The sequence below is a fragment of the Dyadobacter sp. HNCC25DJ185 genome, from assembly GCF_056895195.1.
Map to the genome: position 1 here is coordinate 57,310 of NZ_JBXHAR010000013.1, position 99,080 is coordinate 156,389.

Here is a 99,080-nt window from a genome sequence, read left to right on the forward strand (position 1 = left end):
AAATCATTTAAGGCCGGTCAAAGACGGCTTCGTTTATGGGATCGTGAAACCTGTCCATATCGGACGTACCACACATATCTGGGATATTAGAATTACCAATGAACAAGACAAACTTGTTTGCATCAGCAGGTTAACTGTCGCTATTGTGAATGCAAACCGGCAAAACTAATTTGCGGGGAAAATGACCTGCTTTCATCATACTATTTAATCATGCTGTCAGTACAAACCGATTATAAGTTCTCCATTTTCGAGGGCCTGCGGATTCAGGAATTGTGGGAAGCATCCAGGCAACTTGGATTTCCCTCTGCAGTTTGGCGCCTTCCCCATACCAGTGAAATCAGGCTTCTTATCTCAGTTCGCGAGGGCATCCGCAAATGTCAGCCCGACCTTGAAAAACTGTCCCCCGGTTTTGTAATCAGCCCTTTTAATTGGGAAAACGATCAGGATATCTTTTTTCTTGAAGGAGATATTATCCTGACGTTTACCGACGACGAAGCGCTAAGCCATGTTCACAATGCTCCCGGAGAAGAGCATTCAGAGATTAAAAAGCTTGTTACACTTGCCCAAACGATTGGATCGAGAGTCGGTTCTGTGCCTCAGTTCACTGAGCCACCCTCCATTGCCGCATCCAAGAATCAAGATCCCGCGGCAAGATTTAAACGAACCGTGGAGCTGGCAGTAGCAGCTATCAGGCAGCATCAATTTAAGAAGGTAGTTCTATCAAGGACTAAGGAACTCCCCTATTCCGAAAATTTTCAGCCAGTTGAAGCTTTTCAAAAACTTGCAAAGGTGTATCCTCATGCCTTCATATCTCTTGTCAATCTGCCGGACCGTAATGAACTCTGGCTGGGTGCAAGCCCGGAACTACTGGTTCGACAGGATGCTGTCGGCAGGTTTACAACCATGTCACTGGCCGGAACCCAAAGCGCTCGAAACGGTACAGGCGAAGTGATCCCTAAATACGACATCCGCTGGGGCGAAAAAGAAATCGAGGAGCAGGCACTCGTAAGCCGTTACATTGTCGAGTGTTTTAAAAAAATACGGCTTCGCGAATATATCGAGACAGGCCCGAAAACAGTTTTAGCCGGTAATCTCTATCATTTAAGAACAGATTTTGAAGTAGATACCATTGCTCTGAATTTCCCTGAGCTGGCATCGGTTATGCTGAAGCTGCTTCATCCTACCTCTGCTGTTTGCGGCGTCCCTAAGGTCGAAAGCCTGCAATTTCTAACCGAAATCGAGGGGTACGACAGATCATTTTACAGCGGGTTTCTCGGACCGGTCCAGGTTGTCGGCGATACCAGCCTGTCTGTTAATCTGCGTACGGTAAGGTTTAAGGATGGCAATGCCACTCTTTTTGCAGGGGCTGGTATCACCGCGGATTCAATTCCTGAGCGCGAATGGGAAGAAACTGAATTAAAATGTGATACGCTGCTCAATGTTATCGCACATACATTTTAAAAATATTTTTCATTATTAAACTTTTATAGTACAAAAAAGTCTAATCCGTTTAAGATTAATATATAATTTTGAGAATCACTCTAAACAGAATAGAATGATGTTCAAGCACCTAAACCAATCAGTTCAGGAATTTTGCCAACCTTATGAATTCAATCTATAAGTCTGTTCTTCCAGGCATTTTACAAACTACTACCAAGCCCTTTTTTCATTTTCTCATCTCGGGTACGCTCTTCGTTACGCTCTCATGCGGCGAAAAAAAAGACACTTTTGAAAAAAAGGGCGGCGGCCCCACTACGGTTGACGTCATCATAGCCAGGGAACAAAAAGTCAGCGATAAGGTAGAGGTTAATGGAACGATTGTTGCAAACGAATTTGCTGAACTGCGGCCGGAGGTAAGCGGGTTGCTTACATTTCTGGATGTGCCTGAAGGAAAAGTAGTCCAGAAGGGAACAGTCATTGCAAGAGTCAACAATGCGGACCTCCTGGCCCAACTCAACAGGTCCAAAATACAGCTTGACCTTGCCGAAACGACGGAAAAAAGGCTAAAACAGCTTATCGCAATCAACGGCATCAACCAGGCTGATTATGATGTGGCTGTCAATCAAGTCAATACATATAAGGCTGATATGGTTTATACTCAAGCACTTATTGATAAAACAATCGTGAAAGCGCCTTTTACAGGCGTGATTGGTTTGCGTAACGTGAGTGCTGGTTCCTTTGTTTCGCCTAGCAATATCATTGCTACCATGCAACAGCTTTCTAATCTCAGGATCGATTTTACCATTCCGGAAAATTACCAAAAATACGTGTCAAAGGGCGGAAATGTCGAAGTCGTTCTGGATCAAAGCTCTGGCAAAAGGGAGACGGCCAGGATTATTGCCACAGAACCTCAGGTTAACCAGACTACACGCAATATAACGGTCCGGGCGATCCTTAATTCGGGAACGACGAGTCCAGGCTCATTTGCAAAAGTTTATCTGAATTCAACATCCAATAAAAGCAGCATCATGATCCCCACCAACTGCATTATCCCGGAGGCAATGGGGAAAAAAGCAGTAACAGTAAGAAATGGCAAAGCCGTATTTGTGCCTATCGAAACTGGCGACCGAAAAGAAGATGTGGTGGAGGTCACCCAGGGATTATCCGTCGGTGACACTGTTGTTGTCTCTGGCGTATTGTTTGCCCGCCCTGATGCTCCTGTGAAAGTGAGAAGCGTTAAAACCTTGAATATTGCAAAGTAAGTAACGGAGTTACAACGACTATTTCCTTGAAACCTATTCTATGAATATCTCAGAATTATCATTGAAGCGGCCTGTATTGGCGGTGGTCATGAACCTGCTCATCATATTATTTGGTGTGGTGGGATATAACTTTTTGTCGCTCCGTGATTATCCGGCTATTGATCCGCCTGTGGTCAACGTAAGGACGAGTTATACGGGTGCAAATGCGGACATTATCGAAAGTCAGATCACCGAACCGCTCGAAAAAAGCATCAATGGTATTCCAGGTATCAAAAGTATCAGTTCATCCAGTCAGATTGGATCCAGCAACATCACGGTCGAATTTAACCTTGAAGCGGACCTAGAGGGCGCTGCGAATGATGTCCGTGACAAAGTAAGCCAGGCCCAGCGGAACCTTCCACAGGACGTCGACGCGCCGCCGGTTGTAAGTAAAGCCGACGCAAACAGCGACTTTATACTCCTGTTGGCCGTTCAGAGCCCTTCGAAAGGGTTGCTCGAATTGAGCGAATATGCAGAAAACGTTCTTCAGCAAAGCCTTCAGACCATTGATGGTGTCAGTGCCATTAACATTTTTGGTCAGAAGCGGTATGCGATGCGCATATGGCTGGATCCGGACAAAATGAGCGCGTTCAACATTTCCTTCAATGATATTACCTCGACGCTAAGTTCCGAAAACGTCGAGCTTCCCGCTGGAAAAATATACGGCGACAACACCGAGCTGACGATCCGTACAATGGGCCGCCTTACCACTGAGAAAGAATTCAGTGACCTGGTCATCCGAAATGACAGCAGTGGGATTGTGCGCCTCGCGAATGTGGCCAAAGTTGAGCTGGGCCCCGAGAATGAAGAACAGAGCTGGAAATACAATGGAATGTATGCGGTTGGTCTGGCGGTCATACCGCAGCCCGGCGCCAATTATGTTCAAATTTCGGATGAGTTCAACAGACGTCTCGCCGAAATCCAGAAGTCCAACAAATCGGACATTACTTTTAATGTATTGATAGACAATACCAGATTGGTTCGCCAATCGATAGAGGAAGTAGAGGAAACACTTTTCATCGCATTTTCCCTCGTTGTTATTGTTATCTTATTCTTTTTCAGAAGTTTCCTGGTGGCAGTCCGTCCACTTATCGATATACCCATTTCATTGGTAGCGACATTTTTTGTCATGTACCTTTTTGGCTTCTCGATCAACATCTTAACTCTTTTGGGGATCGTACTGGCAACTGGCCTGGTAGTCGACGATGGTATTGTGGTCACCGAAAATATATTCCGAAAGCTGGAAAGCGGCCTTCCAATCCGACAGGCGGCATTGGAAGGAAGCAGAGAAATTTTCTTTGCTGTTATTTCTACGTCCCTTACGCTCGCAGTCGTCTTTTTGCCGGTGATATTCCTGGAAGGTTTCGTAGGGAGCTTGTTCCGCGAATTCGGAATAGTTGTAGCCTCAGCGGTGCTGATTTCGGCTTTCGTGTCACTCACAATCACACCTGTTCTGAACGTGTTCCTAAACCGTAAAAGTGCCGGGCACGGTTGGTTTTACAACAAAACTGAACCATTTTTCACTGGAATGGAAAACGGGTACAACCGAGGTCTTCGTGGTTTTATGAAGGCCCGCTGGGTGGCATGGGTCCTGGTCGTCGCATGTGGTTTTATCATTTGGTATACTTATTCTAATCTTCAGAGCGAATTGGCGCCAATGGAAGACAGAAATAGTATCCGTTTCAATCTGTCCGCACCAGAGGGTACCAGTTTTGATCAGATGCAACGAATTTCCGATCAGCTGACCAATTTTTTAAATGACTCCATCCCGGAAAGGGCATTTACTTTCTCAGCAACCCCAGGTTTTGGAGGCGGTGGGGTGAACAGTGGCACTGCCCGGATAGGGCTGGTACCTGCCGGAGAAAGGAAGAAAAGTCAGAACGATTTGGCACAAGAGATTAATAAAAAGCTTTCCCGGTTCAATGACGCTCGGATTTTTGCAACTCAAGAACAAACCATTGCAGTCGGCCAGGGTTCGAGGGGCGGCTTGCCTGTTCAGTTTGTACTTCAAAATCTTGATTTTGACAAGATCTTCAATGTTTTGCCTAAGTTCCTTGATGAGGCTCGTCAGGACCCGACATTCCAGAATGTGGATGTTAACCTCAAATTCAATAAACCCGAAATAAGGCTCACGATCGATCGCCTTAAAGCACGCGACCTGGGATTGTCGACTACGGACGTTGCAGGCGCAATACAATCTGCATTTAGCGGAAGAAGACTTGCATACTTCATTATGAACGGCCAGCAATATCAGGTCATAGGACAAGTTGAGCGTGACGAGCGAAATAAGCCAGGGGACATTTCGAAACTCTACGTTAGAAACAGCAGGGGCGAAAATATTCCGCTGACCGCTGTTGTCCAAATGAAGGAAGAAAGCGGCCCGCCAACTATTTACCATTTTAACCGCTATAAGAGTGCAACCGTGTCGGCCTCATTGGTGGAGGGAAAAACCATTGGTGACGGAGTAGCGGCCATGAGAAAAATTGCCGCAAAACTGCTCGACGAGTCATTTCAGACCTCGCTCGTCGGCTCCTCGCGTGACTTTGAAGAGAGTTCATCCAACACGAGCTTTGCATTCGGGCTGGCCCTTATGCTTGTTTATTTGGTTTTGGCAGGGCAGTTTGAAAGTTTCACCGATCCCTTTATCATCATGATCACCGTACCACTTGCGTTAGCGGGGGCTTTGCTAAGCTTGTATCTTTTTGGTTTAACGATCAACATCTTCTCGCAAATCGGGATGATCATGCTTATCGGACTGGTAACTAAAAATGGCATCCTGATTGTGGAATTTGCAAACCAGAAGCGCGAACAGGGTATGAGCAGGATGACGGCTGCGGTAGAATCGGCGACGCAGCGTTTGAGACCCATTTTGATGACCAGCCTGGCCACAGCTTTTGGTGCGCTGCCAATCGCATTAAGTTTGGGTGCCGCTGCAACCAGCCGGGTGCCACTCGGAGTCGTTATTGTGGGAGGTTTGATGTTTTCTTTAATCCTGACGCTCTTTGTTATCCCAGCTATTTACACCTTCATTTCACCTAAAAAACATAGAATTACCGAGGAACAGAAAATGGCAGAAGAAATTACCGCTTAGCCAAATCATCTATTCCATCCCTAGGTAAATTGTTAATCAACATTTGTTTTTGCATGAACCCACTCACGATTTTTAACAACAAAAAAAACCTACTATTCCTTTTTTGGCTTTGTGGCGGTAACGCCTTCTGTTTTCAAAGTCCGGACAGTCTCACATTAACTCTGGATGAAGCCATTGCTACGGCATTAAAGAATAGTTATGAAATAGAGATTGCAAAAAATAATGTCGAGGTCAACACTGTTCTGAACAATTATGGTGTGGCAGGCGGGCTTCCGGTAGTCGCCGCAAATGCTTCTAACAATGAGCAGATTACGCAGGTAAACCAAAAACTGAATGACGGAACTGAAATCAACCGGAATGCTGCTGCCGCCAATAACACCCAGCTGAGCCTTTCGGCGGGCCTGCTTCTTTATAATGGAAAGCGTGTGGTTTCTACCAAAAAGCGTCTTGCCGAATTACAATATCAAAGCGTCGAATTACTCAACTCTCAGGTCCAGAACACCATTGCGCTGGTCATGACGAGCTACTATGACGTAGTTCGCCAGCTGAGCTATCTGAATACCGTGCGTACTTCAATCCAGGCTTCTGAAAAAAGACTCGAGATCTTGAAAGTGAGAAAAGAAGCAGGCATGGCCAACAACGCCGATCTTTTCCAGGCCGAAATCGACCTCAATACATTAAACCAGACATGGCAGGATCAAATGATGGTAGCACAAGTGGCTAAAACAGAATTATTGAGGATACTTACCCTTGATCCTAAGTCAGCAGTTACCATCCGGGATACGATCACTGTCGACAATAACCTGAAACTTGAAGATATTCTGGAAAGACTTACGCTCAATGCCGATGTAAAGGCTGCCGACCATCAGATCCGCATCAATGAGCTTATTGTCAGAGAAACAGCAGCTTCAAGGTATCCTACTGTCAGGCTCAATACTGCCTATAATTATTCCCGTAACCAGGCGGCTGCCGGTTTCACATTGCTGAACAGAACCGTTGGGCCACAGGCAGGGTTAACGCTCTCCATACCAATTTACAACGGGTCAGCATTTAAAAGGCAGCAGCAGGCTGCGGAGATCAATACTTCCAGTGCCAAACTGCAAAGGAGCACGATATTAAGGGACTACAATGCCGGAGTGGTCAAAATGTACCAAACCTACCTAAGCTCTCTTCAGCAGCTCGAAACCCAAAAGCAGAACTATGCATTGAGCAAGCAATTGCTTGATCTCACTCTTCAGCGCTTTCAGCTTATTCAGGCGACGATCATTGATGTGCGGGAAGCCCAAAGAAGCTTTGAGGCAGCAGGTTACCGGATGATCAATCTGAACTATGCAGCCAAGGCGGCAGAGATTGAATTGAAAAGGCTCAGCAATACGCTTCAGTAAGTTCAGAGCCTTCCAGATACTAACGCTGACCTCCACCAGTCAGCGTTTTTCATTTTGAGTCGGGCCAAATTCCACTATGTTAACCAGGAGCGATTCTCCATGTTAAACCATTACCTTTGCAAACAACCATAGTTAGTTTAGCATGCTTTTTATAGGAAAATATAATTACCTGACCATCGAGCGGGTGACCAGTGTGGGAATGTTTTTGAGTGATGTGGAGGGGGAAGAGGTTCTCCTGCCCAACCAATACCTCACCGATGACATGCAGGTTGGCGAGAATATCAAGGTCTTTGTTTACCTCGATTCCGAAGATCGCCCGGTAGCCACTACGGAAACGCCCAAAATTATTCGCAACGAGTTTGCATTCCTGGAAGTAAAAGATGTTTCAGAATATGGTGCTTTTATGGATTGGGGCTTAATCAAAGATCTTTTTGTTCCTTTTCGCGAGCAAACCAAGCCCATGGAAATTGGAGAATGGTATGTTGTGTTCCTGTACCTGGATCAAAAATCATCCCGTTTGCTGGCTTCAACCAAAATCGATAAGTTCCTGGATAACGAGCGCCTGACAGTGAAAGAAGGCGACGAAGTAGATCTTTTGATCTGGCAGAAAACGGATCTCGGGTTCAACGCAATTGTAAACCAATATCACAAGGGTCTTATTTATGCCAATGAAGTTTTCCGCGATCTCAAACCCGGGGATTCGGTAAAAGGTTATATCAAAAAAATCCGCGAGGATAACCGGCTGGATATCAGCTTACAAAAAGCAGGAGTAGATATCATTGAACCGACTGGAAAACAGATCATGGCAGAACTCAAAAAAGGTAACGGATTTTTAAACCTTTCCGACCATAGTTCTCCTGAGGAGATTTATAAGCGACTTCAAATCAGCAAGAAAATATTCAAAAAAGCCATCGGTGGCCTTTACAAGCAGGGGCTTATCAAGATTGCCACCGATGGGATTTATCTGGTTGGGGAGGATTGAACCTTTAAAAAACTCAGAGAAACCGTTGAATAATTTACCAATAGTATACTAAAATAGTTTATTATGCGGTGGAATTAGTCAAACGGCGCAATGAAAGACAAAAAAGTCTTTTTTAATCTTCAGATATGTCGCGGAATAGCGGCTCTAATGGTAGTCCTCGCACATACCAACCTAATTGACAAAAACTTGTTTGCAGGTTTCTTGACTATTGGATGGATTGGTGTAGACTTCTTCTTCGTACTTAGCGGATTTATAATTTACTACGTAAATTATAACTACCTGGGTCAACCCTCAAAATTCCCCAATTATTTATATAAAAGATTAGTCAGGATATTTCCGATCTATTGGCTTTATTCTTTCCTTATCATTGTAATAAATATTATCAAAACCAGATTGACTGGGAACCCTCTCATTACCTGGATTAATTTAGACACAATTGGCATTATTAAGTCCTTTTTCTTGTACCCGACAAACGTCGCGGCAAATGAGATGCCCATTCTTCCAGTTGCGTGGACGCTGAGCTTTGAGCTCTTTTTCTACATACTTTTTGGATTAGGAATACTTACCCAGAAAAAAATCCTCGTCTGTATCGCAGTCATCTGGTTCATCGGAATTACGGTCACCGAATTGATGAATGGAAGATTTTTTGATGACAATCCATTCCTAACCACAGTGTTTCATTCCAAGAACCTTGAGTTTTTATACGGATGCGTAATTGCGGAATTGGCCATCCGCGGTTACTTGATTAAAAATAAAGCATTTGCCCTCGTTCTGCTGTTCCTAGGAATTAGTGCGATCCTTATTTCCTGGATAAATGAAGGATCGGGCCTGGCCTGGTATCCCAAAATGGATAGCCTGAATTTTGGAATACCCTATGCCCTGATTATTTATGCCTTAGTATCTATTGAGACATCCCAGTTGAAAAGTGCATTCAAGGAATTTCTGGTATACCTCGGAGACGCATCTTATTCCATTTATCTTACTCATTACCCCGGAATAGCGCTAACCAAAAATATTGCACATAAGGTTTTCCACAATGGTTATATTGAATTTACCATAATCGCCGTGCTTTTAACTTTTTTTGGTTGCCTAAGCTACACCTTTGTTGAGAAACCCCTTTTCAATTGGATTAATAATAGTCGAAAAACACAACTGGCGGTGAAAGGGGTATAGTGGGACCTATATTTTTAATTCAAGTTACTAAATGAAAAAGTACTTTGTCATTTGCTCATTTGTCATAAATTTCCTTACACTTTGCACTGCACTCTTTTATCTATATCGGAAAAGAGAGCCTCTGATTGAGAAGAAGGTGGATAAGAAAGGTATCGCCACCATCGTGATGCTTGGAGATTCTCATATGCAAAACGGCAAATGGAATTGGCTGCTCGGCAGATATGATGTTAAAACAGTTGCTTATGGTGGCTTCACATCTGAGCAAGTGACCCTGCTTTTGCCGATTGTTTTGAAATATAAACCGAAATGCTGTTTTATACTGTGTGGGGTAAATGATATCGGAAAACGATGTTACCAGGCGGGCAATATCACTCAGAATTTCAAGTTAATGGCCGATACTTTACGAAAACATAACATTATTCCGGTTTTCGAATCGCCATTTTACCAATATAAAAACCCTAAACTGAACCTCAGTATTGATTCGATTAGAAGCAATGTTGAGCTGCTTTGCAAGCAGGAGCATCTGGATCACATTGACTTAAAACCATTGCTTACAAACGGGAAAGAGCTGAGAAAAGAGCTTCAGATAGACAACGTGCATTTAAATGACGATGGTTATCATATCTGGGCGAAAAAACTCAGCTCATTCCTGAAAGAAAAAAATATCTGATACCGGTATTATTGATCTGCCTAAGATATGGAATCTACTTCTTCCCGTACTTCTCCTTATACTTTTCGTAAAGCCGCTTCTGTTTATCGTCGAGATTCACTTTGGACCCTTTGATATACACCATAGAAATCACATTTCCCCTCATATCAAGTATATCGCCGTCGGCCACAAGCAAGGAGGCGTGCTTGCCTTTTTCCAATGTACCCACATGGCGTTCTGCACCGATGATTTCAGCGGCATTTTTAGTAATGAACTGCAATGCGTCCTCCGAACTTATGTCGCCAAAGCCAGAAGATGTGCCAGCCAGAAAGGCCAGATTTCTTGTCCTCCACCATTCGTCTGCATAAGTAACAGCCACTTTAACGCCCGCTTTATGCAACAATCCTGGAAGTTCGTAGGGAAGATATACGTTTTCGTCTACTCTGTCGGGCAAGCGGTGCGTGGGATTGAGGATTACCGGTACCTGGTTTTCTTTCAGGAATGCGGCAACTTTTAAAGATTCGTTACCTCCAACAATGACCAATTTACTAATGCCCAATTCCTTCGTGAGCTTGACAACCTCAACAATATCTTTCGCATACTCGGCCCGGACATACAGATTAGCCGATCCATCGAAAAGTGGCTTCATCGCCTCCATGCGAAGATTCACAGGATTGGGTGCAGCAATTTCAGCATATCCTTTGGCCTCGGAAAATGTAGACCGGATCATGTCAATCGCTTCCTGGCGTTTTTCATTTCGCTTGACGGAAACTGTAAAATCCTCATTGTTGAAACTGCTGGCAAGGAATGGTGGCCAGTTGAGCCATATGCCATCGTCCTTTTTCAAAACCGCATCCTCCCAGTTCCAGCCATCGCTATAAAACACCGAAGAGGATCCCGACACGAGTCCACCCTGCGGGACCGCCTGCGAAACCAAAATGCCGTTACCTCTTAAGGTAGGAATTACCTCTGAATCAGTATTATACGCGACCAATGCCCTGACATGCGGGTTTATGTCACCTATTTCAAAGAAGTCCAGTGTAGCCCGCACAGAAGCTATTTCCTGCAATCCAACGGTTGTGTTCAGGGAAATAATCCCAGGATAAATGTGCTTCCCTTTGACATCCACAGTTTCTGTCCCTGCGGGATTAGTGACTGCCCCGGCAGCGCCGACTTGCGTGATGATTCCTTTGTCGAAAACGATTGTACCGTTTTGGATCACCTGCCCGTTGCCCACGTGGATTGTAGCGCCCGTGAGCATCACGGGCTTGCTTTGCGGCAGAGATGGAGCCGGATTTTGTGCATTGCTTTGCAATGCTAATCCCAATAATAGCGCGGCAGCCAAAGGGCGGAGTATTTTTGTATCGATCATGATTCAAAAGTTAAAATCTGAGAAATGGGTAATTACCTGGACTCACGAAGTTCTTCGTTGATATCGGCAACGTCCTCGCAATGCCACATCTTAGGTTGTGTGGCTTCCGGCTTTTGAGTCGGCTTACCATCTGTCTTTTCACCGATCATTTTCTGGATCAGCCGCTCCCTTTCCACCAGCATGCTTTTTTGCTTCTCCTCATCCTTTTTCCTGTCAAAATACGTGGCCCCGTCAATCATTGTGAAATCGGGGCGCGCATAAACGGAGAGCGGATGCGCATTCCAAAGTACCAGGTCTGCGTCTTTTCCTATTTTGATGCTACCCATTCTGTGATCGAGATGCAATAGCTTAGCAGGGTTTAAGGTGACCATTTTCCAGGCTTCCTCCTCCGGTACTCCTCCGTATTCCACAGTCTTAGCCGCTTCTTGGTTCAATCTCCTGGCCATTTCGGCGTCATCCGAGTTGATCGCCACGGTTACTCCTTCGTGGTACATCAAGGCCGCATTGTAAGGAATTGCTTCTTTTACTTCCATTTTATATGCCCACCAATCTGCGAAAGTAGAACCTCCAATGCCACGCTTGGCCATCCCGTCGGCGAGTTTATATCCTTCGAGGATGTGGGTAAAGGTGTTTATCTTAAATTTCAGCGAATCGGCTACGTGCATCAGCATATTGATCTCTGACTGAACGTAGGAATGACAGGTGATATACCTTTCGTTTGCCAGAATCTCGGCCAGCGCGTCCAGCTCAATATCTCGCCGGGGAGCAGCTATTGATTGCTTTTTAGCATTTGCATTGTAGTTTTTCCAGCCATTTGCATATTCTTTCGCCCGAATGAAATGGTCGAAGTATACCTGCTCCACCCCCATTCTGGTCTGCGGAAAGCGAACTCGGGCTACGTCTCCCCAGTTGGACTGCTTCACATTTTCACCCAGTGCAAATTTGATCGTTTTCACATCTGCCAAAAGCATTTCTGACTGGCCGGCACCCCATTTCAGCTTGATCATAGCACTTTGGCCCCCAATTGAATTGGCCGATCCATGCAACAATTGGGAGGCAGTGACCCCGCCGGCGAGCTGACGGTAAATGTTAATGTCATCAGGGTTGATCACGTCGCTCATCCTTACCTCTGCAGAGCTGGTTTGCCCTCCTTCGTTGATTGTAAAGAGGGCAATATGTGAGTGTTCATCAATAATGCCGCTGGTTAGGTGCTTTCCGGTACCATCAATAGTTTTTGCTCCGGAAGGGGCGGTAAGCGCCTTTCCGACTTTTGAGATCTTCCCATTCTGTACTACGACGTCGGCATTTTGCAGGATACCTTCCTTTTCGTTCGTCCAGACTGTGGCATTTTTGATAAGGACCGTTTCGGTTTTCGGCAGTTCTTCATTTCCAAAACCTACAAATGGATAAACTATAGGGCCTGTTTCTTTTGGTTTCGCTACTGTTGAATCCTTTACGCTGGCTTGCTGGTATTTTTCTGTAAGCGTTGCTGCCCAGGGAATAACGTTTCCGTCGGGCATTACCCCCTCGCCCGCCAGTCCATTGCCGGTTATCCAACCGGTAAGACGGATCATTCCCGGTAGTTTTCGGTCAGGCTGGTAAGTCAGCGTTAATAACTCATTGGAAAGGGTTGTTTTAGGCGTTACCTTAATGCTATCCTGGATCAATATCTTATATTCAGGCTTTTCAGGTGATCCGGTGATCTGCAATTTTCCGGTCGGCTGGCTGTTCAACAACAGTGAATAAGTCCCTCTGATGTCCGGTGCATTCAGCGGTGCAACTATGAATTTTTTGCCTTGTACCCAGTTTTCATAAATGATGTTATCCTTGCCAAACAACTCTCCGGAGGTAATGATAAAATTGGCAAGCAATCCCGGTTTGAGGCTTCCTATCTGTCCGTCCGCTTTGATCAGACTGGCGGGAAGTGTAGTTAATGCTTCAAGTGCTTTTTCTTTTGGTAATCCGTATTCGACGGCTGTTTTGATATTTTTCCAAAAATCAGCTTTGTTTTTTAGCCCTGCCGTTGTAAATGCAAAAGGGATGTTTGCTTTGGCCACCTCAGAGGCATTTTTAGGTGCGAGTTCCCAGTGTTTCAGCTGCGCCATACTCACCACATCCGCGTCCCAGGGATCCGTTACATCATAAGCATCCGGAAATTGGAGTGGCAATATCAGGGCTGCTTTGGTGGCTTTTACTTCTTTGATCCGCTGGTACTCGTCGCCGCCGCCGCGAATAATGTACTGAATGCCAAACTCATCCCCCACCTTATCAGCTCGCAAGATGCTGTATTTATCGTTGGCTTCAAAAAAGGATGGCAATACTTTAATCTGATTAAATGCATCGAGGGACAAATTGGCTTCTCTGGTTTTCTCTTTTGAGTACCAGTCGGCATCGTAATAATTTTGCCTCAGTAAGGCCACAACCCCCATCGTGGAAGAAGGATATGTTTGAGAGGAAGTCCCCTTGCTGAATGAAAAATGCGCGGAAGCCTTTCTGTTTAACAAGGCCTTATTGGCCGATTCGTCGGTTAGCGTTACCAATGCCCCGTTTCCTCTTACAATCCCATCATGGGCGTGAACCAATACGGCACCAAAACCTATTTTCCTTAAATCTCCTGCCTTTTTCGTGTCCGGCGTAAATAACAAGCTGGCGTCCACTTCTGGCTGCACAGCTTGGTTCCAACCAAATGCCCCTTTCTTATTTGATTCAATCTGAGGGGTTTGCCTTCCACCTCCCTGCCTTTCTCGCTTCACCTCCGGCATGCCATAATCGGAGTCCAGGTCAATCAGGGACGGATAAATGAACTTGCCTTTCAAGTCCACAACAATTGTCCCGGCAGGTATCCTGATCTGCTTGCTGACTTCCCTGATGGTTCCGTTTTCAATCAGCATTGACCCATTCACGATCGTTGTTTTTGAATCGACCACAATGGTGGCATTCGTGAAAGCATATCTTCCAGGTCGTTCGTCGTAAGCTCCGTTTCTGGGAAAGGTTTCCTGGGCGTGACAGCATATCCCGAAGGTCAGACCAGCTAGTATGGTTGATAATTGTTTAAACATATATTGTTATTTTAATTATAATTCTACCTTACAATATACAAGTAAAATCAAAAAGTCAAAGTTACCCGGGAAGATTCACAGGAAGTTGCAATTACCTCGCTGAATTTTTATGTCGAAGTGATATTTTAGCAATCCTGTAACCACTTTCGCAATACTAATCATTTACTTAGACCTCTATGACTTACCAACAATTTGAAGAATCTCTCGTCCTTCCATCACCGCCAAACGGCATTTCCGCTTTACTTGAAGCTCTTTGGTATGATGCAAAGGGTAACTGGGAGGCAGCCCACAACATCGCCCAAAGCAGCGAAGGGACACGATCTTATGATCATTTGCACGCTTATCTTCATCGCGTGGAAGGGGACACCTGGAATGCCGGCTATTGGTACAGAAGAGCTGGAAAAGAGGTATTTAAAGGCACTTTGAAAGAAGAATGGGAGAATTTGGTACGTTCATTCCTTTAAAATATATAAGGCTTTTAGCTTATATTAAATTCATATAAGGTAAAAACCTTATATTTACCAACTATAAGGTAAAAAGCTTATATAACTCTTATGAAAAAGTACCCTGCGGTAATCACGGCTGACATGGTCAACTCAACGCAATTTTCAAGAGCAGAAACAGCAAAATGGCTTGAAGAGCTGCTGGTTATGCTTCGTCAGAATTCTTCTTTTCACTGGGCACTGATGCCTGAGATATACCGGGGAGACAGTTTTCAAGGCGTTTTAAAAAATGCATCTGAATCCATGGAAGTAGCTATTCTGGCAAGGGCTGCCATGCGGGCGCATTCACCCAATACTGATTTGCGTATCGCCATTGGAATAGGAAAAACTGAGCTTCTTACCGACCGGGCAGGAACATCCGATGGAGAGGCATTCCGCTTATCGGGTCATTTGGCAGACAATATCCGTAAGCAAAAAGCGCGTATCGGCATTGCTTTGCCCTCTGCCTCAGAGCCTCTGAGTGCCACATTGGACCTTCTGGAAACATTAATTGAAAATTGGACAACAGCGCAAAGTGAGGTAATCGTGGCTTTGCTTCACAACAACAATGTCACCCAGATCGCCGAGAAATTTTCCATTAGCCAGTCAGCAGCCAGCCAGCGGATCGCGGCTTCGAAATGGTGGGCCATTGAAAGATTTCTTGCTACCTTTCCAAAGCATTTAGCCCTATACACAAAACACTAATTCCTTATGACTGAATTCCTGCTCCTCCTGGTGGCACACATACTTGTCGATTTCTACTGGCAACCGACCTCCTGGGTGAATGACAAAAAGCAAAGGTCGTTTAAGTCCAAATACCTGTATTTCCACATCTTTCTCATCATTTTAGCCTCCTATTTAGCCCTTGGAAAATGGGATAACCCCGGGCCTGCTATCGCGCTGGGTGCTATTCATGGCATCACTGATCTCATCAAAATCAGCTTAGATAAAAAAAGCACACTTTCCTGGTTTTTAGCAGATCAGGCAGCGCATCTGGCAACTATTGCCTTAACAGCACTGATCATCACCCACCATTTACCGTTCGGTATTGAATGGTTCAAAACCTGGCTCTATACTCCAAAAACACTAGCAATACTCTCAGGAGCGCTATTAACGCTCTCTCCTACTTCATTTTTTGTAGGTATACTAACTCGCCCGTGGCGGGAAGAACTGGCCAGGCTGGCGCCAGACGCAAACGATAACTTAGCCAATGCCGGACGCTGGATTGGGATGTCCGAAAGGCTCCTCATTTTTGTATTCGTACTTGTCAGCCAATTCTCCGCCATCGGTTTTTTGATAGCCGCCAAATCATTACTGAGATACAATGACAAAACTGCCTCAGGAGACATTTCCCCGGCTTACATCAGCAAAAAATCCGAATATGTGCTGGTAGGAACGCTCATGAGCTATACCTGCGCCATCGCAGTCGCATTGATGGTAAAAATGTTTTATTAAAAGGTAAAACACATTAAACCCTCACGCGATTATCGACTCTAATCCTGGTATCTAAACTTTGTAACCATGAAGAAAACACTGTTTGCCTTCTTATTGGCATTCGCGAGTATAACGGCCTTTGCGCAACGCGGAGATTCCAATATGACACCGGAGGCCAGGGCCGAAAATCAAACAAAACAACTTACCGAAACTTTAAAACTTTCGGATGACCAGCAGAAGCAGGTTTACACATTAAGCCTGGCGCGCGCAAAGAAAATGCAGGAACTTCGGGACTCTCAAACCCAGGACCGTTCTCAAATGAGAGCTTCTATGGAGACTTTTAACACCGACCTCGCAAAAATACTTACCGTCGAACAGCAGGAAAAATACAAAACCATGCTGGAAGACCGTCGCAACAACCGTGGCGGCGGCGGCGGTGGGGCTAGAAATTAAGCCAGCAAAACTTAAATCCATAAAAAAGAGTGGCCGACAATATGATCAGCCACTCCTTTTTATATGCAGCTATCCAATCACTATTTAGATAGCCATTTCAGTTTTAAATTCAGAGGTAAAGTGAAAATGAATAGCGGGGTTATTTTCACGGTTCATCCTGATCATCCATTCAGATTCCGCGAGAAATACCGGATTACGGTCCTTGTCATAAGCGATCTGGTTTCCCTTTAGTCTAATAAACTGGTCCATGGCCGCTTTTTCATCTGACGTAAGCCAGCAGGCACGCGAAATATTCATCGGTACCCAGCGACATTTTGCCCCGTACTCATGCTCCAACCGGTATTGGATTACGTCAAATTGAAGTTCTCCAACCGTTCCAACAACCTTGCGGTTACCCAGGTCCAATGTAAACAACTGGGCAACCCCTTCATCTGTCAACTGCTGGATACCTTTTTCTAATTGCTTGGATTTCATAGGATCCATATTGATGAGTTCTTTGAAAATCTCAGGTGAAAAGCTTGGGATACCTGAAAATTGGAGGTTTTCACCCTCTGTCAACGTATCCCCGATTTTGAAATTACCTGTATCATAAAGACCTACCACATCCCCTGGGAAACCTTCGTCCATCACACTTTTATCGGATGCCATAAAGGTAAAGGGACTTGAAAACCGTAGTTCTTTGCCAAGCCTGACATGCTTGTAAAACTTGCCTCTTTCGAACTTACCCGAACAGATCCTCAGAAAAGCGATCCTGTCCCTGTGCCTGGGATCCAGGTTCGCGTGGATCTTGAATATAAAACCTGTGAACTTAGGCTCTGTTGGCTCCACTTCCCTTACATCCGTAGGCCTTGGTTGCGGAATGGGTGAAATTTCACAAAACGTGTCCAGCAACTCTTTGATGCCGAAGTTATTGATTGCGCTCCCGAAAAATACCGGTGCAAGCTGGCCTTTCTGATAGGCCTCCTCTGAGAAAACGTCGTATACACCTTCAACAAGTTCTACATCCTCGGTAAGCTGCTCCGCGTCTTTCGCACCAACCAGATCGGCCAGTTTTTCATCGTCCAGGCTTACTTTGGCAACGTCATTTTCAATTTTGGTTTTGTTGATTTTAAAGAAATACAGCATTTGCTCATAAAGGCTGTAAACACCTTTAAAATTGGCGCCCATATTGATCGGCCAGGTCAACGGTCGAACTCGAATGTTGAGTTTGTTTTCAAGTTCGTCCAGCAATTCAAAAGGATTCTGCCCCTCTCTGTCAAGTTTATTGATAAAAATAATCACTGGTGTATTGCGCATCCGGCAGACCTCCATCAATCGTTCTGTCTGTTCCTCAACTCCTTTCACACAATCCACCACAAGGATTACACTATCCACAGCGGTAAGGGTTCTATAGGTATCCTCTGCGAAGTCCTTGTGACCAGGCGTATCCAGGATGTTGATTAGCAAGTCTTTATACTCAAAAGTCATAACGGAGGTAGCCACCGAAATTCCCCTTTGCTTTTCAATTTCCATGAAATCGGAGGTAGCGGTCTTTTTGATCTTATTGGATTTTACCGCTCCGGCCGTCTGAATAGCGCCACCAAAAAGCAGCAGCTTTTCAGTCAATGTTGTTTTCCCGGCATCCGGGTGACTGATGATCGCAAATGTGCGGCGCTTTTTTATTTCTTGTATATTACTCATAAACGATTGATGTACAGTATCCGCTTATCATACGACCAAATGCTTAAGATCTTTATATTGAAAGACTTATAACAGCCGCCATTTTAAACACGGAAATTTCAAAATTTGTACAAAGATAAGAATAAACAAAAACCGTCCCTAACCGGGACGGTTCAAAGTTATGTCTGCTGAAAGACTAGCTCTCAATAATAGGAATGCTTATAATCCTCCACAGAAGTAAGGATTACCTCGTGTGCCTCTTCCTTGCCATACACATTGGTAATTTCGATTTTCGCCTTTTCGCCTGGCAAATTCTTGTAAGTCAGAAAGTAATGTTTCAGACGCTCCACGATTCCATCGGGCAGTTCGCTGATGTCGGAGAATCCTCCGTACACTTCGTCCCCTTTCAAAACCGAGATGATCTTATCATCAGCCTCGCCACCGTCCAGCAGACGGATCCCGCCTATGGGTTTCGCCTCGCAGATAATATTGCCATGAGAAATGATTTTTTCACATAAAACGATGATATCCAGTGGATCACCGTCGCCTTCTGTTACTTCGCGCCCGGAACGTTCCCTTGCAAGTTTTGCAATTTTCTCAGCACAATAAGTCTTTGGTATAAATCCGTAAAGGGCAGGGACAATGTTCGAATATTTCTGAGGCCGGTCAATTTTCAGGTAACCGGTAACCTTGTCAATCTCGTATTTAACTGTGTCGGTCGGAACAATCTCAATAAAGGCGGTTACTAGTTCAGGTGCACTGTCTCCCATTGGAATTCCGTGCCAGGGGTGTGCTTTGTGTACGTTTGCGATCATTATTTGTGTAATAGATAATAACTTAATTTTGAATTCCTCTTCAATTTATTTTTGTCTCCTTCTCACCCAACACGTCCTGAAACGGTGTAGTCACCTGTCTTAGAAACAGATTGTTTGACAAACAGTTCCCCTAAAAAACCGGCAAGAAACAATTGTGAGCCGACCATTATCGCAACCAGGGCAAGAAAAAACAATGGATTCTCGGTGACATTCCGGTAAGGCTGCAGGTTGTAAATGTTATAGATCTTTTTTCCAAGAAGCCAAAAAGCAATAATGCTTCCCAGGAAAAACATAAGGGTACCCAGGCTCCCAAACAAATGCATGGGCCTGCGCCCAAACTTATTGACAAAGGCAATCGAAAGCAAATCAAGAAACCCGAAAATGAACCTTTCCAGGCCGAATTTGGTATGCCCGTACTTTCTCGCGCGGTGCTGGACCACCTTTTCCCCAATATTCGCAAAACCGTTCCATTTTGCAATCACCGGAATATAGCGGTGCATTTCACCGTAAATCGTGATGTTTTTTACAACCTCCCGTCGGTAAGCTTTCAACCCGCAATTGAAATCGTGCAGCGTAACCCCCGAAATGCTCCGGGTTGCAGCATTGAATATTTTGGTGGGGATTGTCTTGCTAATCGGATCATACCGCTTCTTTTTCCAGCCGGAAATAAGGTCGAATTTATCCTCCGCGATCATTTTGTAGAGTTCCGGAATTTCGTCGGGGCTATCTTGCAGATCCGCATCCATCGTAATGATCACGTCCCCCATTGCGGCCTGGAAGCCCGTCTGCAGGGCGGCCGTTTTCCCATAATTCCTTACGAACCGAAAACCACGTATATGCGCGTTTTCGAGCGAAAGCCGTGTGATCACATCCCAGGAATTATCCCTGCTGCCGTCATCAATAAACAAAATTTCGTAAGTGAAACCGTTCTCTGCCATTACCCTTGCGATCCATTCACTAAGTTCCGGCAATGACTCGTCCTCATTGTAAAGCGGGATGACTACTGAAATCTGGATAGCTGAATGGGTCATGAATGGTATACTGGCAATGTCCGGAGGAATTACGCCGCAAAGGTCGTGTTTTTCCTGATCAAAATATTAAATAAAAATCCTTCAATAAATCTTTAAACGCAGGGTGATATGTCTTGCCGTCTTCTTTATAAATGTGCAAAATAGTATTTACAGGCTCTTTATCAAACGGTTGTTGCCGGTGGAAGGTCATCAACTGCCTGAAAGCTTTTTTCCCTTCAAGATGATAAAGGGTCAGTTTTCGCAAGAGGTGCCAACCCGATTTTTCCGCTTTTCTCCTGAACTGGTTTCCCTCCTCTACCGGAAAAAGTATATTAAATCTCCCCTCCGGCTTCGATAATCTGCCAATGGCTTTTAATAACTCCTCAAAGTCCAATGAACCGGCATGGCGCGCTATATTCTTCTTATCAATTGGAGATAAAAGATCTGATTGAAAGAATGGCGGATTGGTAATGATGACGTCATATGGATGCTCAGACTCAAATTCCTGCACAGCGGAGTGGTACAAAGTAATCCGATCGTGAAACGGACTGTGTTCAACATTTTCCCCGGCCTGGTAAAAAGCCTCTGCATCAAGTTCGACCGCATCAATCATTCCATACGAATTTCTCTGTGCAACCATCAAAGAAAGCAAGCCGGTACCCGCTCCGATATCCAGGATCCGGTCGGCACTGTCTACGTCGGCCCAGGCACCCAGCACACAGGCATCCGTACACACCTTCATAGCGCATTGATCCTGCTGAACAAGAAATTGTTTAAACTGGAAAGATGAGTTTTTAGCCATCGTATTATTTTCTTCCAAAATCTGCGGGGTTCTCACCCCAGTATTCCGTTTCCCATTTCAATATTTTGTTATTGAAATGGTTGGTTGCCAGCCATCGTTCAGCCCTCTGCAGCATCTCGAAAACTGGCTTGTTTCTGGGCGTCAGTACCAATTTAGTATTTGCATGTTTTTTCTTTATCCAGCCGATTGCTGTCCTGGAATCACTGTAAATGGGCAGGTCGCTTTCTTTTTTTTGTAGATAAGCCAAACCGTGCACAATCGCCAGAAATTCCCCGATGTTATTGGTCGCGTCTTTGAACGGCCCCTGCAGGAAAATCCTTTCGCCTGTTGCATAGTAAACTCCCTGGTATTCCATATCGCCAGAAGCCGTGTTCCAGGCCGCATCTACCGCTATGCTGTTTTTGATCGGCTGTCCTATGTTCACCGGTGCCACCTTAAGTACTGCCGGTTTACTGTCTCTTTTAGCAACGAATTCCCAATAGTCTCTCTGAATGGCAGTCTCAGCCTCTCCAATAGAATCGAAAGACTTATACCGCGCATCCTCAAAACCTTTAATCTGGGCTTCACATTCCTTCCAGTCTGTAAAAATCCCTGTTTTGCGCCCCTGCCAGACAACGTAATATTTTGTTTTTTTGGCCATAGGATCACGAATTTTCTTCCCAAACCTGGCACAAGCTGACAATCACCTCAACCGCCTTTTCCATATCCTGTACCGAAACCCATTCGAGACGGGAGTGAAATGCATGCTCGCCCGCAAAAATGTTAGGGCAGGGCAAGCCCATAAATGAAAGCCTCGAACCGTCAGTTCCGCCACGGATACTTTGCCTGATCGGGTTCAGCCCAACTCTTTCCATCGCAGTGAGCGCATGGGCGATCACCTGCGGATGCAGATCGAGGACCTCTTTCATATTGCGATATTGCTCCTGCACCACGAATTCGGCAGTGGAATGCGGGTATTCTGCCAGCACTTCATGGGTTATTCTTTTAAGGAAATTCTCTTTCTCAACAAGTCCTGCCGAGTCGAAATCACGGATAATGAAGCTTAGGGTCACTTTTTCCTGAATACCTTCTATCTGCACCGGGTGGATAAAGCCTTGTTTCGCCTCCGTTGTTTCAGGTGAAAGAGAATCCTTCGGAAGACGGGACAGGATATCAGCCCCTATTTTCAATGCATTTTCCAACTTTCCAATCGCATAGCCAGGGTGCGTACTCACACCATGAATTGTGATCCTGACACCGTCGGCTGAAAATGTTTCATCTTCCAATGTACCCACAGCCTCACCATCGACCGTGTAGCCATAGTCTGCCCCGAGTTTGGCCAGATCTACGTGTTCCGTGCCGCGTCCAACTTCCTCATCAGGCGTAAAAAGTATCTTGATAACGCCATGCCTGATATCAGGATTTTGCGTCAGGAATTCAACTGCAGCCATAATTTCGGCCACTCCGGCTTTGTTGTCCGCACCGAGTAATGTACTCCCGCTTGCAGTAACGATATCATTTCCAATCTGTTGATCCAGATCATGCAATTCACCGATCCGCAATACCTGTTTTGGATCGTCCGGCAGAACGATGTCCTCCCCATTCCAGTTACGATGAACAATGGGCACAACATTTGCCCCCGTCACGTCCGGAGAAGTGTCAACATGCGAGCAAAAACAGATCACAGGAATTCCAGACTTATCGGAGGTCGCCGGGATGGTAGCATACACATATCCATGTTCGTCCACATGTGCATCGGTGATCCCCAATTCCTGCAACTCGACAGCCAGCAGATTACTCAGGTTTCGCTGTTTTGTGGTACTTGGGAAACTTGGCGAATTCGGGTCCGATTGGGTATCAATCCGGACATACCTCAGAAAACGTTCGAGAACAGATGTCATAGACTTGCAAGAATGGGTTCAGACTTGTCCGATAATGGAAGACAGATCAGCGGGGGAATAATTGATATTTTTCAGGGTTTTGTCATCGGCAGTTCTGTAAACCAGGTATTTGCCGTTATCTTTTTTGAAATAACATTCTGTTCCCTTTGCCTGGTAATGCGCCACCGTAGCTTCCGCCTCATCAATGGTAAGGCAAGCTTTCGACATATTCGAGCGCTGGACTTCATCGAACAGTTCCCGGAATTTTTCGCCCAAACCAAACTCCAGAACCGCGCCGGACAATACATACTGCAAGTCACAGAGGGCATCAGCCACTTCCACAATGTCCTTTTCCAATATGGCAACTTCCAGCTCCTTCAGTTCTTCAGCGAGTAATGCCACACGTAATCTGCTACGCTCTTCAGAAGGGATGGCTGGTGTTTCAAGGATTGGATGCTTAAACGTCTTGTGAAATTCAGCTACCTGATTAAGGCTGTCCAGTTGTTGCATTTTTAACGGAATTATTATTATAAATGAATGAAGAATGTTACAGGTGCAAAGGTTAACGAAAGACCGCCTGGATCCCAGGCTAAATTGACAATCACCTACATAGACAGATTAGTCTTGAATAATTTAATAGCGATTGCGAGCAGGATGATGCCAAAGATCTTTCTCAGAATATCGGTACCTCCTTGGCCCAGTTTCTTTTCAATCCAATCGGAGGATTTTAATACCAGATAAACAAAGAACAGATTCAACAGTATACCAACCAAAATGTTCGGGATCTGATAGGCTGACCTTAGAGAAAGCAATGTGGTCATGGTAGCTGCGCCGGCAATGATGGGGAACGCAATCGGGACGATCGAGGCTACCCCTACATCCAGGTTATCGTGTTTGAAAATATTGCGCCCAAGGATCATTTCCAAGCCTAAAAGAAACAAAATGATCGCGCCGGCAATCGCAAAAGAGGCGACATCCACCCCAAAAAGACTTAGCAGCCGCTCGCCCAAAAAAAGGAACAGCACCATAATACAACCTGCCACCAGCGTCGCTTTCTCGGACTCTATTTTCCCCAGCTTTCGCCTGAAGTCGACAATAACCGGGAGCGAACCCAATACATCGATAACCGAAAAAAGAATGAGGGTAACAGAAACAATTTCCTTGAAATTAAACATAGCGTCGCTCCGGGTCTGTTCCGCAAAGTTGTTCAAAACCCTCTGGTTACGCAACTTTTTAAGTTTTTAGCCCGAAATAAGCTTCTCAGGAAGCGTTTCCTGGCAGAAAATTCAGGAAGTTATTGAAGTGCTTCTTGTACTTCTCCTCGTCGATTTTATAAAAATAGGCTCCCTTCTTGGAATAACCTTTTTGCTTTTCGTCCAGCTTGACCAACAAATTGGTCGACAGAAGCTTCCGGCTGAAGTTGCGCTTGTCTAGTTCTGTCCCGAAAATGGCCTCATACAGCTTCTGCAATTGCGGGATCGTGAATTTTTCAGGAAGTAATTCAAAACCTATCGGATGTTGCGATGCTTTGTATCTCAGGTGCTGAATCGCCATGTCTACCATGGACCCGTGGTCAAAAAGCAGCTTGGGCAGTTCCTGCATGGAAAACCATTGCGCTTCGAAATTCTTGGAAATCTTGTGATCGTAATCCTCCACGTTGATCAAAGCAAAATAAGCAACAGATACGGTCCTCTCTACCGGGTCCCGGTGCGGGCTGCCGAATGTGTGAAGTTGTTCGAGGTAGATATCCGTCAGATTGGTCAGCTCGTAAAGGATGCGGGAGGATGCACCTTCGAGGCTTTCATCGGGCTGAACCCAGCCACCCATCAACGACCAGGTATGGTATTCATCTTCGATGCCTCTTTTGACTAGCAACAATTTTAATTCCTCACCGTCAAAACCGAAAATGATGGAATCCAGGGCAACAAGACATTTGGTCTGGGACTGGTATTGTTCTAATATATCTATGCGCACAATTTGATGGATGCCGGGTTAAAACTCTATTTTAATTATTAAATACAGACCCCCTCATTTACTACTCATTGATCACCTGGGCGACATTCGGACCAGGAATTCCTGCAATACATCGATTTCCCAGTCGTCGATGGCGGGAAAGTTCGCGATCCTAAAACTCGTATCCTTCTCCTTGCCATAGCCATTCCCTATGATAATGCCCTCCTCTTTCGCCCTTTTCTTGATTTCTGCTACCCGCTCCTTAGTATCTCTGACCGCAATTACCGTATCCGAGCGGACTGCCTTATTTTCAACCATCAACCCGTAACCATTTCCCTCAAGAAACGAATACCAGTTTTTGGCGCGTTCCCGGGTCTGGGAATCTACCTCCGAAATAAGCGGCACCTGCAGCATTACCTTCCCCATGAGGTAAATGCCCAATGTGTTGGGTGTGTATGGCGTTTGGAATTTCAGAAAGTTATCCCTCGTGAAAAGCAGGCTGTTATAATGCCTCCGCTCCCCAACCTGCTGCGCCTGTTCTATTGCGCGGGGCGAAACGATCATCACCGCCATTCCTGCGGGCAACCCAAAGCATTTCTGGACGGATGCATACCAGACATCTGCATCTTGCCAGGGTAAAACAACTCCGGCCATGGATGAGGTGGCGTCTACAGCAATGACGTTGTCGAATTTCTGCCGAATGTCTGCAAAAAACTCATTTGGAACCTTGGTACCATTGGAAGTTTCGTTGTGTGTAATGCAGATCACTTCACTTTTACGAACAGCTGAATCATGCAGAAATACATTTTCATTCAGATCAAATGATCCGTCTGTAGTTTTCAAGGATATTTTGTGCGTGTAATCCATCCATTTTTCTCCAAATGCACCATTGTAAACATGAAGGCTGGAATCGATGATCAGGGATTGTGCAATGATTTCCCAGCATTCTGTTGCCGAGGAAACAAAATAAACTTCGTAATGCTGGGGAACGGCCAGTTTGGTTTTCAATTCGTGGATCGTTTCTTCCAGCATCTGCATAAATTCCTGGCTGCGGTGATTGGCGCTGATCTGTCCGCTTTCAAATGCTTCCTGCAAATAGCCCCTGACCTGGGGATAGACTTTTGAGGGGCCGGGATAAAACGTGATCATGGTGTTATGCATTTAACTTTAAACAAAAAGCATCACAGTCCAGGATTTGTATGCCCCATGCTGTGATGCCTTAAAGTATATTTTATTTCTATAAAAACCCTTCGCGAATCATTGCTTTTTCCAGTTTCTCTCCCAGCCCTGCTGACGCCTTCAATAAAGGCAAGCGCACATCCGAACTGCATATCCCTTTAATTTCCAGACATTTTTTGATCCCGACCGGATTGGACTCAACATATAATAAAGTGTCGAATTCCAGAAATGCCAGTTGCAGTTTAGCAGCTTCCTTAAACCTGCCTTCCAGCGCATGCCAGGTGAGTTCACCAAATTCTTTTGGAAATGCATTGGCGATCACCGAAATCACACCGTGACAACCGACGCTGGCCATTGTTGTCACGAGGTTGTCGTCTCCTGAAAGCAACAGAAAATCCTCAGGCGCCCTCGCAGCCAGTTCCATAGTCTGCTCAAGACTTCCGCACGCATCTTTAATCCCAATGATGTTAGGATGGCTGGCGAGCCTTATAATGGTATCCGGCTTCATATTGACCACCGTGCGACCGGGAACATTATAGAGCAGAACAGGTATAGGAGCTGCATCGGCTATGGCCGTGAAATGCGCTATAATTCCTTCCTGCGTGGGCTTATTGTAGTAGGGGCAGACAGAAAGGATTGCATCGACACCGGTCAGATCGGTTTCTTTGATACAGTCAATAACCGACCTGGTATCATTGCCGCCAATTCCGTAAACAATAGGAAGTGATTTGGAATTATTTTTTATTGTAAATGCCAGTATATCAAGCTTTTCTTTCGAAGACACTGTGGGAGATTCGCCGGTGGTCCCCTGAACCACCAAATAGTCCGTTCCGCCTTCCGTTACCAGGTCGATCAATCTTTTCAGGCCCGGGTAGTCAATTTCATTCTGCTCATCAAAGGGCGTAATCAGCGCGGCGCCGACCCCTTTGAAACGTTGGTCCAATGGCATTATTTACTTATATAATGGTTAGATTCTAAAACGCAAAGTTAGCTTTCTGGGCCGTTTTTCTTCACTAATCACCGAGCATTGCCAAAAATTCTTCTTCGGAGAGAATCGTCACACCTAATTTCCGGGCTTTTTCCAATTTTGAAGGCCCCATATTTGCGCCCGCAAGCAAATAATTCAATTTGCCGGAAACACCGCTCAGTATCCTGCCTCCATTGGCTTCAATCTTATCTTTGAGGTCGTCCCGTTCAAAATTTTCAAATACGCCCGAAATCACAAATGTTTTTCCCTCCAAAACATTGCTCTCGATTTCAATGGGCTTCTCGTCACTTTCCATTTGCAGCCCGGCTTTTTCCAGACGGGCCACCAACTGCTGGTTTTCAGGCACACTGAAATAGGACTCAATGCTTAATGCAATGCGTCCGCCAATTTCCGGGACTGCGGTAAGCTGATCGTAAGTTGCCTGCCGCAGGTTTTCTATAGATTTGAAATAAACGGCCAGCTTTTCGGCAACCGTAGCGCCCACAAACCGGATACCCAATGCAAACAGCACATTCTTAAATGGGGCTGTTTTTGACAGCTCTATCCCTTTCAGAATATTCTCAACCGTTTTTTCCCTAAAACTTATTTTTTTAGCTTTTCCGGTCTCCTCATTCACAATGTTCTTTTCCAGGCCCAACAACTTGTCATAAGTCAGGTCATACAAGTCTGCTGGCGTCCGCACAAGACCCAGATCAAACAATAATTCAATTTTCCCCTCGCCGAGACTTTCTATGTTCATCGCTTTCCGATGAATAAAATGCTCAATCCTGCCTTTCAGCTGTGGTGGGCAATGGCTGTCGTTGGGACAGAAGAATGCCACCTCGCCTTCGTTCCGCTGCAACTCCGAGCCGCATTCGGGACAACGGGTCGGGAAAATGATCGGCTCGGTTGGATAAAGTTCACGCTGGGTCAGGTCCACTCCGGTAATCTTGGGAATGATCTCCCCGCTTTTCTCTACAAACACGGTATCCCCGAGCTTTAATCCCAATCTTTCCAATTCATTGGCGTTATGCAGGGTAGCCCGTTTCACCCGTGTTCCGGAGAGATGGACACCCACAATTTTGTTCAGCGGCAATGCCCGTTCCGTCAGGTCACACAGGTTAGCAACTGGGGTGATCGCTCCTGTCCGCCCCACCTGATAAGTCACCAACCTGAGGATTGCCGGCTTATTTTCGGCTTTGTATTTAAATGAAATTGCCCAGCGAGGGCTTTTGGCGGTAAATCCTAGTTCCCGTTGCTGTTCAAATGAATTGACCTTAATGACAATCCCGTCCGTTGCGAGCGGCAAACTCACCCTTTTCTCCTCCCATTCGTGAATGTACTGAATGACCTCATCAATGTTTCCCACTTTTTTCCAGCCTGGGGATACATTGAATCCCCATGATTTCAGTCCCAAAAGACTCTCCTCATGACTTTTAAAAAAATCCTGGTCGGATAAAAATGAGTAGATATAGCAGTCCAATGCACGCCGTGCCGTTTCGGCAGAATCCTGCAATTTGAAAGAGCCGGAAGCTGCATTGCGCGGATTGGCGTACTGGTTTTCGCCCAGGGTTTCCATTTCCTCATTCAACTTTTGAAATGAGCTGAACGGCATGAAACCTTCTCCGCGAATCTCAAATAATGGCGGTAACTCTTTGGACTTTACGCGGAGAGGAAGCGTGCGAATGGTTTTAATGTTAGTGGTGATCTCATCGCCCCGGGTCCCGTCGCCCCTAGTCACGCCTCGTACCAAGACGCCGTTTTCATAGGTAAAGCTCAATGATATCCCATCAAATTTCAGCTCACAGATGTACTCATAGGCTTCCCCGTCCAATCCTTTCCGCACCCTGTCATCAAAATTTCTTAACTCCTGCTCATTGTAAGTATTGTCCAGCGACAGCATGGGATAACGGTGGTAAACCGTGTTAAACGATTTGGTCACGGTCCCTCCCACTCGCTGCGTCGGAGAATCCGGCTGCATGAACTCCGGGTATTCTTCTTCCAGGGCTTTCAGTTTCTTCAACAGCACATCAAATTCATAATCTGAAACCTCAGACACGCTGTCCTGATAGTAGCGGTCATTATAGTAATGTAGTTTTTCGGTTAGCTCCTGGATTTGCTGTTCGGGGTTCATGGTTCTGAAGGCTGTGTTTGATGATCTGCCCAAATTTAAGACTTATTCTAAATTTTGAGAATCCAGAAATAATTAGGTGACTTTTTGGAATTGGTGAAGTCTGAGGAGTATATCTGATCCAAATCCTATACAATGATTCTTTTCATCAATTTATTTAAATTCGTAAAAATAGGCGACGCTTATGGAAATCATCGACGGAACAGTCTTCTACAATCCAGAACGGATTCAAATCATAAACGGGGAGGAAATGATGGCTCCTAGCCCGTTTTTGCCTCATCAGCGCATATCAAGCAAACTATCTCGGCTTCTCTCCAATCATGTTGATCATTTGAACCTCGGAGAGGTTTTTGTCGCGCCGCTGGACGTCATTCTGGAATATGGGCGCAATTCGCTTCAGCCGGATGTGTTTTTTGTATCGAAAGAAAATAGCAGCATCCTGCAGGATTGGGTAAGGGGCGTTCCTGACCTTGTCATTGAAATTGTTTCCAAAAACAGTGTTAAGCTGGACACGGTCGAAAAGAAAGACGTCTACGAGCATTTTGGCATGCCTGAATGCTGGCTTGTCTTTCCTGAAAAAGCCATGATAGAAGTTTTTGAACTAACCGAAGGCAGGTATCAGCTTTCAGGAACTTACCGGGGCGATCAGGAGGTCTGCTCGCCGGTGCTGAAAGGACTTCATTTTAAGGCTTCCGCCATTTTCTAGCATTCAAGAAGTATTTCACTAATTTCGCCAGGATTAACTTACTTACCATTATAGATTTCCATGGCTGAAATTGCCCCTTCGATACTTGCTGCCGACTTCGCAAATCTTCAGCGGGATGTTGAAATGCTGAATGCCAGTTCGGCTGACTACATCCACGTTGACATCATGGACGGCATGTTCGTCCCTAATATCTCTTTCGGGATTCCGGTTTGCGAAGCCGTTTATAAGCATGCCAGGAAACCCCTGGATGTTCATTTAATGATCGAGCAGCCCGACCGGTATCTTGCCGATTTTAAAAAGGCGGGTGCCTACGGGATCACAGTCCACTACGAGGCTTGTCCCCATCTTCACCGCACGGTCCAGCATATTAAGGAGCTGGGCGCTGAACCGGGTGTTGCGCTCAATCCGCATACGCCTGTTGAAAGCCTGTCTGATATCCTGGGCGATTTATCGCTCGTCCTGATTATGTCGGTCAATCCGGGATTCGGAGGGCAAAAATTCATAGAAAACACCTACAAAAAAATAGCCCGGCTAGCGCAGCTGAGAGAAAGATCGGGGTATTCATTCAAGATTGAGGTCGACGGGGGCGTTAATCCGGACAATGCGCCGCTACTGATCGACGAGGGAGTGGATATACTGGTAGCCGGAAGCTTTGTATTCCGCTCGCCAGATCCCGCAAGGGCCATCGAAACGCTAAAAAGCAGTTAACCAAATATTTCACTTTCAATCAATACCATTTCTCCGGACTCATCTAATGAAACTGGCCAGACACTTTTTCTTTAGTTTCTTGATCATTTTCCAATCCCAGGCAAAGCCTGTTCCCCGATTTATTGAACAGGCTGATGCAAAATTCCCGTTGAAAATCAGCCCCAATGGCCGGCATATTACCGATAGCAACGGCGTACCCTTTCTCATGGTTGCGGATGTAGCCTGGCAGTTGCTCCGCAAACTGAGCCCAGCCGAAGCAATCCATTATATGGACACCCGCAGGTCTCAGTCCTTCAATACTTTTCTGGTGCAGGTATTACCAGCCCTGCCCAACCAACGCAATTACGCCAAGGTTTCCCCATTTTCGGAAAACAACGATCTGACAAAACCTAATAAGCCTTATTTCGATTACCTCGAGAAAGTCATAGCCGCAGCGAAAGAGCGTCAGCTCGTGGTAGGCATTGTCGTATCCCGCAAAAGCTGGAACGCGGTTTTCGATGCCCAAAATGAAGGTACCTGGAAAAGCTACGGCGCTTACGTCGGGAAACGGTTTGCGAAGTTTTCGAACATTATCTGGATCGTCAGCGAAGAAGAGTACCAGAACACTTCCCAATTCAGAGCCATTGCAGAAGGGATCAGATCTGAAGCCGACGGGCAGATACTGGCTTCCCTGAGCACCTGCTCGCCTACCAACAACAATGACAACTCACCCAACCGGTCGGACCTGAAATTTATTATCCCCGACTCCACTGTAACGCCATCGGAATATGCAGCCCTCGCAAACTGGCAGAAAAACTCTGCGGAAGCAGCACTAAGACCATTTTTGATCGCCAATTCAGAATTTCCGAAAGAGATCACAGACCAGTCCGTTTTGATCAGAAACCAGGCTTATCAATCCATTTTGAGCTCAGCGGCGGGATTTTGTCACATGAGCACCATCAAAAATTTCAACCCAACCTGGAAAGTGAACATTACCAAGGACGGCGCAGAATATATTCACGAGCTTGTAAAAATCCTGAAAGGAATTCCATGGGAGTATATGCAACCCGATGATCCCGACTTATTACCCGATTCAGTAGACAAAGCAGAGATTGGTGTGGTTTCACTGTCAAACAAAAGGATGTCGATGCTTTACCTGCCCGATTCCCGGCCGTTAAGACTGAATCTCTCCCATCTTAATGGTACAGAATTTGGGGCAGTATGGTACAGTCCCAGGACCGGGCGAAGATGGGACGGAGGGTTGTACAAGGCTACAGAAGAAGCCACCGTTCAGCCTCCGGATTCGCAACCGGGCTGGGATTGGATCCTGCTGATCGGTACCAAGCAGTAGGTTTGACTTTCCGTCGTATTCTTAATAATATTACTATATTGAAATGCTCGACCGAAACTGGTCAGGCTTGCAGCACCGATGAACCCGTTGATAAGAAGTATTGTATTTTGCCTGCTTGCATTGCATTGGAGCAATGGTTACACTCAGGAGATTTTGTGGGCAAATAAAATACTTGGTTACTCCTCCGAATACCGGCCCGGCCAATATGGCTATGCCAACCGCTCCAAACAAATTCTCGGCCGTCCCAGTAAACTGCCCGATTTCGGCAGCAGCCCCTGCGCCTGGTCCCCGGCAGAGGCGGATGGCCGGAATGAAGAATGGATCAAAGTTGGTTTTGAAAAAGCCATCGCAGCGAAGCAAATTGTGATCGCCGAAAATTTTAATCCCGGCGCTATTTCCCGCGTCTATGTGTACGACGAATCGGGCAAGGAATTCCTGGTATCAGAAACTTCTCCTGCCCAGCTTGCGGTCAAGGGCAGGATGTTCCGGGTTTTCCCGAAACAACCAAATCTGATGATCAATGCGGTCAAGATCGTACTGGAACCCGGAAAAGTATCTGGCTTTAATCAGATCGACGCGATCGGAATCTCTGAAACAACTACCCCAATTGAAGCAACCATCAATTTTGCAGCCGATATGCAGCTCAAATCCCAGAAGGAAAATATGGGCAGAGCGATCAATACAAAAGGCCAGGAAGTAGCGCCAATCATTTCTCCGGATGGAAAAACACTTTATTTCACAAGAAGCAATTACGAGGGAAACATTGGTTATCCCGCCAAACAGGACGTATGGGTTTCGACCTTAAATGACAAAGGCCAGTGGACTGATGCGGTGAACATGGGACCGCCGATCAACAATGCGGGCGACAATGCCATCACCAGTATTTCCGCCGACGGAAAAACCATCTATCTGATCAACATTTACCGCCCCGATGGAAGCATGTATTTTGGTTTTTCCAAATCGTTCAAAACCAAAACAGGCTGGAGCTTTCCGAGGGAGTCGAAAATCATCAATCTCCTAGGGAATGCTACCACGATTGAAATCACAGTTTCTCCGTATGAGAATGTACTGATCATGTCGGTACAACGCGCTGATACCGAAGGTGGAAAAGACCTTTACATTTCATTCCTGCAAAAAGACAATACCTGGTCGGAGCCGCGGAACCTGGGCAATGTGATCAATACTGCCGACTATGAAGGAACGCCTTTTCTTGCACTGGACAACAGGACTTTATATTTTTCCTCACAGGGGCACAGCGGATATGGCGAAGGCGATATTTTCCTGACCAGGCGCCTGGATGATACCTGGCTCAACTGGTCGAAACCAGAAAATCTCGGACCTAACATCAATTCCCCCCTTTGGGATGCATTTATTAATATCCCCGCAACCGGTGATTACGCTTATTTCAGTGCCAGCGAAAAGGTGTTAGGACAGGAAGATATCTTCAGGATACGCATGTCGCCCGAAATCAAGCCGGAGCCGGTGGCCGTTGTAACGGGTACCATCTATGAAGCAGAGACTACCAAACCCGTCAAATCAGAGATAGCCGCGGATATTAAAAAGGACAATGCGTCTTTTGCCAAGGCGAGCTTTGATCCTGAAACGGGAGAATACCGACTGATACTTCCTTTAAAAGAGGTTTATAAAGTCTCTGCGACGAGCGACGGCTACTTTCCCGTCTCGGAAGAACTCGATCTGTCGGAAGAAACCGGCTTCCGGACAATCAAGAAAAACCTGTATCTCCAGCCGATTAAGCCCGGACAACAGATCAGACTAACCAATACCATGTTTACCCAAAGCAGCGCCGAAGTGGTTCCTTCTTCCTATTCAGAGCTGGACCGGATCGTAACCACGATGAATGCCTACCCGACCATGGAAATCCTCCTGGAAGGGCATACCGATAACCAGGGTGAAGTGCAGAAGAATGTGCAGCTATCCAAAGACCGGGTAGAACAGGTAAAAAAGTATCTGCTGTCCAAAGGGATCGATTCCAAAAGAATCCAGACCAAAGCCTGGGGGCCAGCACGCCCGATCGCGAGCAACCTCACCGAGCAGACGCGCCAGCGTAACCGCAGAGTCGAGTTTACCATTCTTAAAATCTGAAAAATATCCTATAAGAGGAAATTTGCTTAATTTCGTCGACATATGATCTGTTGGTCCGATTCCGCGTTTTTACGAACCGGCGACAGCGATCATCAGCGAACAACTATCAATAATGTCCCCAAACTATCCAACAGTAACCCTGCGATCCTGGCTTATCCTTTCCGTCATTTTATTGATGGGCGCTGCTTTAAGACTTTATCAGCTAGATCGTTACAGTATCTTCTTTGACGAGAAAAGTACGATGGTAATTAGTCAGGGAATCGTTCTCGAAGGCGCAAATCAGAAGGAGGTTTTCTCTAATTTAAGATTATCCGATTCGGAATTCTGGAAGACCCCGGCACTGAACTACAAACCTCCTATGGTCCTTCGGTCTTTCACATACCAGGAAAATTATAGTCCGCGGGCATTCACCCCTGCCGAATTTTGGTCACCCAAAACCCTCGCCGATTATTTTGAAGCCAATAACCGGAGTGACATCGGAAACAGTCCTTTTTACTATCTTTTGCTGCATTACTGGACAGTTCTGTTCGGGTTAGCAGACTTTTCAGTACGTTTCTTTTCAGTGATTTTCAGTCTTGGGATCATTGTGCTTACTTATCTTTTTGGAAAAAAGTTTTTTAGCGATACCACCGGGCTGATTTCAGCAGCCATTGTCGCGATCGAACCCTTTTTTATTGCTTACAGCCAGCAGGCCAGAAACTATTCGCTTACCTTTTTCCTTACGCTGCTGGCCACTTATTTTTTCCTGCAGATTATTGAAAACAAAGCTGATAAGCGAAAGACTTTCCTGTTATATGTAGGATATGTTCTCACGGCCGGGCTTGGATTGCTCTCCCACTTTCTGGTGATTTCCGTGTTGATGGCGCATGCGATTTATGCATTGCTGTTTTTACGCTCGATCAAAGGCTGGATCCGGATGGCGGTTTCGGCTGTGCTGGCACTTTCCGGCGTGACATTGTGGATGCTCTATGGAGGTGGACAATATACCTTATCAACTTTGAGCTACCAGGCTGATCTCTACAAACGGATGGGCGAAACGCGGCCATATAATAATCCGTTCGGCATCATTCTTCCCGCAACCGTCAAAAACGTATTTCACGAGTCGCTTCCGATCTTCTCCGACCTGGTGATTTTTACCCATGGAATGACGGACGCGCTGGCAGGGAAAAAAAATGTCATCCTTGCTGTCTTGATCGGGGTGTTGCTCATCATCTGGTACCGTTTCAACAAACGGATCAGCCTACCGGCATGGTTTACCAGCTGCTTTCCTTACATCCTCATCGTTTTGGGAATGGCTATTTACACTAATCACAGACTGCAGTTCGGAATCCTGTCTGTAAGCATATTTGCACTTTCTTTTATCCCTGATATCCATCTGAAAGCCAGTGACACACAAAGGAAAAGGCTCTGGATGCTTTACATGATGGCCTTGTTCCCAACTTCATTTCTAATCATTATGGCCTTTAAAGGAGGACATACCCATGGATTAACGCAACGTTACTCTGGGTTCTCGTTCCCCTATGTAATCATTTTACTGAGCCTTCTTCTGCAATATTTCAGAACATTGAAAGTAGAATTCCAGCTGATCCTGTATATTTTTCTGACAGCTCAGCTCTATTTCGTCGCTACAAAGCTAAGAGAGTTCTATCAGGACCGTTCGCCCAAATATGGCTACTATGATCCGGCCCGGGTCCCAAATCCGTATTATGCGGCTGCAAAGAAAATTGAAGCGCAATATCAGCCGGGGGACACCGTCTTCTACCCAACCCCGCGTTACGAGATCCTTTCAGAAATGGACCGCACGTTTTTACCCTATTCTATCCAGGACGCACAGCTCACCAACCTCTATTTACCCAAAAATGCCCAGTATATCCAGGCTATGGATATGGAACAGGCCGACAAGATCTGGCTCAAAAAAGCAGGCACCGGTAAGTCTGTGGAGATCATGAACCTCAGAGGGTTACGGTACGGATCTCAATAAACGGGAACAGGCTTTTCAAAAGCCATGAAATAAGATTTCGTATATTGCGCACTTAAAACCCAAGTTTTGGCCGTTATTTTGTGAGTAATCTTCACATTGATATACACATCTGGCATGACCGCAGAAGAAATATTAAATGATCCGAGGCAGATTAGCGGGGAACTCCGGCTGAAAATCCTCGGCCTCTACAACAAGGCAAATGCGGGGCACATCGGCTGTTCACTTAGCTGCATTGACCTGATGATCGCAGTATTGTTTCTGCACAAATCCGAACAAGACACTTTCATTTTATCCAAAGGCCACGCTGCAGCAGCGCTTTACGCCTGCCTGAACACGCTGGGTGAAATTACAAATGAAGAGCTCGATACCTTTTATCTCGACGGCACCACACTTCCCGCCCACCCAGCTCCCAGACAGTACAAAGGAATTCCATTTGCGACCGGTTCACTAGGTCACGGCCTGCCGATTGCCACAGGCATTGCGCATGCAGCAAAGGTGAGTGGTGAAGAAAGCTTCTCTTTCGCGTTGCTTTCAGACGGCGAGACCAATGAAGGGACAACCTGGGAAGCAGCCCATTATGCCATTCAAAATCAATTGGATAATCTTTTTATGATCATTGATAAGAACGGTTTGCAGGGATTCGGTTTTACAGATAAAGTCCTGGGAGAAACTGCTTCCGTTGAAAAATGGAACGCAATCGGTTTTGAAACCATCGAGCTGGACGGTCATGACATCGGCGCCATCAGCCTCGCAGTGAATGAATTAAAAACCCACAAAAACGGCTTACCGAAAGCAATTATCGCCAATACGGTGAAAGGTAAAGGAGTTTCCTATATGGAAAACAAGCTGGAGTGGCATTACTTGCCTATGAACAAGGATCAATATGAGCAAGCTACCCTGGAAATAAAGGAACGTTACTTTAATGAATTGACGAATGCTTGACCATTTACCGGTTTACCGCGATAAAATTGAAAGTTTAAAAGGACCAGTTTTTGTTTTCGGTGCAAGTGGTTTCATCGGCGCCAATCTTTTCAACGATATCTTCAAAATCCGTAAGGATTGCTATGCTTTGACCCACGATGCAACCAAAGCATGGAGGCTCAAACTGCTGAATGTCCCTTTCGAAAATATCATTCACTGCGACATCCTTTCCAACAACTCCGTGCAGGAGGTTTTTGAAAAATACAAACCGCAGACCATCTTCAACCTGGCTGCTTACGGCGCTTACAGCAAGCAAAACAATGTTAACCTGACCTACGAAACGAACGTTTTGGGTACGGTCAACATTCTCCAGAACTGCACACGCGAAATGGTTTACATCCACGCAGGAAGCAGTTCCGAATACGGTTTCAATTGTACAACGCCCAAAGAAACTGATCGGGTGGAGCCAAACAGCCACTATGCGGTTTCCAAAGTTTCAGCGGCCTATCTGCTCGAATACTACGCCAAAGTTTTCAATCTGAAAACTCTGAATTTAAGGTTGTATTCCATTTACGGCTATTGGGAAGAACCTGACAGACTGATACCTAAGCTGATCGAAAACGCACGAAAAAAACAGCTGCCTTCATTGGTTTCACCGGATATCAGCCGCGACTTTGTTTTTATCGAAGATTGCGTGGAGGCCTTTCTTGATGCAGCATTAAAAATTGACAGCAAGACTTCGGGGAGATCGTACAATATTGCGACCGGCCGGAAAACGACCATGGGAGACTTGGTAGACACGACCCGCAAAACCTTCGGAATCACGCAGGAACCGCAATGGGGAAGCATGTCCAACCGGAAATGGGACCTGGCTGAATGGTATGGAGACCCAGATGCTTTTGAAACAGATTTTGATTGGAAAGCGCGGACATCCCTGGAAACAGGCCTTTCCAGATACAGCCAATGGCAGGAGGACGAAAGATATGAAAGCCGGGTGATCCCGGCTTTCGAAAATCCCAAGCTTAATCCGGTCATCACCGCGATCATTGCTTGCTACAAAGATGCCCAGGCCATTCCTTTTATGTACCAAAGGCTGGTTAAAACCTTCAATGAACTGAAAGTCCGTTACGAAATTATCTTTGTGAATGACAGTTCACCGGACAACCAGGAGGAAGTGATCAATGGCATTTGTGATAAAGACCCTAATGTGGTCGGTATCAGCCACTCGCGCAATTTTGGCTCGCAATCCGCATTTCTAAGCGGAATGGAAATTGCGACCGGCGACTGTGTCGTATTAATGGATGGTGATTTGCAGGACCCGCCAGAAATTATTCCCGCCTTTTACGAAAAATGGATGGAAGGCAACGACGTGGTTTATGGCGTGCGTGTACAAAGAGAGATGAAGCCGCACATCCACTTTTTTTATAAATCTTTTTACAAGATTTTCCAGGGGCTAAGCTATATCCCGATCCCCCGCGACGCAGGCGATTTCTCCATGATAGACCGAAAGGTGGTGAAAGAACTGGTCGATTTGCCCGAGACCGAGCAGTTCCTGCGTGGATTACGTGCCTGGGTAGGTTTCAAACAGATAGGAGTACCCTATGTTCGCCCGGAAAGGATGTTTGGGGTGTCTACCAACAACTGGACAAAAAATATCTGGTGGGCCAAGAAGGCCATATTCTCGTTCAGTTTTGCGCCACTCGAACTGATGAGCTATGCCGGTTTTGCACTCACAGGCCTGTCTATTCTAGGCATTGTCTGGCAAATTCTGGCAAAACTTTTCTTCTATCCCGATACTCCGCAGGGCATCAGCACGGTGATTGTGCTGATCGTATTCTTTGGTGGGTTAACCATTTTAGGAATCTCGTTTTTAGGAGAATACATTACCAAGATTTTCGAGGAAACCAAAAAAAGGCCGAAATACATTCGCACCAGAATTCGCCGGGGATCCAGGTCTTACAAAACCGCCGACGAGATCCGGACTTTGGTGAAGCAATTGCGGAAGTAGACCAAATAGATTTTAAAAACGGGACACTACTTTCTTTGTTAGCTTTAAAGGAAAACGTAATTTCCTGAACCACTACACTTCATAAAATGAGAAAAGAATTTTCAAACGCAATGGAAAGGCTGGCATTGGAAGACGATTCCATTGTTTTCATTACCGGCGATTTAGGATACAATGCTTTGGAAAACCTTCAGGCCAAATTGGGCAAAAGATTTATCAATGCGGGCGTGGCCGAACAAAATATGATCGGCGTGGCTGCCGGATTTGCCCATAAAGGCTACAAAGTTTTTTGTTACAGCATTGCGCCATTCATTGTCTACCGCTGTCTTGAACAGTTTCGCAATGATGTGTGTTTCAACAATTTGCCTGTTTTTCTGGTGGGAAACGGCGGTGGATATGGCTATGGAATCATGGGTAGCAGCCATCATACCATTGAAGATCTGGCATGTTTGAGCGGACAACAAAATGCAAATGTATGGGTGCCTGCTTTTTCAGACGAAGTGGAACCGGTGATTGAGCAGATTGTCAGCGACGCCAGGCCGGCCTATCTCCGGCTGGGCGCCGGAAAAACGGCCCCCGAAAACAGTTACCAGACTGGCTCATTTAAGGTGATCCACCAGTCCGATACTGCGGAAATCACGGTATTTGCACTTGGTCCTATCGCCAATAATGTGATCACCGCACTTTCGCTCGCTCCAGAACTGGAAACCAAGGTAAACGTGATTACCGCATTGCATTTCCCATTGCACATTACCCGGGACTTGGAAGATATGATCAGAAAGGCGCCGTCCATCCTGGTGGCAGAAGAGCATATCAGCATTGGTGGCCTGGCGCAGCAACTTTCCGTTCAATTATTGGAAAAAGGTATCGCTCCCGCTGGATTCAAAAGCCTCAGGGCAGAGGGTTATCCCAACAGCCGCTATGGAAGCCAGGGTTATCATCAGAAAATGTCGGGTCTTGACCCGGATTCAATTCTTTTACATATCAGCCAATTAATGATTCCGGCATGACCAAAAAGGCTTTAACCGTCATTCTGAGCCTGATCCTGTTTCTACCGGTCCTGATTTATTTTACAGTCTGGAATTATTACGCTATCAATATCCCCAAGTGGGACGACCATGCCTTAAAGGCTTTTATTGAGGAATTTGCGAAAGCTGCCGATTGGAAACATAAGATCCAGGCTCTACTCCGGCAACACAATGAGCACCGGATCGCTACCACCCGTTTTTTCGCCTGGCTTGATTTCTCCTTGTTTGGTCATCTCAATTACCGGCACCTGATGACCGTCGGCAATTTGTTGCTGCTTGGCATCATCCCGCTCTGGTATGAACTCCTTAAAAGAAACAAGAAGCCGCTTTTTGCTTTAGTACCTGTCCCATTTTTGCTTCTCACACTGGCTTTTTGGGAGAATATGTACTGGGGAATGGCAGCCATACAGAATTTTGGTGTTGTAACCCTCACCCTCTGGACAATCTATCTTTGTATCAATCCAAAGGTTCTGCCTTTTGCACTATCGCTGGTTATTGGCGGCATTACGGTTTTAACAAGCGGGAACGGACTTTTGGTACTGCCGTTAGGTGCATTGCTGTTGTTTTTGAGCCAGAACCGGAAACGGTTTGCTTTGTGGGTAATTATCGCTGCCGGTGAGGTCTTCTGCTATTTTTACTGGTATTCAAAACCGGAATCAAACCCTGCTTCAAAGGCTTCTTTTTTTCAATTGGTAAAGGGTTACATGGCATTTCTGGGCTCTTTTGCCGAATCCATTCCCATTGCTGACAATTTCAGAGCCTGCTTTTTATTGGGGATTGTCCTGTTTCTGGTGGCGATATCCATTGCATTTGCGACACTTTTCGGCATTCTCAGAAATAAATACAGTAACAAATTTGAGCGGATCACTGATTTATTTTGTCTCGGCGCCATCCTCTTCATCCTTGGCACTGCGTTGATTGTTGTTTACAGCAGGGCCGGATTTGGTTTGGAAGGTTTAATGCACAGCCGTTACAAAATCTACTCCGTTCTTCTCCTGATCGTTACCTATCTGTATATCGTGATACCGATACGAGGTAGTTTTCTCTCCCCTTATATCACCGCCATTGTTTTCCTCGCTATCACTTTCAATGTGTTCAGCTATCATTATCACCTGGTGGAAGCTTACAACTTGCGAAAAGAACTGACAACCTCTCAATTTAACTGGACATTCAACGATAAGTCGCTCACTGCACCTACCGACACCACATTTGCTGCCAACATCGTTGAAAAGACACCAGTCTTTTACGATCAGCTTCTCCGGCTTATCAGGATCGCCGACAAACAAACTTATGCAGGCAGTTCGCGGGGCATGACAGAATTGTTTGACAACACTACATTTATCGCAGATACCACCTCGTTCAGAATAAATAACAGTTCTTTCACCAGCCAGCGGTTGCAGGACAGCGGCATTTATATTTTGCTGAGCTCAAAAGACCGCTATTATATCTTCCCCGCGCTTCGGACACGCAACAAAAGCAGGAAAGAGCTTTTTCTCAAGCAGTACTATTTTGAATCCGGCTTTCATGCCGAAATACCTTACTCTGATCCGTTGGAAAAAGGAATTTACAATGTTGCGCTTATAAGGCAGCAGGGAGACCAAACCGGGATCATTTTCAAAGATCAAAAGCTGACGGTCAGGGAAATCAAGAATAAAACAGTGAAGGTTAACTGGTAATCATGCGTAGTACATCGGAAGGACATATTATACAACTGGATGGGGTCCGGTTCATTGCAGTCGGGCTGGTGTTGGTCGATCACTTGTTTGTTACAGTAAACAAAATTCCTTTCGGGGCGCTGGGCGTTACCATTTTCTTTGTTTTGAGTGGCTTCCTGATTTCCCGGATTCTCTTAAAGAGCAAAGAGAAGACACACGGAACCCCTGGCGGCTTCAAAAAATACCTGCGCAAATTTCTGATCAGGAGAACGATACGGATTTTTCCCGTTTATTATCTCATTATCGTATTGCTACTTGTTTTTAATGTTCCTCCCGTGAGGGAAAAGCTACCCTGGCTGGCTTTATATGGGACCAATATTTATATGTCAATCCACAAAACCTGGCTTGGCTCAGTGGATCATTTATGGTCGCTGGCGGTAGAAGAGCAGGTTTATTTGTTCTTCCCATTCCTGATATTCTTCGTTCCCCGCAGAAGGCTGATCCCGGTGCTGGCTCTCATGGGACTTATTGGTTTCGGGCTCCGGCTTTACCTCTATTTATCAAATCCTGATTTTGGCCCGGCCGATTGGATTGTAACTTACGTCAGCACACCTACCTGTCTCGACTCATTTGCCCTTGGCGGCCTGATGGCCTGGCTCCAGCTGTATAAAAACGATTGGTTCGTCAAAGTTTTTAGCAAATCCTGGCCGGTAATCATGGCATTAGCGATGTGGGTGCTTTTGCAATTTTGGGCTAAATCCTTCGAAAAGCCTCACAATATCGCATTTGTTGTCTTCGACAGAACTGTTTCGTCTATCTTCGGCTTTTTTTTGATTGGGAGAGCGGTAATGGGTTATGGAGGCTTGATGGCCACGTTTTTGGAAAATCCCGTAAGTGTTTATCTCGGCAAAATCAGTTACGGGTTATACCTCTACCACAACTTCGTTTACAACCATTTTCACAGTGGGCCAATGCACCCCACGGTCCGTCTTTTCAGAAAAATTGATCAGCATATTCCCGAATTAAAGGGTTCGGTCGCCTTCGAAGCACTGGTGGTGATGGCCTTGACAATTATGGTAGCGTCGGTTTCCTGGCACTTCTTTGAGAAGCCCATTAACGCCTTGAAAGACAAGTACGCTCACTAAATAATCACATCCGATAGCCCGGTTACAGGCTTTATTTCTTAATTTCGCGCAAACATACCAAATAAGATTTTGATGTACCTTCTTAGTATAGTAATGCCCGCATACAATGAACAGGATTGTATAGAAAAAGTAGTACACAACTGGACTGGTTTCCTAAAGAAAAAATTCCCCAACGACAATACCACACTTATTGTAGTGAATGATGGGTCAAAAGACAATACCAAAGTCCTTTTAGATCAGTTGCAAAAAGAGGTTTCGAATCTTACGGTCATCAATCAGAAAAACGGCGGCCACGGTAATGCAGTGGTAAACGGCTATCGGAAAGCACTGGAACTCGGTTCTGAATATGTTTTTCAGACTGATAGCGATGATCAGTTTGTGAGTGAAGATTTCGACAAATTATGGGACAAAAGAAATCAGTCCCAGTTCATACTTGGTTACCGCGAAGTGAGGCATGACGCCGGTGTGCGTTTGTTCATTACCAAATTTCTTCGCGGAACAATTTCCATGGTTTACGGAACTTACATCATGGACAGTAATATTCCTTTTCGTCTGATCAAAGGAACCTTTCTGCAAAAACTGATGGATCAATTGCCTGATCCTGAACCTTTTGCGCCAAATATTTTTTTATCTGTCATGGCAAAAAAATCAGGGCAGAACTTATTTGATATCCCCATAACCCACAAGGACCGCGAAACTGGAACAGTTTCTATTGTAAAATGGAATCTGTGGAAAGTTTGCATACGAAGCTTCAAAGAACTGCTGCGTTTTCGCCTGGAACTGAATAAACACGTGAGGGCGATACGTGCTTAAAAAATAGGCTTGTGTCGAAAAAAAATGTTCTTATTGTTCTGCTGGTCGTTTTAGTCGGATCCGCCGGGTACTTTTTATTCAGATGGTCACGGGGGTCCATTGCAGCCTGGAAATTCATCCCTTCCAACGCCATTGTTGTCATCACCAGCGAACATTTGCAGGATTCGGCTTATACGGCAACAGAAGCTAACCTGGATATCAAAAGACTGCCTTTACTCGACGTAGCCAGCGATAACCTGACACTCCTTCATTTACTGACGACCGACCGTAAAAAGTTAAATCAGTTTTTAAAAGGGAAAACCCTCTCCTATTCTTACCATCCCCGGACAAGCACGGAATGGGGCGTTATGATGTACATCCCTGTCAATGACGAGGAAGTCAAATGGCTGTCCAGCCCACAGAATGCCAATATCCGGTCGCTCCACCACAATTTTCAGGATCACCGTATTACAGACATCATCGACGGCAATTCCCGCCCACTTTTCTCCTACCTGGTAAAAGACAACTTCCTGATATTAAGCTACTATGGCGATCTCATTGAAGATGCGGTCCGTGCGTCCTCGCTCAACATCGGGCAGTTTAAACTCAGATCGCGATTTGCCAGCATTGATGATTCCGAATTCGGTACCAGTATTTATTTGCGTGTCGATGCATGGAAATCGGTTGTTTCCGCTGAAAGCGCCAGCGGTGTTTTTGGAGAATTTGCAAAAAACTTCCCTGCCTACCAGGATTTTCATATTGAGGACATCAAGAAGAATGGCAATCTCACACTCAGATCCTCTGGGACCGAAGCGCCAGACGCTTATCTCGCGAATATTTTAAAAGATATTCCGGGGATGCGCTTCGCAGGTCACAGACATATTTCTCAGCAAACATCCTATTTATACCGGTCGGCTGTTGCAGATAAGGCTGCTTTCAAAAAGGAGTTTTCAGCCTGGCATAAGAAATACAGCTCAAAGTCCTGGGACAAACTCAAATACTACATAGGTAACGAAGGAGACCTGCTGGTCGATAACCTGGGCTCGGAGTTGATACTTTGTCAGCTGGAAGAAAACAACAGCATCAGTGACGGCAAAATCCTGCTTGCCGAGTTTTCGAATTACGACAAGTTAAGGCCCGTCTTACAAAAGCTGGCCAAGCTCTCCAATCAGGAAACCAATGCTTCGGTAGACCAGTACCAGGGTTACGATATCTACTCCGTTCCGATCCCAGAATTCCCGTCCGGATTGTACGGACCCGTGTTTTCCGGCTTTCCTCGTAGTTATTTGACCTACATTGCGCCTTATCTGGTGATCAGCAACAATTCACAGGTATTACAGAACTACATTGTCGACTACGAAAATCAGATCACCTGGCAGCAGTCGCCGGAATACGACAGCGTACTGACCAATGTCAATTCGGAGGCACAGCTTTCCATGATCGTCAATCTACGCAAAGCGCAATCCCGATCCGGTGAAGGTATCATGAAGTATACTGAACTGGTTTCTAAAATGGAGTCGATTACTTTTCAATGCCGGTATGATGGGGACCATGCCTACCCCGAAATAACACTTCATCCCAAGAAAAGACAGGGTGCCAGCAAGGTGCTGAACCGAACCTTCCTCAACATTGATATTGAGTGGCCCGACATCTACGATTCGGAGCTGGACGCTTTACAAAATCCGATCGACGGCAGCTCAGAAATATTACTCACAGACAAAGAGCATAATCTCCTCAGAACCAACAATTTAAGAGAAGGAAAGACAGAAGTAATCGCCAAACTCGACGGGCCGATCCTTACTGCGGCCTACAAGGTTGACTTCCTGAATATTGGTAGACAGCAACGGATCTTTGCGACGAAAAGCACCGTCTACGCGCTTGACGAAGACGATTCAACCACCGTTACTGCTTTTACGGGCAAGTTACCTTCTGCCGGAGAAATAGCGGCGCTTTATGCGATCGACGGCGGGGACGACGGCAGCAACCGGTTTATCATTAAAAACTCCACCGAGGAATTATTCATTTGGGAAAGCGCCACCAAGCCCATCAGGCGCCTAAACCACTCGGCAAGATTTGAAAACATTCAGAGCCCGGTGGTCGCGCTCAATCAAATAGGGAACAGAGGATTTATCGTCACGCAAAAAAACGGCAAAATCTATGTCCTGAAAGAAAATGGAACGGTAAGGGCCGGCTTTCCCGTGGACATCCTGACACGAGCAGAAAGTGCGTTCACCTGGGCTCAAAATGCGGCAACAGGGCAACCCGAAATAGTTGGAGTAAGCGTTTCCGGTGAACTGATCCGGATAAACCTGGATGGGAAAATCACCTCCCGCAAACAGTTGCTACGCCCCGAACCGGGCGCTCGCTTCCGCATTCTTTTTGACCGGAATTCATTAGACTGGATATTGGTCCGCTCGGTGAATTCTAAAACCGCCATCATTACCAAAGAAGGCAAGGACCTTTTTGAAATCAAGGATATTTTGCCAAACCCTACGATACAATACCATTTTTTTGGCGTCGACAACCGATTTATCAGTATCAAGTCGGGCAGTTATACGACGGTGTTCGATATGAATGGAAAAAGATTGGGGGACAAGGCTATTCCATCCGAAATGCCGGTCCAACTTACTTACCAACCCGGTTATTATAAATTACTTATATTCAGCCGGTCGGAGAAGAAAATTCAGGTTTGGTCGGTTAAGCTGCGATAAGCACCTATGAAGTTCTTGAAATACGTATTCCTCATTTTAGGCAGCGTAGTCTGGGCAATCGGGCTAAGCCCTTATCTGTTTAAAGATATCATGCGCCGGGGCTGGATAGAGGATGGCTATCAGTACGGTGATCTCTACCGCTTGTCCAACTTGTCGGAATTTCGGGACCCACGGAAAAAATGCACAGGGTATGTTCCACCGATGAGAGCCCCGTCGACGAAAAAAATTCATTTATACATTATTGGAGATAGCTTTACAGAAGAGCAACGGGTTGAAAAACGTGACCTCGTTGTGGACAGCTATCATTACGTCAAATGGAGCGACTTCCTGCATATCAAACTGGACACTACAGTAACAAATATTCTTTTGTTGGAATCGGTGGAAAGGCATTTCCGGCAAAAAATGCTTGCGCCGATCAACCAGCTTATCCCGGACTCGGCAACGTTTATCAGCAAATATGAATCACCGAACGCGATGCAAAAGGTCGACGACGCACTGAAGGCCAGCTTCACGCAGGACCGGCTGGACGGTTTGTTATTTCAAAATGATATCTTTCTCGCAGTAAAACAATGGAAGGCCGATTTTAACCGCCATATTTTCAATCGGGTTAACAAATCCGTGACGCTGGTCAACCATGACCAGGATATCGCTTACTATATGGATACGGACACGACAATCACTTCTTCGTTCCATCCACTGGGACAATCCGACCTGGACTCACTGGTAACGAATGTCAACAGAAGCAGCGATTTGGCGCGCGGTATGGGATTCGACCACATTATACTTGCGATTATACCAAATAAAACTTCCGTTTTGGACCCCGGCTACGGCCATTACAATAACCTGATTGAAAGGGTTTATCAGAATCCCGCACTCCAAGTACCGTATGTGGACATTTTGAATGATTACCGCAAAATGGGCAGGAATGCCTACCTAAAAGGTGATTCGCATTGGACCTGCGAAGGACAAACGCTATGGTTAAACAAAGTCAATGCTTTGATCAATAGCTTAGTCGCCAACAACCGTCAAGATTCTTAATTATTTGCGCCTTCCTCATTACTGAACCGGTCTGTTAGCTTTCCGACAGTCAATCCTTGGACGATGATCGAGAACAAAACGACAAAATAGGTAATAGCCAGCAGCACATCTTTGTTCAGGTCCGAGTCAATAGACAATGCGAGTGCGATCGAAACCCCTCCACGCAATCCGCCCCAAACCAATATGGCGATGGATTTTTTTCCGAAACGGGATTTAAAAGGGATCAGTTTTACCGGTATATAAATGGAGATCAGTCTCGCCAGCAACACCACTACAATGGCGATAACGCCCGCAACGCTGTACTGCTTCAAATCCGGAATAAGGAGTAATTCAAAACCAATGATCAAGAACAGGATCGCATTCAGTATCTCGTCTATCAATTCCCAAAACTTATCGATATAGTCGCGCTCCGTATCAGAAACTGCCCCTGGGTTTTTCCCATAATTACCTATCACCAGACCAGCCGAAACCATGGCCAGCGGGCCTGACATATGAAGCGCCTGAGCAGCAAGGTGCCCGCCCATCACGATGGCAAGCGTGATCAGAACGTGCACGTTGTAGCCATCGACTTTGTAGATCATTTTGGAACCAACAAAACCGAGCAACAGGCCCAGCACAATACCCCCCAAAGCCTCTTTGGCAAACAGCATCGCAATACCCCCCGCAGAAGTATTGACTTCTTCCCCTCTTGCTAGTGCCAGCATCATAATAAATACAACCACGGCCATCCCGTCATTGAAAAGTGACTCACCGGCAATTTTTGTCTCCAATGATTTCGGTACCCCGGCTTGTTTCAGGATACCCAGAACTGCAATAGGATCTGTGGGAGAAATCAATGCGCCGAAAACGAAACATTGAATCAATGGAATATGGATACCTGTGAGCGGCAGCAAATGATACATCAAAAAACCAATCACAAATGTGGAAATTACTACGCTGACGGTCGAAAAGACGATCACAGGCAACCGCTGCTCCTTCAAATCTTCGAGATGTAAGTGAATGGCCCCGGCAAAAAGCAGGAAGTTGAGCATCGCCCCCATCAGGATTTCAGTCAGGTCTACACTCGCGATCAGAGTTGATATACGGAAAAATATGCGTGGGAAAACACTGTCTGTCGCTATCAGCCCCAATGAAACCATCAACGCAATCACCATGACTCCGATCGAAGGAGGAAGCTTTAAAAACCTTGAATTGAGGTAAGAAAAGATCGCCGAAAGGACAATCAAAGCGGAAAAAGAATAATACAGCTCCATGAAAATATTTTTTAGACTAACCAAAAATAGATTGACACACGCTCATTTTCAATTCTGAAAGCCAGGTTGAAGAAACTCTAATGTTAATCTAATCCGACAGAAACGACCGGCCCAGGATAACGTTGCCAGGCGCAAGTTGAGAAAACCAAAGATACTTTTCCTATTTTTAGACTCATATCCCATTGGCACATCATCGGACGGTCGGCATTATGAAAAACCTTTTCATGTACATTTACCACTTATGTTTTTCCAAAGCGGGTGGCGTGTTCCTGGCTGTTTGCCTGATCAGCACATGCACTGCGGATGCTCAAAATAGCAAACTAAGAGCCGGGTTCGACAAAACTGAGTATAATGAACTCATGTATATGCATTTCCTGCTTTACGATTCGAGCATGGCAAATCCCAATAAACCAAGATTTGTCCCTCCAAAACCAGCCCATTTCAAATCGATTTACAGATCACCGGTAATCGGGATGGACAACCGCTGGGAATTATGGAAAAACGAGCAATCGGTTGTTGCTATCAATGTCAGGGGTACCACGCAGACGCCCGTTTCGTGGCTTCAAAATTTTTACGCCGCCATGGTACCTGCAAAAGGTGAGCTGAAATTAAGCGATTCTTTCACTTTCAGATACAATCTGGCCGATAATCACAGGGCTGGGGTACACGTCGGCTGGCTGATCGGAACAGCCTTTCTCGCAAAGGATATCCTCCCCAAAATCGATTCTTGCTATCAAGCGGGCATGAGGGAATTTCTGATTATGGGCCATAGCCAGGGGGGTGGAATTGCCTTTTTACTTACTTCTCATCTTTATTCTCTTCAGAGACAAAACCTGCTACCCAAAGACATCCGGTTTAAAACCTATTGCAGCGCAGGCCCCAAGGTTGGCAACACTTACTATGCCTATGAATATGAGCATATGATCGATGGCGGCTGGGGATACAATATCGTCAATTCGGCAGATTGGGTCCCGGAAGTACCTTTTACCAGCCAAACATTGGACGATTTCAATCAGACCAACCCATTCAAAAATATCGATGCTGTTGTTGAGAAACAGAAACTGTTAACCAGGGTCGCATTGCGTCATGCCTATAAAAAAATGAAGAACCCAAGCATCAGGGCGCAGAAGAACTATGAGAAATATCTGGGGGGCTATGCTTCGAAAGCGGTCAAAAAGGTACTGCCCGGTTTTCAGCCGCCTGTCTATATGAAAAGCGGTAATTTTGTCCGTATCGGCCCTACGATTATGTTGCTGGCAGATGACGAATACTACAAGCTGTTTCCCGATTCCAATGCAGATCCCTTCGCGCACCATTTACCACAACAGTACCTGTATTTAATGGAAAAATATCAACCCTAAATTGCCTGGCATACCTCATGAAACTAACTACTACGCTGCTCCTATTCCTATTTACACTCTCAGTACGTGCCCAATACAAGACCCGTTTCGAGATAAGCGGCGGCAAGCAAACCCCGACTTATGAAGAAGGTATTGCTTTTTATCAGTCTCTGACCAAAAATTTCCCACAGATCCAAATGAAGGAAAAAGGCTTAACCGACAGTGGAAAGCCTTTGCACCTGGTTCTGTTCTCAAAAAACAAACAGTTCGATATCAAAAAGTTAAAAGCCCAGGGAAAGGCCTTTTTTCTGATCAACAATGCCATTCACCCTGGTGAACCCGACGGGGTTGACGCTTCGATGATGCTTTTGAGAGATATCGCGACTAATCCTGGCAAATATCCGGAACTGGACAGCGTGGTACTGGCAATCATTCCTTTTTACAATATTGGCGGTACCCTGAACCGCAATAGCACCACAAGGACTAATCAGGAAGGGCCTGAGGAGTACGGTTTTCGCGGCAATGCCCGAAACTACGACCTCAACCGCGATTTTATCAAAAATGACACGCGCAATGCCCGGAGCTTTGCTGCCATCTTTCATGAGCTGGACCCCGATCTTTTTGCGGATACACATGTCAGTAATGGGGCCGATTATCAATATGTGATGACGCTCGACTATGCGCAGAAGGACAAACTGGGAGGCGCGCTGGGTACTTTCAACAATCAGGTCTTCCTTCCCTATATGTACCAATATCTGAAAGACGCAGGCTTCGAAGCCACTCCGTACGTCAACGTATTCAATCAGACGCCGGATAAAGGTTTCACACAGTTTCCGGACTGGCCGCGCTATTCCACTGGTTATGCGGCATTGTTTCATACCATTGGGGTAATGACTGAAACGCATATGCTGAAGCCTTATGATCAGCGGGTTAAGTCTACGTATGCTTATCTGCTAGGGAATATTAAATTCCTCGCCAGCCACCGCAGTGAATTATTAAAATTGAGAGAGGACACCAGGGAAGCGGTTAAATCACAGGAGAAATTTGCCGTTACGTGGCAGGTTAACAAGGAGCTGAATACGCAGATCCAATTCAAGGGTTTTGAATCAGAATACGTTCCAAGCGAAGTAAGTGGTGTGAACAGGCTACGCTACGACCGTTCCAAGCCATTCACTAAAACAGTTCCTTTTTACGACACATATGTGCCTTTGGATGAGGTTACGAAACCGATCGCATATATCATTCCGCAGGGCTGGCACCATATCATCGATCTGCTGAAACTCAATCAGGTGGAGGTGAAACAATTGGAAAAAGACTCCGAAATGGAAGTGGAGACTTACTACATCGACAATTATGAAACACCAAGGCAACCTTTCGAAGGCCACTACTGGCATACAAGCGTGACGCTGAGAACGGAGAAAAAGAAGATTATTTTCAGGAAAGGCGATTGGTATATTCCTGTAAACCAATGGACAAACCGGTACATTGTAGAAACACTGGAACCCAAAGCAGTGGATTCCTTCTTTAAATGGAATTTCTTTGACACAATCCTGCAAGCCAAAGAGCATTATTCCAATTACGTTTTCGAAGATTTGGCCAAGAAACTCTTAGACAAATCGCCGGAACTGAGAAGACAACTGGAAGACAAGAGAAAAGCAGACCCCGAATTTGCTAAGAACGGAAATGCGCAGCTGGATTTTGTTTACGACCATTCTCCATACCGTGAAAAGGAATATCTGAGATACCCCGTTTTCAGGTTAATGAAATAAATGGTGCCGGTCAGAAACGAAAACCCAGGCTGAAATTGAATTCTCCGGTAATGTTAATGCCGCCATTATTGGTTACATTAAATTCGGACTTTTCCCGGTCTATATAACGGGAACCCAGTCCTCCGTTTAATCCTATCTGAAACTTGGGCGTGATCTGAAAGTTAATGTAATTGTTGACCATGACGCCCAATCGGAAATTTGTAACACGGCTCTGCGTACTGGTATATACCCCCGAAGTAGGGTCATAAACCGACGAGTTTTGAAAGGCCTTCCCGAAACCCGCAAAAATATGCGGCCCGACGGCATAGGTCACTTTTCTTTGGCCAAATGGATAGATTTTCAATCCCGGGGAAAAATAGTACATCTCCGTCCGGTTGCCATTGGACTCAAAAAGGTAATTGTAGCGATCAGGAAAAGTCATGGTGAATGGCAATATGACCCCCAGGTATTGATTTTTGTCTACCTGGATTTCGTAACTGATCCCGAATCCAGGCCCGCTGTCCAATGCTTTGAATGGGGAAAAATTGACCTGGCTTCTTCCAAAACCTTCGCCATGGTTAGGAATTTCGGCACGTTGTCTTCCTGAACTGATCGGATCATTCAATAACACCGTCTTGCCGTTTTCGAACTCGATCCTGTTTAACTCGCTTTTTCTTATCACAAAAACGGCAGCGTTAGGTTCATCGCTGATTTTATAAGAAACACGGTCAATCCCCACTTCGATCACCTTACCTTCAATGGTTTTACCGTTTCTTCTGACGATTATATCCTGCGCATGGATACAAATGAAAGCCAGCGATAACAATGTGGACAGGAAAATTTTTCTGATCATAATTGACAGGAAGTTGATGAATAGAACCCAAATTTAAACAATGCGTTGTAACGCGCGAAACATATCGACTGAACGTTTAAAAAGCTTGTTCTGTTATGCCTTCGGTCATAAGGCCATTTTATATATCGGACTGTTTGGATTCCATCTTGAACAGTCATCAAAAAACAAATGATATTTCAGGATTTAAAACTCATCGAGCCTATTACCAGGGCTCTGCAGGAAGAAGGTTACACAACCCCCACGCCGATTCAGGCAAAAGCTATTCCAATTATTCTAGAACAAAGGGATTTACTGGGTTGTGCGCAGACCGGTACAGGCAAAACAGCAGCCTTTGCCATTCCCATGCTGCAACTGCTTTATGGTAACAAAGAAAGTAAACTTGAAAAAAGCCGCATCAGAGCGTTGATATTAACGCCAACAAGAGAACTTGCTATCCAGATCGGTGAGAGCTTTGCCGCATATGGTCGTCATACCAACATCAAACACACGGTGATTTTCGGAGGTGTGGGCCAAAAACCACAAACCGATGCTTTGCAGAGAGGTGTTGATGTACTGATCGCCACGCCCGGCCGTCTGCTTGACTTAATCAATCAAGGCTTTGTCAAACTGAATCAGTTGGAATTTTTCGTTCTGGACGAAGCCGACCGCATGTTGGATATGGGCTTTGTACATGACGTCAAGAAAGTAATCAGGCTTCTGCCCGCGAAAAGGCAGTCACTGTTCTTCTCGGCCACCATGCCGCCCGCTATCGTTACACTGGCAGATACCATTCTCAGGAATCCGGCTAAGGTAGAGGTTACCCCTGTATCTTCAACGGCCGAAACGATTCGGCAATCGCTATTTTACGTCGATAAGTCTGACAAAAATTCATTGCTTTTGCACATTCTGCAAGACCAATCTATTGCGACAGCCTTGGTTTTTACCAGGACAAAACATGGTGCAGACAAGGTAGTGAAGGTACTTAGAAAGGCAGGCGTGAGTTCCGAAGCAATTCATGGGAACAAGTCTCAGAATGCTCGCCAGAATGCACTTAAGAATTTCAAGAGCCAGACTACCAGGGTTTTAGTAGCAACAGATATTGCTGCCAGAGGAATTGACGTGGATGACCTGACACACGTGATCAACTACGAAATTCCCAATATTCCTGAGACTTACGTGCACCGCATTGGCCGTACAGGCAGGGCAGGTGCCAAAGGGATCGCCTATTCGTTTTGTGACAGGGAAGAGAAGGTTTATTTGAAGGACATCCATAAACTGATTGCCAAGAATATCCCGGTCGTGAATGACCATCCCTACACTTTGCGCTAAACCACGCAGTTTACCGAAACTTTCCGTTACCGGCCATTTTAAAAGTGGCCGGTAACGTTTTATAAAAGGTTAATGAAAAATACCTATTCAGATATCGATTTGTTAACTGCCCGGGCTATGGTTCGGGAACCTGGCTCAGTATTGGTGGATGTCAGGGAAGCCTGGGAGTTTGACGAATTCAATGAAGGCGGGATCAATATTCCTCTGGCTGAAATCCGAAATCAGAGAAGTCGGCTGGAACCCTACGAAACCATCATCGTCATTTGTACCAATGGCGTAAGAAGCAAAGTTGCTGCAATGGATTATTGCAGGGTACCTCAATGGATCAGTAAAAAAATCTATCACGTAAAAGGCGGGATTATCGAATCGGAATAGGCTTAGCTTTCACCTGGAATGTCCAAACTTCCCTCAAATACTTTAACAGCCGGGCCAATCAGTGTGATGTCTTCAAATGTTCCTTCACCGGTCTGATTGTATGACACCTCTAAGGTACCACCAATCGTCTCTACTGTAATAGGACTGCCCCAGCCCGCCCTCAGGCTTGCCGATAATGCACAAGCTGTAACACCCGTACCACAGCTGAATGTCTCATCTTCCACGCCGCGCTCATAAGTCCTCACACTCAGGTGATTTTCTTCAATCACTTCTACGAAGTTGACATTGGTACCACCCTGTGGCCCATATACGGACCCATAGCGTATCTCGCTTCCTGTGTTCACTACGTCGACCTCCTCGACATGATCCACATAAGTAACATAGTGAGGTGATCCGGTATTCATAAAATCGTATTCCTCATACCTCTGAATATCCTTTACACCGCTCATTTTCAGCTCGATCACTTCTCCCGAAACCGTAGCCTCATGTTCCCCGTCGACTGCGATGAACTTTGTTTTATCCGTGAACAGCCCCAGATCCTTTGCAAATTGCACGACACAACGGCCGCCATTTCCGCACATGCTGCCTTCGCCACCGTCTGCATTGTAATAGACCATCCTGAAATCGTAACCTGCTGCATTTTGCAAAAGAATGAGCCCGTCCGAGCCAATACCAAACCGGCGATGACAAACAGACGCGATCAGCGCCTTTGAGACAGGAAATTTCTGCTCGCGATCATCGATCATGACAAAGTCATTTCCCGTCCCTTGGTATTTAAAGAATGTAATTTTCATTAGAAATAGAAGCCAAAGTTATTCCAACAACTGTAATGAACATTAATCGCTAGTATCACCAAAAATGACTGTCGCCTTCGAAACAACAAAACCCTGCCAGAAAAAATCTCCTGCAGGGTTTCTAATTTCAGTCCGAAGAAGGGTTTTCTTACTTCGAGACTTTAAGCTCTTTAATACGAGCGGCTTTACCTTGACGTCCACGCAGATAAAACAAACGTGAACGGCGCACTTTACCGCGACGAATCAATTCGATTTTAGCGATACTTGGCGAAAGGATTGGGAAAACGCGTTCAACACCAATACCATTCGATATTTTACGCACTGTGAAAGTTTCTCCGCTTCCGCTCAGATTACGGCGTTGCATAACTGTACCCTGGAATTGCTGGATACGCTCTTTGTTACCTTCGCGGATCTTAACGTGTACGTTGATCGTGTCGCCTGATGTAAAATCAGGATACTCGGATTTACGATTTTCAATCGTAGCTTCTACGAGTTTAATAAGTTCGCTCATGACGAATGCTTTTATGGATTAAAATGATAGCTTGCTTCCAGCGGACGGGGTGACGCCCCTTCATTCAAAACAGCCTTGCAAAAAACGAGTGCAAAGCTATGATTTTTTCCTCTTATCTAAAAGCACGAAAAGCTTAAAAATGCCGAACTTCGACAAGTTTTTTGTTTGAGACCTGCTGTAAGTCAATTAACTGGCATAATGATTGAAAGTATTTTCGATCATCGTGATATTAAAAGCTATTACTAAAATGAAAATATTGAATGTCCGTCAAATCCGTGAACTGGACGCTTTCACCATTAAAAATGAACCCGTTACTTCGCTCGACCTGATGGAACGCGCTTCCAATGCATTTGTAGGCTGGTTTACGAACCACTTCGTGAATACCAGACCAGTACATGTGTTCTGCGGAAAAGGCAACAATGGTGGCGATGGTTTGGCGGTAGCCAGAATTTTGAGCGCGTTAAGTTATTCTGTAAAAGTTACTGTCGTTGACTATACAACCAGTGAAACAGAGGAATTCCGAAGTAATCTGGCGAGATTAACTGACCATTTGCAACCCGATTATTTAAAGTCGACCGAGGATTTCCCGGAAGTTCCGGACAATGTAGTTTGCATTGACGCATTATTAGGCTCCGGTTTATCCAGACCAACAGAAGGCTTGCTCGCAGATGTGATCCGGAAACTGAACGTACTTCCCAATAAGTTAATTGCCATTGACATCGCAAGTGGCCTATACGCCGATCAGCCCAATCAAAAAGAGGATATGATCATTGAACCCGATCACACGGTTTCTTTTCAAATTCCCAAACTTGCATTCATGCTCCCACAGAATGTGAAATTCACAGGTGACTGGCATTTGGTTGATATCGGGCTGAGTCGGGAATTTATGAAGAACATATCGACACCTTACTATTACACAGAGAAAGAAACCGCAGAATCGATCATCAGGCCACGGGAGAAATTCTCACACAAAGGGACTTTCGGGCATGCATTGCTGATCGCCGGAAGTTATGGAAAAATGGGTGCGGCGGTGCTGTCAGGCAAAGCGTGTTTAAGGTCAGGCGTAGGACTGCTGACTATGCATTTCCCCACTTGCGGCTACGACATTGTTCAAATCTCCGTCCCGGAGGCCATGGCATTGCCCGACAGTGACGAAAAGTACCTCAGCGAATTGCCGGAACTGGATGCTTATTCGGCAGTAGGGATCGGCCCGGGGATAGACCAGGATCCTTTGACTGCAAAACTGTTGGAACGGTTACTGGAAACTGTGAAAGTACCATTGATCATCGACGCTGACGCCCTCAATCTGCTGTCCAAAAATAAAGTATTGTATGAAAAGCTACCTGAAAACACGGTTTTGACCCCTCACCCAAAAGAGTTTCAACGTTTGGCGGGAGACAGCAAAAATGAATACGACCGGCTGGAACTGGGCCGCAATTTTGCGCAAAAATATAAAGTCATTATTTGTCTGAAGGGTGCAAATACCGCAGTCATTCTTCCAAACGGAGATGTACATTTTAATTCTACCGGCAACCCGGGAATGGCGACAGGCGGAACAGGCGATGTTTTGACGGGGATCATTACCAGCCTGCTAGCCCAAAAATATAGTCCTGCGGATGCCGCTATTCTGGGTGTATACCAACACGGACTTGCAGGAGACAAAGCCGCTGAAAAGAAGGGCCAAAGCGCTTTAATTGCCTCTGATGTGGTTGATTGTCTGGGATGGTAGTCTAATTATTCAAGAATTTTTGGGGTAAATTTTGACTAACAAAATTAATTGTCACCAATGCAAAATCTAGACAGAATAACAATCGATCCCAATATTTGTCACGGCAAACCATGCGTCCGTGGCTGCGCTGGCCATTCGAGGTAATCATCGATGTGTTAAGCTCGGGCATGTTTGTTTCTGAAATCATTGAGGATCGTCCGGAATTGGAAAGGGAAGGTATCCTCGCAAGTTTAAATTATGCAAAGCTTTTAGTATCTGGTCGCCTCATCAACGAAGCTGCTTAAACGGAGTTTCTTTGCGACGATCACATTGCTATCAAATTAGCGAAGTATCTGCAGAGTCTTGGGCATAAAGCTATCCATGTAAATAGCTTACCTGAAAAATGGCATAGTTCTGACCACGAAGTTTACCTTGTAGCTGATCGCCAGAAACTCATTCTGATTACCAAAGATGACGATTTCGGAAATAAGTTTTTCTGAAAATACCCCGAAGAAGTTGATAAGGATTATGCTCGGAAATGTTTCTGAACAGAAGTTAATCGAGCTCTTTACTAAAAACCTTCCTCTGATCCAAGACCTGAATAATGATAGGCGCTTTTATCTCGAACTTGGAGCTAAGATAGTAGTATATACTCCTAACAAGTAAAATTTCAGCTCAACAACTGATATGCCGCAAAAGCAGATACATAAGCGAGCGTCATCAAATAGGCCAGTTGGATCAATGGCCACTTCCAGCCGTGGGTCTCGCGGTATACGACTGCGATCGTACTCATACACATCATCGCGAAAACATAGAACATCAGAAGTGAGTAACATACGGCCGGCGTGAACATTTGCCCGCCCGTATCCGGATTTCGCTCCTGTACCAATCTTTGCTTCACGGTGGGCACATCTTCCGAATCTCCGCTAATGCTGTAAATGGTCGCCATTGTTCCCACAAAAACCTCCCTTGCCGCAAATGAGGCCAATAAGGCAATCCCAATTTTCCAGTCGTATCCCAAAGGTTTGATCACTGGCTCAATAAAATGCCCGAATTGCCCGGCATACGAATTTTCCAGTCTCACCGACGCAATCGCTGCATCAACTTCTTCCCGAGGCATTGCCTTCATCTCTGCCACAACTTGTTTTTCAGCATTCTCCATGTTATTGCCTGGACCATAGGATGCCAGCACCCAAAGTATTATGGAAATAGCCATAATCACCTTACCCGCTTCCAATACAAAAGATTTGACACTCTCATACATCGAAAAGCCCACATGTCCCCAGCGTGGCAATTTGTAGGACGGCATTTCCAGCATAAAATAGCTCGGCTCTTTTCTTGGAATAAAAAGGGACAGCAACCATGCGGAAGCCAGTGCCCCAATCAGCCCAAGCAAATAGAGACCAAACAGCACAAGGCCCTGCAAGCTGAAAATGCCGAAAACCTGAGTAGAAGGAACTACCAGGGCAATCAGGATGGTATAAATCGGCAGACGGGCGGAACAACTCATTAGAGGCGTGACCAAAATAGTAAGCAGGCGCTCATACCTGCTGCTGATACTCCGGGTTGTCATAATAGCGGGCACCGCACAGGCGACTCCGGAAATAAGCGGCACAACACTACGACCATTTAACCCAAAACGCCGCATCAACTTATCCATAATGACCATCACCCTGGCCATATAACCCGATTCTTCCAAAATCGAAACCAGGGCAAAGAGGATTGCAATCTGAGGCACAAATACGACAATACCTGCAATTCCGGTCAGAACACCATCGGTGACAAGGTCATTCAAAACCCCGGGAGGCAAAACAGACTTCACCCATTCGATCCCCTGGGCAGATATCGCATCGATCCAATCGCTCAGAAACGTGGCCCAGGCAAAAATTGCCTGAAAAACCAACAGCAAAACAAGTGCAAAAATGACATAACCCCATACTCTGTGCAAAAGGATACTGTCGAGCTTTCTTGTCCAATACGGTTGCTCTGTGACTCCGGAAGATTTGATGGCCTTTGATACAATCGGCTTGATTTTTTCGTAACGCGCCACTGTCTCCGAAGCGAGAAAATGATTTTCATCAAAAGAATATTTCTCAATCAGCCGGTCCAGCTTTGTGCGTGCCGGCTGTTCCAGAAATGAGAAATTGTCGTGCTGACAAACATACTGAAGGGCGACGTAGTCATTTTGCAGGTTATAAATTTGCTTTACTTCGCCAATCAGCTCGATTTCGGCCCCTTTTGGTTCATAAAAATAAGTCAGTACGGGCCTTTGTGTTGTTTCGAGTGTTTGCTTTACGGCTTCTTTCAGAATATTCAACCCTTCTCCCGTCCTTGCATTGATCCTCGCAACCGGAGCATGAAGCTGCATCGCCAGTTGTACCGCATTGACAGTCAGGTTCATACTTTCAGCCACGTCAAGCATATTCAGAGCAATGACAGTGGGCAAGCCCAAATCGCTTATTTCAGTAAAAAGAAGAAGATTTCTCTGAAGATTAGAAGCGTCCACAACCACAATCACCACGTCCGGAAAATCAGGGTGTTTCGGGTTGGCTAGAATATCCATCACAACCGTTTCGTCCTTCGACTTTGGATAGATGCTATAAGTACCCGGTAAATCAACTAAAGTAATCGCCGATTCAATTCCGGCGATACGAAACGTTCCTGATTTTTTCTCTACGGTTACCCCCGGGAAATTTCCTGTTTTTTGACGTAAACCGGTTAACGCATTGAATAATGTAGACTTGCCGGCATTCGGGTTTCCTACCAGCGCAACTTTAATATTTCCCTGTTTCAATGGAGAGGCTTGTAAAACGAAACGTATCCTTACTCTAACTCAATAACCGCAGCTTCATTCAGGCGTAGTGACAAGCTGTAACACCCCCCCACATTAATGCAAATCGGGTCACCAAATGGAGCAATCGCGTCGAGACGTACTTTACAACCGGGCAGACATCCCATTTCCAACAATTTGAGCGACATAGCCCTATCTGAAAATGATTTAATCACTCCCGTTTCACCTTTTCGGAGATTGGAAACCGTACGAGCCAACATACACTCTTATTTAGATTCAGTTTATTTAAAGTACAAATAAAGCATTCCCAAGCCGGAAATCAAATATTCATTTTTCGAATTATGTAATTGATGATGACGATCAGTCAAAATCATGCTATTTTATTATTTCCCTCAGCCTTTATGTCGTATTTTTGCGTTTTGAAACGATGTCCTCTAAATCGGAAACTGACCGCCGATCAAAGTATTTTGAACGAGATAAAAACCCTAATCAAAAAAGAGATAACGCTTGAATGGCGTCAGAAATATGCCTTAAGCGGTATGCTGCTTTATGTTGTCAGTACCGTTTTTGTCTGTTACCTGAGCTTTAATCTTCGCAGAAATCAGCTCACTCCTATTGTCTGGAACACGCTTTTCTGGATTATACTGCTCTTCACCGCTGTTACTGCGATCGCCAAAAGCTTTTCCCAGGAACGCCACGGCAGGCTTCTTTACTACTACAATCTCTGCAGCCCGCAGGCGATTATTATTTCCAAGATCATTTACAATTCGTTCATCATGGTCTTGTTATCCGGAATTGGATTTGTTTTTTACGGTTTCGTAATGGGCAATCCGGTCGGTGATATGTCCTTGTTTGTAATCTGTATCCTTCTTGCTTCCCTGGGTTTTGCTTCGGTGCTTACTTTGGTAGCAGGCATTGCTTCCAAGGCCGACAACAGTGCGACTTTAATGGCAGTACTAAGTTTTCCAATCATCCTTCCCATGCTTTTGATGACCATTAAACTATCAAAAAATGCGCTGGACGGCCTGGAATGGTCGGTTAGTTCCGACGAAATCAGCACACTATTAGCTATTGATCTCATAGTAATTACCCTCAGTTACCTGCTTTTCCCTTATTTGTGGAGAAGCTGAAACTGATTATTTTTTAAATACAACTAGTCAAAATGAGAAAGATCTGGTGGAAAATCCTGTGTATCGTCATCATGTTTTACGTGATCGTCATGGGACTGCTGGGACCAGTCCCCCGTCTGGCGATTATTAATGAAAGTATCCGCAACACTTACTACCACGTCGCACTATGGCTTGCGATGACTTTCCTGTTGCTTCTATCCATGATATTCTCGGTAAAATATTTAAACAAAGGCAAAATTGGAGACGATGATATTGCCAGTGAGCTTACCAAGTCGGCTATTTTCTTTGGCATACTCGGATGTATGACTGGCTCGGTGTGGGCCAACTATACCTGGGGCGACCCCTGGCCCAACGATCCTAAATTGAATGGCGCCGCAGTAGGCATATTGATCTATCTGGCCTATCTGCTGCTCCGAACATCATTTGAAGACGAACAGCGTCGCGCAAGGATTTCGTCGGTATATAACATCTTTGCTTTCGCAGTTTTTATCCCCATTATTTACATCCTGCCACGGCTCACGGACTCCCTCCATCCGGGCAGCGGCGGCAACAGCACGTTTGGCTCCTATGATTTTGATAATAACATTCGCAGGGTCTTTTATCCGGCGGTAATTGGCTACATCCTCCTGGGGCTTTGGCTGGCCGAACTGAGGATACGGATAAAGCGTATCAACCGCTTGAGAGAAGAAACGCAAACATTTTAAACCAAAAATTCGTTAAGATTTAGTCTGTCAAAATACAATGAAAAGAATTTCCTCCTTTTTGCCTGCACTTCTTTTATTGAGTGGAAACCTGATGGCCCAAACCGCCGAAAATTCTGTGGAAATGGCAGATAAACTACGTGCTGACGGGAAAATTTGGGTTGTGGTGACGGTCATTGCAGTGGTTTTTGCGGGCATTGCTATCAACATGCTCCGGATCGATTCCAAACTTAAAAAGATTGAAAAAGAACTAAATATCAAGTAATTCACCATGAAGAAGATACAAATTTTCGGGCTTGTCATTATAGCAGTTGCTATCGGGATCATTGTCTCGACAGCCGGCGACGCCAGCACTTATGTGGATTTTACCAAAGCAAAAGAAATGGCACAGGACGGGGATAATGAAAGCATCCACGTGGTAGGCAAGCTCAAAAAGAATAGCACTGGCCAAATTGTAGAAATGCAATATCAGCCCGAGATCGACCCCAATTATTTTGTTTTCACCCTGGTTGACAACAATAACGTGGAGCAAAAAGTGGTTTACAAAAACTCCAAGCCACAGGATTTTGACAAGTCGGAACAGGTGGTTGTGGTAGGCAAGATCAAAGACGGCACTTTTTCAGCCGAGAAAATCCTGATGAAATGCCCCTCTAAATACGAAAACGGGAAAATGGAAACCACTGAACATACTGCCGCAAAATCATGATTCACAGTACGATTGGAAGTGCAGGACACCTGCTGGTCATTATTGCATTTGTTACAGCCCTGGTTGCGACATTTGCTTATTTCAAATCCGGCATTGCAGGCGGGTCCGTTGATGATACGCTGACCTGGAAACGTTTCGCCCGGATTGTATTTTATATCCATGTCGCAGCGGTAATCGGGATTGTGTTTTCATTATACTGGATCATCGGCAACCATTATTTCGAATACCATTATGCCTGGAAGAACTCATCGCTGTCCCTTCCAACAGGGTATACGATTTCCAGCTTCTGGCAGGACCAGGAAGGAAGTTTTCTATTATGGATCTTCTGGAACACCATTTTAGGCTCCGTATTGATTTTCACAAACCGTTCCTGGGAAGCGCCTGTCATGACCGTTTTTGCTTTGGTCCAGGCATTTTTAACCTCAATGATCCTCGGTGTAGTAATACCCGGTCTTGATCTTAAAATCGGTTCCACGCCGTTTTTGCTCCTTAAGGAGGTGATGCCAGACCTGCCAGTCTATAAAATGGACCCGAATTTTATCCCAAAAGACGGCAACGGCCTTAACCCGCTTTTACAGAATTACTGGATGGTAATCCACCCTCCTACCCTGTTCCTGGGTTTTGCCACTACCTTGATCCCCTTTTCCTTTGCCATCGCGGGTTTATGGACAAAAAAAATCCAGGAATGGATTCGCCCTGCGCTACCTTGGGCGTTGTTTTCCTCCATGATTCTGGGGGTGGGCATTTTGATGGGAGCTTATTGGGCTTACGAAACCCTCAACTTTGGCAGCTACTGGAACTGGGACCCGGTCGAAAACTCCTCTATTGTTCCCTGGCTGGTTTTGGTTGCAGCGGTACACACGATGATTATCGGAAGAAGGAATGCCACTGCATTGAAAACTTCTTTCATACTGACGATCGCCACATTTATCCTGATCCTTTATTCCACATTCATGACCAGAAGCGGGGTATTAGGCAATGCGTCGGTGCACTCCTTCACGGATCTTGGCTTATCCGGACAGTTGTTGGTTTACTTACTGACCTTCACCGTTGTAGCTGTCGGCTTGCTGTTCTATCGCTGGAAGACCTTGCCAACCGACGAAGAGGAGGTATCCACTTATTCTCAGGAATTCTGGATTTTTATTGGCGCAACATTGCTTTGCCTGTCTGGCTTCCAAATTCTCGCTACCACCTCGATCCCGGTTTACAACAAAATCGCAGAGGCCTTCGGAGCCGTACTGAACATGGCGCTGCCGGCAGACCAGGTTGCGCATTATAACAAATTTCAGCTTTGGTTCTTCTCGCTGATTATCCTGTTGACAGGTATAGGCCAGTACTTCTGGTGGAAACGGGTAGGGAAAGGCAATTTGCAATCGCTTTATAATCCGTTGCTGATCACATTGCTGGTCAGTGCTGCCGTGATCACCTTCAAAGGCGTGAAGGACATCCAATATATTGTGTTGCTGACAACCGGCATTTTTGCAATTGTGGCCAATGGTACCATCCTGCTCAATATCCTGCGTGGTAATTACAGTTTGTCGGGCGGCGCAATTACGCATATCGGGGTAGCATTGATGTTGATTGGGATCTTGTTCTCGTCGGCGTACACCAGGGTTGTTTCTATTAATAATTCGGGGCTGATGATCTCGCGCAGTGAGGAATTTACGAGCAACGATAATAAGGAAAACAAAGAGAACATTACGCTCTGGCTCAACAAGCCTGAAAAAATGGGCGAATACATGCTAACCTGGCGCGATGTTCGCGTAGAGCCCCGTCACATTCCGGGTTATATACCTAAAAGCTGGATCGACATTGTGGAAGGCGATTTTCACGCGGTTGCGTTGCGTGACATTGTAATCAACAACCAGAAGTACAATTCTAAAGGAGATACCATCGAGATTTTCCCCGAGAACTTTTACTACGAAATTGAGTACCGGGAGCCGTCGGGCAAGATATTCACCTTATTCCCAAGAGTGCAGATCAACCCGAGAATGGGTGGAATTGTATCTTCGCCAGACATTCAGCGTAAAGTGGATAAAGATTTGTACACGTACGTCTCCATGGTTACTAATCCTACTGCAGAACCGGTATGGAGCCAGACAGAAAATTTCACGGTCAATTTACGGGATACCTTTTTTGTAAATGATTATGTGGCTATTCTGGATAACGTGGTAAGAACTGAGGATGTGGAAGGTGTGACACTTGGCGAAGGGGACGCTGCTGTGAAGGCAATTATCCGCGTTCTGGATAAGGACAAAGAGTTCGTAATCACCCCTTCTTTCGTGATCCGCGACCGTATGGTTGCCCGCAAACCCGAAGTAAACAATGATCTCGGTCTTCGCATCCAGTTTCAGGAAATCAATCCGCAGACGGGCCAGTTCAGTTTCGCTGTCAATACGACCCAGCGTGATTTCATTGTGATGAAAGCCACAGAAAAACCGCTGATCAATATTCTTTGGCTAGGTACCTTCGTATTGGTGATAGGATTTATGATGGCCACCGTGAGGCGGTTTAAGGATTTTATAAAAATGAGGAACAAGGAAGCCCAGTCGGCCGGACAAGCTAAACCAAAGCCGAAGGTTCAGGTGGTTTAAAAATATCATTGTCACAAAAAATGTCAGCCCCGAAAAGCTGACATTTTTTGTGACTCTATTATTTAAAACCGGAAACCAACCCTTGTAAAGAAGAAAGCTCCATTGTATCCCATTTGAACAGGGTCCCAGGTTCCTCCCGATTCCGTCAATGCGGGCGATGATTTGTCGGGATATACATTGAAGAGGTTGCTTCCTCCTACCGACAAGGAGAACTGTTTGGTGAAACGGTAATTCAAAGTCAGGTCAGTCTGCACTTTTGCTTTATAAGTATCAATCTCATAATCCCAGTTTGCCAGCTTTACTTCCCCAAAGCGGATCAGCCGCAACATGATACTGAATTTGTCTATTGCGTAGTCCAAGGTCAGGTTGATTTTGGATGGCGGTGCCGAAGCGAGAACGAACCTGCGCTCGCGCTCGTCGAAGTAGATATCTTCTTTACCAGCCAGTTTAGGGCTCGTATTTACGGGGCCAAGTTCCATCCAGTTAAAGTTGGCAGCCAGTGTGGAGCTCAGCCTGCCTATTCCCAATGGAGCAGAGTGGGCCACGATAACATCAAAACCCTTTGTGGTGGTATAAGACAATGCATTGGTAAAAAATTGTGCTTTGCCCACACGTAACGCCTTCAATAAGTTGCCGATCTCCGGATCATCATCGCTGAATTGGCCTGTCAAGACAACACGGTTTTTCACCTTAACATAATAACCGTCCACCGTGACCGACAGCCGTGAGGCAGGTGTGAATGTGAACCCCAGACTGGCATTTTGAGAAGTTTCCTGTTTCAATTCGGGTATGCCCAATGCTTTCGTTACTGCGCTGTTGTTATTAGCCAGCAAAACCTCCACGGCCTGCCCATTTACAAAGTTGGTAAAGGTGGAGTTAAAGTATTTCTGGGCTAGGGAAGGTGCCCGAAAACCGGTGCTTACAGCTCCCCGAAGCGCAAATGCGTCGGTTACTTTGTACCTTAGCCCAACTTTCCCATTCAATGTACTTCCGAAATCGCTGTAATTTTCGAAACGTACCGCGGCATCAACCAGAAATTGTTTCGTGAAGTCTGCCTCTATATCCACATAAGCGCCCACATTGGAGCGGGACTTGTTGGTCGCGTCCGTTGGGCTATATCCCGGAAACCCCTGCGAGCCACCAGGAAATTCCGGGTCATAATTATAATAAGATGCCCTCTCACCGGCGAAAATCTTATAACGCTCTGTCCTGAATTCTCCTCCAAAAGCGACGTTCAGGCCTTGTAAAACGCTTTTATAAAAACGGGTGATATTCAGGTTGGTAACATTCTGCCCGAGCTGAAAACCGCCCGCATCGAACTTTGTCTGGGAAAGTTCGCCAAATGACCTGTTCAAAGAATTCTTTACACCGAAATGAAACTTATTAAATCCATAAGTATTACTCAGGTCAATGTCCCACGATTTCCATACGCCTCTTACGCCGGCGGTAACTGCCCTGTCATCGATTTTGCTCGTGATAATCGGGTCAAAACCATTTGGATAGATAGAAGGAATGTTTCTGTCATCGTCGGGGAACCTCGTCCAGGCATAGGCATCACCTTTCCGGTTATTGAAGCCCCCGAAACTGTAAACCTGAAATTGATTCCCAATGGGGATTTTAGCATTGTAGTAAACCGAGGCGTTATTAATCCTGGGGTCACCAAACTGCCTGCGCGCCAGTTCCGAAACGCTGTCAACCGAATTGGCCCGATTGGTATGATCGCGGTAGTTATAATCGGCGGTAACATTAATAAACCCTCTTTTAGCTATTTTCAGACCATAATTAAGGTTCACGTTGTAATTAAGCCCATCGTACTTTTTATCATCAAAACGGTACTTGGCTTTAAATATTCCCGCATTTACATTTGCGGTTAACTGATTGACGGACTCTTTCAGAACAATGTTGATCACACCGGCAATAGCGTCTGAACCATATTGCGCAGCGGCTCCATCCCGCAAAATTTCTATCCGCTCAATGGCTGCTGCAGGGATTGCATTGAGGTCAGTCCCTGTATTTCCTCTTCCCCGGGTGCCAAACAGGTTGACCAATGAGGACTGATGTCTTCTTTTTCCGTTGATCAGCACCAATGTCTGGTCGGGCCCCAGGCCACGCAACGATGCCGGATCCACATGGTCCGCCCCATCTGAACCTGTCTGTCTGTTGGAGTTAAATGAAGGAGCGGCAAATTGTAACAATTGATTCACATCAAGCTGCCCTTGCTTGGTGGTCACCTCGCGTATATCGATCACATCTACGGGAACCGGTGTATCGGTCGCCGATCGGTTGAGGTTTCGGGAACCCACAACCGTTACCTGGCCTAGTACAGTCGCATCGGTTAGGGAAAAATCTTGTGAAACCCCACCGTTGAGTTCTCTTTCTATCTTGTTGTAACCGACATAGGTTACTACCAAAGTAGCGTTAGAAAAAGTGACCGTCAATGTGTAAGCCCCACTTCCATCTGTGGTAGTTCCATTGTTCGTGCCCTTTTCAATGATGGAAGCGCCAATTAAGGGCTCGCCCTTCTCGTCCGTGACCTTGCCGGATACTTTCAACGACTGTCCGAACGAAACGGAGCCAATAAAGAATAAAACTAAGATAATGTAGGTTTTTACCATGGCGTAAATATTGATTTTGGGAGCAAATTATACAATATTCATTTAGTATTAATAGAGCTGACGAAACAAAATTTTTAAAAACATACCTTTCACAAAATTAAACCCTCCTATCTACTCATTTTCTCTGATATATAATATTTCCATGTAAATCGTTTCGCGACTTACCGCTTAAAAAATTCCTGAATACGTATCTTTACAGGAAAATGTACTCTTCCAACACAGTTATCCCTATGATTTCCGAATTGATTAAATCAACGCTGGGCCGTTTCCGGATTGTCGCTTTTCTTGAGGGTGTTTCATTTCTGGTGCTTTTAGGGATCGCAATGCCATTGAAATACCTTGCCGGACTTCCACAGGCGGTACGGGTTGTAGGCATGGCACATGGCATTTTGTTTGTCCTTTTTGTACTTCTCCTGATCCAGGTTGCAACGGAAAAAAGTTGGTCTTTCAAAAAATCATTACTATCCTTCTTTGCCTCATTGGTCCCGTTTGGTACTTTTTATGCCGACGCCCGCTGGTTTCGGAGCGAACATCCCTGACAACTGATTATCCATTATTCCTATATCCGAACCTGTGCTTCGAATTTTTACCCTGACTCAACTCTTTTTCTGTTTAATAGTTCTAAAAAGTATTGCACAGAAGCCTAATGAAAACTACCAATACCATATCCACTCAGCAGTTTCCCCGCTGACGATCGATGGCGTAGCAGATGATCCGGCCTGGAACGCCGCCGAAACCGCGACAGACTTCTTCATGATCACACCCATGGACACCAGTTTTTCAAAGTCGAAAACGGATGTGAAGCTCTGCTACGACAAAAATAACCTCTACATTCTCGTCGTAAACTATAAGGTAATCAAAGGATCGCTTATTGTTGAATCGCTTAAAAGGGACTTTTCATTTGGAAAAAATGACAATTTTCTCCTATTCATGGATACTTTCGATGATAAAACCAATGGTTTTTCATTCGGTGCCAATGCCGCTGGCGCTCCCTGGGACGGACAGCAAGGCGACGGGGGAACGGTCGATTTAAGCTGGGACAATAAATGGGTGAGCTCAGTTAAAAATGATGGCGATAAATGGGTCTGGGAAGCGGCAATCCCCTTCAAAAGCATACGTTATAAACCTGGCATCACCCGCTGGGGCATTAATTTCAGCCGCCAGGACCTAACCATTTCCGAAAAATCTTCCTGGGCACCCGTGCCGAAGCAATTTCCTTCGGCTTCACTGGCTTATACCGGGGTATTGGTCTGGGATGTTCCGCCACCGAATCCAGGCCCGAATATCTCGGTTATTCCTTACGCAGCTTTGAAGATGACCAAGGACCACCAAAACGATACGCCGGCCAAGTATAAGCCGACTGTTGGCGGCGACGTAAAAATCGGGCTGACGCCCTCATTAAACCTCGACCTGACCGTCAATCCTGACTTTTCGCAGGTCGACGTGGATGTGCAGCAAACCAACCTCAACCGCTTTGAGCTCTTTTTCCCGGAGCGACGGCAGTTCTTTCTGGAAAATGCCGACCTTTTCGCCAATTTCGGGTACGCTACCATTCGCCCTTTTTTCTCGCGGCGCATTGGTTTGGGGGTACCTATCCAGTTTGGCGCGAGGATGAGCGGGAAAATCAACAAGAACTGGCGTATCGGGGTTTTGGATGTCCAAACCGGTTCTGCCGACTCTCTTACTCCAAGGAATAACTATTCGGTTTTTGCATTGCAGAGGCAGTTATTGGCAAGGTCCAATGTACGGTTCATTTTCGTGAACAAGGACGCCACGAATTATTCCCTGGAAAGGCACTCGGCTACCAACCGTTATAATCGCAATATCGGAGCTGAATTCAACCTTGCCAGTGCCAAAAATCTCTGGACAGGAAAAGTGATGGTTTTGAAATCATTTACACCCGGAAAATCTACTGATGATTTCACGCATGCCGCCGATCTTAAATTCAACCACCCCAATTTCTTCTGGCAATGGCAGCATGAGTATGTGGGCAAAAATTACAATGCAGAAGTCGGATATGTCCCCAATGCGGTCCGTCTGGGTTACTACAAGATCAGCCCGAATGTGGGTTATCTGTTTTTTATTAAAAATCCAAAAGTCATCAGCCACGGACCGAAACTGGTTAACAATACCTTTTGGGACAAAAAGTTTGATCTGACAGACCGCGAATTTATCCTTTCCTATAATGTGAACTATATCAACCGAGCCACGGTATCGGTGTGGGGAGCAAGCAATTATGTGCGGCTATTGCGTCCTTTTGACCCGACAAACCTGGGAGGAAGCACATTGCCAACCGGAAGCGAACACAATTGGAAATCGGTTGGGTTTGATATTGTATCCGGCCCTCAAAACAGGCTTACCTTTCTTACCTCCGGTATTTTCGGGGGTTACTATCAAAACGGACATCGAAACAATCTTCGCGCTGAACTGGGCTACCGCGTTCAGCCTTATGTGGCGATTACGATGGCGGGGAATTACAACGATATCCGTTTGCCAGCGCCCTGGAACCGCACGCAACTCTGGCTGGTTGGCCCGCGTGTGGATGTTACCTTCACGAACAAGCTCTTTTTTACCACTTTTATGCAATACAACAATCAGGCTGACAATATCAACCTGAATGCACGTGTGCAATGGCGTTACAAACCGGCTTCGGATTTGTTCATCGTGTATACCGACAACTATTTACCTGAGAATTTCCGGGTCAAGAACCGTGCGATTGTGTTGAAATTCACTTACTGGCTAAATTTGTAGCCGTCAATAAAATACCTCAATATTCTTCTTTTTGAGAAGTCCCAGCTGTTGGCCATATTGTTTCTCAGTGTTTTCCGTCACGAACGGATTACCCCGGAGATACAGTTTCTCCAATTGCGTGATTTTCAAAAGCTGCTCAGGGAATTCCGGGAAGTTATTGGATGACAGGTCGAGTTCCTGCAAGTTGGTAAAGGCGGTCAGCTCGGCCGGGAAATTGGTAAACCAGTTATAACCCAAATCTAAAATCCGAAGGTTCTTCAATTTACCAATCCCATCGGGCAGGTTGCTCAGATGATTGTGATGGGCATAAATCGTGTGTACGTTCTTCAATCTGCTGATCTTTGCAGGTAATGCGGCAATCTGGTTGTGCGAAACTGCCAGATGTGTCAATCGTTTCAACCTGGTAATGGATTTGGGCAGTACTTCCAGCTTATTATAATAAAGGTCCAAAACTTCCAGCCTCCGCATCTTTTTGATCCCTTTGGGTAAAACAGCCAGATCCGACCGGTAAAAGTTCAGGTCACGGACCTGTTTGAGTTTTCTGAAACTTTTGGATGACAAATTGTTAAGTGTGTTTCCGCCAAGCCAGAGGCTCGTCATTTTCTTGCATTTCTTAACGGCATCTGGAATGTCCGTGAATTTATTCTCTCTCAAATTCAGTATCTCCAACGACGAATTTTCAGCCAAAATAAGGCCTGAATTCGTGAGTTGGTTGCCTTGCAAATGCAGCTGTCTCAGCCTGGGAAAGCGTTTCAGATCAATACCAACCTTCTGCAATTCATTGCCACCCAGGTACAATTCTTCCAGATTTTTGAACCTGTAAATTACATTTGGCACCTCTTTCAGTTCCAACTGATTGAGATAAAGGTATTTGACTTTTAGTGTATCAACCGCAGCCAAGGCAGTTTTCACGTCCACAATGGAACTGTCCATTTTCCTTATCTCCCGCCTGACAATCGCCTTCCCTACATTACGAAACGAGGCGAACATAAAAGCTTTCCCGGGAGCATTGACCGTTTTCCAGCCATCGAAACTTCTCAGGAAAGCTTCCGAAGTGTGACGCCCCAATGAATCTATATTATATCGTTCGCTTGTCTGTATATCAAAAATCAGATAATCGACCGCACCGGAGGCATTGACGAAGAATTGTGTGAAAACCGTAATTCCGGGATTTGGGTTGACCGGAAAAGCCGCCGCAACAGCTTTCTCTAACTGATCAAGGATTGGTTTGGCAAATCCTTTCACATCATTATTGTATTGCTGGGCCAGCTTAGTTACATCGAACCCCTCGGCTTCGGCATTCTTTTGCCAGATAACCCTTGTCTGCGCATTCGCGAATTGAAAAATCAGGCTTAGAAAGAGGATGAGAAACAGTTTCATAGCAGTAGAGATAAGTTGATAATAATACAACTAAGACCTTAGTCATATTATTATACTTACTTATATAAAAAAGAATTTGCTATGTATAGTTAAAAACTACTTGCTTCTTTCAATTGTGTATTGAACGAGCTGTTCCAATGATGTTCTATGGGTTGAATCTACAAATCCAGCCAGGAGGCTTCTGGCTTCCTCCACATACTTTTGCATAACTTCCTGCGCATAGCGTAAGCCGCCCGACTCTTTTACGAAAGCAATCACCTCATTGACTTTATGGGGCTTGTGGCTTTCATTGCGGATAATGTTGATGATCCTGCGCTTTTCCAGCCAGGGAGCGTGGTTCAATGCGTAAATCAATGGGAGCGTCATTTTCTTTTCCTTGATATCGATCCCGAGCGGTTTGCCGATTTCGTCTTCGCCATAATCAAAAAGGTCGTCTTTGATCTGAAACGCCATACCCACTTTTTCGCCAAAGGCATGCATCCGCTTCACCATATCCTCGCCGGCGCCAACTGAACTAGCGCCTACTGCACAGCAGGAAGCAATCAATGATGCCGTTTTTTGTCGAATGATCTGGTAGTAAACTTCTTCGTTGATATCCAGCCTTCTGGCCTTTTCAATTTGAAGCAGCTCTCCTTCACTGAGTTCCCTGACAGCCGTGGAGACAATCTTCAGAATGTCGAATTCCTGATGATCAACCGATAAGAGCAATCCTCGGGACAATAGGTAATCCCCCACCAGCACGGCAATCTTGTTCTTCCACAAAGCATTCACAGAAAAGAAGCCGCGACGGTAATTGGAATCGTCCACAACATCGTCGTGGACCAAAGTGGCAGTATGGAGCAGTTCGATCAGCGCCCCTCCCCTGTAAGTCGACTCGGTGATGCTCCCGCAAACTCCCGCGGAAAGAAATACGAACATCGGCCGTAGCTGCTTCCCTTTCCTGCGCACGATGTAATTCATAATCTGATCGAGCAGCATTACATCGCTTTTCATAAACTGACGAAACTTATGCTCAAAAGCCTTCATTTCATCTACAATCGGTGCCTGAATATCCTTTATTGAAAGGGTCATATTAATCTGCGGGGGCAAGTATCCCTCCTGATATTAAAAGGACGCTAGCGGCAGTGCAGGTATGCAGTTCGTATGTCAGCTGCCTCTGAAGTCTAGCCTTCAAATTTGGAATAAAATCTTCTGTTTATATCAATTTTATTTTTAAAATGTTTAGAATTGAGGAAAATGGAATGAAGGATTTATGAAAGCACTTGTCCTCGGAGGGGGATCAATGAAGGGCGCTTTTCAGGTGGGCGTGATCCAGGCTGTACTGGAAAATGGTTTTGAGCCTGAAATGATTTATGGGATTTCGGTAGGAGCATTAAACGCAACATTTCTCGCCAATGAAGCCGGCAGGCAAATGCTGGATAGCAAAGAAATGAAATGGCCTGTGGCTAGCCGCAAATTACTTGAATTCTGGATCAAAAATATCACACAGCCTCAGGACATATCCATGCTCCGCTCCCGGGTGATGCTGGGAATGAATACCTTGCTGAGCAGATTTGATGGCATTGTGGACCCGCTTCCATTACATCAGCTGATCAGGAGACATCTGAACGATGATTATCTGACGAATACGCCTGTCAAGGTCAAAGTGGGGGCGGTTAATATTGCCAGCGGGGAAATCAAATACGTTACTCCTCAGGATCCTCATTACATCGACTTTGTCTACGCCAGCTCCTCCATTCCAATGCTGATGCCCGCCGTTGAAATTGAGGGGCAGCTTTACCTCGATGGGGGGATGCGCGAAGTAGCGCCGATCAGGCAGGCCATAGAAGACGGCGCGACAGAAATTGTCCTGATCGCCTGCCATTCACCCCTGCTTTATCAACCCGAAGACCTCAATGCAAGAAATTTGATCACATTAATCGAGCGGGTCAGAGATATCACGGTGAACCAGATTGCCAACAGCAATATTGTGTGGGCCGAATCTTATGTGGACCGCTCAATATTGCGTGGCCATCCCATGAAAATAACGGTGATCAGGCCGTCAAGCCCCTTGTTCCTCGACTTGCAACATTTCAACTCCGACGATATTTCGAGATTGATCATTGAGGGCTACCGTGCGGGAATGGAATCGGTGATGAAAGCGGAGAAAGTGTAGGAATAACCATTGAAATGATGAAGCGAAAAGTACTTTTTATACTTATGTTAACTGCAATGGTTACCATAAAAGGGTCTGGTCAGAGGCACATCGGTCCTTGTAATTTCAATTCCGCAGGCGCCCTCAAATCTTATCTTAAACCTAAGAAGAGAGATATGCCACTCATTATGGCACATCAGGGGGGTACAGAGGACGGTTTTCCGGGTAACAGCATGGCAACCTTTGAAAGGACCTATCAAAATGTCCCTTGCGTGCTGCTGGAATTTGACGTCAGGGTAACAGCCGATGGCTTGATGGTCATTTCGCACGACGATGAATTGAACATCCGCACCAACGGAAAAGGTTTGTTGAGCAAAACGAACTGGGAAGACGCCGTGCAATTGAAACTCAAAGATGCCAACGGTAAACTGACCGAATACGGCATCCCCACATTTCAGGAACTGCTGGTGTGGAGCAAAAGCAAGAACCTTATTTTGATTGTGGATAAAAAACCGGAGACCAATGTTCGGAAAACCATCGATATGCTACGGACCACAGGCAACCTCAATAAATCCGTGCTCATTTGTTACTCGATCGGAGAAGCGAGAATCGCCCACCAACTGGCTCCCGATCTGATGCTGGCTGTTGGTTTTAATAGCAACAAGCTCATTGGGGATGTGGAAAAATCAGGGCTCCCCATGGATCACCTCGTAGCACTTACGCCGCGGGAATTGCAGGATAAGCCATTTTATGAAAAGATACATCAGTTGAATGTCATCGCTTCGCTGGGTACGAATGGGAACATTGACACTCTTCAATCCTCGGCTTCGCGGCCTTTGTATCGGAGAATTTATGGAAGTGGCGGACCCGATATTATTTGTACGGACAAACCGGTTTTGGTGCAGAGTATATTTCAGAAAAAATAATTAAAAAATAGTCTGTATCCCGCTAATGTATTTACATCTAAATATGGCAAACACTTGCTCTATTTTACCTCCGCTTATTTAATTCAGCGTGCCTCCATTTAAAAGAAATCATTAATCCCCGGGGCTGACGCCCGGGGATGGGCTACCAATGTAAGCGTCACTGATCTGGCAGGCGCCGCAGATGCAACAGCCAGCACAAAAATGTCCCACCAGCATTATACTGAGCCATCTCCAGCCGGATAGAGAAATTTCAGTGTCAAAATCCGGACATCATAGATTGACAGTAGTTGTCAAAATACGCCCGTCCCTTTGCAATTGGCCTTCGAAATCAAAGTTGCCTTCCACCTCAATAGCTGTCCGGGAGCCGCCGATGTAAGGCTTCCATTGCGACCAAACCTCATACCAGAAATCATGTACATTACTAACTCTATTATCATATCTGAGGGGAATGGCGACACCATCCGCATACAACGTGGCATTTGTACTTTTTACCCTTAAATAGGAAGCTGTCTCATTCCGTTCGATATTGTTGTTTGGATATCTTTTGTACAGATCCTCTATTAATTTGACATAAGCAGCATATCCGTTATCGACGTGAGGTGTACCAATTCCGCTTTCGCATCGGCAATCTTCATTGTACGGCTCGTACTCATCATACCATTCATACCAGTACCCAAAGCTTGCGACTTCAACTCCCCCATGAAGTTCAATCTCAAAATTTCTGGAAAAAAAGCCGTCGTTATATAATGGGGCACCCGTACGGATGTAAGCGTTTTGAACATAGAGTTGATTATTTCCTAAGTTATACCTGGCTTCCGGGTTACTTAAACTCTTTACGTTTCGGCTAATTGCATAGGATTTTACCAGAGATTCCAACTCAGATTTCTCCAGCAGCGCCAGTTTCGCGTTCGTAATCCCATTCGTTTTGCTAATTGGAACACTGGAAACTTTATCTGGAGCAAAACGAAATAGACTGCCCCCGATAATTACAAGGCCATCCGAATTTACCAAAGACGCGATGTTTTCCGAAATTAGTTTGTGCCGGAGAATGCCCGTTTTATATTCCACAAGATCATTATCCAGCGCAAATTTTTTGATTTCCGTCTCACTTTGTTTTTGCTTGGACTCAACAACAGAAGTTAAAGATAAATAACCCAATCTTCTCTCCAGATCGAGCCGAGTGCTCACATCGGCAAGCCCGGATCTTTTAGAAAATTCATCAAATTGAGCTGCTGTTCTGAAAACTAAAATTCCATCATTTACGTGGACACTTTTAAACTTGTCGTTGGTTTCGACTGGTTGGTCTGGATCAACATCCTGATTAGTACAAGCAGTTGTAAAAAATAACAGATGGCAGACAAAAACGGTGAGCAATTTTCTCATTCCCATAAGACTAGTGTTTAAATGTTTAACATTGTATCCGAATGTTGAATCAAGTTGCAAAAGAATTACTTCTACTTAAATGATCGAATATTTTACATGAGTATTAACAATAAATTAACATACTGTTAGAAAAGTACTTCTAATATTTGTGCGCGCTTTCACTGGAAATCTTAGTAACAGGTAATATTAACGTTTTAAATTTGGGTGGTTAGATTGCCGCATAAAACCACATTGCAAGAAAAAATATGGCCTAAAAACCTCATTATCAAATGGTTGACATAATATAACCTGTAAGTCACATGAAATGCATTAAAAGAATTAGTCCGAAAAGAACGGTTTTGAAATGAAAGGGAAATCAATACCGAGCTTGACCCCAGGGATAGCCAGCGAGGGTGAGAGCTGGCCCGGCTGGTGCCGACCACCAGACCTAAGCTGAAAAATCGATCTTGCCAATGGAAAGTCTGGTGGCAATAACGCCGCGGGAATTGCAGGATAAATCTTTTTACGACAAAATTCACGCACTGAATGTGATTCATCGCTAACATTTATATATAACAAAAGAGCCCGATCAAAAAAACCGGGCTCTTTCACTTTCTAAACTTCGATCAGATTAGTTGAAGATATATCTTATACCAATTTGCGCCTGCCATACACTACCAACAGAAACGTTAGGTACAAAAGAGTCTCTTAATAAGATAGTTTTGTTTGTACCATTATCATTAATGCTCTGCGTAGCGATCCTGTAAGAAGGAACACCGTCGACTGATACACTTGCAAGAGCCAAAGGGTTAGACACGCCTGTTGCAGAAGATGCTGTCGCTAAATTACCCAAGCCCCATTTGTCATTAATCAGGTTGCCAATGTTAAGAATATCACCGCGCAACTGAATCGTATTTTTCTTGTTTTTCTTGCCAACAGCTACGTAAAACTCCTGAATAACCGTTAAATCGAAACGAGTCAGCCAAGGGTAAGCACCACCGTTACGTTCAGCATACTTACCACGGCGCGATTTCAGATATTCATTACCCTCGATGTATGCATTGAAAGCCGTTTGTTGTTGCTCAGGAGAATAAATTACCGCGGTAGGACCTGATCCAACAGTTAAAGGAGCAAAGGTTAATTCAGAAGCATTCTTTGGCACGTAAATCAAATCATTCGAATTTTGTCCGTCACCATTCAAATCCTGGTTAAGTGTATAAGAGATTTTTCCACCACTGGCAGAAACCGCGCCCAATGTAAACACGGTAGAACCTCCGAACTTGCCACCATAGTTAAGGCGGTAGTTAACCAAGCCCACAACGCGGTGACGCAAATCGTTATCCGAATAAGCCAATGGCAGGTAGTTCTGACCAGTGCTGGTTGGAACATTTGCCTGAACCGTGCTACCTACGAAAGCAACGTCTTTTGCAGCACCATAGGTATAAGAAACAAATCCTCCAAAACCTTTCGAAGCTGGTTTTTCAAGCTTAATCGTTGCAATGTACGAGTTACCTTTTTTAACGTTTTTCAAAACAAACACGTTGGAGATTTTAGGATTGTAAAAACGTGCCACGTTTACTGTGTTTGCTTCGCCTATACCTGAGCTTGCTACACCAGAAGCCGGGAAACGCTCACGGTTGTCAGGCCCAGAGAAAGAACGGTCCGGAGCTTTCAGGTTGGCGTCGATATAACGCAGCCCGTTCAATGTTTTGTTGAAGATAAACTCAACTGTTCCGATAAGACCGCCAGGAAGTTTCTGGTCAACGGCGATGTCTGACTTCCAGATCTGAGGATATTTCAGATTGGCATCCGAAGCATTGATTACGTAAGGAAGCAATTTGGTTATATCAACAGAGTCACGATTTGGAGTAAAGCGACTTGGATCCAACGTAAATGGGTAATTGGTAGTGTTGGTCACGTTGATTACCGCTGTATTCACACCGTTGTTACCCAATTGGTTGGAGATCAACACCTCTGGGATCCTTGAAACAAATATCCCGGTTCCACCACGAATCTGAGTTGTTTTATCACCTTTCACATCCAGGTTAAAACCGACACGAGGAGACAACAATAATCTTGCTTTCGGGAAAGTACCGGTACTTACCTTGTAATCCTTTCCATTCTCATCTGCGAATTTAAGCGCTGCCACAACCGGGTTTTCAAAATCCTTTGCTGTTGAGTTATCATAGGCAAACACGTCACCACGGATACCGGCAGTAATTTTGAAATTAGGCGTAACCTGGAATTCATCCTGTACATAAGCACTATACAAATCTCGTTTTAAGGTCTGCAACGGCTCACCACCACCTGGCAACAATGAATAACGCAAGTTATAGCGGGCAACCGTTACAGGAGATGTTGTAGCACCCGGGTTGTTTTTAGCAGCAAGTGCGGCAGTTTTGAAATCATCGATCGAATTATACACATATACCCCGTTTGACGAAGGGAAGAACACGTTATTAGAAGTAAAGTGCTCATAAACAACACCGAATGTGAAGGTATGCTTTCCTGCAAAGTAGCTCAGGTTATTCGTAACGTTGAATGTCGAATAGTTCAGCTTGTTGTTTGGCGTAAAAGGATCAAACCCGATGGTCGTGTAAGTACTTCCATCTTTCAGGATATCTACTGTTGGGAAAACAGATGTTTTGTAAGTACGGTCTTCAATTTGCTTGTTGTAGGTTACAATGAAGTCATTCGCGAACTTTCCTCCAAAATTAGAGTTCAATTCTGCTGCGATAGACCGGGTATTGTCTGCAATAAGATATCCTGTGTTTTCGCCGGATATGGCAAGCTGGCTGTTTGTCCGGTTTCCGTTACCTGCTGTGTTACTACTGCTACTATTGCTGATGATCTGCCCTGACTCAGAATTGTGGTGAGAATAACGGACGGAAAGCTTATTCTTGTCATTAATGTTGTAATCCAGACGAATAAGTGCTTTTTTACTGGTCACCTCATTGTTAAATCCATCCAGCGCACCCAGTGAATAATTAAAATTGGTGGTCAGGAATTGGTCGAGGTCCTTCAGGTCTGATTCAAGAACGCGAGATACGTTGGTACCGCCAGTTCCACGATCTAAAGACCATGTTAATGCAGGTGTGCTGCTCTTGTATTGTTCTGCGTTGATAAAAAAGAACAATTTATTTTTGATGATCGGACCTCCCAGACGGAAGCCATAAGTATTCTCTTTAACATTGGGTACCGGTGTAATTTTGTTCCCGCCGTTTCCTTTTTTACCGACCAGGTCTGAATTCCGGAAGAGTGTGTAAGCCGAACCCGAAAAATCATTTGTACCTGACCGTGTAACTGCGTTGATACCGGCACCTGTAAAACCGGATTGGCGAACATCGAAAGGAGCTACGTTAACCTGAACCTGATCAATCGCGTCCAATGAAACTGCGGTGGTTCCCGTACGACCACCTGCCTGTGCTGATGACCCAAGACCAAAGCCATTATTGAAAACCGAGCCGTCAATTGTAATGTTGTTGAAACGGGCATCCTGCCCCGCAAAAGACTGGCCATTGCTGTAAGGATTATACTTGCTGATGTCGTTGAGGGTACGGCCGATAGTCGGAGTCGTGTTAATCTGCTCACGGCCAAAAGAAGACGAAGCACCCGTCCTGTCAGAGCTGAAAACGTCACTTCTGGCAGTGGATACAATAACCTCTTTCAAATCCGTCCCGCCGTCAAGCATTTTGAAACTTACGTCGGCGCTGGTACCCAGCTCGGCAAAGACGTTGTCGCGAACCTGGTCCTGAAAACCCACGAATGATACTGTAACTGAGTATGGGCCGCCAACACGGACTGCAGGAATCGTATACAATCCCTTGTCATTGGTAATGGAGCCATACTTTGTGCCTGATGGGACGTGGATCGCCACGACTGTTGCGCCAGGAAGAGCCTCCCCTTTGCCGTCTGTGACACCGCCCGTAATTGCTGATGAAGTAACCTGCGCCTGGGCGTCAGGACCGAAGAATGTTAATAGAAGTGTTGCCAGCGCAAGAAACGCTGCCCTGAAAAGTAAACTTTTCCTGTTCATAAATTTGGTGATTTGGTTTGTAAATATTAGGTAGGATCATCGCTACCGATGAGTAAATATTTGCTGCAAAATAATAGTTTTTTTATTTCAGAAACAAAACCGTAAATCCTACTAAAATACAATACTAGTCTGCGTAACTGCCTGATTTATTGGAATAATATAAAATACTGTACCAATACTTCAATATTTTCATTGTTATCAAATTATTAAAATTCGTTAATTATTGCTTCACGCGTTTTAAACGGAATTTTATAGTAAAAAATAATTTTTGTAGAATTTTTTTGACCCATTTTCCTGCGCATTAACCATGTCGAATTACCAGATTGTTAAATTTTACGAAAGCCGTTTGTTTCTTTGCTGAAAATATGTTCCTCTTATGATGCAACTAAACTTTAAACAGATCGGGGAAAGCGGAAAACCCATGATCATTCTGCATGGCGTTTTTGGCCTTCTGGATAATTGGCTTGGCATTAGTAAAACAATCTCGGAACACGGATACAAGGTGTTCCTTGTCGACCAGAGAAATCATGGAAGGTCGCCCCACGCTGGGCCCATGAATTTTGCCACATTTGCTTCTGACCTGAAAGAATTCATAGACCAGCAGCAATTGGAAAACCCGGTATTGATTGGGCATTCAATGGGAGGAAAAACCATTATGGAATATGCAGTGACTTACCCTGGAACTTATGACGCGCTGGTGGTGGTGGATATCGGGCCGAAAACCTATCCAATACACCATAGCAAAATCTTAAAAGGGTTGAATGCAATCCCTATCGACAGGATTGAAAGCAGAAACGAGGCCGATGAAATCCTCAGCGAATACGAGCCTATTCTGAGTGTAAGGCAGTTCCTGTTAAAAAATCTTTATAGGAAAGAGGAAGGCGGTTTTGGCTGGCGCTTCAATTTGCCACTGCTTACCTCGGATATGGCGAATGTAGGAGCTGAGGTCAAGTCAAAAGACCGGATCGAAACTCCTGTCCTGTTTATCCGGGGAGGAAAATCAAACTACATTCTTGACGAGGACATGGAAGGCATTCAGGACCTGTTCCCGAATGCCAGGCTGGAAACCATTGCAGACGCCGGGCACTGGGTCCAGGCGGAGCAGCCGAAAGCATTCGTGGAAGTCTTATTTAAATTTCTGGATGAGGTTATCTGACATATTTTGCTTTGAGACCTGCGCAGGATGATATAATAAGCAAATCATAGCTCCATGACAATTCCCAGGTAGGGCAATAGGTACAATTGATCGTTGCACATACAGGATTGGACGGAATCGCCACCTGGGGCTTGATATCCATTAACGATCCATTGATAATCAAAGATTTAGGTGCGCAGCATCTGGGGGAACCGTCAGGGTTGAGAATGACGCCGTCGGCACGGAAAACAAGGGTATCTACTTTTGCAGCCGCAACCGGCTCCCAGACGTTCTTATTATCAATGGACGCCCTTTCCAGTTCGCTAAGCTTCCAGGCGCCGGCAATAGACGGGATATCAGTATTATATAAAGCATCCGCACTGTCCTTTTTGCATGCTGCTAATAGGGTGAGAAAGAAGGAAAAATATAAAAGCCTTTTCATTGTTTGTATTTTTGTACAGTTGGTAGGATTCGAAATCCAATAATTTGGTTGGAAGAAACAAGCAATTTATAAAGGCTTATGAATGAACAAAGTATAGTAATATTTATGATTCCCACGATTCTTTCGGAAGGAACTCAGGACCATGTAATCACACCTCAGATCAAGGAAACAATCGCTGCCCTTGAAGTATTTTTTGTGGAGAATATCCGTACCGCCCGACGTTTCATCAGCAGCCTCAAACTAGGAAAAGTCATTGATAACCTGACATTTATTGAATTAAACAAAGACACTCCGAGGTCGGAAACGCTCGAATCCCTTAGAAAGCTGGATCAAAATGCGGGAATTATTTCCGAAGCAGGCAGCCCGGGTATCGCAGATCCGGGCGCTGTTGCCGTCAATATTGCCCATCAGCTTGGGATCAGGGTGGTACCTCTGGTGGGACCTTCATCTATATTACTGGCCCTAATGGCCTCGGGAATGAGCGGACAATCGTTTGCCTTTCACGGTTACCTTCCCATTGACAAGTCCCAGAGAAAAAGAACAATCCAGGCCCTGGAAAGGGATGCTAGACAAAAACAGCAGACGCAAATTTTTATGGAAACGCCGTTCCGTAACAACCAGATGATGGAAGCCGTTCTGGAAGCCTGCCTTCCCGACACCTTGCTCTGTGTCGCAAGCAATGTTACTGCCGAAGATGAATTTGTAAAAACCAAAACCATTAAAAGTTGGAAGGCCGATCTGCCTGATCTTCACAAGAAACCAACCATTTTCCTGATCGGCTGAGCTGCACCCTTCCAACGATGTGCAGATGATTACGATCCTGACTGGTAATTATCAAATTCTTTATTCAATCAACTTTCTAAAAACAATGAAAAAATGGATCATGCTTGCAGTGGTAACGCTTTCGGTGGTAATGACCGCCTGCAACAACGACGGACTGGACGCCATCACGATTGTAGACTCTGATTTTGAAACTGCACTGGACGGATGGAGTGCCGAATTTGCAGAATATTCTGCTGAAACCGATACCGCAACGATGCACCTGAGATCTGGCCTGGCGTTGCTTCCCAAAGGCCTGGACACCACCCAGCATGCATACGCGATGCAGGGTATGAACCGAAGCGACGACCTGTTCATGTACTTAAAGAAAAAAGTCAAGGGCCTCGTTCCCAATGGAACATACACCGTCACTTTCGACATCAGCCTCGGCACCAATTATCCCGAGAGCAGCCTCGGGGCCGGAGGATCGCCGGGAAGTTCGGTTTACCTTAAAGCGGGGGCTTCGGGAACAGAGCCCACAGTAACGCTCCAGAATAAATTTTACGAATTCAACCTCGACAAAGGTCAGCAGTCGCAAGAGGGAAAGGATGTAGCGCTTTTGGGCAACGTAGCAAATGGTCTGGAAACCGATAAGTATGCATTGGTAAATAGGTCAAACGCAGACAGGCCATTTACTGTTAAGGCGAACGCGCAAGGTGAAATCTGGCTTTTTGTGGGATCTGACTCTGGTTATGAAGGTCTGACCGTACTTTACTACAACAGAATCACGGCGACCATTAAGGAGCTGGACGTTAATTGAACAGAAAATTTCAGCAGGGCGCCGTCATTTCCTTCGGGACACGACGGCGCTTGTTTTTTACTTCCGCAACAACCTAAATAACACGGTTTGCAAAGTGTTTCGTAAATTCGCGCCACAGATAGAAATACGCGTCAAATCCCAATGGAATGGTCCAGGTAAAAAGCTTTGTCTTTAACCCGTTTTCTGAAAATACTTATATCCTTTACGACGAAACAGGCGAAACGGTTATTATAGATCCCGGTTGCTATGATCATACTGAAATCAAAGAACTCACAGATTTTATAGCGCTTAATCACCTGAGGCCTGTCCGTATGATCAATACACATGCCCATATTGATCACGTCCTGGGTATAGCTGCGCTCAAAAGCAGGTACAACATCCCGTTTGCGCTCCACCGGCTCGACGAGCCTTTGCTCAAAGCAGTAAAGACTTACGCACCCAATTACGGTTTTCCGCAGTTCAATGAACCGGAAATCGACAGTTACCTTCAGGAAGGAGAAACGGTGCAATTCGGTTCTACTACGCTAAAGGTAATCTTTGTACCCGGTCACGCGCCAGGTCATGTCGCTTTTGTGAATGAAGAACAAAGATTTGTAATTGGGGGCGACGTTCTTTTCCGGATGAGCATCGGCAGAACCGACCTGCCCGGTGGTAATCATCAAACTTTGCTTTCCAGTATCCGTCAACAGCTATTTACGCTGCCTGAGGACTACATCGTTTACGCTGGCCATATGGAGCCGACAACCATTGGATTTGAGAAAAAGAATAATCCGTTTTTCAAATAGCCGCTCACGCAAAAGAATCTGCCCATGATCCGTCGAAACATCCCTAATGCCCTCACGTGCGGAAACCTGCTTTGCGGATGTGTCGGCGTTGTGGAGGCATTTCACAATAACTTACTCTTGTCATGCGCCCTGGTAGGCGTTGCCCTGATTTTCGATTTTCTGGATGGCTTTTTGGCGAGGCTTCTGAAAGTCAGCTCTGCCATTGGCAAAGATCTTGATTCGTTGGCCGACATGGTCACGTTCGGGTTGTTGCCTTCCATCATCCTGTACCAAATGCTCATGCAAAGCATTCCGGATCTTTTTGGAATCTGGAAAGCATATTTTGCCTTTATTGTCGCCATTTTTTCGGCAATCAGGCTCGCTAAATTCAATAATGACCCGCGGCAATCGGACTCATTCATTGGCGTTCCCACACCGGCTAATGCCATGCTGATCGCATCCTTGCCCCTTATCGTACACATTAAAGGCGATTTTTGGGCCGGTATTATTATTGATACAAGCCATTTGCTGATCCTGGCCGTTGTGATGTCCTACCTGATGGTGATGGAAATGCCGCTGATCGCACTGAAATTCAAGAACTTCGGCTGGCATGGGAATGAGGCCCGGTTCATCCTTGTGATCGCGACGGTTGTATTGCTTTTGACCTTACATATCCTGGCGGTACCCGCCATCCTGATTGTCTACATTATTTTGTCGGTGATAGAAAACATCCGGAAAAGGGCCATATAAATTGCAGCTCAGTGTTTTTATTGCAAAATTTGTAGTTTAGCCGGATTAATATTGGATTTTTAGTGCATTTTCTCTTCTTAGTAACTTTATGACATTGTCGCGAATTACAGGCCTTGGTTATTACGTCCCCGAAAATATTATAACCAATCACGACCTGACCCAGTGGATGGAAACCTCAGATGAATGGATACAGGAGAGGACCGGAATCAGGGAACGAAGATACTTTGAGTACGGAAAAGACACCAATTATAGCATGGCGGCTGCGGCTTCGCGCCAGGCGCTCGAACGGGCAGGGCTGACACCCAATGAGGTTGATGTAATTGTGTATGCAACCATTACCCCGGACTACTTTTTTCCCGGGTCTGCCTTTCTGATGCAGCGTGAGCTGGGCATGGACGGCAAGCCGGTGATCGATATCCGCGAACAATGCTCGGGGTTTGTATACGCACTTTCCATTGCCGATCAGTTCATCAAATCCGGCATGTACAAGACCGCACTTGTTGTTGGCTCAGAAATTCAGTCATCATGGATTGATAAGAGCACGATGGGCCGCAATACGGCAGTGATCTTTGGCGACGGTGCCGGAGCAGCCGTTCTTTGCGCAACCGAAGATCCCCAACACTGTATATTATCTACACACCTGCATGCAGACGGACGCTTCGCAGAAGAACTATATGTAAGAGAGCCGGGCAGTAGCCGCGTTGGCCGTGCGGCTACAAAAGAAATGCTTGACGAAGGTGGATTTAATGTTTTTATGAACGGAAATACTGTCTTCAAACATGCGATTGTTCGCTTCGGGGAGGTGATTGGGGAAGCCTTAAAGGCAAACGGCTTAGAGGCAGGGGACCTCGATTTGCTGGTACCGCACCAGGCAAACATCCGTATCAGCGACTATGTAAGGCAACAACTGGGTTTAAGAGAATCGCAAGTTATCAACAACATACAACGTTTTGGCAACACAACCGCAGCGTCCATTCCTATTGCCCTAGCCGAAGCCTGGGAGCAGAGGAAGCTAAAAGAAGGTGATCTGGTTTGTCTTGCGGCTTTTGGAAGTGGGTTTACCTGGGCTTCTGCGCTAATTAAATGGTAATTAATTGCTAATACTCACCAATCGAAAGCATAACAAGCGTACAGGCTTCTATTGGTATGATATTTTTATTAACTAAAATGTTTTTAAATTCAGGGTTTTCAGTACCAGGGTTAAAAATGACGCGTTTAGGGTTCAAAGAAATAATATAATCGTAGTATTCAGGTTGATGGGTTGGGTTAATATAGAGTGTAACCGTATCAACATCTTCCCAATCTGTTTTATCAAGATGAATTTCCTCTCCCAGCGCAAACCCTTTTCTGCGGCCAAGAAGTACAATCGGATGTCCGTGACTCCTGAGCTTTTGTGCGGCCAGATAAGCGTATCTGGATGGATTTGACGATGCCCCAACAATTAATGTACGTTTCATGTTTGTTGATTTTTTTGAAAACTATTAACTCCTTATTCTCACGCTGGTTAACAATGAAAGAATACAAAATCGTTTCCCAGACTGGGATAACGCACTTTGAGAACGTGAACAACAATACAACTTTTTAAGAACCTAATTATATATCCTTATCCAAATGAACGAGTTACATGTAAGTCGGAGTTTCTGGAATGAAAAGTGGGCTAAAATCAAATTCGACGAAATCGAGAATGCTCCTCATTATGAAGTATCCAATTATGGCAGATTAAAAAGTTTTCAGAATAACCCCAAGGAAGGCGTGGTGATCAAGGGTTCAGTGATACAGGGGTACCGGTCATTGAATATCAGGGTAGCGGGCGGTAAAACAATCAACCGTTATGTCCATAAGCTGGTTGCCGAACATTTTGTAAATAAGCCTGACGCAGAGCACAACTTCGTAATCCACATTGATTTTGAAAAACAAAACAATCATTACGAAAACTTGAAATGGGTTACTAAGGCAGAAATGATCGACCACAACCGGGAAAACCCTGCCTTTATCAACCGGGTTATTCCAAGAAGGACGAAAAATTACAAACTCACCGAGAGTAAGGTGCGGATCATTAAGAAGCTATTGAAGAACGACAATAACCGCCTCAAAATGATTGCCAAACAATTTGGAATCACGCATACCCAATTAAATCGGATCAGATCAGGAGAAAACTGGAAGCATGTAACCATTGAGGACTAAAATGCGATTGTCTATTTCGTTTTTTCAGCCATGGATACCGTATAACCGGCTCCGTTCAAACCTTCTTCATAGTCTACCGAGACCCCGATTACGTACATCAGGTGCCGCCTGTCTACAACGACCTTAATACCTTCTATCAGATAAGTTTGGTCGTGTTCTGTTGCAGTATCAAAGCCAAGCAGAAATGTACCGCTGCATGCGCCCCCGCGTAACCCAACCCTGAGACCATAGGTGTCAGGGATTTTATTGGCTTTCAGTGTTGCCTTGATTTCAAGCTTTGCTTTTTCTGTAAGTTGGATCGGGCTTTCCGTCATAAACTTGCAATTACTTTTACTTTATTCACTGGGGAATCTAACAAGATTGCAGTGCCTTCCATTCGCTATTTTGAATAAATATCCGCTTAATTGTGGCAATCCGTTAATTTTGCACTTCATTTTTAAAAAGTTACCTATCAAACACAGATGGAATATAATTTGATTCTGACCGTATTGTTGCTCGGTGCGCTTGTTACGTTTGGAGTATATCTGACCATTACCACGGTTGCCGACAAGATTTTCCAAAAACAGAAATGGGATATCCGGAGCAAAAATATAGAAATCACGCTACCGCTGCGTCTGCAGGCTTACGAACGCATGTGCCTGTTCCTGGAACGGATCACGCCAAGTAGTTTGTTACTCAGGCTGGCACCGTCAGCAATGAGCTCACTCGAACTCCAGCAAATACTGCTTCAGGAAATACGCGACGAGTACAATCATAATGTGGCGCAACAACTTTATCTGAGCATTCACGCCTGGGAGCAAATTACCAGTGCTATGAACGAAACCGTTGCGGTGATCAATCAGTCGGCATCAGAAGTTTTGGCAGAGTCGGCGCCTTCCGATCTGGCAAAAAAAATATTTTCGCACGTAATCGAAAAAGAAGTGCAACCTGCTGCACATGCATTGAAGGTTCTCAAAGAAGAAATCAGAGAGTTGTTTTAACAAGTAAAGAAGGTAACGTTAAAAATCAGAAAGAGCTAAAAGCTAATCGCTGGTAGCCAACAGCTAAAAATGCTATATCCCAACACCATAGAACAAAAATTAGGCTTTGATAAATTAAGGGAACGATTAAAAGAAGCGTGCATTAGTCCCTTGGGACAGCGTTTTGTCGAAAAGATCAAATTTTCCGAGAACTTTGGGCTGGTTGAAAAACTGGTAAGTCAGACCGCCGAAATGCAGCGCATCCTGGAAATCGGAGAAAATTTCCCTTCACAGAATTATATTGACGCCACACCTTACCTGAAAAGAGCAGCCATAGAAGGCATGCTCCTGAACCAGGCAGAATTTTCGGATCTCAAAGTATCACTTCAGACAATCCGTCTCATTTTAAGATTTTTCGAAAGCCAAGAATCTGATTCTTTTCCGATTTTAACGGAGTATTCGAAAACCATTCAAGTAGAAAAACCGATCACCGATGCAATTGAACGCATCATCGATGACCGCGGGCAAATCAGGGATTCCGCTTCTTCCGAATTGTCGAGGATACGTAAAAAGCTGATTTCCGAACAGGCCGGAATTCGAAAAAAACTGGATACCATCTTAAAGTCAGCCAAAAGTAATGGCTGGATCGGTGACGATACTTCTCTGACGGTGCGAAATGGCCGGATGGTCATTCCGGTTGCCGCGGAACACAAGAGGAAATTAAGAGGTTTTATCCACGACGAATCAGCAACCGGGCAAACCGTTTTCATTGAGCCAACCGATGTTTTTGAATCCAATAACGAGATACGAGAACTCGAATACGAAGAAAGGCGTGAGATCAACAGGATACTGCTCGAATTAACCGCTCAACTCAGGCCTTATGTTCCTGATTTACAGAAAGCTTATCAGTTTCTGGGTTTAATGGATTTTTTGCGCGCAAAGTCAAGGCTGGCAGCGGAAATGGGTGCGATTAACCCGCCATTTTTCAATCAACAGTTTATCAACTGGCGTGATGCCAGACATCCTCTTTTACATTTATCTTTCCAGAAGCAAGGCAAAAAGGTTACCCCGCTCAACATAGAACTGAAAGAAAAAAAGCGTATCCTGATTGTCTCAGGGCCTAATGCCGGCGGGAAGTCGGTAGCTCTGAAAACAGTAGGGCTTATACAATACATGTTCCAGTGCGGGTTGCTGGTACCGGTTGCAGAAGGATCGTCCATGGGTTTCTTCCAGAACATTTTCATTGATATCGGTGACGAACAATCGCTTGAAAATGACCTGAGTACATACAGTTCTCACCTTACAAACATGCGCTACTTTCTGACTTTGGCCAACAGACGGACGCTCTTCCTGATCGATGAATTCGGCACAGGCACAGAACCCGGCCTGGGAGGGGCAATTGCAGAGGCAATCCTCGAAGACCTGACCAAATCTGGCGCATATGGGGTGATCAACACACATTATACCAACCTCAAAGTACTGGCCGACAAAACCGACGGCCTGGTTAACGGTGCCATGCGCTTTGATGGCGAACACTTGGAGCCGCTTTACCAACTGGAAATTGGAAGGCCGGGAAGTTCGTTTGCGTTTGAAATTGCTTCAAAAATTGGGTTACCAGTTGCGGTGATTGATCGGGCTAAAGAAAAGCTCGGGACTCAGCAGGTGAGTTTTGAGAAGTTATTGAAGGAACTGGATATTGAGAGAAGGGTTTTCTCCGAGAAGAATATTGAGATCGGGATTAAGGAACGAAAGCTGACCAAGCAATTGGCCGACTATACTTCTTTAAAAGAGAACCTGGAAAACAACGAGAAAAAGATCGTGAATGAGGCCAAGCAAAAGGCCAAAAACCTCATTTCCGATGCGAATCAGCTGATCGAAAATACGATTCGGGAAATCAAGGAAAACAAAGCTGAGAAGGAGAAGACCAAAACGGTAAGGACCGAGCTGGAAACTTTTAACAAGAAAAACCTTGAACTGGAAGAAGTAGCCGAGCCTACCCTTGCCGAAGATGTTTATGAGCCGGAAAGCGGCGACATTGTTCCAGGAAGTTATGTCAGGATTATCGGGCAGACTGCGATCGGGGAAGTGATTTCGCTGAAAGGCAAGGATGTTGAGATCAGGATTGGCGACCTCAAATCCAATGTAAAGCTCAATCGCCTGGAAAAAGTATCTAACAAAACTTACAAAGCGGCAACCGGAGAAAAAAAGGTCAAAAGCGCTGCCAAAGGGATTGATCTGAATGAGCGCATGATGAATTTCAGTTTTAATCTCGATATGAGAGGCAAAAGAGGTGAAGAAGCGCTGGGCATGGTCGATCAGTTTATGGACAACGCTATCATGCTGGGTTACGATGAGCTCCGCATTGTTCATGGGAAAGGAGATGGAATCCTGCGAACCCTGGTCAGAAACCATTTGAGAGGTTATTCGCATGTCAAGGGGATGCAGGACGAGCATCCCGACAGAGGTGGAGCGGGGGTGACGATTGTCAAATTGAAATAAGACTTGTTCCTTCAAGATAATATAAAAAAGGGTCGACGATACTCATCGCCGACCCTTTTTTATTGTTGAAAAACCTTATAACTGAGGTTGTTCAGCTGCTCTGATTTCTTCAATTGCCCCAGGCTTCGGGTTACCTGCCCAAAACCACAAGACTGAAAACGCAACGATCAAAATGATCGGGAAAGTCATCATAGTAGACAATGTTGCCTGACCGGCTGCCAGTTCAAGCTCCGATCCTGAAAGACCTTTTGCTGCATATTCGGTATGAGCCGAGTCGATCCAGCGACCGATGATTGGCTGGAAAATAGAAGTTGAAAACATACCTACTCCACCGATAATGGACATACCCAAGGCCCCACTCAAAGGTACGCGCTGCGCAACAAATCCGATTACAGTAGGCCAGTTGAAACATACGCCCAAACCAAAGATTACCGCTGCCAGATACGCTATCGGGCCGGTAACCGTGCTAAACATGTAAATACCTGCCGCGGCCAAAACAGCCCCGAACAGCAATATACCAGTTTGACCAACAGCATCTACGACCGGGCCTGTGAAAAGCCTTCCTAGTGTCATCACACCAAAAGTTAATGCCAAAACCAGCATAGGGTCAGCTCCGCTACTGTTCAAAACAACGTTTACCCACTGGTTAGGACCAAACTCTGTGATGGCTGTTAATGCCATGCAGCAGAATATAAAAATATATAACGGGGTTAGCATGGCCTGGAAATTTTTCGCCAATGAGGTAACACCTTCTACTTTAGGTTTTGGAAATGTCTGACCACCGAACAGGAATGCATAAACCACGGTAGGTAACATCAACACCCAGATCTGTGTTTGCCAGGAAGAACCGGCGTCGGTCATAAACTTGGAGACTAAGCTACCTATCACGATCCCGCCAGGGAACCACATGTGAAACCGGCCCAGCATTTTATTCAACTTGCTGCTGGAATACATGTCCGCGATCATCGGGTTACACGCGGCCTCAGTACAGCCGTTGCCAAAGCCAATGAAGAATGTGGAGATCAGCAAACCCATATAACCTCCGGCATAGATCGTTAACAGAATCCCAAGCGTGTGGGCAACCAAAGCAACCTGCATGATAATTTTGGGCCCGATCGTATGGTAAACAATACCTCCAATAATCATAGAAATCGGGAACCCGAAAAAGAACATGGAATTAATAAAGCCCAGCTGCTCGGCGGTAAGACCAAATTCATTTCCCAATTGAGGAAGAATACCCGCTCTGATACTAAATGAAAAGGCTGTAGTGATAATGGCAAGACAACTGGCAATGAATAACCTGTTGCTGTTAACGGTTTGGGTCATAAGACGATTAGGGTTTGATATTGAATTAGTTGATTAAAATAGTAAGCAATGTTTAATATAAGAATTTCTCAGAAAAAACAAATCCAGCAATATTCTACTGCTTTTACCTTAATCCGGACGGGGTATTTTAAGTGTTAAAATTATATTTGTAAGAAGTAAGAGTGATGTATACTACTCTTTATAACTGTAAAATCTTTTCGAAACTTTAAACCAACTGGAATGTCACGAAAGATCAGAATGGGTATGGTAGGTGGTTCCCTGGACGCATTTATTGGTGGGGTACATCGCCGTGCAGCGATCATGGATGGAGAAATTGAACTTGTTTGCGGAGCATTCAGCTCCGACCCTGTGAAGTCAAAAGAAACGGGAAAGGCGTTGTACCTGCCGGAAGAACGGGTTTACAACGACTTTGAAGAGATGATTTTGAAAGAAAAGCAATTGCCGGAAGGTGAGAGAATGGATTTTGTTGCCATCGTGACGCCTAATCACGTCCACCACGCGCCAACGAAGCTCGCTCTCGAGAACGGATTCCACGTGGTTTGTGATAAACCGATTACCTTAAATACTGAAGAGGCGGAAGAGATCAATGAATTAGTAAAGACAACTGGGCTTGTGTTTTGTCTTACACACAATTATACAGGCTACCCGATGGTCAAAGAAGCACGAAGCATGATTGCGTCCGGAGCCATTGGGGAAATCAGGAAAGTGATTGTGGAATACCCACAGGGCTGGCTGGCCACGCTGGTGGAGGTAACCGGCAACAAACAGGCTGCATGGCGTACAGACCCTAAAAGATCAGGTGCTGCCGGCGGCCTGGGGGATATCGGTACACATGCCGAAAACCTGGCAGAATACATTACCGGGCTCAAAATCACGCAGGTTTGCGCCGACCTGACCATTTTCGTCGATGGCCGCCTGCTTGACGACGACGCCAATGTGTTGCTTCGTTTCAACAACGGCGCGAAAGGCATCCTGCAAAACAGCCAGATTGCAAACGGCGAAGAAAACGACCTTAATATCCGTATCTATGGAGAGACCGGCGGATTGCAATGGAAACAAATGGAGCCCAATACATTGATCCATAAGACCAATCAGGGCGTACGTGTCATTCGTACAGGCGTTGGTAATTTATCGAAAGCTGCACAAGTCCATACACGCATCCCCGCAGGACACCCCGAAGGATATTTCGAAGCATTTGCCAATCTTTACCGCAATTTCGCGATCCATGTAAGGGCTTATTGGGAGGGCCGCAAAGCCGATCCTGTTTATGACTTTCCGACTGCCGAAGATGGATTGCGTGGCATGAAGTTCATCGATACCGTTATCGCTTCAAACAGCACGGATACCAAGTGGACCGATTTCTAATTTCCATGTTTTTTCACCTATCTCCAATACCCGTTTATGAACAAAATTAAAGTTGGCGTCGTCGGTACAGGTTTCATTGGTCCCGCACACATTGAAGCCCTGAGACGTCTTCCTAATGTAGAAGTCGCCGCACTTTGCGAAGTCACCGCCGAGCTGGCCAGAGAAAAGGCAGACGCTCTTGGAATCGCCCGTTCTTACACTTTCGATGAATTGCTGAAACAGGACGACATCCAGGCGGTACATATCTGTACGCCTAATTTCCTGCACTACTCTCAATCCAAAGCGGCATTGCTGGCCGGCAAACATGTTATTTGCGAAAAACCATTGGCAAAAGACCTCGCAGAAGCCGAGGAGCTGGTTGAACTGGCCGCCAAAACGGGATTAGTAAATGCCGTACATTTCAACTTGCGCTATTATCCTCTGGCGCGCCAAATGAAATCGATGCGTGAGAGAGGCGAATTGGGAGAAATTTATTCTTTCATTGGCTCGTATCTGCAAGACTGGCTTTTCTATGAAACCGACTACAACTGGCGTCTTGAACCGGACAAATCTGGTGATTCACGGGCAATCGCTGATATAGGCTCCCACCTGATGGACATCTTGGAATATATAACCGGCCTCAAAACCGTAGCGGTGATGGCTGACTTCAATACGATTCATAAAACACGGAAAAAACCACTCAAGGCAGTAGAGACCTACTCAGGCAAATTACTTCAGCCGGAAGATTATGCCGACGTACCCATCACAACAGAGGATCATGCCAATGTACTGCTACGTTTCGACAATGGCAGCAAGGGAGTGATTACCGTTTCGCAAGTCTCAGCAGGGCGTAAAAACCGCATGTCACTCGAAATTGCAGGTTCTAAAAAAACTTTCAGCTGGTGCTCAGAATCTCCGAATGAGATGTGGATCGGCAACCGTGACAAGACTAACGAAATCCTGATGCGTGACCCTTCATTGGTGCATGACGATGTCAGGTCGACAATCACTTTCCCGGGCGGACATAACGAAGGTTTTCCTGATACTTCCAAGCAAATGTTCAAAGAAGTATATGCAGCGATTACCGCAGGCAAACAACCCGAAAATCCAACCTTCCCGACTTTTGCAGATGGATATCGCGAGTTATTAATTTGTGAAAAAATATTAGAAAGCAACAAGGCCCAGGCTTGGGTAACTATTTAATTAATAATACATTATGAAAACAATAAAGGGGCCTGGAATTTTTTTGGCGCAATTTCTCGGAGACGAAGCACCTTTTAACACTTTGGATTCCATTGCGGATTACATGGCAAACCTGGGATATAAGGGTTTACAGCTTCCCACCTGGGATCCCAGAGTAATTGATGTAAAACAAGCTGCAGAATCTCAGACTTATGCCGACGAACTGAAAGGCAAGCTTGCAGATAAAGGTCTTGAAATCACGGAGCTGGCCTCACATATCATTGGCCAATTGGTAGCCTCGCATCCGGTTTACGATGAAATGTATGATGGCTTCGCAGCACCGGAAGTACGCAATAACCCCAAAGCCCGCGCCGAATGGGCGACGCAGCATTTGAAGTATGTTGCTCAGGCAAGCCGAAGACTCGGATTAACCGCAAGTGCCACATTCTCAGGAGCATTGGCCTGGCCTTTCCTCTATCCATGGCCTCAGCGCCCCGCAGGATTGATTGAGACGGCATTCAAAGAACTGGCGGCCAGGTGGAAACCCATTCTGGATGTTTATGATGAAAATGGCGTTGATGTAGCTTACGAGTTGCACCCAGGTGAAGACCTTTTCGACGGGTCTACATTCGAAATGTTTGTAGACTATCTGGATGGACATACCCGCGCCAATATCAATTACGATCCAAGCCACTTCGTACTGCAGCAATTGGATTATCTGCAATTCATCGACTTGTACCACGACCGTATCAAAGCATTCCACGTCAAAGATGCCGAGTTCAATGCTACAGGTAAGCAAGGGGTTTACAGTGGTTTTGCAGGCTGGGCTGATCGCGCCGGACGTTTCCGTTCGTTGGGCGACGGCCAGGTAGATTTTGGGGGTATTTTCTCAAAGCTGTCCCAATACGATTATGGTAGCTGGGCGGTCCTGGAATGGGAATGTTGTATCAAGTCCCCCGTTCAGGGGGCTGCCGAAGGTGCGCCTTTCATCGAAGGCCATATCATCGAAGTTACCACAAAAGCTTTCGATGATTTTGCTGGAACAGGCGCTGACGAGGCATTCAATCGCAAAGTTCTAGGCCTGTAATCACGTTTTGACAGTATATTAAAAACCTGTCTTTCTTATGAAGGATAGGTTTTTTAGTTAACCAATCATCATCCTTGTAATGCATAAATTCTCTTTTCTTAAAACCGTGGCCAGCTTTCGGATTACAGCTATTGCTGCTATGATTGGTTGCGGTTTATCAGCCTATTCCCAAATCATCACACCGGAAAAACGGGTTCTGGTTTTTTCTAAAACTGCCGGATTCAGGCATTCTTCCATTCCTGCCGGTAAAAATGCAATAATGAAACTTGGTAAGGAAACCGGCTTCGCAGTGGACACTACGGAGAGTGCCAGTGTTTTTACCGACAAAAATTTGCAGAAATACAGTGCTGTCATTTTCCTGAATACAACCGGAAACGTACTCGACGACAAACAACAAGATGCTTTTGAACATTACATTCAGGCAGGCGGCGGATATGTCGGGGTCCACGCTGCCACAGATACAGAATATGAATGGCCCTGGTACAACAAGTTGTCGGGTGCATACTTCGCGAGCCATCCGGGCAATCCCAATGTTCAGGAAGGTGAAGCTTATGTCGTAAATGACCAGCATCCTTCCATGACTGGATTTCCGAAAAAGTGGAAAATCAAAGATGAATTTTACGATTTCAAAAGCTTCAACCCAAAAGTTACGGTTCTCGTCAAGATAGATGAGAAAACCTACAAGGACGGAAAAATGGGCGATAACCATCCTATGTCCTGGTATCACGAATACGACGGAGGAAAAGCTTTTTACACCAATTTTGGGCACGAGGATGCTACCTATATCAACCCGGCTTTTGTAAAACATCTGACGGGCGGATTAAATTGGGTAATGGCAACCAAGCTGGATTACACCAAATCACGGCCGGAAGAAAACAGGTTTACGAAAAAAGTTTTAGCCAGTAAACTCGATGAACCTACTGAACTCGTTGTTTTGGACGATCAGCGTGTGTTGTTTACAGAGCGTAAAGGAAAGCTCAAGCTCTACAATCCGAAAACCGGGCAGACGAAAGTGGTGGGTGAAGTTCCTGTCTATACCAAACAGGAGTACGGTTTAATGGGATTGAACATCGATCCTAATTTTAAAACCAACAAGCTGGTTTATATGTACTATTCGCCACCGTCCTCGGAGGCTGATACCGCGCAACACCTTTCGCGGTTCAAGTACGATGATGTAAAAGATACGTTATTGCTGGGCACCGAAGAAGTACTGCTCACAGTTCCAGTCAAAAGAACAGATTGCTGCCACACGGGAGGCTCCATCGCGTGGGATAGCAAAGGAAACTTATATCTCTCCACGGGTGATGACGTCAACCCGTTCCAATCGAACGGCTATGGCCCAATCGATGAACGCCCGGGGCGTGAAGGATGGGACGGTCAGCATTCCTCTTCCAACACCAATTCGCTGAGAGGAAAAGTATTGCGCATTAAACCGCGTTATGGAGATCGCAGGGCCAATATGCCAGGGGGCACCAATCTGTATGACATTCCCGAAGGAAACCTCTTCCCTCCCGGCACCGCCAAAACCCGACCGGAAATTTATGTAATGGGGACCCGAAATCCTTACCGGATCTCGGTTGACCAGCACACAGGATATTTGTATTGGGGGGATGTGGGTCCAGATGCCTCCGATGATAATCCTAAGCGTGGCCCGAGAGGCTATGACGAGGTGAACCAGGCCCGGAAAGCCGGGTATTTCGGTTATCCGCTGTTTATAGCAGACAACAGGCCTTATGTCGATTTTAACTTTGCGGACAGCACTTCTGGAAAACCGTTTGATCCGGCTAAACCAATTAACAATTCGCCGCATAACACGGGCTTGCAGGAATTGCCTCCCGCACAGCCTGCTTTCATTTACTACCCTTACGCCGATTCCCCTGAATTTGGGCCGATCGTGGGAAAAGGAGGTCGAAATGCGATGGCAGGGCCGGTTTATTACGCGGCAGATTTCTTAGACAGCAAAGTGAAGTTTCCCCAGTACTACAATGGAAAGTTCTTCGCCTACGATTGGATCAGGGACTATATCAACATTGTGACCATGAATGAAAAGGGCGACCTGGTGAATATTGAGCGTTTCATGCCGGGTACCAAGTTCAGTCACCCCATCGACATGCAGTTTGCAAATGATGGATCACTTTACACGCTGGAATACGGGCCGAACTGGTTTGCTCAGAACGACGAAGCAAGCTTATCGCACATTACCTACAATGCGGGAAACCGGATACCAGTCGCTGTGGCGACTGCCACCAATACAACCGGGGCAGTGCCTTTGAAAGTGAATTTCTCTTCCAAAGGATCGTTGGACTACGACAACGATCCGATCAAGTATGAATGGTCATTTGGAAAAGGATTACCTAAGAGTACATTGGCGAATCCGAATTTCGTTTACACAAAACCTGGCGAATATACTGCTATCTTGAAAGTGACAGACAACGCCGGAAATTCCAATACTTCCGAGGTAGTCGTGAGAGTTGGAAATGCTGTGCCTCAGGTGGATGTCGCAATAAAAGGCAACAAAACCTTCTATTGGAATAATAAGCCAGTGAACTATGAAGTGTCTGTATCGGATAAAGAAGACGGAACTCTAGCCGGCAAGAAAATCCCGGAAGACGAAGTGACGCTTACGATCAACTATCTTGAGGGCTTTGATAAAACACAGCTTGCCCAGGGACACCAGGCCAATACAGGTTTTGAGACCGGCAAGCGGATGATCGAGCTCAGCGATTGCAAGGCTTGCCATTCCAATGATAAAAAGTCAATTGGCCCGGCCTACCGCGAAGTAGCTAAAAAGTATAAAAGCGAAAGAAATTCGCTCAAAACACTCACTGATAAAGTTTTGAAAGGCGGAAGCGGTGTATGGGGAGAACAAGCTATGCCAGGGCACCCTCAACATAAGCCTGAGGAAGTGGAAGAGATGGTAAAATACATTCTCTCTCTCGCCAACGAAAAACCAGTCGACAAAAAACCCCTTAAAAGCAGCTATGTGACGGAAGCGAAAATGAAAGACGGCTCTTACATTTTTACAGCTAGCTATACCGACAAAGGGAATGGAAAGATTGGACCTCTTACCGGCTCCAAGACGATAGCGCTAAGACCTGCCAAGATCAATGCAAATACCTACGACGTCAGTAAGGATATCATGAAATACCAAGTTCCAAACGGGCCCGAATTAATCATAGGTACTAAAAACGGAAGTTACATTGGATTCGATGATATCGATCTGACAGGAATCAGCACAATTGACATTTCAGCAGGTTTCAGGGAAGGACAAACCGCAGGCGGAACACTGGAGGTGTATCTTGATACGCCAACAGGTACCAAAGTGGGTGAAACAAAAGTGACGGCCATGGGAACCATTAGTATTCCAGTCACACCTACGGATAATCACTTGCATAAATTGGTACTTGTATTCAAAAATCCCGATGCCGGAACAAAGCCTCTATTCTCGATCGATTCGATCCGGTTTACGAGTTCAATGCAGTAATAAATGCCAT

The 99,080-nt window shown here is 45.4% G+C and carries 84 protein-coding genes (1 of these 84 running past the window's edge); 55 read left to right on the forward strand and 29 right to left on the reverse strand.

The annotated features are described in order from the left end of the window. The 8 genes from AC1XUF_RS29065 to AC1XUF_RS29100 form a co-directional block, all read left to right on the forward strand. A protein-coding gene (locus AC1XUF_RS29065; protein ID WP_483345378.1) for a hotdog fold thioesterase crosses the window boundary here: on the forward strand, window positions 1-169 show its final stretch. Its footprint begins 260 nt before the window's first position; the window shows 169 of its 429 coding nt (coding positions 261-429); its start codon lies beyond the left edge, outside the window; the stop codon is at window positions 167-169. A 41-nt stretch (window positions 170-210) separates the two neighbouring features. Next, window positions 211-1,461 (forward strand): chorismate-binding protein, encoded by a 1,251-nt coding sequence (locus tag AC1XUF_RS29070; protein ID WP_483345379.1) that lies wholly within the window; start codon window positions 211-213, stop codon window positions 1,459-1,461. A gap of 143 nt (window positions 1,462-1,604) precedes the next feature. Continuing rightward, complete coding sequence (locus AC1XUF_RS29075; protein ID WP_483345380.1) at window positions 1,605-2,702, forward strand: efflux RND transporter periplasmic adaptor subunit; 1,098 nt, start codon at window positions 1,605-1,607, stop codon at window positions 2,700-2,702. Between the two features lie 40 nt (window positions 2,703-2,742). Then, window positions 2,743-5,832 (forward strand): efflux RND transporter permease subunit, encoded by a 3,090-nt coding sequence (locus AC1XUF_RS29080; protein ID WP_483345381.1) that lies wholly within the window; start codon window positions 2,743-2,745, stop codon window positions 5,830-5,832. A 53-nt stretch (window positions 5,833-5,885) separates the two neighbouring features. Then, window positions 5,886-7,217: a TolC family protein gene (locus tag AC1XUF_RS29085; RefSeq protein ID WP_483345382.1), complete on the forward strand. Its 1,332-nt coding sequence runs from the start codon at window positions 5,886-5,888 to the stop codon at window positions 7,215-7,217. A gap of 142 nt (window positions 7,218-7,359) precedes the next feature. Next, complete coding sequence (locus AC1XUF_RS29090; protein ID WP_483345383.1) at window positions 7,360-8,199, forward strand: CvfB family protein; 840 nt, start codon at window positions 7,360-7,362, stop codon at window positions 8,197-8,199. A gap of 90 nt (window positions 8,200-8,289) precedes the next feature. Then, window positions 8,290-9,372 carry an acyltransferase family protein gene (locus AC1XUF_RS29095; RefSeq protein ID WP_483345384.1) on the forward strand — a complete coding sequence of 361 codons (1,083 nt, stop codon included), beginning with the start codon at window positions 8,290-8,292 and terminating at the stop codon, window positions 9,370-9,372. Window positions 9,373-9,403: 31 nt separating this feature from the next. Then, complete coding sequence (locus AC1XUF_RS29100) at window positions 9,404-10,042, forward strand: SGNH/GDSL hydrolase family protein (RefSeq protein WP_483345385.1); 639 nt, start codon at window positions 9,404-9,406, stop codon at window positions 10,040-10,042. Between the two features lie 34 nt (window positions 10,043-10,076). On the opposite strand, the gene AC1XUF_RS29105 is transcribed toward AC1XUF_RS29100, so the two are convergent. Then, window positions 10,077-11,393: an amidohydrolase family protein gene (locus AC1XUF_RS29105; protein ID WP_483345386.1), complete on the reverse strand. Its 1,317-nt coding sequence runs from the start codon at window positions 11,391-11,393 to the stop codon at window positions 10,077-10,079. A gap of 32 nt (window positions 11,394-11,425) precedes the next feature. Next, on the reverse strand, window positions 11,426-14,452 hold the full coding sequence (locus tag AC1XUF_RS29110; protein WP_483345387.1) for an amidohydrolase family protein: 3,027 nt from the start codon (window positions 14,450-14,452) through the stop codon (window positions 11,426-11,428). Between the two features lie 176 nt (window positions 14,453-14,628). Here AC1XUF_RS29110 and AC1XUF_RS29115 point away from each other — a divergent pair, with 176 nt between their 5' ends. The 4 genes from AC1XUF_RS29115 to AC1XUF_RS29130 all read left to right on the forward strand — a co-directional run bounded on the left by AC1XUF_RS29115 (window position 14,629) and on the right by AC1XUF_RS29130 (window position 16,821). Continuing rightward, window positions 14,629-14,916, forward strand: coding sequence for a hypothetical protein (locus AC1XUF_RS29115; RefSeq protein ID WP_483345388.1), 288 nt, complete (start codon window positions 14,629-14,631; stop codon window positions 14,914-14,916). Window positions 14,917-15,006: 90 nt separating this feature from the next. Then, on the forward strand, window positions 15,007-15,639 hold the full coding sequence (locus AC1XUF_RS29120; protein WP_483345389.1) for a SatD family protein: 633 nt from the start codon (window positions 15,007-15,009) through the stop codon (window positions 15,637-15,639). A gap of 6 nt (window positions 15,640-15,645) precedes the next feature. Further along, window positions 15,646-16,389 (forward strand): DUF3307 domain-containing protein, encoded by a 744-nt coding sequence (locus AC1XUF_RS29125; protein ID WP_483345390.1) that lies wholly within the window; start codon window positions 15,646-15,648, stop codon window positions 16,387-16,389. A 66-nt stretch (window positions 16,390-16,455) separates the two neighbouring features. Continuing rightward, window positions 16,456-16,821, forward strand: a complete 366-nt coding sequence (locus AC1XUF_RS29130; RefSeq protein ID WP_483345391.1) for a hypothetical protein — start codon at window positions 16,456-16,458, stop codon at window positions 16,819-16,821. A gap of 84 nt (window positions 16,822-16,905) precedes the next feature. Here the strand turns inward: AC1XUF_RS29130 and AC1XUF_RS29135 are convergent, their stop codons facing one another. From AC1XUF_RS29135 to ligA, 12 genes are all read right to left on the reverse strand, one after another. Next, window positions 16,906-18,501: a peptide chain release factor 3 gene (locus AC1XUF_RS29135; RefSeq protein WP_483345392.1), complete on the reverse strand. Its 1,596-nt coding sequence runs from the start codon at window positions 18,499-18,501 to the stop codon at window positions 16,906-16,908. A gap of 182 nt (window positions 18,502-18,683) precedes the next feature. After that, window positions 18,684-19,295 (reverse strand): inorganic pyrophosphatase, encoded by a 612-nt coding sequence (locus AC1XUF_RS29140; protein ID WP_483345393.1) that lies wholly within the window; start codon window positions 19,293-19,295, stop codon window positions 18,684-18,686. Window positions 19,296-19,357: 62 nt separating this feature from the next. Next, window positions 19,358-20,326, reverse strand: a complete 969-nt coding sequence (locus tag AC1XUF_RS29145) for a glycosyltransferase family 2 protein (protein WP_483345394.1) — start codon at window positions 20,324-20,326, stop codon at window positions 19,358-19,360. Window positions 20,327-20,384: 58 nt separating this feature from the next. Continuing rightward, window positions 20,385-21,107 (reverse strand): tRNA1(Val) (adenine(37)-N6)-methyltransferase, encoded by a 723-nt coding sequence (locus AC1XUF_RS29150; RefSeq protein ID WP_483345395.1) that lies wholly within the window; start codon window positions 21,105-21,107, stop codon window positions 20,385-20,387. 4 nt (window positions 21,108-21,111) lie between these two features. Beyond that, window positions 21,112-21,747 carry a ribonuclease H1 domain-containing protein gene (locus AC1XUF_RS29155; protein WP_483345396.1) on the reverse strand — a complete coding sequence of 212 codons (636 nt, stop codon included), beginning with the start codon at window positions 21,745-21,747 and terminating at the stop codon, window positions 21,112-21,114. A gap of 4 nt (window positions 21,748-21,751) precedes the next feature. Beyond that, the gene (gene pepT, locus AC1XUF_RS29160; RefSeq protein ID WP_483345397.1) at window positions 21,752-22,987 is read right to left on the reverse strand and encodes a peptidase T; all 1,236 of its coding nucleotides are present in this window, start codon (window positions 22,985-22,987) and stop codon (window positions 21,752-21,754) included. 18 nt (window positions 22,988-23,005) lie between these two features. After that, complete coding sequence (locus AC1XUF_RS29165; RefSeq protein WP_483345398.1) at window positions 23,006-23,476, reverse strand: pyrophosphohydrolase domain-containing protein; 471 nt, start codon at window positions 23,474-23,476, stop codon at window positions 23,006-23,008. A gap of 95 nt (window positions 23,477-23,571) precedes the next feature. Next, window positions 23,572-24,141 (reverse strand): MarC family protein, encoded by a 570-nt coding sequence (locus AC1XUF_RS29170; RefSeq protein ID WP_483345460.1) that lies wholly within the window; start codon window positions 24,139-24,141, stop codon window positions 23,572-23,574. An 85-nt stretch (window positions 24,142-24,226) separates the two neighbouring features. Continuing rightward, entirely contained in the window at window positions 24,227-24,940 is a 714-nt protein-coding gene (locus tag AC1XUF_RS29175) for an NUDIX hydrolase (protein ID WP_483345399.1), read from the reverse strand. A gap of 72 nt (window positions 24,941-25,012) precedes the next feature. Next, complete coding sequence (locus AC1XUF_RS29180) at window positions 25,013-26,068, reverse strand: aminotransferase class V-fold PLP-dependent enzyme (RefSeq protein ID WP_483345400.1); 1,056 nt, start codon at window positions 26,066-26,068, stop codon at window positions 25,013-25,015. A gap of 88 nt (window positions 26,069-26,156) precedes the next feature. After that, window positions 26,157-27,047: a 4-hydroxy-tetrahydrodipicolinate synthase gene (dapA, locus tag AC1XUF_RS29185; protein WP_483345401.1), complete on the reverse strand. Its 891-nt coding sequence runs from the start codon at window positions 27,045-27,047 to the stop codon at window positions 26,157-26,159. 64 nt (window positions 27,048-27,111) lie between these two features. After that, window positions 27,112-29,199, reverse strand: a complete 2,088-nt coding sequence (gene ligA / locus AC1XUF_RS29190; RefSeq protein WP_483345402.1) for an NAD-dependent DNA ligase LigA — start codon at window positions 29,197-29,199, stop codon at window positions 27,112-27,114. Between the two features lie 181 nt (window positions 29,200-29,380). Here ligA and AC1XUF_RS29195 point away from each other — a divergent pair, with 181 nt between their 5' ends. The 13 genes from AC1XUF_RS29195 to AC1XUF_RS29255 all read left to right on the forward strand — a co-directional run bounded on the left by AC1XUF_RS29195 (window position 29,381) and on the right by AC1XUF_RS29255 (window position 47,319). Then, on the forward strand, window positions 29,381-29,902 hold the full coding sequence (locus tag AC1XUF_RS29195; protein WP_483345403.1) for a Uma2 family endonuclease: 522 nt from the start codon (window positions 29,381-29,383) through the stop codon (window positions 29,900-29,902). Between the two features lie 60 nt (window positions 29,903-29,962). Further along, on the forward strand, window positions 29,963-30,610 hold the full coding sequence (gene rpe, locus AC1XUF_RS29200) for a ribulose-phosphate 3-epimerase (protein WP_483345404.1): 648 nt from the start codon (window positions 29,963-29,965) through the stop codon (window positions 30,608-30,610). Between the two features lie 46 nt (window positions 30,611-30,656). Continuing rightward, window positions 30,657-31,940 carry an apiosidase-like domain-containing protein gene (locus AC1XUF_RS29205; protein WP_483345405.1) on the forward strand — a complete coding sequence of 428 codons (1,284 nt, stop codon included), beginning with the start codon at window positions 30,657-30,659 and terminating at the stop codon, window positions 31,938-31,940. Window positions 31,941-32,018: 78 nt separating this feature from the next. Then, window positions 32,019-34,043, forward strand: a complete 2,025-nt coding sequence (locus tag AC1XUF_RS29210; protein WP_483345406.1) for an OmpA family protein — start codon at window positions 32,019-32,021, stop codon at window positions 34,041-34,043. Between the two features lie 112 nt (window positions 34,044-34,155). Beyond that, window positions 34,156-36,024 (forward strand): glycosyltransferase family 39 protein, encoded by a 1,869-nt coding sequence (locus AC1XUF_RS29215; protein WP_483345407.1) that lies wholly within the window; start codon window positions 34,156-34,158, stop codon window positions 36,022-36,024. 114 nt (window positions 36,025-36,138) lie between these two features. After that, the gene (locus tag AC1XUF_RS29220; RefSeq protein ID WP_483345408.1) at window positions 36,139-36,966 is read left to right on the forward strand and encodes a transketolase; all 828 of its coding nucleotides are present in this window, start codon (window positions 36,139-36,141) and stop codon (window positions 36,964-36,966) included. Beyond that, window positions 36,959-38,953, forward strand: a complete 1,995-nt coding sequence (locus AC1XUF_RS29225) for an NAD-dependent epimerase/dehydratase family protein (RefSeq protein WP_483345409.1) — start codon at window positions 36,959-36,961, stop codon at window positions 38,951-38,953. The genes AC1XUF_RS29220 and AC1XUF_RS29225 overlap by 8 nt, the downstream gene beginning before the upstream one ends. A gap of 86 nt (window positions 38,954-39,039) precedes the next feature. Then, window positions 39,040-39,960, forward strand: coding sequence for a transketolase family protein (locus AC1XUF_RS29230; RefSeq protein ID WP_483345410.1), 921 nt, complete (start codon window positions 39,040-39,042; stop codon window positions 39,958-39,960). Further along, the gene (locus AC1XUF_RS29235) at window positions 39,957-41,654 is read left to right on the forward strand and encodes a hypothetical protein (RefSeq protein ID WP_483345411.1); all 1,698 of its coding nucleotides are present in this window, start codon (window positions 39,957-39,959) and stop codon (window positions 41,652-41,654) included. Before AC1XUF_RS29230 ends, AC1XUF_RS29235 begins: the two co-directional genes overlap by 4 nt. 2 nt (window positions 41,655-41,656) lie before the next feature. Continuing rightward, complete coding sequence (locus AC1XUF_RS29240) at window positions 41,657-42,778, forward strand: acyltransferase family protein (RefSeq protein WP_483345412.1); 1,122 nt, start codon at window positions 41,657-41,659, stop codon at window positions 42,776-42,778. Between the two features lie 69 nt (window positions 42,779-42,847). Then, on the forward strand, window positions 42,848-43,591 hold the full coding sequence (locus AC1XUF_RS29245; RefSeq protein WP_483345413.1) for a glycosyltransferase family 2 protein: 744 nt from the start codon (window positions 42,848-42,850) through the stop codon (window positions 43,589-43,591). Window positions 43,592-43,602: 11 nt separating this feature from the next. Beyond that, complete coding sequence (locus AC1XUF_RS29250; RefSeq protein WP_483345414.1) at window positions 43,603-46,281, forward strand: DUF3352 domain-containing protein; 2,679 nt, start codon at window positions 43,603-43,605, stop codon at window positions 46,279-46,281. A gap of 6 nt (window positions 46,282-46,287) precedes the next feature. After that, entirely contained in the window at window positions 46,288-47,319 is a 1,032-nt protein-coding gene (locus AC1XUF_RS29255) for a hypothetical protein (protein WP_483345415.1), read from the forward strand. On the opposite strand, the gene AC1XUF_RS29260 is transcribed toward AC1XUF_RS29255, so the two are convergent. Continuing rightward, on the reverse strand, window positions 47,316-48,572 hold the full coding sequence (locus AC1XUF_RS29260; RefSeq protein ID WP_483345416.1) for a cation:proton antiporter: 1,257 nt from the start codon (window positions 48,570-48,572) through the stop codon (window positions 47,316-47,318). The two genes, AC1XUF_RS29255 and AC1XUF_RS29260, sit on opposite strands and share 4 nt — an antisense overlap. Before the next feature lie 209 nt (window positions 48,573-48,781). Between AC1XUF_RS29260 and AC1XUF_RS29265 the strand changes: the two genes are divergently transcribed. Further along, the gene (locus tag AC1XUF_RS29265) at window positions 48,782-49,933 is read left to right on the forward strand and encodes a lipase family protein (RefSeq protein ID WP_483345417.1); all 1,152 of its coding nucleotides are present in this window, start codon (window positions 48,782-48,784) and stop codon (window positions 49,931-49,933) included. Window positions 49,934-49,950: 17 nt separating this feature from the next. Then, a complete protein-coding gene (locus AC1XUF_RS29270; protein ID WP_483345418.1) occupies window positions 49,951-51,681 on the forward strand; it encodes a M14 family metallopeptidase in 1,731 nt (576 codons plus the stop codon). A 10-nt stretch (window positions 51,682-51,691) separates the two neighbouring features. Here AC1XUF_RS29270 and AC1XUF_RS29275 read toward each other — a convergent pair whose 3' ends face one another. Further along, the gene (locus AC1XUF_RS29275) at window positions 51,692-52,513 is read right to left on the reverse strand and encodes a hypothetical protein (RefSeq protein WP_483345419.1); all 822 of its coding nucleotides are present in this window, start codon (window positions 52,511-52,513) and stop codon (window positions 51,692-51,694) included. Between the two features lie 168 nt (window positions 52,514-52,681). Here AC1XUF_RS29275 and AC1XUF_RS29280 point away from each other — a divergent pair, with 168 nt between their 5' ends. Further along, complete coding sequence (locus AC1XUF_RS29280) at window positions 52,682-53,821, forward strand: DEAD/DEAH box helicase (protein WP_483345420.1); 1,140 nt, start codon at window positions 52,682-52,684, stop codon at window positions 53,819-53,821. Window positions 53,822-53,893: 72 nt separating this feature from the next. Beyond that, window positions 53,894-54,196: a rhodanese-like domain-containing protein gene (locus tag AC1XUF_RS29285; RefSeq protein ID WP_483345421.1), complete on the forward strand. Its 303-nt coding sequence runs from the start codon at window positions 53,894-53,896 to the stop codon at window positions 54,194-54,196. Between the two features lie 2 nt (window positions 54,197-54,198). Here the strand turns inward: AC1XUF_RS29285 and dapF are convergent, their stop codons facing one another. Both dapF and rplS read right to left on the reverse strand, forming a co-directional pair. After that, window positions 54,199-54,990, reverse strand: a complete 792-nt coding sequence (dapF, locus tag AC1XUF_RS29290) for a diaminopimelate epimerase (RefSeq protein ID WP_483345422.1) — start codon at window positions 54,988-54,990, stop codon at window positions 54,199-54,201. A 148-nt stretch (window positions 54,991-55,138) separates the two neighbouring features. Then, window positions 55,139-55,501 (reverse strand): 50S ribosomal protein L19, encoded by a 363-nt coding sequence (rplS, locus tag AC1XUF_RS29295; RefSeq protein ID WP_483345423.1) that lies wholly within the window; start codon window positions 55,499-55,501, stop codon window positions 55,139-55,141. Between the two features lie 247 nt (window positions 55,502-55,748). On the opposite strand from rplS, the gene AC1XUF_RS29300 reads away from it, so the two are divergent. The 4 genes from AC1XUF_RS29300 to AC1XUF_RS29315 are packed head-to-tail and all read left to right on the forward strand — an operon-like array spanning window position 55,749 to window position 57,709. Next, complete coding sequence (locus tag AC1XUF_RS29300; RefSeq protein ID WP_483345424.1) at window positions 55,749-57,230, forward strand: NAD(P)H-hydrate dehydratase; 1,482 nt, start codon at window positions 55,749-55,751, stop codon at window positions 57,228-57,230. Between the two features lie 57 nt (window positions 57,231-57,287). Beyond that, window positions 57,288-57,374, forward strand: coding sequence for a DUF433 domain-containing protein (locus AC1XUF_RS29305; RefSeq protein ID WP_483345461.1), 87 nt, complete (start codon window positions 57,288-57,290; stop codon window positions 57,372-57,374). Then, a complete protein-coding gene (locus AC1XUF_RS29310) occupies window positions 57,341-57,514 on the forward strand; it encodes a DUF433 domain-containing protein (RefSeq protein ID WP_483345425.1) in 174 nt (57 codons plus the stop codon). Before AC1XUF_RS29305 ends, AC1XUF_RS29310 begins: the two co-directional genes overlap by 34 nt. A gap of 48 nt (window positions 57,515-57,562) precedes the next feature. Further along, window positions 57,563-57,709: a DUF5615 family PIN-like protein gene (locus AC1XUF_RS29315; RefSeq protein ID WP_483345462.1), complete on the forward strand. Its 147-nt coding sequence runs from the start codon at window positions 57,563-57,565 to the stop codon at window positions 57,707-57,709. 170 nt (window positions 57,710-57,879) lie between these two features. On the opposite strand, the gene feoB is transcribed toward AC1XUF_RS29315, so the two are convergent. Beyond that, the gene (gene feoB, locus AC1XUF_RS29320) at window positions 57,880-60,003 is read right to left on the reverse strand and encodes a ferrous iron transport protein B (protein WP_483345426.1); all 2,124 of its coding nucleotides are present in this window, start codon (window positions 60,001-60,003) and stop codon (window positions 57,880-57,882) included. Window positions 60,004-60,032: 29 nt separating this feature from the next. Then, entirely contained in the window at window positions 60,033-60,260 is a 228-nt protein-coding gene (locus tag AC1XUF_RS29325; protein ID WP_483345427.1) for a FeoA family protein, read from the reverse strand. A 207-nt stretch (window positions 60,261-60,467) separates the two neighbouring features. Here AC1XUF_RS29325 and AC1XUF_RS29330 point away from each other — a divergent pair, with 207 nt between their 5' ends. Genes AC1XUF_RS29330 through ccsA (AC1XUF_RS29350) form a run of 5 tightly spaced genes read left to right on the forward strand, consistent with a single transcriptional unit; the run spans window position 60,468 to window position 65,131 of the window. Then, a complete protein-coding gene (locus tag AC1XUF_RS29330) occupies window positions 60,468-61,130 on the forward strand; it encodes a heme exporter protein CcmB (protein ID WP_483345428.1) in 663 nt (220 codons plus the stop codon). Between the two features lie 32 nt (window positions 61,131-61,162). Continuing rightward, window positions 61,163-61,834: a cytochrome c biogenesis protein CcsA gene (ccsA, locus tag AC1XUF_RS29335; RefSeq protein ID WP_483345429.1), complete on the forward strand. Its 672-nt coding sequence runs from the start codon at window positions 61,163-61,165 to the stop codon at window positions 61,832-61,834. Window positions 61,835-61,871: 37 nt separating this feature from the next. Next, complete coding sequence (locus tag AC1XUF_RS29340; protein WP_483345430.1) at window positions 61,872-62,096, forward strand: CcmD family protein; 225 nt, start codon at window positions 61,872-61,874, stop codon at window positions 62,094-62,096. A gap of 6 nt (window positions 62,097-62,102) precedes the next feature. Beyond that, complete coding sequence (locus tag AC1XUF_RS29345; protein WP_483345431.1) at window positions 62,103-62,537, forward strand: cytochrome c maturation protein CcmE domain-containing protein; 435 nt, start codon at window positions 62,103-62,105, stop codon at window positions 62,535-62,537. Beyond that, window positions 62,534-65,131, forward strand: a complete 2,598-nt coding sequence (ccsA, locus tag AC1XUF_RS29350; RefSeq protein ID WP_483345432.1) for a cytochrome c biogenesis protein CcsA — start codon at window positions 62,534-62,536, stop codon at window positions 65,129-65,131. The genes AC1XUF_RS29345 and ccsA (AC1XUF_RS29350) overlap by 4 nt, the downstream gene beginning before the upstream one ends. Before the next feature lie 62 nt (window positions 65,132-65,193). Here ccsA (AC1XUF_RS29350) and AC1XUF_RS29355 read toward each other — a convergent pair whose 3' ends face one another. After that, window positions 65,194-67,746 (reverse strand): TonB-dependent receptor, encoded by a 2,553-nt coding sequence (locus AC1XUF_RS29355; protein ID WP_483345433.1) that lies wholly within the window; start codon window positions 67,744-67,746, stop codon window positions 65,194-65,196. 230 nt (window positions 67,747-67,976) lie between these two features. Between AC1XUF_RS29355 and AC1XUF_RS29360 the strand changes: the two genes are divergently transcribed. Both AC1XUF_RS29360 and AC1XUF_RS29365 read left to right on the forward strand, forming a co-directional pair. After that, window positions 67,977-68,285 carry a DUF3817 domain-containing protein gene (locus AC1XUF_RS29360; protein WP_483345434.1) on the forward strand — a complete coding sequence of 103 codons (309 nt, stop codon included), beginning with the start codon at window positions 67,977-67,979 and terminating at the stop codon, window positions 68,283-68,285. Window positions 68,286-68,319: 34 nt separating this feature from the next. Further along, window positions 68,320-70,497, forward strand: a complete 2,178-nt coding sequence (locus tag AC1XUF_RS29365; RefSeq protein ID WP_483345435.1) for a DUF5916 domain-containing protein — start codon at window positions 68,320-68,322, stop codon at window positions 70,495-70,497. A 3-nt stretch (window positions 70,498-70,500) separates the two neighbouring features. Here the strand turns inward: AC1XUF_RS29365 and AC1XUF_RS29370 are convergent, their stop codons facing one another. Together AC1XUF_RS29370 and AC1XUF_RS29375 are read right to left on the reverse strand one after the other, a co-directional pair. Next, complete coding sequence (locus AC1XUF_RS29370; protein ID WP_483345436.1) at window positions 70,501-71,877, reverse strand: leucine-rich repeat domain-containing protein; 1,377 nt, start codon at window positions 71,875-71,877, stop codon at window positions 70,501-70,503. A 96-nt stretch (window positions 71,878-71,973) separates the two neighbouring features. Next, complete coding sequence (locus AC1XUF_RS29375; protein ID WP_483345437.1) at window positions 71,974-72,948, reverse strand: polyprenyl synthetase family protein; 975 nt, start codon at window positions 72,946-72,948, stop codon at window positions 71,974-71,976. A gap of 181 nt (window positions 72,949-73,129) precedes the next feature. Between AC1XUF_RS29375 and AC1XUF_RS29380 the strand changes: the two genes are divergently transcribed. After that, window positions 73,130-74,032 carry a patatin-like phospholipase family protein gene (locus AC1XUF_RS29380; RefSeq protein WP_483345438.1) on the forward strand — a complete coding sequence of 301 codons (903 nt, stop codon included), beginning with the start codon at window positions 73,130-73,132 and terminating at the stop codon, window positions 74,030-74,032. A 155-nt stretch (window positions 74,033-74,187) separates the two neighbouring features. Continuing rightward, window positions 74,188-74,937 carry a glycerophosphodiester phosphodiesterase family protein gene (locus AC1XUF_RS29385; RefSeq protein WP_483345440.1) on the forward strand — a complete coding sequence of 250 codons (750 nt, stop codon included), beginning with the start codon at window positions 74,188-74,190 and terminating at the stop codon, window positions 74,935-74,937. Between the two features lie 270 nt (window positions 74,938-75,207). Here AC1XUF_RS29385 and AC1XUF_RS29390 read toward each other — a convergent pair whose 3' ends face one another. Further along, a complete protein-coding gene (locus tag AC1XUF_RS29390) occupies window positions 75,208-76,320 on the reverse strand; it encodes a hypothetical protein (RefSeq protein ID WP_483345441.1) in 1,113 nt (370 codons plus the stop codon). Window positions 76,321-76,930: 610 nt separating this feature from the next. Then, window positions 76,931-80,335 carry a TonB-dependent receptor gene (locus tag AC1XUF_RS29395; protein WP_483345442.1) on the reverse strand — a complete coding sequence of 1,135 codons (3,405 nt, stop codon included), beginning with the start codon at window positions 80,333-80,335 and terminating at the stop codon, window positions 76,931-76,933. A gap of 379 nt (window positions 80,336-80,714) precedes the next feature. Here AC1XUF_RS29395 and AC1XUF_RS29400 point away from each other — a divergent pair, with 379 nt between their 5' ends. Continuing rightward, window positions 80,715-81,491: an alpha/beta fold hydrolase gene (locus tag AC1XUF_RS29400; RefSeq protein WP_483345463.1), complete on the forward strand. Its 777-nt coding sequence runs from the start codon at window positions 80,715-80,717 to the stop codon at window positions 81,489-81,491. Here AC1XUF_RS29400 and AC1XUF_RS29405 read toward each other — a convergent pair. Beyond that, window positions 81,484-81,912 carry a hypothetical protein gene (locus AC1XUF_RS29405; protein ID WP_483345443.1) on the reverse strand — a complete coding sequence of 143 codons (429 nt, stop codon included), beginning with the start codon at window positions 81,910-81,912 and terminating at the stop codon, window positions 81,484-81,486. The two genes, AC1XUF_RS29400 and AC1XUF_RS29405, sit on opposite strands and share 8 nt — an antisense overlap. 105 nt (window positions 81,913-82,017) lie before the next feature. On the opposite strand from AC1XUF_RS29405, the gene AC1XUF_RS29410 reads away from it, so the two are divergent. From AC1XUF_RS29410 to AC1XUF_RS29430, 5 genes are all read left to right on the forward strand, one after another. Continuing rightward, window positions 82,018-82,695 carry an SAM-dependent methyltransferase gene (locus AC1XUF_RS29410; RefSeq protein ID WP_483345444.1) on the forward strand — a complete coding sequence of 226 codons (678 nt, stop codon included), beginning with the start codon at window positions 82,018-82,020 and terminating at the stop codon, window positions 82,693-82,695. Between the two features lie 85 nt (window positions 82,696-82,780). Further along, on the forward strand, window positions 82,781-83,491 hold the full coding sequence (locus AC1XUF_RS29415) for a hypothetical protein (RefSeq protein WP_483345445.1): 711 nt from the start codon (window positions 82,781-82,783) through the stop codon (window positions 83,489-83,491). Window positions 83,492-83,637: 146 nt separating this feature from the next. Continuing rightward, complete coding sequence (locus AC1XUF_RS29420) at window positions 83,638-84,276, forward strand: MBL fold metallo-hydrolase (RefSeq protein ID WP_483345446.1); 639 nt, start codon at window positions 83,638-83,640, stop codon at window positions 84,274-84,276. Window positions 84,277-84,300: 24 nt separating this feature from the next. After that, window positions 84,301-85,005 (forward strand): CDP-diacylglycerol--serine O-phosphatidyltransferase, encoded by a 705-nt coding sequence (gene pssA / locus AC1XUF_RS29425; protein WP_483345447.1) that lies wholly within the window; start codon window positions 84,301-84,303, stop codon window positions 85,003-85,005. 88 nt (window positions 85,006-85,093) lie between these two features. Beyond that, window positions 85,094-86,095, forward strand: a complete 1,002-nt coding sequence (locus AC1XUF_RS29430) for a 3-oxoacyl-ACP synthase III family protein (RefSeq protein WP_483345448.1) — start codon at window positions 85,094-85,096, stop codon at window positions 86,093-86,095. A gap of 7 nt (window positions 86,096-86,102) precedes the next feature. Here AC1XUF_RS29430 and AC1XUF_RS29435 read toward each other — a convergent pair whose 3' ends face one another. Beyond that, complete coding sequence (locus tag AC1XUF_RS29435; protein WP_483345449.1) at window positions 86,103-86,462, reverse strand: CoA-binding protein; 360 nt, start codon at window positions 86,460-86,462, stop codon at window positions 86,103-86,105. Window positions 86,463-86,616: 154 nt separating this feature from the next. Between AC1XUF_RS29435 and AC1XUF_RS29440 the strand changes: the two genes are divergently transcribed. After that, window positions 86,617-87,189 (forward strand): NUMOD4 domain-containing protein, encoded by a 573-nt coding sequence (locus AC1XUF_RS29440; protein WP_483345450.1) that lies wholly within the window; start codon window positions 86,617-86,619, stop codon window positions 87,187-87,189. 11 nt (window positions 87,190-87,200) lie between these two features. Here the strand turns inward: AC1XUF_RS29440 and AC1XUF_RS29445 are convergent, their stop codons facing one another. Next, window positions 87,201-87,503 (reverse strand): HesB/IscA family protein, encoded by a 303-nt coding sequence (locus tag AC1XUF_RS29445; RefSeq protein WP_483345451.1) that lies wholly within the window; start codon window positions 87,501-87,503, stop codon window positions 87,201-87,203. A gap of 147 nt (window positions 87,504-87,650) precedes the next feature. Between AC1XUF_RS29445 and AC1XUF_RS29450 the strand changes: the two genes are divergently transcribed. Both AC1XUF_RS29450 and AC1XUF_RS29455 read left to right on the forward strand, forming a co-directional pair. After that, entirely contained in the window at window positions 87,651-88,169 is a 519-nt protein-coding gene (locus AC1XUF_RS29450; RefSeq protein WP_483345452.1) for a DUF7935 family protein, read from the forward strand. Between the two features lie 69 nt (window positions 88,170-88,238). After that, window positions 88,239-90,647: an endonuclease MutS2 gene (locus AC1XUF_RS29455; protein ID WP_483345453.1), complete on the forward strand. Its 2,409-nt coding sequence runs from the start codon at window positions 88,239-88,241 to the stop codon at window positions 90,645-90,647. 75 nt (window positions 90,648-90,722) lie between these two features. On the opposite strand, the gene AC1XUF_RS29460 is transcribed toward AC1XUF_RS29455, so the two are convergent. Beyond that, on the reverse strand, window positions 90,723-91,973 hold the full coding sequence (locus AC1XUF_RS29460; protein ID WP_483345454.1) for an MFS transporter: 1,251 nt from the start codon (window positions 91,971-91,973) through the stop codon (window positions 90,723-90,725). Window positions 91,974-92,210: 237 nt separating this feature from the next. Between AC1XUF_RS29460 and AC1XUF_RS29465 the strand changes: the two genes are divergently transcribed. The 4 genes from AC1XUF_RS29465 to AC1XUF_RS29480 all read left to right on the forward strand — a co-directional run bounded on the left by AC1XUF_RS29465 (window position 92,211) and on the right by AC1XUF_RS29480 (window position 99,070). Then, window positions 92,211-93,338 carry a Gfo/Idh/MocA family protein gene (locus tag AC1XUF_RS29465; RefSeq protein WP_483345464.1) on the forward strand — a complete coding sequence of 376 codons (1,128 nt, stop codon included), beginning with the start codon at window positions 92,211-92,213 and terminating at the stop codon, window positions 93,336-93,338. Window positions 93,339-93,374: 36 nt separating this feature from the next. After that, window positions 93,375-94,520: a Gfo/Idh/MocA family protein gene (locus AC1XUF_RS29470; RefSeq protein WP_483345455.1), complete on the forward strand. Its 1,146-nt coding sequence runs from the start codon at window positions 93,375-93,377 to the stop codon at window positions 94,518-94,520. Window positions 94,521-94,533: 13 nt separating this feature from the next. Next, the gene (locus tag AC1XUF_RS29475) at window positions 94,534-95,586 is read left to right on the forward strand and encodes a sugar phosphate isomerase/epimerase family protein (RefSeq protein WP_483345456.1); all 1,053 of its coding nucleotides are present in this window, start codon (window positions 94,534-94,536) and stop codon (window positions 95,584-95,586) included. Between the two features lie 139 nt (window positions 95,587-95,725). Then, window positions 95,726-99,070, forward strand: a complete 3,345-nt coding sequence (locus tag AC1XUF_RS29480; protein ID WP_483345465.1) for a ThuA domain-containing protein — start codon at window positions 95,726-95,728, stop codon at window positions 99,068-99,070. Window positions 99,071-99,080 lie beyond the last annotated feature (10 nt).

Coding starts and splice junctions, on each gene's coding strand:
- AC1XUF_RS29305 (WP_483345461.1), top strand. CDS start 57,288: ATGCAAAATCTAGACAGAATAACAATCGATCCCAATATTTGTCACGGC.
- AC1XUF_RS29415 (WP_483345445.1), top strand. CDS start 82,781: ATGAAAAAATGGATCATGCTTGCAGTGGTAACGCTTTCGGTGGTAATG.
- AC1XUF_RS29465 (WP_483345464.1), top strand. CDS start 92,211: ATGGGTATGGTAGGTGGTTCCCTGGACGCATTTATTGGTGGGGTACAT.
- AC1XUF_RS29310 (WP_483345425.1), top strand. CDS start 57,341: ATGCGTCCGTGGCTGCGCTGGCCATTCGAGGTAATCATCGATGTGTTA.
- AC1XUF_RS29090 (WP_483345383.1), top strand. CDS start 7,360: ATGCTTTTTATAGGAAAATATAATTACCTGACCATCGAGCGGGTGACC.
- AC1XUF_RS29120 (WP_483345389.1), top strand. CDS start 15,007: ATGAAAAAGTACCCTGCGGTAATCACGGCTGACATGGTCAACTCAACG.
- AC1XUF_RS29370 (WP_483345436.1), bottom strand. CDS start 71,877: ATGAAACTGTTTCTCATCCTCTTTCTAAGCCTGATTTTTCAATTCGCG.
- AC1XUF_RS29420 (WP_483345446.1), top strand. CDS start 83,638: ATGGTCCAGGTAAAAAGCTTTGTCTTTAACCCGTTTTCTGAAAATACT.
- AC1XUF_RS29165 (WP_483345398.1), bottom strand. CDS start 23,476: ATGCAACAACTGGACAGCCTTAATCAGGTAGCTGAATTTCACAAGACG.
- AC1XUF_RS29225 (WP_483345409.1), top strand. CDS start 36,959: ATGCTTGACCATTTACCGGTTTACCGCGATAAAATTGAAAGTTTAAAA.
- AC1XUF_RS29095 (WP_483345384.1), top strand. CDS start 8,290: ATGAAAGACAAAAAAGTCTTTTTTAATCTTCAGATATGTCGCGGAATA.
- rpe (WP_483345404.1), top strand. CDS start 29,963: ATGGCTGAAATTGCCCCTTCGATACTTGCTGCCGACTTCGCAAATCTT.
- AC1XUF_RS29460 (WP_483345454.1), bottom strand. CDS start 91,973: ATGACCCAAACCGTTAACAGCAACAGGTTATTCATTGCCAGTTGTCTT.
- AC1XUF_RS29240 (WP_483345412.1), top strand. CDS start 41,657: ATGCGTAGTACATCGGAAGGACATATTATACAACTGGATGGGGTCCGG.
- AC1XUF_RS29440 (WP_483345450.1), top strand. CDS start 86,617: ATGAACGAGTTACATGTAAGTCGGAGTTTCTGGAATGAAAAGTGGGCT.
- AC1XUF_RS29445 (WP_483345451.1), bottom strand. CDS start 87,503: ATGACGGAAAGCCCGATCCAACTTACAGAAAAAGCAAAGCTTGAAATC.
- AC1XUF_RS29300 (WP_483345424.1), top strand. CDS start 55,749: ATGAAAATATTGAATGTCCGTCAAATCCGTGAACTGGACGCTTTCACC.
- AC1XUF_RS29360 (WP_483345434.1), top strand. CDS start 67,977: ATGATTTCCGAATTGATTAAATCAACGCTGGGCCGTTTCCGGATTGTC.
- pssA (WP_483345447.1), top strand. CDS start 84,301: ATGATCCGTCGAAACATCCCTAATGCCCTCACGTGCGGAAACCTGCTT.
- AC1XUF_RS29345 (WP_483345431.1), top strand. CDS start 62,103: ATGAAGAAGATACAAATTTTCGGGCTTGTCATTATAGCAGTTGCTATC.
- AC1XUF_RS29210 (WP_483345406.1), top strand. CDS start 32,019: ATGAACCCGTTGATAAGAAGTATTGTATTTTGCCTGCTTGCATTGCAT.
- AC1XUF_RS29400 (WP_483345463.1), top strand. CDS start 80,715: ATGCAACTAAACTTTAAACAGATCGGGGAAAGCGGAAAACCCATGATC.
- AC1XUF_RS29100 (WP_483345385.1), top strand. CDS start 9,404: ATGAAAAAGTACTTTGTCATTTGCTCATTTGTCATAAATTTCCTTACA.
- AC1XUF_RS29155 (WP_483345396.1), bottom strand. CDS start 21,747: ATGGCCAAAAAAACAAAATATTACGTTGTCTGGCAGGGGCGCAAAACA.
- AC1XUF_RS29265 (WP_483345417.1), top strand. CDS start 48,782: ATGAAAAACCTTTTCATGTACATTTACCACTTATGTTTTTCCAAAGCG.
- AC1XUF_RS29405 (WP_483345443.1), bottom strand. CDS start 81,912: ATGAAAAGGCTTTTATATTTTTCCTTCTTTCTCACCCTATTAGCAGCA.
- AC1XUF_RS29105 (WP_483345386.1), bottom strand. CDS start 11,393: ATGATCGATACAAAAATACTCCGCCCTTTGGCTGCCGCGCTATTATTG.
- AC1XUF_RS29395 (WP_483345442.1), bottom strand. CDS start 80,335: ATGAACAGGAAAAGTTTACTTTTCAGGGCAGCGTTTCTTGCGCTGGCA.
- AC1XUF_RS29260 (WP_483345416.1), bottom strand. CDS start 48,572: ATGGAGCTGTATTATTCTTTTTCCGCTTTGATTGTCCTTTCGGCGATC.
- AC1XUF_RS29475 (WP_483345456.1), top strand. CDS start 94,534: ATGAAAACAATAAAGGGGCCTGGAATTTTTTTGGCGCAATTTCTCGGA.
- AC1XUF_RS29220 (WP_483345408.1), top strand. CDS start 36,139: ATGACCGCAGAAGAAATATTAAATGATCCGAGGCAGATTAGCGGGGAA.
- AC1XUF_RS29270 (WP_483345418.1), top strand. CDS start 49,951: ATGAAACTAACTACTACGCTGCTCCTATTCCTATTTACACTCTCAGTA.
- AC1XUF_RS29135 (WP_483345392.1), bottom strand. CDS start 18,501: ATGAGTAATATACAAGAAATAAAAAAGCGCCGCACATTTGCGATCATC.
- AC1XUF_RS29195 (WP_483345403.1), top strand. CDS start 29,381: ATGGAAATCATCGACGGAACAGTCTTCTACAATCCAGAACGGATTCAA.
- AC1XUF_RS29115 (WP_483345388.1), top strand. CDS start 14,629: ATGACTTACCAACAATTTGAAGAATCTCTCGTCCTTCCATCACCGCCA.
- AC1XUF_RS29390 (WP_483345441.1), bottom strand. CDS start 76,320: ATGAGAAAATTGCTCACCGTTTTTGTCTGCCATCTGTTATTTTTTACA.
- AC1XUF_RS29280 (WP_483345420.1), top strand. CDS start 52,682: ATGATATTTCAGGATTTAAAACTCATCGAGCCTATTACCAGGGCTCTG.
- AC1XUF_RS29075 (WP_483345380.1), top strand. CDS start 1,605: ATGAATTCAATCTATAAGTCTGTTCTTCCAGGCATTTTACAAACTACT.
- dapF (WP_483345422.1), bottom strand. CDS start 54,990: ATGAAAATTACATTCTTTAAATACCAAGGGACGGGAAATGACTTTGTC.
- AC1XUF_RS29215 (WP_483345407.1), top strand. CDS start 34,156: ATGTCCCCAAACTATCCAACAGTAACCCTGCGATCCTGGCTTATCCTT.
- AC1XUF_RS29080 (WP_483345381.1), top strand. CDS start 2,743: ATGAATATCTCAGAATTATCATTGAAGCGGCCTGTATTGGCGGTGGTC.
- pepT (WP_483345397.1), bottom strand. CDS start 22,987: ATGACATCTGTTCTCGAACGTTTTCTGAGGTATGTCCGGATTGATACC.
- AC1XUF_RS29145 (WP_483345394.1), bottom strand. CDS start 20,326: ATGACCCATTCAGCTATCCAGATTTCAGTAGTCATCCCGCTTTACAAT.
- dapA (WP_483345401.1), bottom strand. CDS start 27,047: ATGCCATTGGACCAACGTTTCAAAGGGGTCGGCGCCGCGCTGATTACG.
- AC1XUF_RS29325 (WP_483345427.1), bottom strand. CDS start 60,260: ATGTTGGCTCGTACGGTTTCCAATCTCCGAAAAGGTGAAACGGGAGTG.
- AC1XUF_RS29385 (WP_483345440.1), top strand. CDS start 74,188: ATGCCACTCATTATGGCACATCAGGGGGGTACAGAGGACGGTTTTCCG.
- AC1XUF_RS29230 (WP_483345410.1), top strand. CDS start 39,040: ATGAGAAAAGAATTTTCAAACGCAATGGAAAGGCTGGCATTGGAAGAC.
- AC1XUF_RS29180 (WP_483345400.1), bottom strand. CDS start 26,068: ATGATCACGTTTTATCCCGGCCCCTCAAAAGTCTATCCCCAGGTCAGG.
- AC1XUF_RS29430 (WP_483345448.1), top strand. CDS start 85,094: ATGACATTGTCGCGAATTACAGGCCTTGGTTATTACGTCCCCGAAAAT.
- AC1XUF_RS29140 (WP_483345393.1), bottom strand. CDS start 19,295: ATGATCGCAAACGTACACAAAGCACACCCCTGGCACGGAATTCCAATG.
- AC1XUF_RS29085 (WP_483345382.1), top strand. CDS start 5,886: ATGAACCCACTCACGATTTTTAACAACAAAAAAAACCTACTATTCCTT.
- AC1XUF_RS29205 (WP_483345405.1), top strand. CDS start 30,657: ATGAAACTGGCCAGACACTTTTTCTTTAGTTTCTTGATCATTTTCCAA.
- AC1XUF_RS29130 (WP_483345391.1), top strand. CDS start 16,456: ATGAAGAAAACACTGTTTGCCTTCTTATTGGCATTCGCGAGTATAACG.
- AC1XUF_RS29275 (WP_483345419.1), bottom strand. CDS start 52,513: ATGATCAGAAAAATTTTCCTGTCCACATTGTTATCGCTGGCTTTCATT.
- AC1XUF_RS29355 (WP_483345433.1), bottom strand. CDS start 67,746: ATGGTAAAAACCTACATTATCTTAGTTTTATTCTTTATTGGCTCCGTT.
- AC1XUF_RS29435 (WP_483345449.1), bottom strand. CDS start 86,462: ATGAAACGTACATTAATTGTTGGGGCATCGTCAAATCCATCCAGATAC.
- AC1XUF_RS29150 (WP_483345395.1), bottom strand. CDS start 21,107: ATGGCTAAAAACTCATCTTTCCAGTTTAAACAATTTCTTGTTCAGCAG.
- AC1XUF_RS29235 (WP_483345411.1), top strand. CDS start 39,957: ATGACCAAAAAGGCTTTAACCGTCATTCTGAGCCTGATCCTGTTTCTA.
- AC1XUF_RS29470 (WP_483345455.1), top strand. CDS start 93,375: ATGAACAAAATTAAAGTTGGCGTCGTCGGTACAGGTTTCATTGGTCCC.
- AC1XUF_RS29410 (WP_483345444.1), top strand. CDS start 82,018: ATGATTCCCACGATTCTTTCGGAAGGAACTCAGGACCATGTAATCACA.
- AC1XUF_RS29285 (WP_483345421.1), top strand. CDS start 53,894: ATGAAAAATACCTATTCAGATATCGATTTGTTAACTGCCCGGGCTATG.
- AC1XUF_RS29170 (WP_483345460.1), bottom strand. CDS start 24,141: ATGTTTAATTTCAAGGAAATTGTTTCTGTTACCCTCATTCTTTTTTCG.
- ccsA (WP_483345429.1), top strand. CDS start 61,163: ATGAGAAAGATCTGGTGGAAAATCCTGTGTATCGTCATCATGTTTTAC.
- AC1XUF_RS29450 (WP_483345452.1), top strand. CDS start 87,651: ATGGAATATAATTTGATTCTGACCGTATTGTTGCTCGGTGCGCTTGTT.
- AC1XUF_RS29255 (WP_483345415.1), top strand. CDS start 46,288: ATGAAGTTCTTGAAATACGTATTCCTCATTTTAGGCAGCGTAGTCTGG.
- AC1XUF_RS29375 (WP_483345437.1), bottom strand. CDS start 72,948: ATGACCCTTTCAATAAAGGATATTCAGGCACCGATTGTAGATGAAATG.
- AC1XUF_RS29070 (WP_483345379.1), top strand. CDS start 211: ATGCTGTCAGTACAAACCGATTATAAGTTCTCCATTTTCGAGGGCCTG.
- AC1XUF_RS29480 (WP_483345465.1), top strand. CDS start 95,726: ATGATTGGTTGCGGTTTATCAGCCTATTCCCAAATCATCACACCGGAA.
- AC1XUF_RS29110 (WP_483345387.1), bottom strand. CDS start 14,452: ATGTTTAAACAATTATCAACCATACTAGCTGGTCTGACCTTCGGGATA.
- ligA (WP_483345402.1), bottom strand. CDS start 29,199: ATGAACCCCGAACAGCAAATCCAGGAGCTAACCGAAAAACTACATTAC.
- AC1XUF_RS29380 (WP_483345438.1), top strand. CDS start 73,130: ATGAAAGCACTTGTCCTCGGAGGGGGATCAATGAAGGGCGCTTTTCAG.
- AC1XUF_RS29125 (WP_483345390.1), top strand. CDS start 15,646: ATGACTGAATTCCTGCTCCTCCTGGTGGCACACATACTTGTCGATTTC.
- AC1XUF_RS29455 (WP_483345453.1), top strand. CDS start 88,239: ATGCTATATCCCAACACCATAGAACAAAAATTAGGCTTTGATAAATTA.
- rplS (WP_483345423.1), bottom strand. CDS start 55,501: ATGAGCGAACTTATTAAACTCGTAGAAGCTACGATTGAAAATCGTAAA.
- ccsA (WP_483345432.1), top strand. CDS start 62,534: ATGATTCACAGTACGATTGGAAGTGCAGGACACCTGCTGGTCATTATT.
- AC1XUF_RS29340 (WP_483345430.1), top strand. CDS start 61,872: ATGAAAAGAATTTCCTCCTTTTTGCCTGCACTTCTTTTATTGAGTGGA.